The following is a 115,343-nucleotide window of genomic DNA, read 5'->3' on the forward strand; positions in this document are numbered from 1 at the left end:
TTTGTTCCCGACAAATTGGTCAAGCGCCGCTCCAGCGCGCTGGGGTCGCTGAACGGCTCGTCCTCTGGACGTTGCCGATGGCGCTCGCCCTGATGGGCATTGCGGGCCGACACTCCCATCTCATTCCTTACCCGTAGGTCGGTTTAGGCCGAAGGCTGTAACCTGACACTTCCCCTTATTTTCGCTTTCCCTCCGGGCTTGCTATAGTCTGAAGGTCTCTCTGTTTGTTTTTATGGCGATGATGAAGGAGCTGATGAAAGCGTTGAATTTGGAACAGACAGCCCTATTTCTCGACTTTGACGGGACTTTGGTGGATTTTGCCGAGACCCCCGAATCGGTCGAGGTGTCCGGCGAATTGCGAGCTTTGTTAAGAGCCCTAAACAAGCACCTCTCTGGTGCGTTGGCGGTGGTGAGCGGGCGCTCCCTGGAATCGCTGGACGCGTTGTTGGGTTTGCCTGAGATCGCGGCGGCCGGAGGTCATGGGGCCGAGTGGCGTCTTGGGGGCGGCGAAACGCGTCATGCCGAAGGCGTCGATCTGGAGGCCTTGGCTGATGTGCGGGCGAAATTGGCGCCAATGGCGGCTGAACATGCACTGCTGCTGGAAGATAAGGGGCATTCAATGGCGCTGCATTTTCGCTCGCGCCCGAATATGGAAGCGCCGTTGGACGAGTTTATCGCCTCGCAGATTAGCCCCCTGCCCGGGATACGGGTCATTGCCGGCAACTGCGTGCGCGAAGTGCAGGCTCGTGGGGTGGACAAGGGATTGGCCGTGGCGAGGTTCATGCAGCTCAACCCTTTCTATGGGCGTTCGCCCTGCTACATCGGTGATGATACAACCGATGAAGATGCTTTCGCCTGCGTTAACGATCGAGCCGGGGTCTCGATTAAGGTCGGTACAGGGTCGTCCGTGGCAAGTTTGCGGTTGGCGGACGTTATGGATGTCCATCAGTTTTTGCAACGTAGTCTATCGAGGGGGAATTAATGACCGCACAAGAGAGAAGTCTGGAGTTGGCTCTTATTGGCAATTGCACGATTGGGGCTCTGGTTGACCAGCAAGCGGAAATAGTTTGGTGCTGTCTGCCTCGATTTGATGGCGAGCCGGTATTCAGCTCGCTATTAAAAACCGGCGATCCGGAGCAGATGCAGGGAACCTTTGCCGTCGATATTGAAGATTTTAGCCACAGTGAGCAAAGCTACGAAAAAAATACCGCCATTCTGAAAACCACGCTATATGACGTCCGGGGCAATGGTGTGCAGTTGATCGATTTTGTTCCCCGGTTTACTCAGTATGGACGCCTTTATCGTCCAATGAGCATTGTGCGCAAGCTCGTGCCGATCGGATCGCCTCGTATCAAGGTGCGCTTGCGTCCGGCCACGGAGGATGGCTCGGTTCCCTACCGAACCGTCCAGGGCAGCAACCATATTCGGTACGTTTCAGACAACAAGCTGTCCTTACGAGTATCCACGACGCTTTCGGTAACGGCGATCATGGATGAGCGCCCTTATGTGCTCGATGGCGAGCATTACTTATTGCTCGGTGCCGACGACTCCATTGAAGAGTCACTCTATCACCTGGGTGAGCGTTTTCTGCACGAAACGGAAAGTTACTGGCTGGAATGGTCTCGATACTTGGCGATTCCATTTGAATGGCAAGAAGCGGTAATTCGCGCCGCCATCACCCTGAAGCTCAGTGCCTACGAAGACACTGGGGCTATTGTGGCCGCCATGACCACCTCTATCCCCGAAGCGAAGGATACCCAGCGGAACTGGGACTATCGGTTCTGCTGGCTACGGGATAGCTATTTTACGGTGCATGCATTGAATCGCTTGGGCGCGACCCGAACCATGGAGCAGTACCTGCAGTATCTGGTGAATATTGTGGCCTCTATGGGCGATGAGCCGTTGCAGCCGGTCTTTTGCATCAACGGTTCCGGCGAAATGTCAGAGCGTCAGTCCACCACTTTGCCCGGGTACCGGGGAATGGGGCCGGTCCGTTTTGGGAATCAGGCGGGCGAGCAGATTCAGCATGACGTGTATGGCGCGGTTGTACTGTCTGCCACCCAGATGTTTTTTGATGAACGTATTCGCCGCAAAGGCGATGTACGCCTGTTCCAACTGCTGGAAACTATTGGGGAGAAAGCAAGCCGGCTTTACAACCAGCCGGATGCTGGCTTGTGGGAACTTCGCGGCCGCCAGCATATCCATACCTTCTCAAGCATGATGTGCTGGGCAGCGACGGATCGCTTGGCACGTATTGCCCGTAAGCTGGAGCTTCATGATCGTGCTGAATACTGGGCCCAAGTGACGGATACCATAAGGCTGGCAATTGAAAAACACGGGTTCAATACCCAGTTAAACAGCTACACGGCGACCTGGGATGGAGAAACAATGGATGCGAGCCTGTTGCTCGCCTGCGAGCTAGGTTATGTGGACGGCAAGGACCCGCGGTTCATCGGTACGCTCGAGTGTGTCGAGAAAGTGCTGAAGCCCGAGACCAGCCGTTATCTTTTCCGTTACGTGATTGAAGATGATTTTGGTGCTCCGGAGAACGCGTTTACGATTTGTTCATTTTGGTATATCGACGCCCTGGCGGCGGCCGGGCGTAAAGATGAGGCGCGGGCACTGTTCGAGGATCTGCTAAGCCGGCGCAATCAACTAGGCCTGCTCTCGGAAGATATTGACCCGGTCACAGGTGAGCTGTGGGGCAACTTCCCGCAAACCTACAGCATGGTGGGCATTATCAATAGTGCGAGGGTTCTGAGTAAACCTTGGGAGTCTGCGTTATGAGTCGTTTGGTTGTCGTTTCCAATCGGGTGGCTAAGCTCGATAGCACAAAAAGTGGTTCGCAGGGAGGGTTGGCGGTCGGGGTGGCCGCCGCCATGAGCAAAGCCGGAGGGCTGTGGTTTGGGTGGAGCGGCAAGATCGAAAGTGCCCAACGTTCAGAGGCCAGGGTTGAAACGGCCGGAAATATTGATTACGCCACGGTCAGTTTGAACCAAGTCGAGTACAACCAGTATTACAAAGGCTTTGCCAACAGCGTGCTCTGGCCCCTGTTCCATCAGCGTCCGGATCTGATGAGTTACCGAGAGGTCGACTTTGAAGGGTACCTCAGCGTAAATGAAAAAATGGCCCGCCTACTCCTTCCTTTACTGCGCCCTGACGACACTGTTTGGATTCATGACTACCACCTGATTCCGTTGGGAGGCCTATTGCGCAGGGCCGGTATCACCTGCCCGATTGGTTTCTTTCTGCATATTCCCTTCCCCCCTCTGGACTTGCTGCGCACCGTGCCCCGCTATCGGGAACTGATTACCGCCCTGATGGAATATGATCTGGTGGGATTCCAAACCGATGTGGACTACCGTGGTTTTCAGTTCAGCGTGGTGTACGGGCTGGGCGGGGAGGCACTGCCCGACAATTGTTTTCGCTACCGTGATTACGAATGCAAGGCGGGCGTCTATCCCATTAGCATCGAGACCGATACGCTCCGAGAGGTGGGTAAAACCGGGGAGGCATCCGAGGAGTTTAAGCGGCTGGAACAATCCCTTACAGACCGTCAGTTGATTGTAGGCGTGGACCGGTTGGACTACTCCAAAGGGTTGCCACAGCGATTGCGAGCCTATGAAAACCTACTCAGAACGCAACCCGAATTTATCCGCAAGGTGGTTTACCTGCAGGTAGCCCCGGTTTCGAGAGGGGATGTAAAAGCCTACGCGGATTTGGCACACCAGATTGATGAACAAGTGGGGCATATCGTGGGTACCTATGCCGACTTTGACTGGGTGCCCCTGCGCTACCTCAATCGCGGCTTTCGTCGCAATACCATTCTGGCGATGTACAACCTGGCGAGCGTGGGTTATGTCACCCCGCTACGTGATGGGATGAACCTAGTGGCGAAAGAGTTCGTAGCGGCCCAGGACCCCGACAACCCGGGCGTGCTAGTACTGTCCGATATGGCGGGCGCCGCCGATGAGCTCGATGCCGCACTATTGGTCAACCCCTATGACTCTGAGCAGGTCACTCAGGGGCTGGCAGAGGCGCTGTCCATGCCGTTGGCCGAGCGCAAGGAGCGCTGGCAAAGTATGATGGCGGTATTGCGGGACAATGACATCCACCACTGGCAAGAGCGTTTCCTCGAGGATCTGGGCCAATTCCGTTAGCGTTTCCCATGGGATGGTTTTCTAGATAAAAACTATTTTATATGTTATAAATCCAGGTTCTGGCACCTTGCCGATACACCCTTGCATGGAGGTCGGGTGGGCGGTGCTTAATGGTGGCACCGGTGTCTATCAAGCCCAGAATCCCAAATAAGAGAGCAGCTAAGATGCAACAGCCAGCAAACCTTCTGACCTTGAAAACCCTCCTGTCAGTGACCTGTGGGAGCCTGATGGCACTCTCCTGCAGCGCTGATACGCCGAATGAAACCTCTGGGGACGCACTGGAGCCTTGGCAGCAAGCACAAAAAACCGAAGTATGGGAGCCGGTTCCGAAGAAGGTCGAGGCGCCCGCGGGCGGTGCGCCCTCGGATGCCATAGTCTTGTTTGACGGGTCAGACTTGAGCGAGTGGGAGGGCGAGAATGGCGGTGAGCCCACTTGGATCTTGAAGGATGAGGCTATGACGGTGGCCAGAAAGAAAGGGGGTATTCGCACCAAACGGAGCTTCTGTGACGTTCAACTGCATTTGGAGTGGCGCACTCCGAAGGATATCGAAGGCATGGATGGCCAGAACCGTGGTAATAGCGGCGTCTTCCTTCAAGAACGATATGAAGTTCAAGTGCTCGATTCTTACAACAACAAAACCTACCCCAACGGCCAGGCCGCCTCGATTTATAAACAGCATATTCCTTTGGTGAACGCCAGCCGGCCGCCGGGCGTCTGGCAAAGCTACGATATTATTTACCAAGCCCCGGAATTCGCTGAGGCCGGTGAGCTCGAAACCCCCGCCTACGTGACGGTGTTGCACAACGGCGTGGTGGTTCAAAACCATGTCGAAATTCAAGGAACGACAGAATGGATTGGCGAGCCAAGTTATGATGAAGCCCATGGCTGTGCCCCCCTTTATTTGCAGGACCACGATGCCTCAGTGAGCTATCGCAACATCTGGGTTCGTGAGTTGTAACTTTCCGGTTCCCCACTTACCGACGACATGCGAATTGCCCCGGCTGTATCATACACTCCGGGGTTTTTTGTCGGTCCGTCGGGTTTAGGGAGTGTGAAAAAGGCGAAAGCCGTTTGAATGAGGTAAAACATGCACAAAACAATAATAGCTACGCTTGGCCGGTTCGCCGTCACGGTGCTGACAGTAGCCGGTCTGTCGACGGTGTGCCGCGCTCAAGAGCCCGGGGCGTACTTTTCTGAGGCGGCCGGATGGCAAGCGACCGGTAAGGTGGAGGTGAAGGGCGCTTCGCTAAAACAAGCGCGTTCTGATAACCCCGGCACTCTGCTGCTGGGTTCGGCGGAGCCCCGGCCTGAACCATTGCTGACCGAGGAGTCGTTCGGAGACTCGGTGTTAAGCTTCGAGGTTCTATTGGCCGAAGGCGCTCAAGCGGGGCTGTACCTGCAGGGGCGCTATGAAATTGTCCTGGCGCCCGCAAGATCGAGCGACCAAGCACTGACCGTTGAGACTATGGGCGCACTGGCACCGCGTTGGGATGAGGACCGCGATCCCAAAGCCTATGCCGGGGTTATTCCCATGGCCAGCGCGGCCAAAGCTGCCGGCGAGTGGCAAAAAGTGAGCGTTCGCTTCCGTGCCCCGCGTTACAACGAGGCCGGGCAGAAAGTGGAGTCCGCCCTATTTTTGGACGTGCGGGTTAACGGCCGGCCGGTTCAACGAAATACGATCGCGACAGGCTTCACCCGCGGCGCCATTAACCCGTGGGAGACCACCTCCGGTCCGCTCATGGTGCGACTGCATGAGGGCAGTGTAGCGCTTCGTAACGTCCAACTGGCGCACGCCGACTTCGAGAATCTTGCCGTGCCCACCGAATCCGGTGGGGATACCAATGAGGCGTCTTTTCGGGACTTTGTTGCCCTGGGAGAGAAGCAGTTTAAATCTCTGGGGTGCGCCTCGTGTCATGCTGTTCAGCAGGGCGAAGCCTCGGTCCGAGCCGGCCCCAACCTTTACGGTCTGTTCCAGAGAAAGCCTCGCGATCGTGTGGTGAAGCAGGGCGAATCCGATACGCGTTTCACCCTGAAGGCGGATCGAAGCTACTTGCACAGCAGCGTTCGCACGCCCGATAGCGAGCTGGCCATCGCAGAGCGGGGAACGAAGGAGGGGCAGGTGTTTCAGCCCATTATGCCGGGGTACTCCAAGGACACCCTCAGTGACAGTGAGCTGGACGCTATCGGGGCCTACCTGAAAACGCTCAACCCTTTGGAGAATCAAGGCCCGGTGGTGCACCTCGTAAAAGAGGGTGGGCCAGTCGCTTATGATCCCCTGACCGACGGTCTACAAAGGTTGGTGCTGGATGAGGTGGAGGTTCAGCGTGGTCCCATGCCGGGGACCTCCGGTCGGGCCATTCACGTGGGCCTGCCCAACGGTGTGAACTACAGTTTTGATCCTCGGGTTCTTGGTGTAGTAAAACTATGGCAGGGCGGTTTCCTGGATATGTCGGGAGAGTTGCGCAACCGCGGTGGGGCGGGCCTGAATATGGGCTACAACAGCCGAGAAATCGACTTTGGCGACGCGCCGGTGCTATTCGCCCCTGTGTTGCCAGGGGGGGAGGTCGTCGACTTTTCCTTTAAAGAAGCGAAATTCCAAGATTTTGAAACCATCCAGGCCTCTCTCAACGCCGAGCGGGATCATCTGGAAAAACTTGACTCAATCGATGCACGTTTTAAGGGTTATGCGATCAACTCCAAAGAAAGCCGACGCACGCCTGCCTTTCATTTTCGGGTGGGGTCCAACCAGCTTGAGGTGACGACCGACATTGCTGCGGACGGAACAGTCACCATAACCGTGGACGGCGAGCTCGATGCCACTCAGTCCTTCCAGCTGGCCGGCGGGGCGCTCAACGCTGTTCAAGTGTCGGCGGGCAAGGTTAAGGATGGCGTCTGGGCGCTGCCCCAAAAAGCGGCCCTTCCGGCCAGCTTGAACGCGAAGTTGGAACTCTCCGAAGACCCATGGCGGCCACCGGCAACGGACTTCGTCTACGAGACCCAGCCGTTGAAGGTCGTGCCTTCGGACGCGGCGTTACTGGCCGGTTATAGTATTGAAGATTACTTGCCCCCCAAGGATAACTACGGCCGGGACCTTTTATTCGAGGCGCTGGGCATCGCCGTGGCGGAGGACGGAACCATTGTAGTGGCCACCCGCAATGCGGGCATCTGGCGGATCGTCGAGGGTGAATGGCGTCTGTTCGCCGAGGGGATGTTCGACAGTCTTGGCGTTGTCATTGAAGATAAAAAAGGGCTGGATTTGGTCATCGGCCAAAAGGCGGAGTTGACTCGAGTGCGGGACACCAATGGAGATGGCCGAGCAGACCGTTTTGAAACCCTGTTTGATGGGTTCAGCTACCATGGCAACTACCACACCTACCTCCATGGGCCGGTAAAGGGAAAAGACGGCGCCTATTATTTCGGCCTCAACTTGGCGCACACCGATGAAGCCGTCTACAAGGCCGACGGGCTGTATATGGGTAGCCAGGGCGGCTTCAGTGGCTGGGCTTTTAGGGTCACCGCGGATGGCGAGGTAACGCCGTGGGCGAGTGGCCTTCGAAGCGCTGCCGGGTGGACGCGTGGGCCGGGAGGACAAATCTGGATAACCGAAAACCAGGGCGAGTTTGTCGGCACCTCCAAACTGTTTGTACTAAAGAAAGACGCATTCTATGGTCACCCCTCAAGCTTGGTGGATAGGCCGGGCATGACCCCCGACTCTCCCGAAATTGACTGGGAGAACGTGTGGGATGAGCGCGTGCGGGAGCGTATGCTCATGCCCCAAAACCTTTTGGCCAACTCCCCGGGGCACCCGGTGTGGGACTTGACGGAAGGGGAGTTCGGCCCTTTCGCCGGGCAAATGGTGATTGGAGATCAGACCCAGTCGAACCTGTTCCGGGTGGCTCTTGAAACGTTGCCCGACGGCACTGTCCAGGGGGCCGCTATGCCCTTCGCCCGAGACTTGGCCTCGGGGGCGATGCGTCCGGTGTTTTTGCCTGACGGCAGCCTTCTTCTTGGTCAAACCGGCCGAGGCTGGCAAGCCAAGGGCGGCCACGTTGCCAGCTTACAGCGCATTGTTTGGGAGGGAGAAACGGTGCCCTTGGCGATTGAAAGCATGGTGGCGACCGCCTCTGGCTTTCAGGTGCGCTTCACCCGGCCTCTGCCCTCAGCGGTGTCTGAGTCCCAACTACAAGAGGCTTTGTCCCTGTCATCCTGGACCTACCGGGACGCGCCGGATTATGGCTCAGAACGCTTGGCGTTAAGAGAAGAGGCGGTGTCTGACATTTCACTGGATAAGGGGAGGCAAGTACTGAATGTGGTGCTCTCGACCACGGAGCTGCCCGAAGTGCATCCTCAGCAGACCGCTCGGGTTTACCATCTGACCTTGGAGTCTGAACCGCTTCAGCGGGATCACGATACCGTGCCCATGAGTGTCTTTTATACGCTTCACCGTTTCCCTTCCGCGAAGGCTCAGTAGCCGGCGGTTGAAAACCTGGCGGTCACGCTTAGGTTTTTCAACGCCCTGCTAACCTTGAACGAGTGCCAGGGAGGGTGCCGTCTGGATTTTCCCGTCCAGGTTTGCTTAGATGCGCTTCTCACCGACCATATTGAGTGAAGAGCCTATGAGCACCGCAACCGGCCTGCTGACCATTGACTTGGAGGCCGTTCGCGCCAATTGGCGCACCGTCTGCCAACAACTCCCACAACGACCGGCTGCCGTCATCAAGGCGGATGCCTATGGTCTGGGCGCCGAACCCGTCGGCAACTGCCTGTATCGGTCCGGTTGTCGGGAGTTTTTCTTTGCGACACTCGAAGAAGCGCTGGCGGGACGAAGTTACCTGCCGGATGATGCTCAACTGTACATTTTGGGTGGCGCGCGGCCGGGGGAGGAAAATGAATGTCTCAATGCCCGGCTGATTCCGGTGCTCTATAGTCTGGAAGGCGTGGATCGCTGGGCTCAGGCTTGCCGCCGAGCCGATGTGCAAGCATCCTCGGTGATCAAGATCGATACCGGTATGACTCGTTTGGGGTTGAGCCTTCAGGACTGGGAGCGGTTGCGAAACGACCCCGAGCGTTTACGAGCCTGTCACCCGAGGGTGGTGATGAGTCACCTAGCCTGTGCCGATGAGTGGGCCCACCCGATGAACCGTGAGCAACAGCAGTGCTTTTCCCGGGTGGCGTCCCAGGCGCGGGTGTTGCTGCCGGGGGTGCGTTGCAGTTTGGCCAACTCCTCCGGCATTTTCCTTGGAAGCGATTGGCATTTTGAGTTGGCCCGACCGGGCGCCTCCCTTTACGGGTTTGACCCGCACTTCGGGAGAGCCCCAAAAATGCAGCCCGTCGTCCGGCTGTCTCTGCCCGTACTCCAGTGGCGAGAGCTGCAAGGCGATGCAGCCATTGGCTACGGGGCAACCGCCCGGCTGTCGACCGAACGGCGGTTGGCGGTTGTCGCGGGTGGGTATGCCGACGGCCTCAACCGGACCATTGGGCGAGAGCGTGGTTTGGGGTATTTGGGGGAGACCCAAGTCTCGGTGGTTGGACGAATTTCCATGGATACCACCATTTTTGATGTCACCCATACCCGGCCGGCGTCACCCCCCGAGTCCAACTGGATCCAGGTCCTGAATGACCGCCTGACAGTGGCGGAAGTCTCCCACCGTATTGGCGCTCTCGGTTACGAAGTGCTCACTAGCTTGGCCGGTCGCTATCGCCGGGTCTATCGCCCTGAGAGGTCTCAATGATTCGGGATGAACGTACGTTAAGCCGGTTACTGGCTCGGCTGTCCGATGGCGAATATCACTCCGGCGATGAGTTGGGCGAGTGCCTCGGGGTGAGTCGGGCAGCCGTTTGGAAACAATTGCGCAAACTTGACGAGCTAGGGCTTGAGCTGGAAACGGTGAGAGGGCGGGGTTATCGTCTCAGGGGCGGCCTGGAGATGCTCGATTCGCACAAGCTTGAGAAGGCGTTGAGTGCCGAGACGCGCTCGGCCATCAGCGCGCTCGAGGTGTTGACGACCACGGACTCCACCAACAGCCGCGCCCTGGAGCGGGCCGCTCTCGGTCAGACCGGCTACGTCTGCCTGGCGGAGCATCAGTCCGCCGGCCGAGGCCGACGGGGGCGCCCCTGGGTTAGTCCTTTTGGGCGCAATCTCTATGTCTCTCTTAACTGGTCGTTCGACGGCGGCGCTTCTCAATTGGAGGGGCTGAGCCTGGCCGTGGGCGCGGTGCTTTGCCAGGTGCTGGAGCGTCAGGGGCTGGCGGGGTTGGAACTCAAATGGCCCAATGACGTGCTCTGGCGTGGGAGTAAACTGGCGGGTGTGTTGTTGGAAATGGCCGGGGACCCGGCCGGTCGGTGCCAAGTGGTCGTGGGGGTGGGATTAAATCTGGCTATGCCTCCGGCGGCGGCCAAGCAAATCGAGCAGCCCTGGGTGGACCTGGGGACCGTGTGTGACCAGGAGGCGTGTAGCCCTCCCGAGCGAAACGCCCTGGCGGCCTCACTGGTCGAGGCGTTGGTGGCGCTGCTCGCCCATTATCATCAGGCGGGGTTTGCGCTGTGGCGGGACCAATGGCAGAGGCGCGACGCTTTTCACGGTCGCCCCGTTAAGCTCAGCTCCGGCACAAGGGCCCTGGAAGGCATCGCCCAAGGGGTGGATGAAACCGGCGCCCTGCGCCTGGATATTGATGGGGAGCGGGTTATTTGCCATGGAGGCGAGCTGTCAATGAGAGCTGTGTCATGATTCTAGAAATTGACTGGGGGAACACCCGGTTTAAATGGCGCCTTAGAAACGAATCCGGTACTCTGGCCGCCGGGGCGGTAGACGCCTCCGATCGCGCCGCCGTGCAGTCGGAGTTGGTCCGCTGTGCCCAGCCGGCGGCCCTGTTCGTCGCCAGTGTTCGGCCGGTGGAAGATGAAAAGTGGCTAACGGAATGGGCGGATGAGGCCTGGCAGCTCACCCCCTGTTTCGCTGTGCCCAGGCTTCAGCAAGCCGGGCTGCGCTGCGGCTATACCGACCCGGCCAGCCTTGGGCCGGACCGCTGGGTAGCGCTGCTGGCCGCCTGGCGCAAGGAGCACCGAGCGCTGGTTGTGGTCCAGGCGGGCACCGCATTGACGGTGGACTTGATCGATGGCGCTGGCCAACACTTGGGTGGCTACATTGGCCCGGGTTGGCGGCTCATGCATCATTCCCTCTTTCGGGAGACCGCTCGGGTCCGCTTCGATACCGGGCTTGGGGCAAAAGCCAGCGTTGTACCGGGCCGAAATACGGCCTCTGCGGTTGAATCGGCCTTGGTGGCCATGATCCTGGGGCTGATCCGCACCGCTCGGGAGCAACTGAGCGACCCATCGCCGGCGATTGTGCTGGCGGGAGGAGATGCCGAACGGCTCCATTCTCACCTCCCTCGAGCCTCTCTCTGGCCGAATATCGTGTTGGACGGACTCTCTGTTGCCTGCGGGGAGGTCGAAGGGGGTGAGGGAGCCCCCCGCTGACTGAGTTGATGACACCTATTTAGAATTATTGGGGTAATAAGGGATATGCGCGCCATATTTGTCGTTTTGGTGATAGCCAACCTGCTATTGCTGTCTTTGCAATGGGTTTCCCCTTCGGAAACGGCGGAAACCGAGCAAGGCCGTGCGTCCTCCTCGCCCGAAGCGCCCTCGCTGCGCCTGCTAAGTGAGGCCGAGGAGGGTGCGCTTACCGGCGCCGCCCAGGCGCAGCAAAAGCGGGACTCCTCAAGGAGCCGCCCCGCCGAGGAGGCGCGCCCTCTATGTGAGTGGGTGGGCCCCTTCGCCAACGCCGCACAGGCGGATTCGCTTCAGCAACGGCTCCAGGCGCTCGATGTTTCAGCCGATCAGCGGTCGCTGGAGATCTCTGACGGTCGGGGCTATTGGGTGCATTTGCCGCCTGAGTTGTCCCAGCGCGCTGCGCTGCAAAAGCTGCACGAGCTTCAGGCAAAGGAGATCGACAGCTACGTCATACCGAGAGGCGAGCTCGAAAACGGCATCTCTTTTGGAATGTTCAGTCGCCAGTCATTGGCGGCGGCCCGCCGAGATGAGTTAGTGGATATGGGGTATGACGCTCAAATTCATGAGATAGAGCGAACCCACCGAGAGATTTGGCTGGCCATGCCGGTCCGGGAGGCGGGCGCTCTGTCCGACACGCTCTGGGAGGAGCTGCTCGCCACGACTCCCGAGCTGGAGCGCCGACAAAATTTCTGTTCAGGTGTTGCTTCTGAGTAAAAGTTTCTCTAGAATCCCGCCTCCACGTTGAGACGTGGTCAGGTGAAGTGCTGGCGTAGCTCAGTTGGTAGAGCAGCTGACTTGTAATCAGCCGGTCGGGGGTTCGACTCCTCTCGCCAGCTCCACTTAACCTGAGTTTCTGTCTGTAACTGTGTGAAAATATTGAATTTTCAGTTGACAGTCAGGAGCTTGAGCCGGACAATGCCGGCTGCTTTTTGGCAGGGGTTCCCGAGTGGCCAAAGGGATCAGACTGTAAATCTGACGCGCAAGCTTCGGAGGTTCGAATCCTCCCCCCTGCACCATATTTTAGCCTGCTTTCCCCACGGGGGTGGCTAAAAGCCTGGCAGAAGCAGGCATGTCAGGCATATAGAGTTAGGTAAGCCCAGAGTGCGGGCCCTCAGAGTGCGGGCATAGTTCAATGGTAGAACCTCAGCCTTCCAAGCTGATGATGCGGGTTCGATCCCCGCTGCCCGCTCCACCTCGTCGGTGGTTTCTAGGTTGTCTGAAGCGACGGTTTGCCTGAGTCCAAAGGTTTTAAGGCTGATGTAGCTCAGTTGGTAGAGCACACCCTTGGTAAGGGTGAGGTCGGCAGTTCAAATCTGCTCATCAGCTCCATTTTCACTGCGGAGGCGATGTCTCTGCAGTTGAGTTTTGTCTGAGTATCCGTTGTCCTTGTGGCGCTTTGTCGCGTTTGGCAGAGCCCTGAGTGCGCGGAATGGTTAATCCATCTGTATAGCTTGACTGTGAGGAGGCGCTCGCAATGGCGAAGGAAAAATTTGAACGCAATAAGCCCCACATCAACGTGGGCACCATCGGTCACGTTGACCACGGTAAAACCACGCTGACCGCGGCGCTGACCCGCGTTTGCTTCGAGGCTTGGGGCAGTGGTTCCGCCATGGCCTTTGACGGCATCGACAATGCGCCGGAAGAGCGTGAGCGCGGTATCACTATCGCGACCTCGCACGTTGAGTACGACTCACCGACCCGTCACTACGCTCACGTAGACTGCCCGGGCCACGCTGACTATGTGAAGAACATGATCACCGGTGCGGCTCAGATGGACGGCGCGATTTTGGTGTGTGGCGCGACTGACGGCCCGATGCCGCAGACTCGCGAGCACATCCTGCTGTCCCGCCAGGTGGGTGTACCGTTCATCGTTGTATTCCTGAACAAGGCTGACCTGCTGGCGGAAGATTGCGGCGGTGTAGGCACTGAAGAGTACAACGAGATGCTGGAGCTGGTCGAGATGGAGCTGCGTGAGCTGCTGTCCGACTACGACTTCCCGGGCGACGACACGCCGATCATTGCCGGTTCCGCGCTGATGGCGCTAAACGGTGATGACGACAACGAGCTGGGCACCACCGCTGTTAAGAAGCTGGTTGAGAGCCTGGACGAGTACATTCCGGAGCCCGAGCGCGCCATTGATCAGCCGTTCCTGATGCCGGTGGAAGACGTGTTCTCCATCTCCGGTCGCGGTACCGTTGTGACCGGTCGTGTTGAGCGTGGTGTTGTGAAGGTGGGCGAAGAACTCGAAATCGTCGGCCTGAAAGACACCACCAAGACCGTATGTACCGGTGTTGAGATGTTCCGCAAAATGCTGGACGAAGGTCGCGCGGGCGAGAACGTGGGTGTTCTGCTGCGTGGTACCAAGCGTGACGAAGTTGAGCGTGGCCAGGTTCTGGCAAAGCCGGGTTCAGTAACCCCGCACGCGAAGTTCGAAGGCGAAGTCTACGTTCTGTCCAAAGACGAAGGTGGCCGTCACACGCCGTTCTTCAAGGGCTATCGTCCGCAGTTCTACTTCCGTACCACCGACGTGACTGGCGCTTGTGAGCTGCCGGAAGGCGTTGAGATGGTAATGCCGGGTGACAACGTGAAGATGAACGTCACCTTGATCCATCCGGTAGCGATGGAAGAAGGTCTGCGCTTCGCGGTTCGCGAAGGCGGTCGTACCGTGGGTGCTGGCGTGGTCTCTAAGATCATCGAATAACCCCGGTAGATAAGTGTAGTTACGGCAGGGGCTCGGCTGAGTCCCTGTTCCTGTCAAAAGTTACAGGCCAGTAGTTCAATTGGTAGAGCACCGGTCTCCAAAACCGGCTGTTGGGGGTTCGAGTCCCTCCTGGCCTGCCATCTTTAGAATGCGATAAGGTTTCAACAGCCTATGAATACAAAAACCGAAGCCAAAGAGTACCGGCTTGATCCACTGAAGTGGCTGCTGGTGATCGGTCTGATTGCGGTTGGGGTTGTTGGAAACTCGCATTTCTCAGCCGAGCCTTTATTGTATCGAGTGCTCGGTCTGCTGGTGGTTGCTGCGGTAGCCATTTTGATCGCTCTGCAAACCGAGAAAGGTGCCGGTCTGTGGCGGCTGTTGCGCGAGTCAATGGTTGAGGTGCGCAAAGTGGTATGGCCCACACGCCAGGAGACTAACCAGACCACGCTGATCGTAATCGCCGTAGTGGTTGTGATGTCGATCATCCTCTGGGCGCTGGATACCTTTTTTGGCTGGGTGGCATCCCTAATTATTGGATAGGTGATAAATGGCTAAACGTTGGTATGTAGTGCACGCCTATTCCGGTTTTGAAAAGAAGGTTGCCTCTTCCCTAAAGGAGCGAGTTGAGCTCAACAAAATGGAAGAGTTCTTCGGTGAGATTTTGGTTCCCACTGAAGAAGTCGTGGAAATGCGCGGTGGCCAAAAGCGCAAAAGCGAACGCAAGTTTTTCCCGGGGTACGTGTTGGTGCAGATGGAGCTGAATGATGATACCTGGCACCTGGTAAAAGATACCCCGCGAGTAATGGGCTTTATTGGTGGCAAGGCGGATCAGCCGGCCCCGATTACGGAAAAAGAAGCGCAGGCGATTCTTCAGCGGGTTGATGACTCGATTGAGAAACCCAAGCCGAAAACAGTGTTTGAGCCTGGCGAAATGGTACGCGTTATTGACGGTCCGTTTAACGACTTCAACGGTGTTGTTGAGGAAGTGAATTACGAGAAAAGCCGCTTGCGCGTCGCTGTACTTATTTTTGGACGCTCAACCCCGGTTGAGCTTGAGTTTGGGCAGGTCGAAAAGACTTGATCCAAGCCCGAAGGAGGTTGAACGCCAGGAAGGCGGCATTGTTTTTACCTTTCTTCGCCCATGGGCGGAGGAAGGTTTTCGTGTCTCCAGACGATAAGTATCGTTCGGAGCGGGGAGCCAGCGACAGAGTGCCCTGCCAAGGCACTCTCGAGGCGCTAACACCCATCTGAGGAGTGAATGTATGGCTAAGAAAGTAACGGCCTATATCAAGCTGCAAGTTGCGGCTGGTAAGGCAAACCCGAGTCCGCCGGTAGGTCCCGCTTTGGGTCAACACGGCGTTAACATCATGGAATTCTGTAAGGCGTTTAACGCCCAGACCCAGGATATTGAAGCAGGTGCTCCGGTACCGGTTGTGATCAGCGTATACAGCGATCGCAGCTTCACCTTCACCATGAAGACACCGCCGGCCTCCTTCTTGTTGAAGAAGGCAGCTGGTATCAAGTCCGGTAGTGGCAAGCCCAATACCGACAAAGTGGGCAAGGTGACTCGGGAGCAGCTCGAGGAAATCGCGACCACCAAAATGCCGGATTTGACGGCGGCCGACATGGACGCCGCGGTACGCACCATCGCGGGTTCCGCCCGTGCCATGGGTCTTGAAGTGGAGGGCGTGTAACATGGCTAAACTGAGTAAACGTCAGCGCGCCATTAATGAAAAAGTGGACGCAAACAAGCAGTACAATTTCGAAGAAGCGGTTGCCCTGCTCAAAGAACTGTCTGCCGTTAAGTTTCCGGAAACGTTCGATGTTTCCATCAACCTCGGTGTAGACCCCCGCAAATCCGACCAAGTGGTTCGCGGTGCTACTACGTTACCGCACGGCACTGGCAAAGACGTTCGCGTTGCGGTGTTCACCCAGGGTGCGAATGCTGAGGCCGCGAAAGAAGCCGGCGCAGACATCGTTGGCATGGAAGACCTGGCCGAACAGGTAAAAGCCGGTCAGATGGACTTTGATGTGGTTGTTGCCAGCCCCGACGCCATGCGGGTTGTGGGCCAGTTGGGTCAAATCCTGGGCCCCCGCGGTCTAATGCCGAACCCGAAGACCGGAACGGTTACCCCGGACGTGGCTACAGCGGTTAAGAATGCTAAGGCCGGCCAGGTGCGCTATCGCGCCGAGAAGGGCGGTATCGTCCACGGTGGCATCGGCAAGGTATCCTTTGATGCACAAGCAATTAAAGAGAACCTGGAAGCCCTGGTCAATGACTTGAAGAAAGCCAAGCCCTCCACAGCTAAAGGTGTTTACCTCAAGAAAATTTCCTTGAGCACCACCATGGGCCCGGGGCTGCAGATCGATCAGTCGTCTTTGGCTATTTAAGCCGGAGACACAACGCTCTTTGGGGTCTGCGCTCAGGCGCAGGCTGTCAAAGACCGTAGGCGAGCTTGCTCTTAATACACCAGCCTACGCAGACGGTGGGACCCGCCCCGGCACCGCCGGGGGAAAGAAAATCACCGAAGTCAGGGCGTCAGATGCGGTTGGTCTGACGCTAGTTGTTGTTAACGACGGAGGGCTTGCCCCAACCGTCAAACCCAGGAGAAATCCCGTGGCATTAGGACTTGATGGCAAAAAAGCGATTGTCGCTGAAGTCCAGGAAGCTGCGAAGAGTGCTCTGTCTGCGGTAGTGGCCGATTCTCGCGGCGTTACCGTAAGCGACATGACTACTCTGCGCAAAGAGGCCCGTGAATATGGCGTGTGGATGAAAGTCGTACGCAATACACTGGCCCGTCGCGCGCTCGAGGGTACTGATTACGAATGCCTCAATGAGAGCTTCGTAGGCCCGACCCTGATTGCTTTTTCTAACGAACACCCCGGTGCGGGCGCCCGCATCCTCAAGGAGTTCGCGAAGAGCAACGAGCACATGCAGATTAAATTGGCCGCCTTTGAAGGCGAGCAGGTCGAGTTCTCTATGTTGGCAACATTGCCGACTTACGACGAAGCCCTGTCCCAACTGCTAAGCGTGATGAAAGAAGCAGCTGCCGGCAAGTTGGTCCGCACTATCGCGGCCATCAGCGACAAGAAAGAAGAGGAAGCGGCGTAAGCTACCGCCGCCTTCAACAGAACCCACGAGCTCTGAGCTCATATTTGTAGGAATAGCATCATGGCTGTAAGTAAAGAAGATATCATTGAAGCGATTGCGGAAATGTCCGTAAAAGACGTGGTTGAGCTGGTCTCTGCAATGGAAGAGAAGTTCGACGTAAGTGCTGCAGCAGCAGTAGTCGCCGGCCCGGCTGGTGGCGACGCTGGCGGCGCCGCTGAAGAGAAGACCGAATTTGACGTTGTTCTGACCGGCTTCGGTGAGAAGAAAGTTAACGTCATTAAGGCGGTTCGGGAAATCACTGGTCTGGGCCTGAAAGAAGCCAAAGACATGGTGGAGAACACCCCGAAGGCTATCAAAGAAGGCGCTTCCAAAGAAGAAGCAGAAGAGGCCCAGAAAAAGCTGGAAGACGCTGGCGCTTCTGTCGAACTCAAGTAATTGGGTTCGTGCTTCGTCTGTCCAAAGTCGCATTTGGACCGGGGCTGGTGGGCTTTTGCCCGCCAGCCTTTTTCCGTTTCCGGTCGTCGGTAACGACCGAAGTAGTGACCAGGCTCTGAAATAGCGCCTTGTCATAGTTTGGCTGCCGCGGACAAGAGTTCCGGTAGCACAGGGTAGAGCAACGACTCCAGAGATTAGCGCTTTCTCCTGGAATCAGCCCGATCCGTGAACAAGCTGGGGATTACAGATGGCTTACTCATACACTGAGAAAAAACGTATCCGTAAGGACTTCGGCAAATTGCCGCATGTTATGGATGTTCCTTACCTCTTGGCAATTCAGCTGGATTCGTACAGACGATTTGCCCAGGCAGATGTCACCCCCGAAGAGCGGGCCGATATGGGTCTGCACGCGGCGTTTCGCTCCGTTTTCCCCATCGTCAGTTATTCTGGTAACGCGGCCCTTGAATACGTGAGCTACAGTCTCGGCAAGGCGGCGTTCGATGTCAACGAATGTATCCTGCGTGGTGTCACCTACGCGGTTCCGCTGCGGGTGAAAGTTCGGTTGATTATTTATGATCGTGACTCTTCAAATAAAGCGATCAAAGATATTAAAGAACAAGAAGTCTACATGGGCGAGATTCCCGTGATGACAGAAAACGGTACCTTTGTCATCAATGGTACCGAGCGCGTGATCGTATCCCAGCTGCATCGCTCACCCGGTGTGTTCTTCGATCACGATAAAGGCAAAACCCACTCTTCGGGCAAGCTCCTTTATTCCGCCCGCGTGATTCCCTACCGCGGCTCCTGGTTGGACTTTGAGTTCGACCCGAAGGATTTGGTCTACGTGCGCATCGACCGCCGGCGCAAGTTGCCCGCCACCATTTTGCTGCGCGCCCTGGGTTACAGTTCCCAGGAAATGCTGGACATGTTCTACGAAACCAGCAGCTTCGAGCTGGGTGATGACGGTCAGTTCCTGTTCAAAGTGGTTCCCTCGCGTCTGCGCGGTGACGTTGCTACCTTTGATATCAAGGATAAGAAAGGCAAGGTCCTGGTGGAAGAGGGCCGTCGTATTACCGCTCGCCACATCCGCCAGTTGGAGAAGGCCGGCGTGGATGAAATGGTTGTTCCGCCGGAATACTTGCTGGGCCGTGCGTTGGCCAAAGACGTCATCGATAACGAAACCGGCGAGTTGTTGGTTGAGTGTAACGCTGAAATCACCGAAGAGATTTTGGAGATTCTGGCCAAGCAGGGTATCAACACCATTGAAACCCTCTATACCAACGAACTCGATTGCGGTCCCTTTATCTCCGATACCCTGCGCCTTGATCCGACTCGTACCGAGCTCGAAGCGCTGGTGGAAATCTACCGCATGATGCGCCCGGGCGAGCCGCCCACGAAGGAGTCGGCCGAAGCGCTGTTCCAGAACCTGTTCTTTACCCAGGAGCGCTACGACCTGTCCTATGTCGGTCGAATGAAGTTCAACCGCCGCCTGGGCCGCGAAGACGAGACCGGTGAAGGCACATTGTCGAACGATGACATCGTGGATGTGCTGAAAACACTGATCTCCATCCGCAATGGTCAGGGCAACGTGGACGATATCGACCACCTGGGTAACCGTCGTGTTCGCTCCGTGGGCGAAATGGCAGAAAACCAGTTCCGCGTGGGCCTGGTGCGGGTTGAGCGCGCGGTGAAAGAGCGCCTGTCCATGGCCGAAAGCGAAGGCCTCATGCCGCAGGATTTGATTAACGCCAAGCCGGTGGCCGCAGCGGTGAAGGAGTTCTTTGGCTCCTCACAGCTGTCCCAGTTCATGGACCAGAACAATCCGCTGTCGGAAGTGACTCACAAACGCCGTGTCTCTGCATTGGGCCCCGGTGGTCTGACGCGTGAGCGTGCCGGCTTTGAGGTGCGTGACGTACACCCGACTCATTACGGCCGGGTATGTCCCATTGAAACGCCGGAAGGCCCGAACATCGGCCTTATTAACTCGTTGGCGACATACTCTCGCACCAATAATTACGGCTTCCTTGAAACGCCGTACCGCAAGGTTGTTGATGGCAAGGTGACGGACGACATTCAGTTCCTGTCGGCCATCAACGAATCCGAGTATGTCATCGCGCAGGCATCAGCCAAGCTCGATAAGAACGGCAAGCTGTGTGAAGATCTGGTGTCCGTTCGCCACCAGAACGAATTCAATCTGAAGAGCCCGGAAGAGGTCCAGTTGATGGACGTGTCCGCTCGTCAGGTTGTGTCTGTCGCGGCGGCGCTGATTCCGTTCCTGGAACACGATGACGCCAACCGCGCTTTGATGGGTTCTAACATGCAGCGCCAGGCCGTCCCGACTCTGCGGGCTGACAAGCCTCTGGTGGGGACCGGTATGGAGCGCAACGTGGCCTCCGACTCCGGTGTGTGCGTGGTGGCCCGTCATGGCGGTGTCGTAGACAGCGTGGACGCGGGCAAGATCGTGATCAAGGTCAATGACGATGAGGTTGAAGAAGGTGATGCCGGCGTCGATATCTATAACCTGATCAAGTACACCCGCTCAAACCAGAACACCTGTATCAATCAGCGCTCGATTGTCAATGTGGGCGAATCGGTAGCCCGTGGTGATATCCTGGCCGACGGCCCGTCCGTCGATATGGGCGAGCTGGCCCTGGGGCAGAATATGCGCATCGCGTTTATGCCCTGGAACGGTTACAACTTTGAGGATTCGATCCTTATCTCCGAGCGCGTGGTGCAGGAAGATCGCTTTACCAGCATCCACATCCAGGAGCTGACCTGTATCGCCCGAGACACCAAACTCGGTAGCGAGGAGATCTCTTCGGACATCCCGAACGTCGGCGAAAGCGCACTGAGTAAGCTGGATGACTCCGGTATTGTGTACATCGGTGCGGAAGTCGGTGGTGGCGATATTCTGGTGGGCAAGGTGACACCTAAAGGCGAAACCCAGCTCACTCCGGAAGAGAAGCTCCTGCGTGCCATCTTCGGTGAGAAGGCGTCAGACGTGAAGGATACCTCTTTGCGCGTTCCGGCGGGCACCAAGGGCACCGTGATCGACGTTCAGGTCTTTACCCGCGATGGCCTTGAGAAAGACCAGCGTAGTTTGGAAATTGAACGGGACCAGCTCGACGAAGTTCGCAAGGACTTGAACGAAGAGTTTCGTATCGTCGAGCGCGCCATTTACGGCCGCCTGCGCTCCGCGCTGATCGGCCAAAAAGTGGCTTCGGGCAAGGGCGTCAAAAAAGGTGAAGTGCTGACTGAAGAGACGCTCGATAGCATCGAGAAGGACCAGTGGTTCAAGCTCCGCATGGCGGAAGAAAGCCTGAACGAGCAACTGGATTCCGCCGAAGCTCAGTTGATTGAGCGGCGTAAGATTCTCGACGATCGCTTTGAGGACAAAAAGCGCAAGCTCTCCACGGGAGACGACCTGGCGCCGGGCGTGTTGAAGATTGTTAAGGTCTACCTCGCCATTAAGCGTCGGATTCAGCCCGGTGACAAGATGGCCGGTCGCCACGGTAACAAGGGTGTGATCTCGGTCATTATGCCGGTGGAAGACATGCCTTACGACGACCAGGGCGTCCCGGTCGATATCGTGCTCAACCCATTGGGTGTGCCTTCGCGTATGAACGTGGGGCAGATTCTCGAGACCCACCTGGGCATGGCCGCGAAAGGACTGGGCGACAAGATCAACGGAATGCTAAAACAGCAGAAAGCCGTTAAGGAGATTCGTGCTTTCCTGGAAGAGGTCTATAACAAGACCGGCGACTCGCTGACCAAAGAAGATCTGGATTCCTTCAGTGACGAAGAGATCATGGAGTTGGCTCGGAACCTGGTTGGTGGTGTGCCAATGGCAACGCCAGTGTTTGATGGCGCGCAGGAGCCCGAGATCAAGGCGCTGCTGAAGCTGGCGGATTTCCCCGAGTCTGGACAATGTATCCTTTACGATGGCCGCACTGGTGATACATTCCAGCGCCCGGTCACCGTGGGTTACATGTACATGCTCAAGCTGAACCACTTGGTGGACGATAAGATGCACGCTCGCTCCACCGGTTCTTATAGCTTGGTTACTCAGCAGCCGCTGGGTGGTAAAGCCCAGTTTGGTGGTCAGCGTTTCGGGGAAATGGAAGTCTGGGCGTTGGAGGCCTATGGCGCCGCTTACACCTTGCAGGAAATGCTGACGGTCAAGTCGGACGATGTGGCCGGTCGTACCAAGATGTACAAAAACATCGTGGATGGCGACCACCGAATGGAGCCGGGAATGCCCGAATCGTTCAACGTGCTTGTGAAAGAGATTCGCTCGCTCGGGATCAGTATGGAGCTGGAGCAAGACGACTAGCCCACTGCACCCACTACGGTGCGGGGCCGGCCAGCCGGCCCCGCTGTGCGGAAACCGCGCACTGATGCCCACTAGAGCTTACTGGAGAAAACGCCTTGAAAGACTTACTCAATTTGCTCAAGTCCCAGGGACAAGTCGAAGAATTTGATTCCATCCGAATCAGTCTGGCCTCGCCGGAAATGATTCGGTCCTGGTCGTTCGGGGAAGTAAAAAAGCCCGAAACCATTAACTACCGTACCTTTAAGCCAGAGCGCGAGGGTCTGTTCTGTGCCAAGATCTTTGGCCCGGTAAAAGACTACGAGTGCCTGTGCGGCAAGTACAAGCGCATGAAGCACCGCGGCATTATTTGTGAAAAGTGCGGTGTGGAAGTAACTCTGGCCAAAGTTCGCCGCGAGCGCATGGGTCACATCGAGCTGGCCAGTCCTGTGGCGCACATCTGGTTCTTGAAGTCGCTGCCGAGCCGTATCGGCCTGCTGTTGGATATGACCCTGCGGGATATCGAGCGGGTGTTGTACTTCGAATCTTACGTGGTGACCGATCCCGGCATGACCACGTTGGAGCGTGGTCAGCTGCTGACCGATGAGCAGTACTTTGAGGCCATGGAAGAGTTCGGAGACGAGTTCGACGCTAAGATGGGTGCTGAAGCCATCCAGGTTCTGATGAAAGACATCGATCTGGAAGCGGAAGTGAACCGTCTGCGCGAAGAGATTCCGAACACTAACAGCGAAACCAAGATCAAGAAGTTCTCCAAGCGTTTGAAATTGCTGGAAGCGTTTGTGCACTCCGGCAACAAGCCCGAGTGGATGGTCATGGAAGTGCTGCCGGTCCTGCCGCCGGACTTGCGTCCGCTGGTACCGCTAGACGGCGGCCGGTTTGCCACTTCGGACCTGAACGATCTGTACCGCCGTGTGATCAACCGCAACAACCGCCTGAAGCGCTTGCTGGACCTGAACGCGCCGGACATCATCGTGCGCAACGAAAAGCGCATGCTGCAGGAGTCCGTAGACGCGTTGCTGGATAACGGCCGTCGCGGTCGTGCCATTACCGGTTCCAACAAGCGTCCGCTCAAATCCTTGGCCGATATGATCAAGGGTAAGCAGGGCCGCTTCCGCCAGAACCTGCTCGGTAAGCGTGTGGACTACTCTGGCCGTTCCGTGATTGTGGTCGGTCCTACCCTGAAATTGCACCAGTGCGGTCTTCCCAAGAAAATGGCCTTGGAGCTGTTCAAGCCGTTCATCTTCAGCAAGCTGGAGCTGCGTGGCCTGGCTACCACCATCAAAGCGGCCAAGAAAATGGTCGAGCGTGAAGAGGCGGTGGTCTGGGACATCCTGGATGAAGTGATCCGCGAGCACCCGGTCCTGTTGAACCGTGCTCCTACGCTTCACCGTCTGGGTATTCAGGCGTTTGAGCCCGTGTTGATTGAAGGTAAAGCCATTCAGTTGCACCCGTTGGTCTGTGCGGCCTATAACGCGGACTTTGACGGTGACCAGATGGCGGTTCACGTACCGCTGACCCTGGAAGCGCAGTTGGAATCCCGTGCGCTGATGATGTCTACCAACAACATCCTGTCCCCGGCCTCCGGTGACCCGATCATCGTACCGTCTCAGGACGTGGTTCTGGGCCTGTACTGGATGACCCGCGAGCGCATCAACGCCAAGGGCGAAGGGATGGTGTTCTCTGATGTGGCGGAAGTTTCCCGCGCTTATTATTCAAAGCAGGTGGATCTGCAGGCTCGCATCAAGGTGCGCTTGAAAGAGACGCTGGTCGGCTCCGAGGGCGAGAAGGAAGAGAAGGTTCATATTGTTGATTCCACGGTCGGCCGTATGCTGTTGTGGGAAATCGCTCCGGAAGGTATCCCGCTGGAGTTCATCAACAAGGCGATGGTGAAAAAGGCGATCTCCGCCGTTATCAACTACTGCTACCGCGTGGTTGGTTTGAAGGCGACGGTTATTTTCGCCGACCGGCTGATGTACATGGGCTACGATTTCTCCACCAAGTCGGGTGCGTCCATCGGTGTTAACGACTTTACGATCCCGGAAGAAAAAGCCGGCATCATTGGTCGCGCCGAGAAAGAAGTGAAGGAAATTGAGACCCAGTTTGCGTCCGGTTTGGTGACCGCTGGCGAGAAATACAACAAGGTGATCGATATCTGGTCACGGGCAAACGACCTGGTAGCCAAGTCCATGATGGAAGGTATCAGTAAAGAGTTCGTGACCAATAAAGACGGTGAAGAAGAAGAGCAAGACTCTTTCAACTCGGTCTTTATGTATGCCGACTCAGGCGCGCGGGGCTCCCCCGCCCAGATTCGTCAGCTGGCAGGTATGCGTGGTTTGATGGCCCGCCCGGACGGCTCGATTATCGAAACACCGATTGTCGCCAACTTCCGTGAAGGCCTGAACGTACTGCAGTACTTTATTTCCACCCACGGTGCTCGTAAGGGTCTGGCGGATACCGCCCTGAAAACCGCGAACTCCGGTTACCTGACCCGCCGTCTGGTGGACGTGTCTCAGGACCTGGTGGTGACCTCAGTGGACTGTGGTACCGACGAAGGTTTGAAGATGGCGCCGGTTATTGAAGGTGGTGACGTCATCGAATCGCTGGGTGATCGTATTCTGGGTCGTATTGTCGCTCGCGATGTGGTTCGTCCCAACAGCGACGAAATCCTCGTGCCCGCCGGCACCATGATTGATGAGGCCTGGGTGGAGCGCGTTGAATCCATGGGTATCGACGAGGTGATTGTTCGCTCGCCGGTTACCTGTGCCTCGCGCAACGGCGTCTGCTCCATGTGTTACGGGCGTGACCTCGCGCGCGGGCATCGCGTTAACCAGGGTGAGGCTGTCGGTGTTATCGCCGCGCAGTCCATTGGTGAGCCGGGTACCCAGTTGACCATGCGGACGTTCCACATTGGTGGTGCCGCCTCTCGTGCCTCCGCCGCGGACAATGTTCAGGTGAAGCAGGAAGGTAAGGTCCGGTTGATCAACGTGAAGGTTGTGACCAACAAAGATGGCCACCTGGTGGCGGTTTCCCGTTCCGGTGAGCTGGCCGTGGCCGATGCCGCGGGTAGTGAGCGCGAGCGTTACAAGATCCCTTACGGCGCCCTGATCACCGTTAAAGATGGTGATCAAGTCGACGGCGGACAGATTATTGCCAAGTGGGATCCGCACACACACCCGATTGTCAGTGAGGTGGCCGGTAAGGTTCGCTTCTCCGGCATGGAGGATGGCTTGTCTGTTCGTCGTCAGACCGACGAGCTGACCGGCTTGAGCTCTATCGAGGTGCTGGACCCGGCCGAGCGGCCTTCGGCAGGTAAAGATCTGCGCCCGGCGGTTACATTGGTAGACGAGGCGGGGAATGAGCTGATTCAAGCCAACTCCAACGCCCCGGCACACTATCTGTTACCCGCCAAGGCCATCCTGAGTATCGCCGACAACAACGATATTCAGGTGGGCGATGTGATCGCTCGTATTCCGCAGGAAGGTTCGAAAACGCGGGATATTACCGGCGGTCTGCCCCGAGTGGCCGACCTGTTCGAGGCGCGGAAACCGAAAGAGCCGGCTATCTTGGCTGAAATTTCCGGTACCGTCAGCTTTGGTAAGGAAACCAAGGGCAAGCGTCGCCTGGTAATCACGCCCACCGATGGGCAGCCGTTGCCCGATGGGTCGACCCATTACGAAGTGCTGATTCCCAAGCACCGGCAGCTGAACGTGTTCGAAGGTGAGAAGGTCGAGAAAGGGGAGATGATCTCCGACGGCCCGAGCAACCCGCACGATATTTTGCGGCTGCAGGGTATTGAAGCGCTGGCGCACTACATCACTAACGAAATTCAGGACGTTTACCGTCTGCAGGGTGTGAAAATCAACGACAAGCACGTTGAAACCATCGTTCGCCAGATGCTGCGCAAAGTGGAGATCACCCAAATGGGTGATTCCAGCTTCGTCAAGGGCGAGCAGGTTGAGTTGAGCGTGCTCTTGGAGCAGAACGAGCGTCTGCGGGCCGAAGATCGCCAGCCTGCCCAGTTCGAGCGGCAGCTGCTGGGTATTACTAAGGCTTCGCTGGCGACCGAGTCGTTTATCTCGGCCGCCTCGTTCCAGGAGACTACGCGGGTGCTGACCGAAGCCGCGGTCACCGGCAAGAAAGACATGCTTGCCGGCCTGAAGGAAAACGTAGTCGTTGGCCGCTTGATCCCAGCGGGTACCGGTCTTGCCTACCACGCTGAGCGCAAGCGTCGCCGTGAGTCGGTTCTGGATGCGCCGGATTCAGGTGTTAGCGCGGAAGACGTGGAAGCGGCTCTGACTGAGGCCTTGAAGTCCAGCAGCTAACGGAAAAAGGCGGTACCCCAATGGGTTCCGAACGGGGAGGCCGGCTTCTGCTTGACGGCAGGGGTCGGCCTCATTACAATGCGCCACCCGCTTTTTCCAAAGTGGGGAGCGGAAAGCCGCTCTCTTTCATCAAGCCTTCTTTGAGAGGGCGTTTTTATACTTGTGGAGTTTATTTTCATGGCAACGATCAACCAGTTGGTTCGTAAGCCGAGAAAACGCAGGGTTCAAAAGAGCGACGTTCCCGCTCTGCAAGCCAACCCTCAGAAGCGCGGTGTTTGCACCCGCGTTTACACCACCACGCCGAAGAAGCCCAACTCGGCCTTGCGTAAGGTTTGCCGTGTGCGCCTGACCAACGGCTTTGAAGTGTCTTCTTACATCGGTGGTGAAGGGCACAACTTGCAGGAGCACAGCGTTGTTCTGATCCGTGGTGGTCGTGTGAAGGACTTGCCGGGTGTGCGTTATCACACCGTGCGCGGTTCTCTGGACACCTCCGGGGTCAACAACCGTCGCCAGGGCCGTTCCAAATACGGTACCAAGCGACCCAAGTAAGCCGTCTCGCCCCTCGGGGCGACGGTTTCGATGCGTTTTCGGCGGTGCCTGCGGGCGCGAACCGAGTAAGGCTAAGCGCGGCACTTACTTTCTAAGAAGTGACCGGAGTCTTAGGCAAATCCTGAAGAGAGGCTATTTAAGATGCCAAGAAGAAGAGTTGTCGCTAAGCGCGAAATTCTGCCGGATCCCAAATACGGCAATGTTACGCTGGCGAAGTTTATGAACCATGTGATGGTCAGTGGTAAGAAATCCGTGGCAGAGCGTATCGTATACGGCGCTCTGGAAACGGTAGAGTCGAAGCTCAACCGCAGCCCCGTGGAAGTGTTTGATGAAGCGCTTGAAAACATCGCTCCGCTGGTGGAAGTGAAATCCCGCCGCGTGGGTGGCGCTACCTACCAGGTGCCGGTTGAAGTGCGCCCGAGCCGCCGTACCGCCCTGGCGATGCGCTGGCTGGTGGACTTCTCCCGCGGTCGCAGCGAAAAATCCATGCCCCAGCGTCTGGCCGGTGAGCTGATTGACGCCTCCCAGGGCAAGGGCGCTGCGGTTCGCAAGCGTGAAGATGTACACCGTATGGCGGAAGCCAACAAGGCCTTCTCGCACTATCGTTTCTAAGGCGAATGCCTGAAAACGTCGGTAGATTGAGAGGGTGAGGGCAGCCAAGGGGCTGCCTTTTCCCGTTTTAATGAATTATGAATTGGGGATACAGTCGTGGCACGTAAAACTCCTATCGCACGCTACCGGAATATCGGTATCGTTGCCCACGTCGACGCGGGTAAGACAACCACAACTGAGCGCGTCTTGTTCTACACCGGCTTGTCGCACAAGGTAGGTGAGGTCCATGAGGGCGCGGCCACTATGGACTGGATGGAGCAGGAGCAGGAGCGGGGCATCACGATTACCTCTGCGGCGACCACCTGCTTCTGGAAGGGCATGGGCCAGCAGTTTGATCAGCACCGCATCAACATTATTGATACGCCCGGGCACGTCGACTTTACTATTGAGGTTGAGCGTTCTCTGCGGGTGCTTGATGGCGCGGTCGTTGTGTTGTGCGGCTCATCTGGTGTGCAGCCCCAGACAGAGACCGTATGGCGTCAGGCCAACAAGTACGAAGTTCCGCGCATGGTGTTCGTCAACAAGATGGACCGTACCGGCGCCAACTTTATGCGTGTAGTTGAGCAGCTGAAGACCCGTCTTGGTGCCAACGCCGTTCCGCTGCAGATGACCATCGGTACCGAAGAAGATTTTAAAGGGGTTGTTGACCTGGTGGAAATGAAGGCCATTCTGTGGAATGAGTCTGACCTGGGTATGACCTTTGACTACGCCGACATTCCAGAAGAAATGAAGGAAACATGCGACAGCATGCGGGAAGTTTTGATGGAAGCGGCGGCTGAAGCCAACGACGAGTTGATGGAAAAGTACCTTGAAGAGGGGGAGCTGACCAACGACGAGATCAAGGCTGGCATCCGCTCTCGCACCCTGGAAAATGAAATTGTTCCGGTTCTGGGCGGCTCCGCCTTTAAGAACAAAGGTGTGCAGGCTGTGCTGGATGCGGTAATTGAATACCTGCCGGCTCCGAACCAAGTTCGCCCGATTGAAGGTATTCTCGATGACGGGAAAGACACCGTTGCGACTCGCGGTGCCGACGACGAGGCGCCGTTCGCCGCTCTGGCGTTCAAGATTGCCACAGACCCCTTTGTGGGCACCTTGACGTTCTTCCGGGTTTATTCCGGTAAGCTCAATTCCGGTGATTCGGTATTTAACCCGGTCAAGAGCAAAAAGGAGCGTGTTGGTCGGATGGTGCAAATGCACTCCAACAACCGCGAAGAGATCAAAGAAGTGCTGTCCGGCGATATCGCCGCGGCGGTTGGTCTGAAAGATGTAACGACCGGGGACACCCTGTGCGACCCCAATAACGTGATTACCCTGGAGCGTATGGAGTTCCCTGATCCGGTAATCCACGTGGCGGTTGAACCTAAGACCAAGGCTGACCAGGAAAAAATGGGTGTGGCACTAGGTAAATTGGCTCAGGAAGACCCCTCTTTCAGCGTCAAGACCGACGAAGAAAGCGGCCAGACCATTATCGGTGGTATGGGCGAGCTGCACCTGGACATCATTGTTGACCGCCTGCGTCGCGAATTTAAGGTTGAAGCCAATATCGGTAAGCCACAAGTGGCGTACCGTGAAGCCATTCGCAACACCTGTGAGATCGAAGGCAAGTTTGTTCGTCAGTCCGGTGGTCGCGGTCAGTACGGTCACGTATGGATTCGGTATGAGCCGGGCGAAGATAGCGAAGCTGAAGGTTTGGAGTTTGTGAACGAAATCGTTGGCGGCGTGGTTCCGAAGGAATACATTCCCGCGGTTCAGAAGGGTATCTCTGAGCAAATGCAGAACGGTGTTTTGGCCGGTTATCCGCTGCTGGGTCTGAAAGCGACGCTGTACGACGGTTCCTATCACGATGTTGACTCCAACGAGATGGCCTTTAAAATTGCGGCTTCTATGGCCACCAAAAAATTGGCACAGCAGGGCGGAGCCGTACTGCTTGAGCCGATGATGAAGGTCGAGGTGGTAACCCCTGAGGAAAACATGGGTGATGTTGTGGGTGACCTCAACCGTCGCCGTGGTCTGATTCAGGGCATGGAAGAAAGTGTTTCCGGTAAGGTTGTAAATGCCGAAGTACCGCTTGCGGAGATGTTTGGTTACGCGACCGACTTGCGCTCGGCAACACAGGGTCGTGCGACCTACGCCATGGAGTTCCTGGGCTACGCCGAAGCGCCGCGCAATGTGGCCGACGAAGTTATCGCTAAGAGCAAGGTTTCTAGCGACAATTGATTTCTGACTTTTAGATATTAGAGGAAGAAGACAGTGGCAAAAGAAAAGTTTGAACGTAATAAGCCCCACATTAATGTGGGCACCATCGGTCACGTTGACCACGGTAAAACCACGCTGACTGCGGCGCTGACCCGCGTTTGCTTCGAAGCTTGGGGCAGTGGTTCCGCCATGGCCTTTGATGGCATCGACAATGCGCCGGAAGAGCGTGAGCGCGGTATCACCATCGCGACCTCGCACGTTGAGTACGACTCACCGACCCGTCACTACGCTCACGTAGACTGCCCGGGCCACGCTGACTATGTGAAGAACATGATCACCGGTGCGGCTCAGATGGACGGCGCGATTTTGGTGTGTGGCGCGACTGACGGCCCGATGCCGCAGACTCGCGAGCACATCCTGCTGTCCCGCCAGGTGGGTGTACCGTTCATCGTTGTATTCCTGAACAAGGCTGACCTGCTGGCGGAAGATTGCGGCGGTGTAGGCACTGAAGAGTACAACGAGATGCTGGAGCTGGTCGAGATGGAGCTGCGTGAGCTGCTGTCCGACTACGACTTCCCGGGCGACGACACGCCGATCATTGCCGGTTCCGCGCTGATGGCGCTAAACGGTGATGACGACAACGAGCTGGGCACCACCGCTGTTAAGAAGCTGGTTGAGAGCCTGGACGAGTACATTCCGGAGCCCGAGCGCGCCATTGATCAGCCGTTCCTGATGCCGGTGGAAGACGTGTTCTCCATCTCCGGTCGCGGTACCGTTGTGACCGGTCGTGTTGAGCGTGGTGTTGTGAAGGTGGGCGAAGAACTCGAAATCGTCGGCCTGAAAGACACCACCAAGACCGTATGTACCGGTGTTGAGATGTTCCGCAAAATGCTGGACGAAGGTCGCGCGGGCGAGAACGTGGGTGTTCTGCTGCGTGGTACCAAGCGTGACGAAGTTGAGCGTGGCCAGGTTCTGGCAAAGCCGGGTTCAGTAACCCCGCACGCGAAGTTCGAAGGCGAAGTCTACGTTCTGTCCAAAGACGAAGGTGGCCGTCACACGCCGTTCTTCAAGGGCTATCGTCCGCAGTTCTACTTCCGTACCACCGACGTGACTGGCGCTTGTGAGCTGCCGGAAGGCGTTGAGATGGTAATGCCGGGTGACAACGTGAAGATGAACGTCACCTTGATCCATCCGGTAGCGATGGAAGAAGGTCTGCGCTTCGCGGTTCGCGAAGGCGGTCGTACCGTGGGTGCTGGCGTGGTCTCTAAGATCATCGAGTAAGCGCTTGTACGGCGTAAGAGGCCCCCTCGGGGGCCTTTTTTTGTCTTTGCTCGTCTGGCCGTTGTGGCCAGGTGGTGGAGCTGTTAGCCGTAACTTATTGATTTTCCAATAAAATGGCGGAATATCGGATTTTCAAAGATAATTCCCGGACATCCCTTGACAGGGGGTTCCCTCGCCATTAGAATTGCGCCTCCATTTTGCAGGGCATCAACGAGCCGAGCTCGCGCCATCGCCAATTTGGATAGTTCTTTAAAGTTTATTACTGGAGTTTGGTTCACATGCAGAATCAACGCATTCGGATTCGCCTGAAGGCCTTTGATCATAAGCTCATCGATGCCTCTACCCAGGAAATTGTTGAGACCGCAAAGCGCACAGGCGCACAAGTCCGTGGCCCGATTCCGCTGCCGACTCGCAAAGAGCGCTTCACTGTATTGATCTCTCCGCACGTTAATAAGGACGCGCGTGATCAGTACGAGATTCGTACACACAAGCGTTTGCTGGACATTGTTGAGCCTACTGAAAAAACCGTTGACGCCCTGATGAAGCTGGACCTAGCTGCAGGCGTAGAGGTACAGATTAGTCTCGGCTAATACAAAGTAAATGAAATCCCGGCTTCGGTCGGGCCTTGTGTAACGCTCTGAAATGGGCGGCCATAGCGGGTAAAAGCCCCGTACACTGAGAGGTTAGCAACATGACGATTGGTATTGTCGGCCGTAAGAGCGGCATGACTCGTATATTTACCGATGATGGTGTTTCCATTCCTGTTTCCGTGATTGAGGTCTCTCCCAATCGCGTCACCCAGGTGAAGAATGTAGAAACCGACGGTTACTCTGCAGTGCAGGTAACGGTAGGGTCTCGTCGCGCCTCCCGTGTTACCAAACCCGCAGCGGGTCACTATGCGAAGGCGAATGCCGAAGCTGGCCGTGGCTTGTGGGAGTTGCGTAACGACACTCAAGAAGCTTTTGAAGTTGGTGCAGAGATTACGGTCGGAGCCTTCGAGGCCGGCCAGATGATCGATGTCACCGGCTCCTCCAAAGGTAAAGGTTTTGCCGGTACCGTTAAGCGTTGGAATTTTGCAATGCAAGACGCTACCCACGGTAACTCTCTTTCTCACCGTGCACCCGGTTCCATCGGACAATGTCAGACCCCGGGTCGCGTCTTTAAGGGCAAGAAGATGGCTGGACAGATGGGTTCCGAGCAGGTGACTGTTCAGAATCTGGAAGTCGTCCGCGTCGATGCTGAGCGCAATCTGCTGCTGGTCAAGGGCGCCATTCCCGGAGCTCCGGGCGGTGACGTCATTGTTCGTCCCGCAGTGAAAGCGCGCAGTAACGGTTAATGTCCGAGGGGAAACGACCATGGAATTGAATATTGTAAAGCCCGATGGTGCCAAAGATACGCTTAACGTATCTGAGGTGGCGTTTGGTAAAGAATTTAATCAAGACTTGGTGCACCAGGCAGTCGTCGCCTTTATGGCAGGCGCGCGCCAAGGTACCAAGGCGCAGAAAACTCGCTCAGAAGTCTCCGGCGGTGGTAAAAAGCCCTGGCGTCAAAAGGGCACCGGCCGCGCTCGTGCGGGCACCATTCGCAGCCCGATCTGGCGTGCGGGTGGCAAGGCTTTTGCGGCCAAGCCCCGTAATTTTGAGCAAAAGCTGAATAAGAAGATGTACCGCGCCGCGCTGCGCTGCATTTTCTCCGAGCTGAATCGCCAGGATCGCCTGGTCATTGTGGAAGACTTCTCTGTTGAAGCGCCCAAGACCAAGAGCCTGGTTCAAAAGCTGGCCCAGTATGATCTGTCGGAAGCGCTGATTGTGACTGAGGACGTGAACGAGAACCTTTACCTGGCATCACGTAACTTGCATAAAGTTGATGTGCGTGACGTTCAGGGTGTGGATCCGGTTGCCTTGATTGGGTTTGAAAAGGTTGTGGTCACCGTTCCGGCTCTGAAAAAGTTCGAGGAGATCCTGGGATGAACCAAGAACGCATCTATAAAGTTTTGTTGGGGCCGGTAGTGTCCGAAAAATCCGCCATGGCGGGTGAGAACGGCAACCAGGTTGTCTTTAAGGTCTCTACCGATGCCAGCAAACTAGAAATTAAAGCGGCCGTGCAGGCGCTGTTTGACGTCAAAGTGGAAAGTGTTCGCGTAATGAACGTGAAGGGTAAGACCCGTCGCACTCGCTTTGGCGTAGGCAAGCGCAGTGACTGGAAGAAGGCCTACGTTCGTCTTGAGCAAGGTCAGGATATCGACTTTGCGGTAGCTGAGTAAGAGGATTGTTGCAATGCCTATTGTAAAACGTAAACCAACCTCGCCCGGTCGCCGCTTTGTAGTAAGTGTCGTTAATCCGGATTTGCACAAGGGTGCTCCCTATGCGCCGCTGTTGGCCAAGAAGTCCAAGAGCGGTGGCCGTAACAATGCCGGCCGTATCACTACGCGTCACGTTGGCGGTGGTCATAAGCAGCACTATCGTGTGATCGATTTTCGTCGCAACAAAGACGGCATTCCGGCAAAAGTGGAGCGTTTGGAGTACGATCCGAACCGCACCGCTTATATCGCGCTGGTTTGTTATGCCGACGGTGAGCGCCGCTATGTGATCGCCCCCAAAGGTTTGAAAGCGGGCGACAAGATCGAATCCGGTGATGCGGCGGCAATTAAAGTGGGTAATGCTTTGCCGTTGCGTAACATTCCAGTCGGTAGCACTGTACACTGCGTGGAGTTGAAGCCCGAAAAAGGTGCTCAGCTGGCTCGTTCGGCAGGTGCATCCGTGCAGCTGGTCGCACGGGACGGAACTCACGCCACACTGCGTCTTCGCAGTGGTGAGACTCGCCGGGTATTGGTTAATTGCCGGGCGACATTGGGCGAAGTGTCCAACAGCGAATACAGCTTGCGCTCGTTGGGTAAAGCTGGTGCTAAGCGCTGGCGTGGTGTTCGTCCGACCGTTCGCGGTGTTGCGATGAACCCGGTTGACCACCCGCACGGTGGTGGTGAAGGCCGTACTTCTGGTGGCCGTCACCCGGTAACGCCTTGGGGTGTTCCTACCAAGGGTTACAAGACGCGCAAAAACAAGCGCACTACTAAGATGATTGTCCGCGGCCGCTCCAAGCGGTAACGGTAAATCAACAGCTGAAAGAGGAAGCAACAGTGCCACGTTCACTGAAAAAAGGTCCTTTTATCGATCTTCACCTGATTAAGAAGGTCGAAACAGCGATCGAAAAAAATGATCGTCGTCCAATCAAAACCTGGTCACGGCGCTCGATGGTCATGCCTGAAATGGTTGGCTTGACCCTGGCAGTCCATAATGGTCGTCAGCACGTGCCCGTCTTGATCAACGAAGAGATGGTTGGACACAAACTTGGCGAGTTTGCGGCCACCCGCACCTATCGCGGTCACGCTGCAGACAAAAAAGCGAAAAAGCGCTAAGCGCTATTTAGTGCCTACGAGGTAACACGATGGAAGTAGCAGCAAAACTCAGCGGTGCTCGTCTGTCGGCGCAAAAAGCGCGCTTGGTAGCCGATCAGATTCGCGGTAAAGGTGTAGAGGAGGCGTTGGACCTTCTGGCATTCAGTCCTAAAAAGGGCGCTGCGATTATCAAAAAGGTGCTGGAGTCCGCAATTGCGAACGCCGAGCATAATGAAGGCGCCGACGTCGATGAACTGAAAGTGTCCACGATTTTTGTGGACGAGGGGTTGCGGATGAAACGCATCAAGCCTCGCGCTAAAGGTCGTGCTGATCGCATTCTGAAGCGCACTTGTCATATCACCGTTAAAGTAGCCGACCAGTAAGAGAGCAGGCGTTATGGGTCAGAAAGTAAATCCGACAGGTATTCGTCTGGGTATCGTCAAAAAGCATACTTCAGTTTGGTATGCCGGCAACGAGCAGTACGCAGACAAACTCAACAATGATTTGGCAGTGCGTTCTTACATCCAGGACAAGTTGTCCAGCGCGTCTGTAAGCCGCGTGGACATTGAGCGTCCCGCCAATACCGCACGCATCACCATTCACACCGCCCGTCCGGGCATTGTGATTGGTAAAAAGGGCGAAGACGTGGATCGCCTGCGTGCAGAAGTGAGCGAGCGCATGGGTGTGCCAGTGCACATCAACATTGAAGAGATCCGTAAGCCTGACTTGGATGCTTCATTGGTTGCCCAGAACGTCGCTCAGCAGCTGGAACGCCGTGTAATGTTTCGTCGCGCCATGAAGCGTGCCGTTCAGAACGCGATGCGCCAGGGTGCAGAAGGTATCAAAATCCAGGTGGGTGGTCGCCTGGGGGGTGCCGAGATTGCCCGTAGCGAGTGGTATCGTGAAGGTCGCGTACCGTTGCACACTTTGCGTGCCAACATTGATTACGCCGCCGCCGAAGCGTCAACTACCTACGGGATCATCGGTGTAAAAGTTTGGATTTTCAAGGGTGAAGTCATCGGCGATATCGATGAAGCTGAAGCTGCACCTAAGAAAAAAGGCTCTAAGTCCAAGTAAGGGGTACGCAAGATGCTGCAACCAAAGCGTACGAAGTTTCGCAAGCAAATGAAGGGCCGCAACCGCGGCTTAGCCCATCGTGGCGCCAAAGTAAGCTTTGGTGATTTTGGCTTGAAAGCTACTGGTCGCGGTCGCATTACGGCTCGTCAAATCGAAGCGGCCCGTCGTGCGATGACCCGTCACATTAAGCGTGGCGGTAAAATCTGGATTCGTGTGTTTCCAGATAAGCCCATTACCGAAAAGCCTCTGGAAGTACGTCAGGGTAAAGGTAAGGGTAACGTAGAATACTGGGTGGCGCAGATCCGTCCTGGCAAGGTCCTCTATGAAATGGACGGCGTCAGCGAAGAACTGGCTCGAGAGGCCTTTGCTCTGGCCGCTGCCAAGTTGCCTATATCTACAACTTTCGTTAAACGTTCGGTGATGTGATGAAAGCTTCAGAACTCCGGGAAAAATCCGTTGAAGAGCTGAACGGCGAACTGCTGACTCGATTGAAGGAGCAGTTTAAGCTGCGTATGCAGGCTACTACTGGCCAGTTGGGTCAGACTCACCTGCTCAAGCAAACTCGTCGCGATATTGCTCGAATCAAAACGGTGCTTAAACAGAAGGCAGGTAATTAACGATGACTCAGGCAGATAAACTGGCTCGGACACTGACCGGCAAGGTTGTTAGCAACAAGATGGATAGAACCATCACGGTGCTGATCGAGCGTCGCGTAAAGCATCCGCTTTACGGCAAGTATGTGAGCAAGTCATCAAAGCTGAAAGCGCATGATGAAAACAATGACTGCAAGATGGGCGATACCGTAACAATCGCCGAGTCTCGTCCGCTGTCAAAGACCAAATCATGGGCTTTAGTGAACATTGAAGAGCGCGCTACTGAAATCTAAGCGATTCAGGCGACTAGATAGTTTCGGAGACGGACGATGATTCAAACAGAAACCTACTTAGATGTAGCTGATAACAGTGGCGCTCGTCGGGTTCAGTGCATCAAGGTTCTTGGCGGCTCCCATCGGCGGTATGCCGCAGTGGGCGACATCATCAAAGTTACCGTAAAGGAAGCAATTCCGCGCGGTAAGGTGAAGAAGGGCCAGGTGATGAGAGCGGTGGTAGTGCGCACTAAGAAAGGTGTTCGCCGCCAGGATGGTTCGTTGATCAAGTTCGACGACAACGCTGCTGTGCTGCTGAACAACCAGGATGCTCCGGTGGGTACTCGTATCTTTGGGCCGGTGACTCGCGAGTTGCGTGGCGAGAAGTTCATGAAAATCATTTCTCTCGCACCGGAAGTGCTTTAAGCACCTGGTACTGGCAGAGAGCTGAGGGCAGACAAATGCGAAAGATTAAACGTGATGACGAAGTGATTGTTATCGCCGGTCGCGACAAGGGCAAGCGGGGCAAGGTTACCCGTGTGCAGGCTGATGGCCGCGTGATCGTGTCTGGTATTAACATGATCAAGAAGCACCAAAAACCGAATCCGCAAATGGGTGTTCCCGGCGGTATCGTAGAGAAAGAAGCCGCGATTCAAGCTTCCAATGTTGCCATCTACAACCCGGCAACCCAGAAAGCGGATCGTGTGGGCTTCAAGATCCTTGAAAATGGCGACAAGGTTCGCGTTTTCAAATCCAATGGCGAAGCCGTAGAGGCGTAAGTAGACATGGCTAGGCTAAAAGAACTGTACAGCAAAGAGCTCGCGCCCAAGCTAAAAGAAGAGCTGGGTCTCGCGAACGTGATGGAAGTTCCGCGCATCACCAAGATCACCATTAATATGGGTGTTGGTGAGGCCGTGGGCGACAAGAAAGTGCTTGACAATGCGATCGGTGACTTGGAAAAGATTGCGGGCCAGAAGGTCGTAATTACCAAGGCACGTAAGTCAATTGCGGGCTTTAAAATCCGTGATGGCTGGCCGATTGGCTGCAAAGTAACTCTGCGTAAAGATCGTATGTATGAGTTTCTTGATCGCCTGGTCTCTATCGCTATTCCGCGCATCCGTGACTTCCGAGGCGTCAGCCCGAAGCAGTTTGACGGTCGCGGGAACTTTTCCATGGGCGTGGGCGAGCAAATCATCTTCCCCGAGATTGATTACGACAAAGTCGATAAGCTGCGGGGCCTGGATATTTGTATTACGACGACAGCACAGAACGACGCGGAAGGTCGCGCGTTGCTGAAAGCGTTCAACTTCCCGTTCAAAGGTTAAAGGTAGCGTCATGGCTAAGAAATCAATGGTTGCACGCGAAGCTAAGCGTGCCCGCACTGCCGCCAAATATGCCGCCAAGCGCGCGGAGCTGAAAGAGATTGTCACCAGCCCTGCTTCTTCTGAAGAGCAAGTATGGGAAGCGCAAGTAAAGCTGCAGAAATTGCCGCGTGATTCCAGTCCGGTTCGCATTCGCCGGCGCTGCCGCATTACCGGTCGTCCGCATGGTGTGTATCGTAAATTCGGCTTGTGCCGTCACAAGCTACGCGAAGCTGCGATGCGTGGTGACGTTCCCGGCTTGGTTAAGTCCAGCTGGTAAGCCCAGGGCTTTATATTAGGAGCAGAATCAGATGAGCATGCAAGATCCGTTGGCCGATATGCTGACTCGCATTCGTAACGCCCAGCAGGTTGGGAAGCCGAATGTATCCATGCCCTCTTCCAAACTCAAAGCCAGTGTGGCGAAAGTGTTGGTTGAGGAAGGTTATGTAGACAGTTACTCAGTTAGTGAAGGTGCCAAGCCCGAGTTGACTGTTGAATTGAAGTATTTCGAAGGTAAGCCGGTTATCGCCGAGCTCGATCGGGTCAGTCGCCCCGGTTTGCGTAGCTACGCTGGCAAGACCGCACTGCCGAGTGTGCGTGGCGGTCTGGGCGTTGCGATAGTATCTACCAGTAAAGGTGTAATGACTGATCGCGCCGCCCGTGCCGAAGGCGTTGGCGGTGAAGTTCTTTGCACTGTATTTTAACGGGAAGTCGTCATGTCACGAGTTGCAAATAGTCCGGTTGAAGTACCATCCGCTGTAAGCATTACCCTTAAGGGGCAGAATCTTACAATCAAAGGTGGAAAGGGTACATTGGCTCTGGAAGTTCACGATAACGTTGAGGTGAAACAGGAAGAAAACCTGTTGAAGTTCTCCGCTCGTGATGGGGCCAAGCAGTCCCGCGCTCTGGCCGGCACCATGCGTGCCCTGGCTGGAAGTATGGTTCACGGCGTTGACCAAGGTTTTGAAGAAAAACTGCAGTTGGTCGGTGTCGGTTATCGTGCTAAGGCGTCGGATAAGACTGTAAACCTGTCTGTGGGATACTCTCAGCCGATTGATTACACCTTGCCGGAAGGTGTAACGGCCGAAACCCCTAGCCAGACAGAGATTGTACTGAAGAGCGCTGATAAGCAGTTGCTCGGTCAGGTGGCGTCAGAAATCCGCGCATTGCGTGAGCCCGAACCCTACAAGGGTAAAGGTATCCGATACGCGTCTGAGCAAGTACGCCGTAAAGAAGCCAAGAAGAAGTAGGGCCAGGATATGAGCGATAAGAAGCAATCTCGTCTTCGCCGTGCGCGTCGTGCCCGTGCCAAGATTCGTGAACTGAACGTTAGTCGTTTGTCTGTACACCGTACACCCCAGCATATCTATGCGCAGGTGATTGCGGAAGATGGTAGTCGCGTATTGGCCAGTGCCTCCACGCTGGATAAAGACCTGCGTCAAGGCAAAACGGGCAACAGCGAGGCGGCGCAAGCTGTCGGCGCTCTGATCGCAGAGCGCGCAAAAGCTGCCGGTATCTCCCGGGTGGCGTTCGACCGTAGCGGTTTCAAATACCACGGTCGTATCAAGGCCCTGGCCGATGCCGCGCGTGAAGCTGGACTGGAATTCTAAGGGTTAAGATATGGCATACGCGAAGAAAGATGACGGCAACAACGAAGGCTTCCAGGAAAAGCTGGTACAGGTCAACCGAGTTGCCAAAACTGTAAAGGGTGGTCGTATCTTTGCCTTTACCGCGCTGACAGTCGTCGGCGACGGAAATGGTAAGGTCGGCTTTGGTCGTGGTAAAGCGCGGGAAGTGCCCGTTGCTATTCAAAAAGCAATGGAGGCGGCTCGTCGCAACATGATCGACGTTGAACTGAATGGTGATACACTGCAGTACCCCACAAAGGGTCGTCATGGCGCTTCCAAAGTGTTCATGCAGCCGGCCTCTCAAGGTACTGGTGTAATTGCCGGTGGTGCCATGCGCTCCGTGCTCGAAATTGCCGGCGTGCAGAACGTACTGGCAAAGTGCTACGGTTCCACCAACCCGGTGAACGTTGTTCGCGCCACTTTCAATGCGCTGAAGTCCATGGCCTCACCCGAGTCCGTTGCGGCTAAGCGTGGAAAAAGTGTCGAAGATATCCTGAATTAATTGGCGTAAGCCAGTTTTTGATTGCGGAATACGACCATGGCTAAGAAAATGATTAAAGTGACTCAAGTCCGGAGCGCCGCCGGTCGCCTGAAAAAGCACCAGGCTAGCGTAGCGGGTTTGGGCCTGCGCCGTATCGGCCACACCGTTGAGGTGGAAGACACTCCCTCCGTGCGTGGGATGATTAATTCTGTTAACTATCTGGTCAAGGTAGAGGGAGAGTAAGATGCGTCTTAACACGCTGAGCCCCGCCCCCGGTAGCGTCCACAGCAAAAAGCGTGTGGGTCGTGGTATCGGTAGTGGCCTGGGTAAGACCGCCGGGCGCGGTCACAAAGGCTTGAAATCCCGCTCCGGCGGCACCGTTGCTCCGGGTTTCGAAGGCGGCCAGATGCCGCTGCAGAAACGTCTGCCGAAGTATGGCTTCAGCTCCCGCATTGGTCGGGTAACGGCTGAAGTTCGCCTTTCCGAGCTTAACAAGGTCGAAGGTGACACGGTGGATATTGAGACTCTGAAGCAGGCGGATGTGATTGGTGCCAGTATGAAGCGCGCCAAGATCTTTGTCTCTGGTGAGCTCAAAAAGGCGGTAACAGTTAGAGGTGTGGCTGTCACCAAAGGTGCCAAGGCTGCCATCGAAGCGGCCGGCGGGAAAGTCGAAGAGTAAGGGGCGCCAAATGGCAACTCCCGGCAATCCATCGCTGGCGAATCAGAAAGGGTTGGGCGAGCTTTGGGCTCGCCTACGCTTTTTGTTCCTGGCGATCGTAGTCTACCGGATCGGTACCCATATTCCGGTTCCGGGTTTGGATCCAGAGCGGATTGCGAACCTGTTTAATCAGAATCAGGGTACTATTCTGGGAATGTTCAATATGTTCTCCGGGGGTGCCCTGGAGCGCATGAGTATTCTGGCGTTGGGCATTATGCCCTACATTTCTGCATCGATTATCATGCAGTTGATGACCGCCGTGACCCCTTCTTTGGAACAGTTGAAGAAGGAAGGTGACGCCGGCCGGCGCAAGATCAACCAGTACACCCGCTACGGCACCGTACTGCTGGCCACCGTTCAGGCGATGGCAATGTCGGTCAGCTTTTCCGGTTTTGCCTATGGTGGCGAGGCGGACTTTGCGTTCCACTTCGTCGCCGTGACTTCATTGGTCACCGGGGCGGTGTTCATGATGTGGTTGGGTGAGCAGGTTACCGAGAAGGGTATTGGCAACGGTATTTCCATGCTGATCTTCGCCGGTATCGTGGCCGGCTTGCCCGGTGCAATCGGCCAGGCCTTTGAAAGCTCGCGCCAAGGTGACTTGCACTTGCTCGTTCTGCTGGTGATCGCGGTAATCGGCCTAGCGGTAATTTGGGGCGTAGTCCGGGTTGAGCGTGGGCAGCGTCGGATCACGGTGAACTATGCCAAGCGTCAACAGGGCCGTAGCGCCTACGCCGCCCAGACCAGTCACTTGCCGCTGAAAATCAATATGGCGGGTGTGATTCCGGCGATTTTTGCCAGCAGTATTTTGCTGTTCCCGGCCTCTATCGCGCAGTGGTTCGGTGAGGGGGGCGACGGCTTTGCCAGCGACTTCCTGCAGGATCTGGCGTTGGCAATTGGCCCGGGACAGCCACTGAATATTTTGCTGTTCGCGGCCCTGATCTCGTTCTTCTGCTTCTTCTATACGGCGTTGATGTTCAACCCGAAGGAAGTCGCGGATAACCTGAAGAAGTCCGGTGCTTACATTCCGGGTATACGCCCGGGGGAGCAGTCGGCCCGTTATATTGACAGTGTTCTGACCCGTTTGACCGTGGTGGGCGCTGTCTATATGTCGGCTGTGTGTCTGATGCCGCAGTTCCTGGTAGTGGCCGCTGACGTGCCTTTCTACTTGGGCGGGACCTCACTGCTGATTGTTGTGGTGGTGGTTATGGACTTTATGTCCCAGGTTCAGGCGCACCTGATGTCTCATCAGTACGACTCACTGATGAAGAAATCTAACTTGAAGGGATATGGCAGCGGCAACGCTCGCTAATCCCCAGACGTAGGGTAGGATCATGAAAGTTCGTGCTTCTGTTAAAAAGATCTGCCGTAACTGCAAAATGGTTAAGCGCAACGGTGTTCTGCGGGTAATCTGCCACGCCGAGCCTCGCCATAAGCAGCGGCAGGGTTAAGAATTGACCAGTTCCGCCCCCCTCGGAGGGGCGGGCTGTTCAGTAGGGGGCGTTGACTGTCGTCCGGCGAGAAATCTCCGGGCTATTGCTTTTTGGTGATTTTATCGCTATCCTTGCGCGCCTTTTAGGGGTGTGGGTGGCGTAGATTGCCGTCAACGCTGCAATTTTAGTGTTACTGGAGTATTTTGAATGGCCCGTATTGCTGGTGTAAACATACCAGATCACAAGCACGCGGTTGTTTCCCTGACTTATGTCTATGGGATTGGCCGTACCACCGCTCGGCAGATCTGTGCTGCTACAGGCGTCGCTGAAGACGTCAAAATGGGCAGTCTTTCCGATGAACAGCTCGACGTTATCCGCGCCGAGGTGGGCAAGCATACCGTAGAGGGTGACTTGCGCCGCGTTGTGTCAATGAACATTAAGCGTTTGATGGACCTGGGTTGTTACCGGGGTTTGCGTCACCGTCGTAGTTTGCCGGTGAATGGTCAGCGCACCAAAACCAACGCTCGCACTCGTAAGGGCCCGCGTAAGCCGATTAAACGCTAATCGCGCTGCGCCAGTCATTCAAAGTACGGTAACCACAGGTTAGGAAGAGATTGCTATGGCGAAGCCAGGTAATAAAACCGCAACGAAAAAGAAAATCAAAAAGACGGTGGTCGATGGGGTAGCCCATATCCACGCGTCTTTTAATAACACCATTGTCACCATCACCGATCGCCAGGGGAATACCCTGAGCTGGGCAACCTCCGGTGGCTCCGGCTTCCGCGGTTCTCGTAAGAGCACCCCGTTTGCTGCTCAGGTAGCGGCGGAACGTGCCGGTGAGGCAGCGAAAGAATACGGTCTTAAGAACCTCGACGTAGAAGTGAAGGGCCCCGGCCCCGGCCGCGAATCCGCTGTTCGCGCACTTAATAATGTTGGTTTTAAAGTGACCAATATTGTCGACGTTACGCCGATTCCGCACAACGGCTGCCGTCCTCCCAAGAAACGTCGAGTGTAAGGGGATATAGATAATGGCTCGTTATATAGGACCTACATGTAAACTGTCCCGCCGCGAGGGCACTGACCTCTTTCTCAAGAGTGGTGCGCGCGCGTTGGACTCCAAGTGTAAACTGGAAAGCGTTCCCGGCCAGCACGGCCAGCGTCGCGGTCGTCTGTCGGATTACGGTGTTCAGCTTCGTGAGAAGCAGAAAGTACGCCGCACTTACGGCATGATGGAGAAGCAGTTCCGCAGCTACTACAAAGAAGCCGCTCGTCGTAAAGGCGCTACCGGTGAGAACTTGCTCAAGCTGCTGGAAGGCCGTCTGGATAATGTTGTTTATCGCATGGGCTTCGGTTCCACTCGCGCGGAGGCGCGCCAGTTGGTAACCCACAAGGCGATCAGCGTTAATGGTAAGACTCTGAACATCCCTTCCTACCAAGTGAAGGAAGGCGAGGTGATTGCCGTGCGTGAGAAGGCAAAGAATCAGTTGCGTATTCAGAACGCTCTGACACTTGCCGGCCAGCGCAGCAATGTCGAGTGGATCGATGTGAACACGGATAAGAAAGAAGGTGTTTTCACCCGAGTTCCCGATCGCAGTGAATTGCCCGCTGAAATCAACGAGAACCTTATTGTCGAGCTTTACTCCAAGTAAGGGACTAACCGCTAACAGGTGTGGCTATGCAGACTGCAGTAAACGAATTTTTGACACCGCGTCATATCGATGTGACTGAAAACAGCCCAACCCACGCCCGCGTGGTGTTGGAGCCGCTTGAACGCGGTTTCGGTCATACTCTGGGGAATGCCCTACGGCGTATTCTGCTCTCCTCCATGGCGGGCTGTGCCGTTACTGAAGCCGAGATTGACGGTGTACTGCACGAGTACAGCGCCATTGAAGGTGTGCGGGAAGATGTTATCGAAATCCTGCTTAACCTGAAGAATGTGGCCGTCGTCATGCACGGTAAGGATCGCGCCGTACTGTCCTTGAAGAAGAAGGGCCCCGGCGTTGTTACCGCTGGTGATATCCAGGTGGATCACGATATCGAGGTGAAGAACCCCGAACACGTGATCGCGCATATCACGGGTAACACCGAACTGAACATGCGCCTGACCGTCGCTCGTGGTCGCGGTTACGAGCCGGCTGATGCTCGTCGTCACGACGAGGACGAAAGCCGTGCCATTGGTCGCTTGCAGTTGGACGCGACCTACAGCCCGGTTCGTCGCTTGGCTTATACCGTGGAAAGCGCCCGGGTTGAGCAGCGTACCGACTTGGATAAGCTGATTCTGGACCTTGAGACCAACGGTACCATTGATCCGGAAGAGGCTATCCGTCGCGCCGCGACTATCCTTCAGCAGCAGCTGGCGGTATTTGTCGACTTGGAAGCAGAAAAGCAATCTACTCCGGAAGAGAAGGAAGAAGCCATTGATCCGGTTCTTCTGCGTCCGGTGGACGATCTGGAACTGACTGTTCGTTCAGCCAACTGTCTGAAGGCAGAGAACATCTACTATATTGGCGATCTGATTCAGCGCACTGAAGTTGAGTTGCTGAAAACGCCGAATCTTGGTAAGAAGTCTCTGACCGAAATCAAGGATGTATTGGCATCGCGCGGTCTGTCGCTCGGTATGCGTTTGGAGAACTGGCCGCCAGCCAGCTTGAAGAACGAAGACTGATTCAATATTGTTTCGTCGCCGGCGCACGCCGGCGGTTAACGAGATCGCTGTGAAGCGATCGTTAGTGAAGGGTTTAGCGTCATGCGTCATCGTCATAGTGGCCGTCAACTGAATCGTAATAGCTCTCATCGCAAAGCCATGTTTCGCAATATGACTGCGTCACTGGTGGAGCACGAGCTGATTAAAACTACACTGCCCAAGGCCAAAGAGCTGCGTCGCGTCGCCGAGCCGCTCATTACCTTGGCGAAGAAAGACAGCGTTTCAAATCGCCGTCTGGCATTCAGCCGCCTGCGTGATAAAGAAGCGGTTGGCAAGCTGTTTGCTGAGCTGGGTCCCCGGTACGAAACTCGTCCCGGTGGTTACATTCGCATCTTGAAGTGCGGCTTCCGCTCCGGTGACAAGGCCCCAATGGCCTATGTCGAGCTGGTGGATCGTCCGCAAGTGGAAGCGGCGGATGAACCAGTAGAAGCGACAGAAACGGCCGAACAGTAAGTTCGGTTAGCTTCTGCGCCCCAACCGGATCTTGGTGGGGGCTCTGGGAGGCGTCTCGAAAAAGCCAGGCATTGCCTGGCTTTTTTGTATTTGCGTTTTAATCGCTAAGTGCTCCCTTGGGTCGTCCCTCAGATCGATTTAGCGCTGTCAGCTTTGGCGCGCCCCTTTTTGCGCTTTTGAGAGAGCTCCAGCATGGGCTTTAGGAAGCGGCCGGTGTGGGAATGGCGTAGCTGGGAGACCTCTTCAGGGGTGCCGCTGGCAATAATGTCTCCGCCGCCGGAGCCACCCTCGGGCCCCAGGTCAATAAGCCAATCGGCGGTTTTAATCACATCCAGGTTGTGCTCGATAACCACCACTGTGTTGCCGTGATCGCGTAGACGATGCAGCACGGTCAACAACTGCTCAATGTCGTAAAAGTGCAGGCCGGTGGTGGGTTCATCAAGGATATAGAGCGTCTGCCCGGTATCCCGCTTGGAAAGCTCGCGAGAGAGTTTGACTCGCTGCGCCTCGCCTCCCGAAAGGGTGGTGGCGGCCTGGCCCAGCCGAATATAGGAAAGGCCGACGTCCATCAACGTTTGGAGCTTTTTGGCAATTGCCGGGATGGGATCGAAAAATTCTCGAGCCTCCTCCACGGTAAGCTCCAATACTTCGTGAATGTTTTTCCCTTTATACTTCACTTCGAGCGTCTCCCGGTTGTAACGCTTGCCTTTACAGACGTCGCAAGGCACATATACATCGGGTAGGAAGTGCATTTCCACCTTCGTGACACCGTCGCCCTGGCAGGCTTCGCAGCGCCCTCCGCGAACGTTAAAACTGAACCGTCCGGGCTTGTAGCCCCGCGAGCGCGCTTCCTGGGTGCCGGCAAAGAGTTCGCGAATGGGGGTAAAGATGCCGGTGTACGTGGCCGGGTTGGAGCGCGGCGTACGTCCGATGGGGCTTTGGTCAATGTCGACACACTTGTCGAAAAGCTCCAGTCCTTCCACCGCCTCGTAAGGCGCCGGCGTCAAGGTCGTGGCGCCGTTCAGGGCGGTGGCTGCGATGGGATGGAGTGTGGCATTGATGAGGGTCGACTTGCCTGAACCGGACACACCGGTTACACAGGTCATCAAGCCGACGGGCAACTCCAGAGTGACCCCTTTGAGGTTATTGCCACTGGCGCCGCTGATCTTCAAGAGCCGCGAGGTGTCCACGGGGAGCCGTTTAGAAGGTACGGCAATTTCCCGCTTGCCACTGAGGTATTCGCCGGTGATGGAGCCCTCGGCCTTCATGATGGCGTTGACGTCACCCTGAGCGATGATCTTGCCTCCATGCACCCCGGCACCGGGGCCAATGTCGATGACGTGGTCCGCCTGGCGGATGGCATCCTCGTCGTGCTCTACCACGATGACGCTGTTGCCAATGTCTCGCAGGTAAGTAAGTGTTCGCAACAGCCGCTCATTGTCACGCTGGTGCAGGCCGATTGAGGGCTCATCCAGGATGTACATTACCCCCACCAGGCCTGCCCCTATCTGGCTGGCCAAGCGGATTCGCTGCGCTTCGCCGCCTGAGAGGCTGTCGGCGCTTCGGCTCAGGCTCAGGTAGTTAAGCCCGACATCCACCAGGAAGCGAAACCGGTCCCGCAGCTCCTTCAGGATTTTTTCCGCAATGCTCGCCTTGCGGCCCTTGAAGCTCAGCAGGTTGAAGTAGTCATAGGCCGCGCCCACGGGCAGCTCGGTCATTTCCGGTAAGGTGCGCTCGTCGACAAAGACGTTGCGTGCCTCCTCCCGCAAGCGCGCCCCGTGGCACTCCGGGCAGGCTTGGGTGGACAGATACTTCGCCAGCTCCTCGCGCACGGAGGAAGATTCGGTATCCCGATAGCGTCGCTCCATATTGGGGAGGACACCCTCAAAGCGATGGCGCCGCTGGTACACGTCCCCCCGCTCGTTGATGTAGCTGAAGTCAATTTCCTCGTCCCCGGAGCCATACAGCACCACGCGACGGTCCTTGGCTTTGAGCTTTTTCCAGGGGGTGTCGATATCGAAGCGGTAATGCTCAGCCAGCGAGTCGAGCATATGGAAGTAGTAGATGTTGCGCTGATCCCAGCCCCGTATGGCCCCTTCAGGGAGGGACGCGTCCGGGTTTTGCACCACCCGTGACTCGTCGAAAAATTGTTTGACGCCCAGGCCGTCGCAGGTGGGGCAGGCGCCCGCCGGATTGTTGAAGGAAAACAGCCGGGGTTCGAGCTCGCTCAGGCTATAGTCGCACACCGGGCAGGCGTGCTTGGCGGAAAACAAGCGGTCGTCTTCCTCGCCGTCCATAAAGCTGATGGCCACCAGCCCTTCGGTGAGGTTCAGCGCGGTTTCAAACGATTCGGCCAGGCGGGTTTGCAGGTCGGGCCGAACCTTGAAACGATCGACGACGACTTCAATGGTGTGTTTCTTTTTCTTGTCGAGCTTGGGCAGATCGTCCAGGTCCACCAGGATGTTGTCGATGCGCGCCCGAATGAAGCCCTCTCGTTTCAGTTGCTCGAAGATATGTAAGTGCTCACCTTTGCGGTCGCGGATCACCGGCGCAAGGAGCATCAGCTTAGTGCCTTCGGGCAGTCCCAAGACGGTGTCGACCATTTCGCTGATGGTTTGAGCGGAGAGCGGCTCGCCGTGCACCGGGCAGCGGGGCTCGCCCACGCGCGCGAAGAGCAGGCGCAGGTAGTCGTAGATTTCGGTGATAGTGCCGACGGTGGAGCGGGGGTTGTGGGAGGTGGATTTTTGTTCGATGGAGATGGCTGGGCTGAGGCCTTCGACGTGGTCGACGTCGGGTTTTTCCATCATGGAGAGGAATTGCCGGGCGTAGGTGGAGAGGGATTCCACGTAGCGCCGTTGGCCTTCGGCGTAGAGGGTGTCGAAGGCGAGTGAGGACTTACCCGAGCCGGACAGGCCGGTTATGACAACGAGCTTGTCCCGGGGGATGTCGAGGTCGATGTTCTTGAGATTGTGAGTACGCGCGCCTCGAACCAGAATGGTATCCATCGTTACTCCCGAAATCACCAAAACTCACCATTATACGCAAACCTCTTGGTGTCTGGTCACCCATGTTGTAAAGGAGTGTAGGGGGTGGTTTTGGCGTCGAGTCCGGGTCGAGGTGGGGTATACCCGTCGGAGACTCTCTGAGGCATGGATGCCGATGAGAAGCCCCCATGGATGGGTTCACGGCGGGTCTACCAATGGTGCTCCCCTCGGCTGACCGAGCGCCATGGAGAAAGCAACGGGGATAAGTGCGGGCCAACCAGTGTGTTAGAATCCGCCTCCCAATTCTTCACGTGAACCAGGAGCGATCCTTGCCTATCGTCCAGGCCCCGTCTTTTGAGCGCCGCACCGTGGTTTCCCTCGCCCTGCTATACGCCTTCCGTATGCTCGGGCTATTCATGGTGCTGCCCGTACTCACCCTCTACGGCGACGAGTACCTCCATTCCAGCCCCATGCTGCTCGGGCTGGCACTGGGCGCCTACGGCTTCAGCCAAGCGCTGCTGCAAATACCCTTCGGCATCCTCTCCGACCGCATCGGTCGCAAGCCCGTCATCGCCGCCGGTTTGTTAGTGTTCACTCTCGGCAGCGCCCTTGCCGCCCAGGCCGATACCGTCTACGAGCTTGTCTTCGGTCGGCTGTTGCAGGGCGGTGGGGCGATTGCCGGAGCCGTGATGGCGCTAATGGCCGATTTGACCTCCGAAGAGAATCGTACCAAGGCCATGGCCACTATCGGCGGAGCCATCGGGGTGTCCTTTTCCCTGGCGCTCGTGATCGGGCCGCTATTGGCCGCCTGGGGCGGCATGGCCGCGATCTTCTGGTTAACCGCCGCGCTGGGGTTGGTGGGGTTGTTTGTGCTCTGGAAGCTTGTGCCTACGGTCCAGCGACCACCGCGTCGGCGTCGCGAAGTGGGGGCTGTGCCCGAGTTGATACGCGAAGTGCTGGCTAACCGCGAACTGCTGCGCCTGAATTTGGGCATCTTTGTGCTGCACTTTGTGTTGATGGCACTTTTTCTGGTGATGCCTGTGCGGTTGGAAGCCGAGCTGGACTTCGCCCGGGGGAGCCATTGGCTGGTGTATCTGCCGCTGCTGGCGGGGGCGTTTGTCGCCATGCTCCCATTCATTATTATCGGGGAAAAGCGCCGGCAGATGAAACCTGTGTTTCTTGGGGCGATTGTGCTCCTGGGGTTGTCCTTGGCTTGCATGCCCCTGGTGTCGGTTCGCTGGGCGGTGCTGGGGCTGCTGTTTGCCTTCTTCATGGCCTTCAACCTCCTTGAGGCCAGCCTCCCCTCATTGGTGAGCAAAACCGCACCGGCCGGGGGCAAGGGGACGGCCACCAGTATCTACGCCAGCTGCCAGTTCCTGGGGGCCTTCCTGGGGGGGGCTCTGGGTGGACTGGTGTTCCAGCAGGGCGGCATTGCGGGGGTGTCGATTCTGTCAGTCCTGTTGGTACTGCTTTGGGCCGTCACAGCCTGGGGGATGCGTCCGCCGCGTTACCTGGCGAGCCTGTTGATGCCGCTCCATGGGCGCGTGAGTGACGACTTTACGGACCAGCTCCACGGCGTTGCCGGGGTGGAAGAGGTCGTTGTGGTGGAAAGTGAAGGTACGGCCTACCTCAAAGTCGATCCGCGACAAGTGGATCGGAAGCAGCTTGCCAGGATTGCGGAGCAGTGTGTACGGCCACAGTGAGCCAATCGCCGCTGACAGCCGGGGTGCCGCTGGTGTATCCTGACGGATATTTAACGATTTTATTAGGTAGGAGAGGAACATGGCTCGGGGAATCAACAAAGTCATCCTGATCGGCAATCTGGGGGCTGACCCGGAAACCCGCTACATGCCTTCAGGCGGCGCGGTCACCAACATCAATGTGGCCACTTCGGAAACCTGGAAGGATAAGCAGACCGGCCAGCCACAAGAGCGTACCGAATGGCACCGCTGCGTATTCTTTAACCGTCTGGCCGAGATTGCCGGCGAGTACCTGAAAAAAGGCAGCAAAGTCTACATTGAAGGCTCTCTGCGCACGCGCAAGTGGCAGGGCCAGGACGGTCAGGACCGGTATACCACCGAAATTGTCTGCAACGAAATGCAGATGCTCGATAGCCGCGGTGGCGGTGAGGGCGGTTTTGGTGGCGGCTATGGCAACCAGCAGTCAGGCCCGTCCGATAACAACTACTCCGCCCCTCAAGGTGGCGGCTACGGCGGCGGCCAGGGCGGCCCAGCCCAGGGTGGCGGAGGCTCTTCAGCCCCCCGGGGCGGCCAACAGCAGCCCGCCGGTGGCTTTGACAGCTTTGATGACGATATTCCGTTTTGAAAATTATTTAGGGTCCCTTACAGGGTTCCTTACAAAGACAGTGGACACCAACAAAAAGAGCCGCCCAAAAGGGCGGCTCTTTTTGTTGGTTGGCTTGCTGCGTGGCTGACTTAGAAGCTGGCACGAATACCCAATGCGTACCGAGCGCTGTTGGTTTGAGCGTACAAGAACTGGTCTTTGAAGCGGCTGTATTTGTGGGTTTCTTCGGAGGTGACGTTGATCCCCTCAATGAAGACCGTCAAAGAGTCAGTCAGATCGTAGCTCGCCGACAGGTCGATCTGGCCATACGAGTCAACCTGAGTCGGTTCACCAGTTGTGGTTTCGTAGGTGTGGCCAAAGCTTTCTACAAAAGAGTCACGCCAATTGTAGGCGATCCGAGCCTGGATGCCGTTTTTGTCGTAGAAGCCAATCAAGTTGGCAGAGTCACTGAAGCCGATGAAGGCCGATGAGTCGAACTGATCGGTCTCGAAGGGCGTGTCAGTATCGACAACAGTGGCATTCGCAATCATGCCGAAACCGCTGTCCGAAAACGCGTACTGAAGGGCAAACTCAGCACCGCGGACCTTTTTGGTGTCCTGGTTTTGAGGGCGCGTAAAGTTGTAGACCACATCTTCACCCGTTGCCGGATTAGTGACGCCTTCGATGGTTTCAGTTTCGCCATATTCCACAATGAAATTATCGACCACTTTATGGAACAGACCGACAGAAGCGTAGCTAGTGTCGTCAAAATACCACTCCGCAGACAGGTCCACGTTATCGGACATATAGGGCTTCAGTTCCGGATTACCCGCGGAGCCCAAGCCCGGCTCGCCGTCGTCGCGAATATCTCCGAAGCTGCGGGAGGAGCGCATGTTGCCCAACTCTGGGCGAGTGATGGTGCGAGAGGCTGCAAAACGCAGGACCACCTCATCTGTCGCTTCAAAGTTGATCGACATGTTCGGCAGGAACACATCGTAGTCACCACCGTCGGTATAGGGGGTGTTTTCCGAGAAGGTTCGGCTCATGTTCTCTGCGACGTTTGAGTCACTGGGAACAATTTCGAGGCCAGTCAATGTCGATTCCAGAGAGGTCGACTCAACAGATGTATTTTCAATACGCGAGCCTGCCACCAAGGTCAACGGTCGACCAGCCAGCTCGGTGTAGGATGTCAATTCTACGTAAGCGGCTACCGTCTCTTCGTTGATTTCATACCAGTCGATCTGTTCGACGAGGTCCAGACCGATATAACCGGGCATTTGAGACAGCGTTTCTTCCCAGGTATGTGCTGCATAAGGATCAAACGTAATAAAGGAGGTGGAGCCGACAAAGTCATGATTGATTGTGTCGATTCCGTAGCCAGCCGCCTCGGCCTCAGCGACGGTCTCAAACAGGCCGTTATAGGTTTCGGTTTCGTACTCGGTGCCCTCGCCATCCCAATCCTGCTCGAAAGTGCCCACGAGAGGGAAGTACCCTCGGAATGAGTAGGCACGACCAGATTCAGACCCATCAGTACCCTTGTTATTGTTGTAGCTCTTTACGAGCTTGGTCTGATCGGTATACATCATGCCCGCCTTCAGAGTGGCGGTGTCACCTTCAAATGCGTAGTCAAACCGCAGCTGATCCAACTCATCCAGGTTGTTGTTGGAGTAAACGTCCTGCTGATGAAGCTTTGCGTCACTCAAGCTCAGCTGAGAGCCGTCGAAATAGTGTGTTGCAACACCATTACGAGTATCGAACATAAGGTCAATTGGAACGGCCTGAACATCGGAGGCGTTCACGTTCCGCTCCTGGTCCGGGTTTCTTTCAGCGCTGGAAGTGGCAAAATCGAAAGATAATATTTGCTCGTCCGTTACCCGCCACTCTACATTCAAGCCTAGCTGTTCAATGATAAAGCGGCTTTCCGGAGCCCGCATGAACATGTCCAGCCCTACGTCATTGGCTCCCATGCTGGTTAATGTTTCCGACCCATTGACAGAGGCCGGGGTGTCATACTGGTGTCCAAACCAGTAGGCGCTTTCTACATCCCTGCCGGTGATTTTTAGGTCAGAGTAGTTGGCGTCCAGCGTCGCGGTCAGCGAATCGGTGGGTGCAAACTGCCCGGTGATGCTGGCATTCAGTCGCTCACGCTTTTGGGTTTGGCGGCCCAACGCCGACTGGGTCGGGTAGTAATTCGCCGGCGCATCGCCGTTGTCATACTCCAGGCGTGGGCTACCCCAGCCGCGCTCTCTAACAATTTCCTCACGGTTGTTCCAGCGGCGTACTTCTACCCAATCATTCTCGGCTTCACGCTCTTGGTAACTGACCGCAGCCAGCACACCAAAGGTGTCAGTTGCTTTGCTAAACAGGCCCGACACGGCGGGGGTGGTACTGCCTGCGTCGACGTCAGACAGCATCTTTACGGAGCCAGTAAGCTTGTCGCCGATGTCCAGCGGGCGAGCGGTTTTGACGTCGATAGTCGCGCCGATGCCCCCGGAGGGAACGGTTGAGGAAGCGGTTTTATAAACACTGACGCCGCTCACCATTTCAGCGGCAATGGTGTCAAACCGGAAGCCGCGGCCTGTGGCGGGGGCGGGCATGGAGCGACCGTTCAAGGTGACCGCGTTGAATTGCGGGCCAAGGCCGCGGACGGTCACGCTGTTACCTTCGCCGCCGCTGCGGCTAATGGAGACGCCGGTAATGCGCTGTAAGGATTCCGCCAAGTTGGTGTCTGGGAATTTACCGATATCTTCCGCGGAAATGGCGTCGACTACGCCCGTGGAGTTGCGCTTGATGTCCATGGCTTGCTCAAGGCTGGCTCGGATGCCGGTCACGACTACTTCTTCTATCAGGTCCGCTTCTTGAGCGTGTGCTCCGGCAGAGGCCAGGGCAACTGCCGCAGCAATGGGTTTGAGGGTACTTTTTTTGAGTGACATAACAATTTCCTTTCGTGAGGGTTAATCTTACTGTTATTGTTTACAGTGATTCTAGTTGCTTCGCTGGGCTCACTCCCCCGGCGTCGCCTGTTCGGAGGTAAGGGCCTGGCGGGAGTAGGGGTGGCTTTTGCCGCCGAGTGATTGGGCCAAGTGTTTTTACGGGCCTTTTTTAAAATTGGCGTAAAGAGACCCCGGAAGTGCAGCTCCTTGGAGGTGGGCCCTCATCGGATACTAGAGTAGTGACTTTCTTTTTGTCAATGGGACTATTATAGTTTGTCGAACGGACCATAACTGGCTTGCCTCTAAGCTTGTTACGTTGTTCACTGAACCTTTATTTTCAAAGAAAAGTGGTTTGCATATGAATAAAAGGCGAGTTGTCATCGCCGGGGGCGGTACGGCCGGTTGGATGGCGGCGGCTGCCGTCAGTCAGCTAATGGGGGATACGGTTGATGTGACTCTGGTTGAGTCCGATGCCATTCCTGCGGTCGGAGTCGGGGAGGCAACAATTCCAACGCTTCATGTGCTCCATCGCCTGCTGGGCATCAATGAGAGGGAGTTCATGGCTGAGACCGACGCAACTCTCAAGTTGGGCATCGCTTTTGAAAACTGGTTTAAGCCCGGTCATGAATATCTTCATTCCTTTGGTTTGATCGGACATGAAACTTGGGCCTGCGGCTTTCATCATTTCTGGTTAAAAGCGCGGTCCCAGGGGTGGGGAGCCGATCTCGCGAATTACATCCCCGAGTATCTGGCGGCCCTTGAAGGTCGGTATGCTTTGCCGCAGCCGGGTGAGCATTATGCCTATCACCTGGATGCCGGGCTGTATGCAAAATTTTTGAGAAAAATTGCCGAGGAAAATCATACCGTTCGTATCGAAGGGGTCATTGACAAGGTCAATATTGACCCCGACACCGGCTACATTTCGTCACTCCGCCTGGAGTCCGGGCAACAGATTGGGGGGGAGCTTTTTATTGATTGCTCCGGCTTTCGCGGGCTCCTGATTGAAGGGGCTTTGCACTCGGGGTTTGAAGATTGGGGGCACCACCTGCTATGTGACCGGGCTGTGGCCGTGCAAACCGAATCGCTTGAGCCGCCGCTCCCGTACACTCGCTCAATCGCTCGCGACTGCGGTTGGCAATGGCGAATTCCTTTACAGAGCCGCACCGGCAACGGGTTTGTTTTCTGTAGCCAGTATATGTCGGACGATGAAGCGATTGATGTGCTGCTCAAAAACATCAGGGGCAAGCCAATAAATGCCCCTCGCGTTATCCGCTACAGAACCGGCGTTCGGCGCGCCCAGTGGAACAAAAACTGTATTGCCGTCGGCCTTTCCGGTGGGTTTGTGGAGCCTCTGGAGTCAACGGGTATTCACTTGTTTCAACGTGCGATTATTCGCTTGCTGCAGTTTTTCCCTAATGGGAAAACTATCCCTCAAAGCGATATCGATGAATTCAACCAGGCTTCCTACCATGAAATGGAGCGCATTCGCGACTTTATCGTTCTTCATTATCATCAAACCGAGCGGGACGATACACCCTTTTGGCGCCATTGTAGGGCTATGAGCGTACCCGATACGCTCCGTCACCGTATCAACACTTTCTCTCAGTCCGGCCGGGTAAAAACTTGGCAAGACGAAGTGTTTGCCGAGTCCTCATGGGTAATGGTGATGCTGGGGCAGGGCATTGTGCCGCAGAGGTACCACCCAATAGTGGATCGTTTGACCAACAATGACTTGAAAGCTTTTGTCGATCATGTTGAAACTCAAACCCGGAAAAAGGTGGAGAGCTGGCCTAACCACTTCGAATTCATCCGACGCTACTGTAAATCTGCCCTATAGCGTGCCTACCCGTTGGTACCAGGCCTCGGATTGTTTACGCAACTTCCCGTCACTTCGGTAGTGCCCAGTTTTGAACTTTGCTTTCGAGCCAACAGCATTATTACCGTTCCTAATGTGAAATTCGCTTCATATAGCGCTCTGGTGGCTTAAAAACTGGATTAATGCGACCCCGGTCTCAGACTGGCTATTTCATGCGCCCACTTCCCCCGGGGAGGCTTGAACCGTTGACGAATCGTGGCATAGTCACCGGTTACCATTCCTGGCCTTATGGTCCGCCGATTGTTCTTGGCGCTGAATCTGCTGCCTTGAGCGCGGATTCTGTGGTTTCAAATAACAACATCGTGAGGACATGCTATGAAGCATTCAATCGTAAACCGCGCCGTGCTTGGCCTGCTGGGCGTGGTCGCAACCGCTCAAGGAGCCTACGCCGCCACCTGTGGTTACTCGGTGACCAATGAGTGGAGCACGGGCTTTACCGCCGCCGTTCAGGTAACCAACGATGGTTCAACCGTTATAGAGGGCTGGGAGCTTGCCTGGGAATACACCGATGGCAGTCGCATCACCAACAGCTGGAACGCGACTTTATCGGGCGATAACCCCTATACCGCCACGCCGCTGGCTTGGAATGGCGCTATCTCCCCAGGGCAATCCGTGGATATTGGGCTCCAGGGTACCAAGGGGCAGCGGGGGAGCGACGCCCCCGTGCCCGAGGTTGTGGGCCAGGTTTGTGATGCTGGCGAGAGCTCCTCCAGCGCATCGAGCGTCGCCAGTTCCTCGAGCCTCTCCAGTGCGGCGAGCAGCGCCAGCTTATCTTCAGCCAGTTCCTCATCGGAGGGTGGCGAACTTCCCTCGGTCACGCTGGAGCGGATATTCCCGAACCTTGAGTTGGAGCGGCCCGTGGCCATGGTGCCTTCCCCCGATGGGAGCCGCTGGTACATTCTGGAGAAGCGCGGTGTGATCTCCTGGGTGGACAGCACCGACAACGGCGCCGAAAGCGCGACGGCTTATATCGATTTATCCGATATCGTGAATGACAATGTGGAAGGCGGCATGCTGGACATGGCCTTCCACCCTGATTACCCAGCCAACGGGGGGATTTTCCTCTCCTTCACCGAAAGCGCGCCGGCAGACAGCGACGCCTCCCAGCTGTCGGTGATCGCCCGCTTTGCAGAGTCGGAGGATGGCAGTACGCTGCTCGAGGCCTCCCGCGAAGATATCCTGACCCTTGAGCAACCGTTTAATAATCACAATGGCGGGCAAATTCGTTTCGGGCCCGATGGCTACCTGTACATTGCCTTTGGGGACGGTGGGTCAGCCAATGATCCGTTCAACAATGGCCAGGACCCCAATACACTGTATGGCACTCTAGTGAGGATAGACGTCAATGGTGAGGCGCCCTACAGCATTCCCGCCGACAACCCCTTTGTGACCGGTGGAGGCGCCCCGGAGGTCTACGCCTACGGCCTTCGCAATCCCTGGCGGTTCAGCTTCGACCCCCAAACCGACCGGTTGTGGGCCGGCGACGTCGGGCAGGCGGCCTTTGAGGAGGTCAACCTGATCGAGCGCGGCGGCAACTACGGCTGGCGCTGCCGGGAAGGCTTTGAGGCCACGGAGAACGACTGCACCAGCGATGGCCCCTTTATCGACCCCGTTATCGCTTACGCCCGGGACGAGGGCCAGGCCATCACCGGGGGTTATGTCTATCGCGGCGTAAGCATGCCGGCCCTGAATGGCGCCTACGTGTTCGGAGATTATGGCTCGGGCGCCGTTTGGGCTCTGACTGAATCCGACCCCGGCGTTTACGAGCGTAGTCTGCTAATGGAAACCGATTTGCTGCTGACCGCCTTTGCGGAAGATATTAACGGGGAGCTCTATGCGGTGGATATTTCCGGGGGCGCGCTCTATCAGTTGGTAGAGGAGCAATCCAGTTCAAGTGCATCGAGTGCTCTGTCCAGCGCCAGTGCTTCAAGCGTATCCAGCGGTGTCTCCTCCAGCCGCTCCTCGTTCAGCAGTGCCCGGTCTTCCTCAAGCAGTGCCTCGTCGGTGAGCGCCGTGAGCTGCACGCTTTCACGCGTAGACTCTTGGGGCGGTGGGTATCAGTTGGAAGTCGGTGTGACCAATACCAGTGCCAGCGCGATCTCGAGCTGGGCGGTGGAGATGATCTTCGACGAAGCCCCCCAAATCACGAGCCACTGGAATGTGGAGCTCAGCACCTCGGGTAATACCGTAACCGCCACCGATGTGGGCTGGAATGGCGTGTTGCAACCCGACCAGAGTGCCTCTTTTGGCCTCCAAGGCAGCCACAGTGGTGATTTCTCCCCGCCGCAGTGCCTGGGTGCCCAATAAAAAGGGGGAGGGCGGCTTCGCAAACCACGCAGAGCATCTGTGCCGTGGCGCATGAGAGCATGGTAGAATTCCGGCTGAATTCTCAATTCAGCCGGGGTTCTGTTTGAAACTGCTGTTAACTGACGCATCCAACGCTTTGGGTAGAGCCCTTGAGCACGAGCTCGAACGCGAGACCTTTGGGTTGATCGCCCCCGTCTCTACCCGGCCGGATTGGACCGATGTGGGGGAGGTGCGTGCCTACCTCGATCACGAGCCCCCGAAGCTGGTGATCAACACCCTCGGTTGGGCTGATCGGCCCGACACCGCGCAGTGCGCTTTGATTCCCGCCGCGGCGGAAACGCTGGCGACGGTTTGCTCTGAGCGGAACATCCCCATGATTCAGGTCTCCAGCTACCAGGTGTTCGGTGGCGACAACAAAAGCAGCCATTCCGAGCGCGACGAGCCTTCACCCCAGAGTGAGGCGGGCCAAGCGTGGCTCGCCGCCGAGCAAGCGGTCAGCCAAGCCCTCGAGCATCGGCTGGTGCTGCGGCTGAGTTGGCTGATCGACAGCCATGGCAATAATCGTCTGACTCGATTGCTGCGAACGATTTTCGGCGATGGCGAATGGGTGGCCAATAGTCGCTTGCGAGGGGCGCCCACGGCGCTGTCTGACGTCGCCCGCGTGCTGGTCGGAGTGGTCAAGCAAATTAGCTGTGGGGCGGACAACTGGGGGGTGATGCACTACGCTAGCCGCGATGTCTGTACGGAGGTGGAATTTGTCGACCGAGTGGTGGAGGTATTGAGGCAGCTGGATACTTTGCCCGAGACGTTCGCTCAGCGCCTGACGACGACTGACAGCTTGCCTTCGGACGAACCGGTGAGTGCAGTGCTTGGCGTTCATCGCTTGCGGGATGGCTTTGGCGTTCAGTCACGGGCCTGGGAGCCCTACTTGGTGCCCATGGTTAAGCAGTGGTTGCATAACCAAAAAAAGTAGAAGAGTTCTCCATGAAAAAGCGCGGCTGGAACCGCGCTTTTTTATGGGGCAGGGCTAAGCGTGAGTCCTCGTGGCAGTCAGTCGCTCATGCGCTGAAACACCAAGCAAGCATTGGTGCCGCCGAACCCGAAGCTATTGGACATAACGCGGTTGAGCTTGGCGTTGTCCCGCCGCTCGGTGACGATCGGCAGGCCTTTGGCCTCCTCATCCAGCTCTTCAATGTTGGCTGAGGCGCAAATGAAGTCATGCTCCATCATCAGCAGGCTGTAAATGGCTTCCTGTACGCCGGTGGCGCCCAGGGAGTGGCCGGTCAGGGATTTGGTGGAACTGATCGCTGGGATATTCTGGTCGAACGTCGCCCGTACCGCTTTCAGTTCGGCCAAGTCACCCACCGGGGTGCTGGTGCCGTGGGAGTTAATGTAATCCACGGGGCCATCAGTGGTTGCCAACGCCTGTTTCATGCAGCGAATGGCGCCTTCACCCGAGGGGGCCACCATATCGTAACCATCGGAGTTGGCACCGTACCCTACCAGCTCGGCGTAAATCTTGGCGCCGCGGGCTTTGGCGTGCTCATACTCTTCCAGCACCAAGCAACCGCCGCCGCCGGCGATCACAAAACCGTCGCGGTTGGCGTCGTACGCCCGAGAGGCCTTTTCCGGCGTGTCGTTGTATTTGGTGGAAAGGGCGCCCATGGCGTCAAACAGGCTGGTCAGCGTCCAGTGCTCCTCTTCGCCGCCGCCGGCAAAGACGATGTCCTGCTTGCCCAGCTGGATTTGCTCCATGGCGCTGCCGATACAGTGGGCGCTGGTGGCACAAGCGGAGGAGATAGAGTAGTTCAGCCCCTTGATTTTGAACGGGGTGGCCAGGCAGGCGGAGGTGGTGCTGCCCATGGTCTGAGTAACGCGGTAGGGGCCAACGCGTTTGATGCCCTTATCACGCAGCACATCGGCCGCCTCCACCAAGTTTTTGGAGGAGGCGCCGCCGGAGCCCATAATGATGCCGGTGCGTTCGTTGGATACCAGAGACTCATCCAGACCGGCGTCGGTGATGGCCTGATCCATGGAGACGTAGGCATAGGCCGCCGCATCTCCCATAAATCTCAGCACCTTGCGGTCGATGCACTCTTTCAAATCGATGTCGACGGAGCCCGCAATTTGGCTGCGGAATCCCTTTTCAGCATAGCTGTCCTGAAACTTGATACCAGAACGTCCCGCGCGCAGTGCCTCGAGTACGGTGGCAATTTCATTACCTAAGCAGGACACTATGCCCATGCCGGTAACTACAACGCGTTTCATAGGCTACCTCTTTATCTCTTGATTGTAGCGGAAGCAGTGGGCGCCATTATGCCATACAAACCGCCTTTCCGTAGGCGAGCTTGGGCTCGCGCACAAAAGGAAAGTTTAGTGCCAGGGCCTAGCTTCGTCGCTTAGCTTGCAAGCCTGGCCCCTTGGCTTAGAAGGAATCGGTATTCTGGAACAGGCCGACACGCAGGTCTTTGGCGAAGTAAATGTCCTTGCCATCGACGGAGACGCGGCCATCGGCGATTCCCATAATCAGCTTGCGCTCAATCACTCGCTTCAGGTTGATATGATAGGTAATTTGCTTGGCGGTGGGTAGAATTTGGCCGGCGAACTTCACTTCCCCACAGCCCAGGGCGCGGCCCTTGCCGGGGTTGCCTTTCCAGCCCAGGAAAAAACCCACCAACTGCCACATGGCATCCAGCCCCAGGCAGCCCGGCATGACCGGGTCACCGGGGAAGTGGCAGTCGAAAAACCACAAATCCGGTGATATGTCCAGTTCGGCGACAATCTCGCCTTTATTGTATTCGCCGCCAGTCTCGCTGATGTGCGCGATGCGGTCCAGCATGAGCATGTTGGGCACGGGCAGTTGAGCATTGCCGGGGCCGAACAGGCGGCCGTGGCCACACTCGAGCAGTTCTTCACGGCTGTAGGCGTTTTTCTGGGCAAAGGCGTTCATAATTAGGGCTCTGTTACAGTCGATATTAGCCGCTTGGCGGCTACCTGACACAAGCCGCCGCAAGGCGGGCAAAGGTCGCCATTCTACCGACTGTGGGGAGCTTGTCTAGTGAGTCCGAGCCAGGGCAAACTCGGCCACCTCGGCCATAGCCTGAGTGTAGGAATTGTCCGGCAGGGCCGCAAGCTGTGCCAGGGCTCTGGATACCTGGGCTCGGGCCCGCTCCAGGGTGTACTCCATGGCGCCGGTTTCCGTAACGATGGTGAGGATCTCGGGCAGCTTGGTGGTGTCTCCGGTGCGGATGGCGTCGGCCACCAGTTGGCTCTGGGGCTCTGTGCCGGTCTGCATGGCGTGAATCAGAGGCAGCGTAGGCTTGCCTTCGGCCAAGTCGTCGCCCACGTTCTTGCCCAGGGTTTCCGCACTGCCCTGGTAGTCCAGGGCGTCATCCACCAGTTGAAAGGCCATGCCCACATGGTGCCCGTAAGCGCGTAAGGCTTGGCGCTGGCTGTCGTCCGCGCCACTGAGCAGGGCCGCCACTTCGCAGGCGGAGGCGAACAGAATCGCGGTCTTTTTATCGATGACGGAGAAATAATTACTTTCAGTAACGGCGGGGTCCTTGGCATTGACCAGTTGCTGGACTTCGCCTTCGGCAATGCGGTTGGTGGTTTCCGACAGAACGGCCATTACGTCCATACGGCCAATGGCCACCATCATTTGAAACGCCCGGGAATAGAGAAAATCCCCCACCAGCACCGCTGGCGCATTGCCCCACTGGGCGTTGGCGGTAATGCGCCCGCGTCGACGCTCGGAGGTGTCCACCACGTCATCGTGCAGCAGGGTGGCGGTGTGTATGAACTCGATAATGGCGGCCAGGTCGAGGTTCTCCCGGCCTTTATAGTCCAGTGCCCGGCAGGTTAGTAGCACCATCAGGGGACGAAGCCGCTTGCCGCCGGCTTCGATCAAATAGTGCCCGATGTTTTCCACCAGCTCGACATCCGAGTGGAGTTGTTCGATGATGCGCCGGTTAACGGCTTCAAAGTCGTCGGCGACAACCTGATGGAAGGGCAGCATGGGCAGTCTGGCTCTGTTATTCATAACGGATTGGCATCCTAGGCAGCCGATCGAGCGCTGTCAAGAATGCCGATGCGGGCCGGGCTGAACGGCTAAAGGTTGGCTAAAGGTTACTGTCGCTTGATCTTGTCGTCCAAGCCAAGCCCTTCCACGATTTCGATATTGATGCCGTCTGAAATGCCCGTCTCAACCGGCTGCTTCTCAAACTGCTGCTCCCCGACCTCAACCTCCACGAAGGTGCCACCCTCCTCAAAGAGAAGGTTGCCCTCGTTGATGGCCAGTACATCCTGCTTCTCATCCAGAATGATATCGGCGTTCGCGCTGTACCCGGCCCGCAGGAAATCGCCTTCCTCCAAAGCGATCGCCGCCCGGATTTCGAAATTGATCGTCCCGTTCTCCTCAAGCCCTTTCGGAGAAATGTATTCCAAGGTGGCGGGAAAGGTTTCGCCCTCCAGGGCGCCGATGTTCAGCACCAGCTCCATGCCCTCGCGCAACTTGCCCACCTCGGATTCATCCACCTTGCCCTCGAAAATCAGGTCCGTCATGTCCGCGATGATCGCGATGGTGGTGCCTTCATTGAAGGTGTTCGACTCAATCACAAATACCCCCTCCTTCACCGGCACATCCAGCACCATGCCGTCTGAGGTCGCCCGCACCCGGTTGGATGTCTGGTCGGCGGAGGTGGTGGCGCCCTCGGTGATCAGCGACACATTGTTCTCGGCCGAGGCCACGGCCTCCTGGCGGAGCTCGTACTCCAAGAGAAACTGATGGTAACTGGATTCCGAGATCAAATTGCGCTCGAACAGGCTTTGCTGGCGCTCCAGCTCCCGCTGGGCGTTGCGCAAGTTGATGCGGGCGCTTTCCAGCTGGGAGCGGGCCTGATTGAGGTGCTCCATGTCGGGAATCAGCTTGATCAGCGCGATCAGCTCGCCCTCCTCAATGCGCTCGCCACCGTCGAGATACAGCTCATCGACCACTCCGGAGACCTGGGATTTAATATTGATTTCCCGCCGGGGCACGATGGTGCCTATCGCCACGGTTTTATTGACGATATCCGTGCGGAACGGGGCGTCCGTTTCGTAAACCACCGGGGCCTCCTGGGACTTTTGGTATAAAAACCAAGTGGTGCCGATAAACAGCCCCAGCAGCAGGATCAGCGTGCCGATTGAGAGCAGTTTTTTCATGGGTTCTCCTTGCGAGGGTATTCGTTTTTAGTCAGTAATGTCAGTGAATGCATCTACTCGTCCTGAAGTGCGGTAATGGGGTCGACCCCGGCGGCTTTGGCCGCCGGCAAGAGTGCGGCGAGAAGGCCGGACAAAATCAGAACGACAATGGCAATTATCGCTGTGGAAAAATCGATCTCCGGGCGACTGAAGGTTCCGGCCCCCGGTAAATAGGCGCTGGCTGCCTCCAGGGTCAGCACCCCCGCCACCAGGCCCAGGTAACCGGAGAAGGCGGTAATCACCAGCGCCTCCAGCACAATCATGCTCACGATGGAAAGCGGTGTCGCGCCCAGTGCCTTGCGCAGCCCGATTTCCCGAGTGCGCTCCTTGACCACAATCAACATGATATTGCCCACCCCGATGGCGCCGGCCAGAATGGTGCCGATGGCAACCAGCCAGCTGAAGGCTCTTATCCCGGTAAACAGGCTCTGGATACGATCGTAAAAGGCCTGCATATTCCAGCTGCCGAACACGGCGCGGTCATCCGGGTGTACCCGGTGGTAATCGCGCAGCAGGGCCTTTACCCGCTCTTCCACATCGGAAGCGTGGTGGCCGGATTTCGGCACGATGGTCAGGTTGCCGATCCAGCCCACCTGGTTAAAGGCGTAGCGAAGCGTGCGGTTGGGAATAAAAATGGCCTCTTCTTCGTTGGCGGCGTTGTCGCCGGTGGAGAGGGAGGTGAAAGTGCCCACAACCAGGAAGTTGATTCCATGGATGCTGATGTTCTTTCCGATGGGGTCTTCCCGGGGGGCGAACAATACCTCTTGCACGCCTCGGCCGATGATGGCGATTTTGCGCTTCTCCCGGTGATCCCGCTCATTGATAAAACGTCCCTCCACATCCAGCGAATGCAGGTGGGCCATGCCGGGGTGAGAGCCGCGCACGGTGAAGGTCCCGCTGTTGTCGTTCCGGGCGATGTACTGCTCGTTGCCCCAGCCGCCGAGCCGGTTGAATCCGGCCACGATGTCCACTTCGTCCGCCATGCGCGCGCGGATCAGTTCGGCGTCGGCGGGCTTTAGGGTGATGCGCCGGCCCTTGGGCAGGCCAGCATAGGGAATTTGGGTGGGGCGTGCGGACCAGAGGAACACCGAGTTGGTAACTTGGCCAAAGTTGCCGGTCATGCCGTTCTCCAGGCCGCGGCCGGCACCGAGTAGTACCACCAGCATGAAAATGCCCCAAAAGACCCCGAACGCCGTGAGGCCGGTGCGTAGCTTGTGCTGTTTGAGGGTGGCAATGATCTCCTGCCACTTTTCCAGATCGAACATTCAGGTCCCGCTTCCTTTAGTCTAATCGGCGCGCATGGCTTCGACCGGCGATATGGCCGCCGCTTTTAGTGCGGGTGCCAACCCCGCCAGCGCGCCCACGCCCACCAGTAGGCCGAGCGCCGTCAACGCCAACTGAAAGTCGACTTCCGGCTGAGCGAAAAAATCCAGTTGCACATTGAGCGCATTGAGCCCGTAGCTCACCAGCTCCAATAACCCCACTCCGAGCACCAGCCCCGTGTAACCGGCGATGCTGGTAATTAGCACGGACTCCATCAGCAGGCCGCCGACAATGCCCGAGGGCCGGGCCCCCAAAGCCTTGCGCACGCCAATTTCGCGGGTGCGCTCCTTGACGGTGATGATCATGATATTGCTTACGCCGACGATCCCTGCCGTCAGCGTCCCCAGGCCGACAAACCATAGGAAGGCGTTCAGCCCGGCAAATACCTGATTAAAGTGCTCGGCTTGCCTTGCCATATTGTGCAGACGAATGGCCTGGCGGTCCTCCGGGGCCACCTGATGGCGCCGCTGTAGCAGCTCCTTCACCCGCTCCTCAAGCGCATAGCTATCCACCGAGGGATCCGGGCGCAAGGCAATAACCGACACTCGTTCGCCACCACCAAAGGTTTGGCCAAACGCACTGCGTGGCAGGTAAATGCGCTCGGACATCCGGCCTTCCCGACCGCTGTCATAAAAAACGCCGACTACGGTGAAGGTCACGCGGTTAATTCGAATGTCCTGTCCTAGAGGCGATAGGCCGGGAGGAAATAGGGATTCTTGGACGGTGGTGCCGATCACAGCGACTTTGCGCTGCTCTTCGGCATCGAGTAAATGCAGCTTGCGGCCCCCGGGAAAGTCGATGTTGGCTTTGATATCAAAATACTCATCGGCCACCCCAATCACATCAAAGGCCCCGGAACGGTCTCCCACAACAATGTTGGCGCTGGCCTGGCGAAAGGCGCCCAGGGGCGTTTCACTGGAAAGAAAGCGCACGCCGGGTACTTGCCGTTCAATCGCGCGCATGTCTTCTTGGGTCAAGGTAATCTGGCGCTCGGTTCCCAGGCCTTGGTAGGGGATGGAGGTTTTGCCGGCGTGCACCCATATCGTGTCACTCATGTCGTTCATAAACCGCCGCTCCATGCCGTTCTGCATGCCCCGGCCGGCCCCGAGCAGCAGCACCAGCATAAAAATGCCCCAGAAAACACCAAACGCCGTAAGGGCCGTGCGCAGCTTGTTGCGGCGCATGGTGTAGAGGATCTCCTGCAGCCCGTCGATCATCTCAGGCGGGCTCCCCGCGGGAGGCCGTGACAATTCGCCCGTCTCTCAGGGTAATTTGGCGCTGGGTCTGGGCGGCAATCTCCGGCTCGTGGGTTACGATGACCAAGGTATTGCCCTGGCCATGAATGCCGTGCAACAGCTCCATGACCTCCCCGGTGGTGACACTGTCCAGCGCCCCGGTGGGCTCGTCGGCAAGAATTACCTTCGGGCGGGTCACCAGGGCCCGGGCAATGGCCACTCGCTGCTTCTGGCCCCCGGAGAGTTCATTGGGCATATGGGTCATCCGGTCGACCAACCCCACCTGCTCCAGGTAGTGCTTGGCCTGCTCGTTGCGGGCCCTGCGGTTCATGCCCTGGTAATACAGGGGCAACGAGACATTCTCCAGGGCGTTCTTGAAAGGCAATAGATTAAAGGACTGGAAGACAAAGCCGATCATCCGGTTCCGGTATTGGGCCGCCTGCTTTTCGCTCAGATGCTCCATTGGCTGACCGGCCAGGGCGTAGCGGCCCTCGTCGTAGCGGTCCAGCAGCCCGAGGATATTGAGCAGGGTGGATTTGCCCGAGCCCGAGGAGCCCATGATGGAGACCAGCTCGCCCTCTCGAATGTGAAGGTCGATGCCATTGAGTACGTGCAGCCGCTGCGCGCCGGAGCCGTAGTACTTATGCAGGTTGTCGAGTTTTATCATGTGGTTGCGGCGTCTTTATGTCGTTATTGTATCTTCGGCCATTCTGCCTGCCTTGTCCCCAAAAGACCATGGATTGACCGCCCCTTTACCTTCTTTATCGGTGGGTTAACGCCCGCTAACCACTGTGGCCTTTGGGTCAATAGGGTCGGATCTCCTCTGTGTTTCGTCATAAAAGCTTCATAGGACTGTCGCCCAAGATTCATAAATCTTGTTGAACATAGGCGCCACACAGAGAGGGGAAAAGGGCGCCTTGGCGCCCCCCGCTCGGGACCGAATGCGGAGTGCCGACCCAGGTTGGTACTCACCGTTTTCCAAAAAAGCGATCCACTAGGAGTGCTCAACCTATGAAACTTGTGAACCTTGTCAGCGTTACCGCCTTGACCGCCGTTCTGGCGGCCTGTGGCGGCGGTGATATCGAAGTCGATGCCCGCAACCAGTCCAATACCGACAATTCGGTGGGGGACAACAGCAACAATAACACCAGTGGCGGTGGGGGTCGGACCGGCGATAACCCCTGTGCTTCCTATGAGCAGGATGGCGAGACCTTCCAGGGTTCCTATGATGCGCCCAACTGCGTTTACGGCACCGACTTTGTCGGCCTGGCCAAGCCTTATACTGCTGACCAGGAGCTGGTTTTCGGTGACTTGTCGAATGACGGTGCTCATATCTTTAATGACAGTCTGATGATTGGTCAGGGCTACGGCAACGATGCCGATATGGAGGCCGCAGGCATTACCCAGGGTGGTGACGGCTCTGTACTGCGTCTTGAGGCCGGCACCATTCTGGCCTTCCGTTCCCCCGATGACTACTTCGTGATCAACCGCGGCTCTCAGATTTTCGCCGAGGGCACCGCGGACGAGCCGGTTGTTGTGACCTCTACCACCGACATCGAAGGTACCGTTGGGCCTGAAGAGGTTCAGCAGTGGGGCGGCATGATCATCAATGGCTTCGGTGTGACCAACAAGTGTTCTTATACCGGTAGCTTCGCCGATGACAACCTGGAAACCAGCGACTGTCACATTGAGGCGGAAGGTAAAGCCGGTGCGGGCCAGACGTTCTTTGGTGGTGACAATAACGAAGACAACTCTGGTGTTCTGAATTATTTCATGGTCAAGCATACCGGGGCTCAGGTATCTCCCGGGAACGAGCTCAACGGCATTTCCTTTAACGCCGTCGGTTCGGGCACCGAAGTGAGCTATCTTCAGGTTTACTCCACCTATGACGACGGCATCGAGTTCTTTGGTGGCGCGGTCGATGTGGATCACTATGTCGGTGTGTACGTCCGTGATGACTCCATCGATATTGATGAAGGTTACCGTGGCACCATTAACTACGCGCTGGTTATCCAGAGCGAAGCTGATGGCGACCATTGCATTGAGTCAGACGGTATCGGTCGCTATTCAGATTACGAAGCGGATGAAATTACTCCTATTGTCGATGCTCAGTTGAACTCTCGTGCCACCATTAACAATCTGACCTGTATCGTTTCTCCGAGCGCTGAAGGCACCCATGCCGAAGGCCATGGCTGGCGTATCCGGGAAGCGCACTTCCCCACCATCCGCAACTCTATCCTGACCACTGCCTACATGCCTGAACAGGGTGAGAACAACTACTGCGTCCGTCTGGAGTCGGCTGAAGGCCTTCAAGCCGCGGAAGATGGAGACCTGGTGATCGAAGAATCCATCATCGCCTGCCCGACTTTGACCAACGGTGGCTCTCTGCCCGGCGGCAGCACTGTGCAGGCATTCCTGGAAGCGAACAACGCGGTGATGGAGACCGACGCGGCGGGTGAAGACCCGACGGCTGACGAAACTGACGTTAACCTGGCCATTCTGGATGGTTTCTACTCCTTGCCCCTGGGCGACATGGTGGTCAACGGTAACGCCGCGCAGGTTACTCCGGTTGATTCAGACTTCGTTGGCGGTGTAACTGCAAACGACGACTGGACGGCTGGTTGGACTTACGGCCTGCACCCAGACAATCGTGCTCAACCGCTATGGTTCGAAGCGGCCGAGTAAGCCCTGAACTAATACGCGCAAAGACTCGATTGCCGTAACGAAAGGGCGCCTTACGGCGCCCTTTTTGCTAGACGGCTCGTTAAAGCTTCACTAGATAGGGCGGTTCTGATGAACAGCAAATTTTTCTCAAATCAAATGGTGCGCGCCGGCTTCAAGGTAAGCCTGCTCAGCGTGATGATCAGTGCGCCGGCATACGCGCAAGACGATCAAGGCGATAGCTCCATGCCAAGCGATCCGCCGGTAACGGCACCACCGGTGATGGAAGAGCTATTGGTTACAGGTGGGCGTTTGCAAAGCGGTGCCGAGAGTCTGGCAGCAGAGCGGCAAGATGCGCCCGTCGCCACCGACTTGCTGGGTTCAGACCAGATCAGTCGTATTGGCGACTCCACCGTGGCCTTGGCGCTCACTCGTGTCCCGGGTGTGACGCTGGTGGATGATAAATTCGTTTTTGTTCGCGGCTTGGGTGAGCGGTACTCCAGCACCACCCTGAACGGTGCCATGGTTCCTTCGCCGGATTTGTCGCGCAACGTGCTGCCGATGGATATTATTCCGACCTCCATCGTGGAATCCCTCGCGGTACAGAAGGTTCCCTCGGCGGACAAACCTGCAGCGTTCGGGGGCGGTAGTGTCGATATCCGTACGACCGGCGTTCCAGATGGCCCCCTGTTTTCCTTTGAGCTCGGAACGGGAATCAATACCGCCAATGAGGAGTTGTTGACCTATAACGGTGGGTCCGACGACAAGTTCGGTACCGATGACGGCTCTCGGGCGCTATCCTCGCGACTGGATCGGGCGCTGGATCAGTACCGGGGCGAGTTCAGTGCAAATAGTATCCGTACCCTGGGAGGGGTGGACTCCCTCGCGGAAGCCAAAGCCGTCAACCGGGAGTTGGCGACCGAACTGAACCGGGACATCACGGTGTACGAGACCGATGAAGATCCGGACCTCAAAGCCGAAATGAATTTGGGCAACACCTTCTATCTGCCCAATGATATGGAGTTCGGGTTCTTGGCCGGCGCGGCTTATGATAAAGAGTGGCGTAATCGTAACGTCACCCAACGTCGTGTGGGTGATCCTGAAAACCAAGTCGTTTTTGAAGACGAAACGGTCCAGTCCGTGGATATTAGCGGAAACCTCGGGTTCGGGCTTCGCTTGAACTCGGAAAACCGTATCGATACCACCAGCCTCTGGTTGCGCAATACGGACGATGAGGTCTCGGTCAAGGACTACTTTAATGCGAACAAACTGCTCAGCGAAGGGCAGGGATTTCGCAACACAGAGCTGCGTTTCGAGCAGCGCGAGCTGAAGGTCAACCAGATACGGGGCGAACACGAGCTGGGTTGGGACACCCTGGAGACGCTCGGCCTGGACCAAAGTCTGGAGTTCCTGCGTGGGTTGAGTGTCGAGTGGTACGTCTCTGAAAGCGAAGCGAGCACTGACCTGCCGAACGAAGTTAACGCGCTCAGCAATACGCGATCCAACCCTGAAACGGGTGAAGTGATCAGCTCTTCTCTCAGTGCCGCCGGCTCCGCTGTCACTTACCGTTTTTCCGATCTGCGGGACTATGTCGACAGCAATGGGGTCAAGGTGACCATGCCCTTTGAGTGGGACGACTGGGAAGTCAAACTCTCCGGTGGAACCGACTACTGGCAGAAGTCTCGCACCTATCGCCAGTTGGAGTTCTATCTTGGGTCAACGTCCATCGGTGCCACCGATCCGTTGCTGGAAGGTCCGCTGGGAGGCGTGCTTCGGGATGACAATCTCCTGAATGCGGGTAATGACTTTCAAATCAGCACCAACCAGGGCAACGCCAACAGCTACGTCGCGGCGAACAAAGTAAACGCGGCCTTTGGGCAGTTGGATGTCACCTGGGATTACACTTGGCGCCTGGTGATCGGAAGCCGCTGGGAAGACTATCAGCAGCTCAATATGCCCTGGGAGCCGATGACTTACGAAGGTAGCCAGTTTCCGGGCCTGGATGGCAATGACGCCGAGAAGATTGCAGATTACTTCCAGACCGTGACCTATGCCGAAGACGATGTCTACAATTCGGTGGCACTGACCTGGATGCTGCAGGATTTCTGGGCAGAGGACTTCCAGCTGCGCGCCAGTTTTGCGGAGACCACCGTTCGCCCCGACTTGCGGGAGATTTCTGAATCCAGTTATTTCGACCCGATCACTGACATCGCAGTGAACGGTAATCCGGACGTGGTGCCCTCGCAAATCGATAACGTCGACCTGCGCGCGGAGTGGTTCTTCTCCGGCGGTGATAACTTCACCCTGTCTTTGTTCTATAAAGACATCGTGGATCCCATCGAGCAGTTCGAGGGGGGCGCGGCGGATGACAATATCAGGGCGGAAATCCACAATGCTGAGAGTGCCGAGCTTTACGGTCTGGAAGTCGAGTTCCTGAAGAGCCTGGGTGATGTGTCCTCAGTCCTGGACCCCTTTTTCCTACAGGGTAACTTCACCTTTATGGATCAGGAACTGGTCGCCGGAAACAATGCCGACGCCCCGACCAATCAGGTCCGTCCGCTGCAGGGGGCCTCTGACGTGGTCAGTAACCTGATCCTCGGTTACGACTCGCCGGATGGCATGCACTCGGCCACCATCGCCTACAACTCGTTTAGCGAACGTCTGTTTTTCGCGGGCCGTAACGGTGTTTCGGACAGTTACGAGCAGCCGTTCCACTCCCTGAACCTGACGTACTCCTTCTACCCCACCGACAACTTCACTGTGAAGTTCAAGGCCAGCAACTTATTGGACGAGGATTTGGAGATTACTCGGGAGCGTTCCTCGGCGGATGATGTTGTGATCTACAGTCAGGAACGAGGCCAGGACATCAGTTTGAGTGTTCAGTACCGCTTCTAAAGTGCTTTAGAAGCCTTTCTGCTGCTTGTGCCGCCCTCCGGGCGGCTTTTTTTTGGAAAATGACCAAAAATTTCAGAATTGTCACAATAACTTAACAAAACTCTGGTAGGGGCAGTGCTACTCTTTGGGGCATAGGATCTCGGATTCGCGCCGTCCGTTGGGCCTTCGAGCATTGTAGGCCTTAATAATACCCGCAAAGTGCCTAATGAAAGAGGATAAGAGCATGAAAAAAGTCGTAGTCAGCGCCCTGATCGCGCTGGGCCTGGGTTCAGTGGGCAGTGTCGCAGCCGAACAATACCAACCCGCCGGCTTCGGAGCCGACACTCTGAGCTATTTGGAAGCCGCTGTGGCGCCCCCCGTCCTGACCGACGCCGCCCCCGTGGCCGCCGTCTACTGCCAGACCGATGTGGGAACCGATGGCTTGACCCGCAATGTCTCGTGCTACGAGCGCGAGGGTTTCAGGGACCTTCGCGACCAAGTGGAGCAGGCCATGGCCGGCCGACAGTTTACGGCTGCTCAGATCGATGGCGAGCCCGTGCCCGTGCGGATGGTTTTTCGGGTTATTTACGCGGATCTGGACGGCCAGCCTCCCATTATGTTGTTGCCCAACCTGGGCCATATGCAGGGGGATTTCGGCCACCAGTACCATGCCCCCCAGGAACGGCTGGACAGCCGCAACTGGTATGCCTTGTATCGCAGAAACGACTGGAGCGAGGGCCAACCCTTTTTCAGCGACGAGGGTGAACTGACCCGCGTACTGGCCTGGGTGAATGACAGTGGTCGAGTGACCTCTGCTCGTAGCCTGGAGGGCCATAGCGAGTACCGCCGGGACGCCAACGCCGTGGAAAAGGCGCTCGAAGCCTCCCGCTTTATTCCCGGCTTGACCAACGGCAAGCCTGAGAAGATGCGCTATGTCGCGGTGTTGCACTATCCCCGATAGCCCACCGCCGCCTGCCAATAAACGATAAACGCGCCGATCCACCGGCTGCTCGAAAGGGCGGCCGGTTTTCTTTTTGGAGTTTTATATATATGGAAAATCATATATGATGAAAAGCATATGTTCCAGGAGGCTGCCATGACCCCGCTGACCTTTTTCAAGGCCCTGGCCGATGACACCCGTTTGAAATCCCTGCTGTTGATTGAGCGGGAAGGTGAGCTTTGCGTGTGCGAACTAATGGCCGCCCTGGGTCTGAGTCAGCCCATGATTTCCCGCCATTTGGCTCGGTTACGTCGGGAGGGGCTGGTGCTGGGCCGGCGCCAGGGCCAATGGGTCTTCTACCGGCTTCATCCGGACCTGCCTGCCTGGGCAAGGAAAGTAGTCACCGAGGCCGGCCATGCCAACTCCGGCTACCTGGAGGTCACAGAGCGGGCTCTTCGTGATATGGGGGACCGCCCCGACCGTCGCAATGAGTGTTGTGCCTGAGCGGCACGGAAGTAGGAGCGTCAATGGGCTTATTTGAGCGGTATTTATCAATTTGGGTTGCCTTGGCCATCGGCGCCGGGGTGTTATTTGGCACCTTAAATCCGGCGCTGTTTAATCAGCTGTCCCAATGGCAGTATGCCCAGGTGAACCTGGTGGTGGCGGTGTTCATCTGGTTGATGATCTACCCCATGATGGTACAGGTGGACCTTTCCTCCATCAAAGAAGTGGGCCGGCGACCGAAGGGGCTGGTGCTGACCCTGGTGGTCAACTGGTTAATCAAACCCTTTACCATGGCGGCCCTGGGCTGGCTGTTTTTCCGAATCTTTTTTGCCGGCTGGGTCGATCCCCAGTCCGCCAATGAATATATTGCGGGCATGATTCTTCTGGGGGTGGCGCCCTGCACGGCCATGGTATTTATCTGGAGCCAGCTGACCAAGGGTGACCCAAACTACACGTTGGTCCAGGTGTCCATCAACGATGTGATTCTGGTGTTTGCCTTTGCGCCCCTGGCCGCGTTTCTGTTGGGCATGACCAACATAACCGTGCCTTGGGAAACCCTGGTGCTATCCGTGGTCCTGTACGTGGTACTACCCCTTATTGCCGGTGCGTTCACCCGGCACTGGTTGCTCACGCGTGGAGGCGAACCCGCACTCGGCGATTTTCTGCACAGAATAAAGCCCGCGGCTATTCTCGGTCTGCTTGCCACCGTGGTGCTGCTGTTTGGGCTCCAGGCACCGGAAATTCTGAATAATCCCTTGGCGATTGTATTGATCGCCATTCCGTTATTGATTCAGTCCTATGGCATTTTTATGTTGGCCTACTGGATGGCGCGCCGGTTGCGGTTGCCGCACGAGGTCGCCGCTCCGGCGTGCCTGATTGGGACCTCTAATTTTTTTGAGCTGGCGGTGGCCGTGGCGATTTCTCTATTCGGTATGCAGTCCGGCGCGGCCTTGGCGACGGTCGTGGGGGTGTTGGTGGAAGTGCCGGTGATGTTATCTCTGGTGACCTTTGCCAACCGGACCCGCCACTGGTTTTCTTGAAGTATTGATGTGAGGAGCGAGGCATGATGATAAAAATCGGCATTAACGGCTTTGGCCGAATGGGGCGTTTGGCGTTACGCGCCGGGTGGGACTGGTCGAAGATTGAGTTTGTCCAGATCAACGACCCGGCCGGCGACCCCGAAACCCTGGCCCATCTGCTCAACTTTGACTCCGTGCACGGCCGTTGGCGGCATCAAGCCGAAGCTGCGGGGGATACCATTCACATTGGTAAACGCACGGTGGCGGTGACCGGCAATCGCGCCATTGGCGAGACCGATTGGTCCGGTTGCGATGTGGTGATTGAAGCGTCCGGTAAAATGCGGGACCGGGAGCTGTTGCAGGCTTACCTGGACCAAGGCGTCAAGCGGGTAGTGGTCACGGCGCCGGTTAAAGCCGAGGATGTGCTCAATGTGGTGCTCGGGGTGAACGAAGACCAATATGACCCCGACCGGCATCGAATCGTGACCGCCGCCTCCTGTACCACCAATTGTCTGGCGCCGGTGGTGAAAGTGATTCATCGGGAGCTGGGAATTAAGCACGGCTCCATGACCACCCTCCATGACATCACCAACACCCAAAGCATCCTGGACCAACCGCACAAAGACTTGCGCCGGGCTCGGGCCAGCAGTATGAGCCTGATCCCCACCACGACCGGGTCGGCCAAAGCCATTACGGAAATCTTCCCCGAACTGAAAGGGCGTTTGAACGGCCATGCCGTGCGTGTCCCCCTGGCCAACGCTTCTTTGACCGACTGCGTGTTTGAGGTGGAAAAGCCCACCGATCGGGATCAGGTGAATGAGCTCTTTAAACAGGCTACCTCTGATATGCCAGGCATTCTCGGATACGAGGAGCGCCCACTGGTGTCGGTGGATTACAAGACCGACCCGCGCTCAAGCATTATCGATGCCCTGTCGACACTGGTGATTGACGGCACACAGGTGAAAATCTATGCCTGGTACGACAACGAGTGGGGTTACGCCAACAGAACCGCCGAACTCGCCCGCTTGGTGGGCTTCAAGGATCAAAAGGCCTAAGCATGCTGGCGCAGCTGTCCCCGGCCATTCGCCAGTACCTGCTGATCACTGGCAACTATTGGGCGTTTACCCTGACCGACGGCGCCCTGCGGATGCTGGTGGTGCTGCACTTTCACCAGCTGGGCTACAGCCCCCTGGCGATTGCCATGCTGTTTCTTTTCTACGAAATTTTCGGGGTCATTACCAACCTGGTGGGCGGCTGGCTCGGCGCTCGGCTGGGGCTTAATCGCACCATGAACATCGGGCTGATCCTGCAGGTGGTGGCACTGTCCATGCTGCTGGTTCCGGCGGCCATGCTCGCCGTCCCCTGGGTCATGGCCGCCCAGGCACTGTCCGGCATAGCCAAAGACCTGAACAAGATGAGCGCCAAGAGCTCGATCAAGTTGTTGGTGCCCGATGGCCAGAGCGGTGGACTCTATCGGTGGGTCGCCCTGCTAACCGGTTCAAAAAATGCCCTCAAAGGGGCGGGCTTCTTCCTCGGTGGCGCTCTGCTAATGAGTTTGGGTTTTACCGGTGCCGTGGGCGCGATGGCGCTGGCCCTGCTGTTTGTTTGGGTCGCCAGCCTGATATTTCTGAAAAAAGACCTGGGCCGGGCCAAAAGCAAGCCCAAGTTTTCCGAGATTTTTTCCAAAAGCGCCGCCGTCAACGTGCTTTCCGCCGCGCGCCTGTTCTTATTTGGCGCGCGGGATGTGTGGTTTGTGGTCGCGCTTCCGGTGTTTCTCGCCAGTCAGTTTGATTGGAACCACTGGCAGGTCGGGGGTTTTCTGGCGCTGTGGGTGATCGGCTACGGCGCGGTCCAGTCGGTAGCGCCCCGCATCACGGGACGAAGTAACGGCGCTCTGCCCGATGGGCGAACCGCTTTTGGTTGGGCGCTGGGGCTGACTCTTATCCCCGCGGCGATTGCGTTGGCCTTGATGGGTAGCATCGCCCCTCAGTGGAGTTTGTTGGGCGGGTTGATGTTGTTCGGTGTGTTGTTTGCGGTGAATTCTTCTCTGCACAGTTATCTGATTGTGAGTTATGCCAAGGAGGATGGTGTTTCTTTGGACGTGGGCTTTTATTACATGGCCAACGCCATGGGGCGTTTGGTGGGGACGGTGCTTTCCGGCTGGGTGTACCAAGTGGCGGGTTTGGTGGCGTGCCTTTGGATTTCGACGGTGTTCTTGGGGCTGGCGGCAGTGATTGCTTTGGCGTTGCCTAGGCGAGAACAGTAGAGGGTTTCGGGGGGATGGTTCAAGTCCGGGCCGGGAAGGGGACACCCTTTCAAGACACGCCGTAAATACATCCCTGTAGGCTCGCCTCGCGGAATCCCGCCGCTTACGGTCTTGAAAGGGTGTCCCCTTCCCGTCCCTCAGTGCCACGTTAAGACTTGAGGGTTCGTTCACTCGTGGGCGTTGAGGCACTTAGGTTCGGGGTGGGGTAGACCTTTCCAAGACCGTGGAGCGGGGGACCCGCGATTCGAGCCCCCATGGATGGGTTTACGGCGTGTCTTGGAAAGGTCTACCCCACCTCGAACCGGACGCGACGCCCCAACCACACATCAGTGGAGCTTCAGGCGAGGCCGCAACCACCGATTGATTCTACCTGCAAACATCAACAACCCAGTCTTGATCAAACCATGCACCGCCACCTGATGAATGCGATACAGCGAGATATACACCAAACGGGCCATCCGCCCCTCAATAAACAAACTGCCCCGTGTCAGGTTACCCATCAAACTGCCCACAGTGGAATAATTGGCCAACGAAATTAACGAACCGTGATCGTGGTAATGGTATGTTTTCAATGGCTTACCATTGAGCGACGCCACAAGATTGTCATAACAGGTGTCCGCCATCTGGTGGGCGGACTGAGCTCTTGGTGGCACCCGCTTGCCATCCTCCTGAACAAACTCGGCGCAATCGCCCATCGCAAAAATGTGCTCATCCCGCGTGGTCTGCAGCTTCTCATTCACCTTGAGCTGATTGATGCGGTTGGTCTCCAGGCCGCCGATATCCGCCATAAAGTCCGGTACTTTAATGCCCGCCGCCCAGACCATTAAATCCGCCTCAACAACGTCTCCGTCCTTGGTGTGTAGGCCATTGGGGTCGGCCGAGGTTACCATCGTCTGGGTGCGCACCTTCACTCCAATATTGGTCAGCTCCCGGGTTGCCGCCGCGGAGATGCGTTCCGGCAGGGCCGGTAGAATACGATCGCCGGCCTCCAGAAGCGTTACATGCAAATGCTCATTGGTAATCGCATCAAAACCATAGTGATGAAACTCCTTTACCGCATGATGCAGCTCCGCGGACAATTCCACCCCCGTGGCCCCGCCGCCTACGATGGCAGTGCGCACTTCATCCGGTTCCTCGGGCACGCGCTGAATGCGCAGGAAGCGGTTGAGCAGTTTGTTGCGAAAGCGGTGGGCTTGCCGGGCACTGTCCAGAAAAATGCAATGCTCTGCCACGCCCTCGGTCCCAAAGTCGTTGGACGTGGAGCCAAGGGCGACTACCAGGTAGTCGTAGTCAATACGGGTGGAAGGGATAAACTCCACTCCCTCTTCGTCGAGTACCGGCGCGAGCACCACCTGGCGCTTGTCCCGGTCGATGTCGATCATACTGCCGATGCGGAAATGGTAGCCGTTGCCGTAGGCGTGGGCGCGATAGCTGACCGCATCGTTGCCCTCATCCATGGTGCCCACCGCAATCTCGTGGAGCAGCGGTTTCCACAAGTGAGTGGTATTGCGGTCAATCAGTGTAATGTGCGCTTTTTTCTTGCGCCCCAGTTTGCGTCCCAACTTGGTGGCGAGTTCCAGCCCGCCGGCGCCACCTCCGACCACAACGATTTTCTGCACGGTTTACCTCTCTGTAAAAGGGCGGTTATCGTAAAAGCGCGATTAATCCAAATGTACCCAGCGGCTCTCATCCGAACTGGTGAACAGGGCGTCGAGAATGCGCATATTGGCCTCGGCATCCCACAGGGGTGTGGGGACGGCGGTCTGCTCCTGAATGCTTTTGGCAAAGGCATCCACCATAAGTTGATATTGGTTCTCCTTGGGGAAGGTGAATACTTGCTTCTCTCCCTTCACGGTCAGGGTGACCCGATTCTCATCGCCCGGCTCGGGGTTAAAGGGCTTCTCCAGCCGGACCATGCCTTTCTCCCCGTGGATTTCGGCCCACTGAGTGGGCTCGGTTTTGGTGGTCACCGTAAAGGTCGCGGTGCCATCGGGGAACTCCATAATCGCCGAGCTCAGGCAGTCCACCTCATACCCCGCCAGCGGCTGGACGCTACCCACCACTCGCACCGGTTCGCTGTTGTAAACATACCGAGCGGAGGAAATTCCGTAGCAGCCGATGTCCATCAGCCCCCCGCCCCCGATACTGGGCAGGTTGCGAATGTTCTCCTCCTCGCGGTTGTTGTAGGCGAAAAAGGCGTTATAGGTGCGCACCTGGCCCAGGTCCCCCCGATCCAGCCACTCCTTGATCTGGTACCACTGGGGGTGGGAGCGGTACATAAAGGCTTCCATAAGCTTTTGCTCAGGGTAGGCCTTGGCGGCCTTTTTCAGGGCCTGGAGGTCGTCGACATTAAGACTGATGGGCTTTTCGCACAGCACGTGTTTCCCGGCCTCCATTGCCTGAACCGTCAGGGGGACATGCAAGTGGTTGGGCAGGGGGTTGTAGATGGCGTCAATGTTCGGGTCATTGAGCAGGGCTTCGTAGCTACCGTGGGCCGTGGGAATCCCCAACTCATCGGCGAAGGCCCGGGCGTTGGTTTCCGAGCGGGAGGCGACGGCGACGACTTCACCGTGCTCGGAGGCCTGAATGGCGGGAATGACTTTTGTGCGACCAATGTTGGCGGTGCTGAGCACCCCCCAGCGAATCTTGCGCATGATGAGCTCCGTTGAGCGTTCTTTTTGGAGAACGGGAGGTTGTAGGGGCTAGTGGCGTTAGTGTACACCAGAGCATCCTGGCGGGGAAAAGCGGCTTGGTGAACGTCGGCTTAGGGAGTAGAATTAGGGCCACTCCTCGGGGAGGTGATAAACCTGAGACACTCTGGGCGACTAGAGTGGACCCGTTGAACCTGATCCGGTTAATGCCGGCGTAGGGATAGGAATAGGAACCGCACCGCCCGCCCGGGCTCGCCCATGGTCGCCATTGGCCAAGAACAGCAATCGGGGCAAAAACAATAAGGGTTCCAACACACTCCCGCTCGCATACCGGGTCTCCACTGATTGAAAGATTGGAGACTCAACGATGAACCCGCTTCAAACGAACCGTTTTTCTCGAACACTGCTCAGCGCCGCTGTTGTGGCCGCCGGCGCTCTGGCACACACTCCGGCATGGGCGCAAGCGCCCGCGCAGACGGCTTTGCCGGAAGTGACCGAAGAGATCCTGGTCACCGCCGACTTCCGCCAGGCCGAGCTGTTTGACTTTGCCACCAGTGCTACCGTGATTGACGCGCGCACCATCGAACAGCGCAGCGCCCAGCACCTGGAGCAGGTGCTGAACACCGCACCGAACGTCAATTTCTCCACCGGCGCCTCGCGCGGCCGATTCTTTCAAATCCGTGGCATCGGCGAGCGCAGCCAGTTTGTCGAGCCTATCAACCCCTCAGTCGGGTTGATTGTCGACGGCATCGATATGACCGGTATCGGTGGCGCGGCCACCACGCTCGATATTCAGCAGATCGAAATCCTGCGAGGGCCCCAGGGCACGCTCTACGGCGCCAACGCCATGGCCGGATTGATCAATATGGTCTCCGGCGAACCCACCGAACAGTTCTATGGTGAGGCGTCCCTGGGGCTGGCCGAATACAACACTCAAACCGCCAGTGGGGTCTGGAGTGGCCCGGTGTCCGAGACGCTGGGCTATCGTTTTGCTGTCGGCTCCACCACCAGTGACGGCTATCAGGAAAACGCCTACCTCGGCATCGACGACAATGCCAACATCGACGAGCAGACCGTTCGCGCCAAACTGCAATGGCAGCCTAATGAGAACACGACCTGGGATTTCACCGGGCTCTATGTGGACGTTGACAATGGCTATGACGGCTTTTCCCTGGACAACACCCGCACCACCTTATCCGACCAGCCCGGCCACGACCGCCAGGAAACCCTGGCCGGTTCCGTGCGGCTGCAGTGGGAGGCGAATGCCGCCTACGACCTGATCGGCTTGCTCAGCCACGCCAGTTCCGACCTGGAATATGGTTACGACGAGGATTGGGCCTACGAAGGCCTGTGCGTGGATTTCGAGTGCGTTTACGATGGCTACAGCTCGTTTGACAACTACCTGCGGGACAACCAAAACACCAGCCTCGACCTTCGTTTGGTCTCCAGCAACGCGGCCGATGAACTCGGCTGGGTGACCGGTGTTTACTACCGCGACCAAAGCGAAGACCTGCGCCGGGAGTACACCTATCTGGAAAGCGATTTTCTGAGCGACTTCGACACCGAAAGCCAAGCGCTATACGGCCAGTTGAATATTCCTCTCGCGGATCGCTGGAACCTCACCACCGGTCTGCGCTACGAAACCCGCGACGCCACCTATTCGGATAGTGATAATGCGTCTTTCTCCCCGTCCGAAAATATGTGGGGAGGCAAGCTGGCCCTGGAGTACCGGGACAGTGCCGATAACCTCTGGTATGGCCTGGCGTCGCGTGGCTTCAAGGCTGGCGGCTTTAACAGCAGCCAGACACTGCCCGCCGAGGACCGGGAGTTTTCAACGGAAACGTTATGGAACTACGAGCTGGGTTGGAAAGGCGAGGGCTTCGACGGTGCTTTGCAAACTCGCATCGCCTTGTTCTACCAGGACCGGAACGATGTGCAGACCAAACAATCCCGCGTGGTGCCGGAGGAAGGCGACACCTGTCCGTGCAGCTTCATCGATTTCACCACCAACGCCGCCGCAGGTAGCGCCGCCGGTCTTGAGTTGGAAGCCAACGCACAGCTTAATGCGATGACGGAAGTGTTTGCCAGCGTCGGTCTGCTCGATAGCGAGTTCGATGATTTTCAGAGTTTCGCCCACGTGGACGCCAATGAGGACGAAGGGGAGCCGGTGGACCTGAGCGGCCATGATTTGCCGCACGCCCCCAGTTACCAATTCGCCATCGGCGCCATGTTTAACCTGACCGAACATTGGTATGCGCGTGTTGAGGTGGAGGGGAAAGATGCATTTTACTTCTCCAGCCGTCACGAGGCACAGTCGGATTCTTACGAGCTGTTGAATGCCCGGTTGGGTTATCGTGCGAACTCGTGGGAGGTGGCACTCTGGGGCCGCAATTTGACGGATGAGCTGTACGAGACACGCGGCTTCGGCGCTTTCGGCAACGATCCGCGCAATGGTTATATGGCGGAGCCCTATTATCAGTTCGGTGAACCCCGGGTTGTGGGGGTGGATTTGACGTTGCGGTTCTAGCGTGGTTTTGGCGGCGCTTAGTGGGCGTAGTGGTCAGGTAGCTGGGGGCAAGACACGCCGTACATACGTCCCTGTAGGCTCGAATCGCGTGTCCCGCGCTCCACGGTCTTGCCCCCAGCTACCTGACCACTACTTCGCACCACGTTTGGGCATACCGTAGGGCGCGGTAAGCGAAGCGCACCCGCCGGTTGGGCTGCAGGATATTTGAACGCCGTTTGCTGCAACTCACCCCTTGGTATTGGCAGGTGCGCTTCGCTTACCATGCCCTACATGTTCTGATAGTGAAGAGAGAGCAACCACAAAACATTCGGCGAAGAGTCGATCCGGTACACTCCCCCAAGACCGTGGAGCGCGAGACACGCGATTCGAACATTTATACTGCCGGCGAAGGCACGGTCAGGTACATTCAACCGAGACCGTCAAGCGCGGGACTCGTCTTGTCGAGCTACAGGGACGTATTTACAGCGTGTCTCGGTTGAATGTACCTGATCGGGCCGCCCCCAAACTTTATTCTTGTCGAGAGGCAACCACCATGAAACTCTCCGTAGAAATCAGCATGTATCCTTTCAATGGCGATTATATCCCGCCCATCAAAGGCTTCATCGACTGGCTCAACCAACAGGAGGGCCTCAAAATCCAGACCGTGCCCACCTGCACCATCATCACTGGCGACTACGACCGGGTGATGGACGTACTGCGAGACGGACTGAAATACAGTTACGAAAATTTTGGCAAAGCCGTCTTCGTCACCAAATTCCTGCCCAACTACGAAGCTCTCAACTGACATGAACGACGTCACCCAGCAAATCGCCAACACCTGGTCCCAGTGGCTCGGGTGGGAACTGGTCGCGGTGGTTCTGGCCGTCGCCTACATTCTGCTTGCCGTGCGGCAAAACCCCCTTTGCTGGTACTGCGGTTTCGCCAGCACCGCCATCTACACCGTGCTGTACTGGAACGTCAGCCTGCTCATGGAATCCGGCCTCAACGTCTACTACATGGCCATGGCCGTCTACGGCTGGTGGCAGTGGCGCCATGGCGGGGAAGGCGATACCGAACTGCCCGTGCAAACCTGGCCCTGGCAAAAGCACCTGCTGGTGATTGCCGGCGTGCTGCTGGCGAGTGCCGCCAGCGGTACCTGGTTGACGTACTTCAGCGAAGCCGCCTGGCCCTATGTTGACTCATTCACTACCTGGGCCGCGGTAGTCACCACCTTCATGGTCGCGCGCAAAGTGCTCGAGAACTGGCCTTACTGGATGGTCATCAACAGCACCGCCATTGTGGTACTGATCGACAGGGAAATGTACCTCACCGCACTGCTTCTGATGAGCTACCTCGTGATTTCGGTATTCGGTTGGATTAACTGGTACCGGGACTATCGCGGTTTGAGCGTCGGGCAGACGGAGGCAACCCGTGGCTGAGTCGGCCGGTGCGCTGGAGCAGGCGCTCGATACCTGGCCGGACTGGTGCATGGGGCTGAACGGCCGCCCCAGCGTCATTGCCCCGGTGCCGGGCGGGCGAACCAATCTCAGTTATCAACTCCATGCCCCCGGGTTGCCCTACGAGCTGCTGTTGCGGCTGAACAACCCCCAAGGGGAGTCCCTGGGTATCCGGCGTGAACATGAACAACGAATCCTGGATACTGTCGCGGCGGCGGACATCACGCCCGGCGCTGACTATTGGTCGCCGGACTACCGTTTTACCGTTTTTCGGCATATTGGCGCTCGCACCTGGAGCGCGAGGGACCTGGAAAATCCCCATCAACGTCGCCGGTTACAGCAAATGCTGGCCCGGGTGCACCAACTCGAACCGGAGACCCCCGTCCGATGCTATCAGGATTACCTCAATCACTATTGGCAGCAGTTGGACGTGGCCGGAATGGTTGGCCCGGTTTTGGCTCGGGCTTGGGAAGAATTCTGGCCGCGTTTGGTAGCGTTTGACCACTCCGGGTGGCGGCCGGTACTCACCCATCACGACTTGATTCCGGAAAACATTCTGGAAACCGACGAACGGCTGTACCTGATTGACTGGGAGTATGCCGCCGTGGGCCACCCCGACATTGATCGTTGGTGTCTCGATCCCAGCCTGGTGTTGGACCCATTCGTGCACGAGCTTGCGCAGTGGACGAATGAGCTATGGGAAAGGGTAGTTGCGTTGAACTCACGCCGTGCCGAGCAGTGAACTGGGTAGTACGCCAGTCCAGCGTTTGAAGGCGCGGCGCAAGTTGCGCCCATCGTGAAAATGCAGTCGGCGGGCTACTTCCTCCACTGACAGGCCCTGTCGGGTCAGCCAGTCGATGGCCAGCTGCTGGCGTACTTGGTCGTAGCGAGCCTGAAAATGGGTGTCATGTTTCTTGAAGCGGCGTTTCAGTGTCGCTGTGCTCACGCCCAGATGCATCGCCAACTTTTCCATGCTGGGGGCCTGGTCGATGGTCTCCATTAGGTGGTGGTCAACGTAGGCCACGAAGCCCTTGAGCTCCCCGCTTGAGTTTTGGGTGGCTTGCGCAATGGCGGAAGCCGCGGCGCTGGCGGAGCTTCTGGGCCAGGGGGCGAGCAGGCTGTCGCGCTCAATCCACATAAAGCACGAACGGCTGTTTTCCTGCAGGTTCGGCCCCCAGTGCACGGCGTATTGCTCGGGATGCTTCACCCGGCCCGGCACCGCGTAGTGCCAGGGAAAGGGGCGCTCACCGAGCCACTGGCAGAAAGAGGAAACGGCGGTCATCATCAGCGCATTCAGGAATTCGGCATTCGCCGCACCGCCGCAGGCATTAGACCAGTAGAGACGGGCCCCGCCCCCCTCCATTGTCAGGCGGGGCCACCACAGCGGGCTGAGGGTGCTGGCAAAGCGCTCGAGAATACGCAGTGCGTCTAAAAGATTCGCGGCGTTGGTCCAGGCAGCGCCCGCGGGCCCATAGTTACCGGGGAACAACCGGTGCCCGGTCAGAAAGGGCAGCTCTGCGGGGCCTAAACGCGAGGCGTTGTCAATCAACCGGAAACAGTGAGCCGGCTGTAGTAGTCGATCCCCGCGCTGGACATCGTCCATAAACAATCCTGTACCGCGAAGCAGTTTCTCCGGATCAAGGTCACGGTCAAGACACGCTTCAACCAGAGCGGCCGGCAGCCGGTGGATCGGTATGAACGGGGTGTCTATATCGTACAGGCTCATAACAGTCAGGCGGCCTGTCGCGGCGCCTGCGCCTCCTTGGCCTGTAGTAGTGACTGAGTGGCCACCGTCAGCAATTGCTCGCGCCGGGTCGGCGGGTTCAGGGCCAGCCCGACACTGGCCGTATGAAACAGTGACTCCCCCTGCGCGGTTTTGTAGGCAAAGTGTTGTACCGCATTGGCAAGCTGTTGGGCCTGTTCGCGCGCAAGCAGTTGTCCCGTGCCGGGCATCAAAACGGCAAAGCGGTCCCCGGCGTAGCGGCACAGCAGATCGCATCGGCGCAGGTTCAGCAAGAGCAGCTCACTGAGTTCTCGTAGCAATCGATCACACTCCTGGCTTCCGTACTGGCGGTTGGTCACCGAGAAGTGATCAATATCCAACAGCAGTAAAGCAAAGGGTTGGCCCTCCCGCTCGGCCCTTTCGGTCATCAACTGCAACTGTTGTTGCAGGTACCGGGCATCGCCCAGTCCGGTGAGTTGATCCTGCAGCCGGTATTCCCGGTAAAATTGCTCGCGTTTGCGCTCGCGCTGGTTGAAAACACGCTGTTCCCGGTGCCAGTGAAAGAGGCCTACTGTGAGCAGAATCAGCCCGCAGGGTGTCAGCGTCGACTCCAGCCCGCCGCGGAAAAAGTGGCCCTCCGGCAGGGTGATTACCTCATCCACCACATCCTGAAAAGTCCCCAGGAATAACAGTGCCAACCCCATCGCCAGCCAGTTGGTCACCGCGCCGGCCGGGCGACTGTTGAGCGTAAACAACCACCAGGCAAGCGCCATCAAGGTCACGCTGCCTTCCCCGAGAATATCCAGCCAGTCGATATCGCCCCAGTCTTTGACCGTACCGATCATCAGGGTGGCGATCAGTATTAGATTCAGAGCTAGAAGGGTGGCCAGCAGTTTCCAGAGGTGTAGCGCGAGCATGGGTCGGGTTCCAGTGGGAAAAGAATGTAAGCCACTCATTACCAGAGAAATGCAACGTTTTTATGACAGCCGGATTTTGGGCCTGAAACGTCGGACATTTTGTGAGAGGGGCAAAATGGATCACGCTATTTTTGGTGCGCGACGGTGCAGGCGAACGCACGGTGAGAACGATGCTGTGGTGGACTCCGCCGCCCGCTCTGCAAGCCAGAATAGTGAGGGGGCATATCAGCTCAAAAATGCCCTGGTTCACCACCGGTTTGGCCCGTTCGAGTCGGGCTGTCATCGCGCTGTCACCTGTCCCGCCTAGCGTGCTCCTCGAATTGCTATCGACGTGGCTTGAGGCCATGACATCTATGGGGGATAAGATTGTGAAAGCGTTGACGAATCGTATAGGTACACGCCGTCTGCTTGCGACGGCCATCGCGACCGCCGCCAGCGGTATGGCGTGGGCGGACGGTCAGGTGACCGGCCAACTGGTTTCCGACAACACCGGTGCGCCGCTTGAAGGGGCTCAGGTCCGCATTGAGCAGCTGAACCTGAATGCCGTGACCGGTCGGGACGGCCGCTTCTACTTGCGCGATGTGGAAGCGGGGGCCTATGTGCTGGAGATCAATTACTTGGGCTCGAATGTTCAGCGCGAACAGATTCGGGTCGAAGATGATCAGACGCTGGTTCGCAACTTGCGCCTTTCCGACGGTGCGATCGAAACGCTGGTCATACGCGGTCAGGCGGGCAGTCTGAACAAGTCCTTGAACCTGCAACGCACCGCAGACAATATCGTTAGCGCGGTTTCATCCAACGCCATTGGCCAGTTCCCGGATACCAACGTGTCCGAAGCACTGCAACGGCTTCCCGGTCTGTCCATCGAGCGTGACCAGGGCGAAGGGCGTTACGTGCGCATTCGCGGCATGGGCCCGGACTACAACAGTGTGACGGTCAACGGCGTCAGCCTTCCCTCCCCGGACAGCGGTCGTCGTGCCGTGGCTCTGGATGTCATTCCTTCCGATTTGCTGGAAACTCTGGTTGTGTCCAAGACCGTCACCCCGGACATGGATGCCAACGCTCTGGGTGGCAGCATCGACATTCGAAGTTTGTCGGCGTTTGACCGCGAGGAAGCCTTCTATCGGGTTACCGCCGAAGGCAGTTACAACGATCTGACCGAAGAGACCAGCCCCAAATTCGCCGTCACGGGGAGCAACCAATTCAGCATCGGTGAGGGCAAAGATAATTTTGGTGTGGCCCTGGGGGGAAGCTGGCACGAGCGCAGCTTCGGTTCGCACAATGTGGAAACCGGGGGCGCCTGGGACTTTGATGATGGCGCGGCGCTGGAGGAAGCGGAGCAGCGGCTCTATCGCATTACGCGCGAGCGCTCTGGCATGACGTTAAATCTCGACTATAAACCGAGCGATAATACCGACCTATACTGGCGGACTCTGTACAGCGAGTTTACCGATTCGGAGATTCGCCTAGCCAACGTTCTTGAGTTTGAAGAGGCCACGGCCGAAGGCGCTGCAGGTGCTGTGGAAGTCGAACGCGAACTCAAAGACCGTGAAGAGACGCAGGAAATATTGTCCACATCGCTCGGTGGCTCCACGCGCTTTGACCAGTGGACGCTGGATTACCAGGTGGCTCTGTCGGAGTCCAGTGAAAATGAGCCTGTTCACATCGCCGGTGCCGTTTTCGCCTCTTCGGACGCCTTTGAAAACGTCGGGTTTGCCAGTGCTCGTACGCCTTTGTTCGATGCCCCCGAAAGCTTTTATGCGCCTTCGGCCTATGAGCTGGATGAAGTGGAAGTCGCCCGCTCTGGGACGGAAGATGAATCCGAGTCGTTTCGGCTGGACCTGACTCGCGATGGTCGGCTCGGTGAAAACCCCGTGCAATTCAAATTTGGTGTGAAGCATATGGACCGCACCAAAACGGATGATGTGACCATCTGGGTTTACGAAGACTTCGAAGATGCCGGAGTGGCCGGGGATGCACTGCTTCTGAGCGGTTACTCAGAAGGCGAGTTGGAGTACAACCTGGGGCGGCTCGGCCCCCATATTGAAACCGCACCGGTCTGGTCCACCATCGCGCCTCTGACCGCTGAGGATTACTTCGAGGAAGAAGACTCCCGTATCGAAGACTTCGAAATTCAGGAAGCGGTGAGCGCGGCCTATTTGATGGGGCGTATTGATATGGGCAACCTTCGTCTCCTGGGTGGGGTTCGCTACGAAGACACCGATTTTGAAGCCAGTGGCTCTCGCCTGACCGACGGCGAATTCTCTGATACCAATGCGCAGAACGAGTACGACCATGTTCTGCCGTCGCTGCAAATGCGCTACCTGCTCAGCGACAAAACTCAGGTGCGCGCGGCCTGGACCAATACATTGGTCCGTCCCATCTTCGAGCAGCTGGCTCCCAATTACATCATCGACGAAGACGAGGCCGAGTTCGGCAACCCGGTGTTGGAGCCGCTCGAGTCCTCCAATATTGATGTCGGTATTGAGCACTACATGGGTTATGCCAGCATGGTGTCGGCCTATGTGTTCTACAAAGACGTTGATCACTTCATCTACCAGACCGATCTGGCCGGGCAGGGCGAATATGCGGATTTCGATGAGGCGGTCACCTTTGCCAACGGCGACACGGCCGAGCTGCGCGGCTTAGAGCTGGCCTTTACCAAACGCTTCAACGAACTGCCGGTGCCTTTCAACGGCTTTCTGGTCGCGGCCAACGGTACCTACACCGATTCGGACGCGACTTTGAGCTACCTTGACGACGGTGAGCGCGCGCAGCGGGACACGGTGCTGCCGAGTCAGTCCGAGTGGACCGGCAATTTCAGCCTCGGCTATGAGGCGGATCAGTTCAGTGTGCGTATGGCCGCGAACTACAAGTCCGAGTATCTGCTGGAAGTCACGGACCCCTCGGACGAGCGGTACGATGTCTTCGTCGATGAACAGGTACAGCTGGACCTTTCCGCCCGTTACTTTATTACCGAAGGTATTCAACTGGTATTTGAAGCGGTGAACCTGACGGACGAGCCCTATTACGCCTACGTCAATCAGCCGGCCTATAACGCCCAGTACGAAGAGTACGGCATGACCTGGAAACTGGGCCTGAACATCACCAACTTCTAAGAGCGAGTCACATGCGAACTTTGATAGCGTCACTTTTGGGGGCCGGCCTGATGGTCGGCCTGTCGAGCGCCGCGGCGGCCCAATCCCTGCAACCTTTGCCGGAGTCCTTGGCGGGCTCCGAGTTGGCGCCGGTGATCGATGGCGATCAGCGGCTGCAAGGGTGGTGGCAGCGGGACGATCATTTGCGGTTGCTTGGTCCCGACTTCACCGAGCAGTTTGTGTCGAAAATGTCGGCCCAGGGGCTGGCCGTCCTGCGAGAGCCCGACGGCCAATGGCTGGTGGCCAGCGTTCTGGGAGCGGAACAGACCCCGACATTGATGCGCTGGAACGGGCAAGACAGCGTGCTGGAAAGGGTCAGCCAGACTGCGTCACCGGACTTTGCGGTTGAGGCCCTGTGTCTGCAGCGAGACCCACAGGGGAATGTCTACCTGTTTCTGATTGATGAGCGCGGCAGTGCCAGTCAGTGGTGGTTGCGCGATAGCCGTGGAAATCCGGCGCAGCATAAGGTCCGTGAAGTGGCCGTCGCTCCCAACGGGACGGCTTGCATTGCCGATGGCCAGGGACAATTGTTTTTGGCCGAAGAAGGGTTGGGCCTGTGGCAGTACCCGACTGATCCGGAAGCGGCTCCGGGGCGGTCGTTGGTGGATATCACCCCACCGTTCGGTTCGCTTTCAGAGGGAGCTGGAGCGCTGGCGCGGATCGGGCAGACCCTGGTGGCGATTGATATCGAGCACCGCCGCCCCCGCCTCTACACTCCGGGGGATGAGGGGTGGACGGTATGGCCGCTGGATGATGCCGGCGCGCTGGCGGAACTGGGGGAGCCGGAGCAGCTTCACGCCTGGCACGATGGCGAATCCCTGCAACTGGTGCTCAGAGATGACGACACCGGGCGCCATTTCCGCCTGGCGCTTGCCCTTCCGGAGGGGTTCCCGCGCCGCTATCTCTCAGAGCCTGCGGTTACCAAAGAGCTGCCCGAGGTCAAGCCCCGAGTCGAGACCGAGTCCGTGGCCCGTTTTGGGGATGCGGCCGACGACCCGGCGATCTGGGTTCACCCCTCCGACCCCTCGGCAAGCCGGGTACTGGGCACGGACAAGAAGCTGGGGCTCGATGTGTTTGACCTGAGGGGCAAACGCGTTCAGCACCTGCAGGTTGGACGGGTCAACAATGTTGACCTGCGGTACGGGTTTGACTGGGGCAGCGGGAAGGACGACATCGCCGTCGCAACCCAGCGCGATCACAACAGCCTCTCCGTCTACCGGATCGACTCCACCACCGGCGAGGTGAGCCATCAGGCGGAGCTGCCCACAGCGCTGGAGGAGATCTATGGCCTCTGTCTTTACCAAAGTCAGGCGGGGGGGACCTATGCCATCGCCAATGGCAAAAGCGGTCGCTTTGAGCAGCATCGGCTGTTTGTGGAAGGCGGGGAACTTCGCTCGGAGGTGGCCAGACGGTTTGCGGTGCAGACCCAGCCGGAAGGGTGTGTGGCGGACGACGCTCGCGGGCAGCTGTACGTCGGAGAAGAGGATCAGGGACTGTGGACTCTGCCGGCCGAGCCGGAAGCCGGTTCGGAGTTGACCGCCATTATTGAAGTGGGGGATATTGTGGTGGCCGACCTGGAAGGCGTCGCGCTTTACCCGCAGAGCAATGCCCGCTACCTGGTTCTGTCCAGCCAGGGTGACCACAGTTATGTCATACTCGACGCTGAGGCACCCTACCGGGTGCGGGGCAAGTTCCGGGTAGCCGCCGATGCACAAACCGGTATTGACGGCGTATCCGAAACCGACGGGCTTGAGGCCAGTGCCCGTCCCATGGGACCGGAGTTTGCCCAGGGCATGTTGGTAGTGCAGGACGGCCACAACGTCATGCCCGAGGCGCCCCAGAACTTCAAATATATTTCCTGGACCGATATCGCAGAGGCTTTGGATCTCGATGACTGATGTAATCAACTCCGATGGCGTGTTCGATGTGGATGATGTGCCGGTCAACACCAGCGGCAACCCGGACCTGAATCAGGTCGGTCGCTCGCGCCGGCAAGTGTTGAAAGGCGGGTTGGGGCTGCTGGCGGGGCACCTGGCCGCGCCATCTCTGTTGACCGCCTGCGCCTCGGAGCCGGCAGCCCCCCGTGTGCCGTTTACAAACAGCCCGCGCCCGGAGATCGGTTTTGCCCCTGTGCCCGTGGCGCTCGAACCCGGCTACGATCGGGTAGACGTGCCCCGTGGGTACCGCGCTCGAGCGTTTTTCAGCTGGGGCGACCCGGTAGAGGCAGGCGCGCCCGAGTGGCATCCGGGGGCGGAAAACACCTGGGAGGAGCAGGCGCTTCAAGCCGGCCAGAACCACGACGGCATGCACTACTTCCCGTTCCCGGAAGCGCCCAATGACCACGGTTTGCTGGTGATCAATCACGAGTACATCAATTCGACTTTGCATCCCAACGGACCGTCGGTCACGCAAGGGGTAGACGGCCAAAAGCGTCGCCCACTGGAGGAGGTCCGAAAGGAGCAGGCCGGGCACGGTCTGAGCATTATTGAAATCCGAAAGGATGCCCAGGGTGAGTGGCAGCGCGTTTACCCTTCAAATTACAACCGCCGTCTCACCGCTTACACGCCCATGGCTATTAGCGGCCCCTGCGCCGGCGGCGAGGCTATGAAGACCAAAGACGACCCCAGCGGGCAGGAAGTGTTGGGAACCCTGAACAACTGCTCTATGGGGGTGACCCCCTGGGGAACCTACCTGATCGCCGAAGAGAACTGGAAAAACTACTTCGCCAACCGCGATCCCGGTGATCATGGCCGTCGTCGGGAGCATCATCGCTACGGCATTGCCTCGGGCGCCAACAGTCACTACAACTACTGGGAGTCGGCCGATCCGCGCTTTGATGCCACCCTACGGGCCGATGAGCCGCACGGCGGCTACGTGAATGAACCCAACCGCTTCGGCTGGGTGGTGGAAGTGGACCCCTTTGATCCGACGTCCAAGCCGGTCAAGCGAACGGCGCTCGGTCGGCTGGTTCGCGAAGGCTGCACTTGTGCGCAACACGCCGATGGCAGCCTGGCGTTTTACTCCGGAGATGACACTCGGGGCGAATATGTCTACAAGTTTGTCCCAGAGGGTCGCTTCAATGTCGACAACCCACAAGCCAACCGACAGCTGCTGGATAAAGGCACGGTGTATGTCGCGGTGTACTCGGAAGAAGGGCGGGGCGAGTGGCGCCCGCTGATCTGGGGACGCCCCGGCCTGGCCGAGACGGATGGCTTTCAGAGCCAGGCCGATGTTTTGATCAACCTGCGCAGCGCCGCCGACGCCGTCGGTGCCACACCCATGGACCGGCCGGAATGGGTAGCGGTCAATCCCCACACCGGTGATGGCTACGTGTCCTTGACCAACAACGTGGAGCGAGCGGTCGACCCGGAACAGCCCCTCAACCCCGCCAACCCTCGGCCGGTTAACGTCCACGGTCAGATCCTGCGCTGGCGCGAACGAGATGGCCACCCAGGCGCCACCGAATTCAACTGGGAGCTGTTTCTGCTCGCGGGCGAGCAGTCCCCGCCGGGTGAGTCCTGGAAGACGGACCATGAATACGGCACGATTAACGGCGATATTTTTTCCTGCCCCGACGGCCTCTGGTTTGATAAGGACGGTCGCCTCTGGATAGAAACCGACTTTGGCGACGATGAGGCCCCCTACGATGCCATGGGTACCAACCAACTGCTCTGCGCCGACCCGGTCACGCGCGAAGTCAAACGCTTCCTCACCGGCCCCACCGGTTGTGAAATCACCGGTATTACCGCCCCCCCGGATGGCAAAAGCCTCTGGATCAATGTGCAACATCCGGGGCTGAGCTACCCGGCCAGCGATGGTAAGGCTCGTCCGCGTTCCACCACCGTGTTGATTACCAAAGACGATGGCGGCATTATCGGCAGCTGAGCGGCTCTTGGGGGCGCACAGCAGTTCCCGCCCTTGAGGCCATTTCAAGGGCGGGTTTGGTGAAGAGGCTGGAGACATCGAATGGGGTTTGCGGTTACTCCCGAGTTAATCGTGGTTGTGGTCACGACCGCAGTGGTGTTTTTGGTGGTGATTTTCCACTATGAAGCGATTCAGTTGCTGAACCGTTGGCACGGCCACCGACATCGTCGCTTTGGACGCGATCAACGGACCCGTCCCATTGTGTTGATGACTATGTTTGTCTTGCTGATGGCGCACGTGGTGGAAATTTGGTTGTTCGGTCTGGCCTTCTGGGTGCTATTGGCTCAGGGAGGCTATGGCGTGATTCATGGCTATGACAGCCTGACCCTGCTCGATTGCGTCTATTTTTCAGTGGCGAATTACACCACGGCCGGCTGGGGAGATTTGACCGCCGTCGGTGATATCCGCTTTCTGGCGGGCACCGAAGCGCTGGTGGGCTTTATGATGATCACCTGGTCCGCCTCGTTCAGTTACCTCATCATGAATCGAGCCTGGGGGAGTGATAGAGACTGACGTTGGTCGAGCTGCCGGTCAGTACTGCACAACGTAAAACTGTCCTGCCGGTTTACCGGCGGCGAAGGTGTTGCGGATTCGGAGAGGGCTTTCGGGATTTTTTAAGGCCGTTAACCTGTGCCATACTGATTATTCATTTCTCGACCATGGAGGTCTTCATGTCCAATCATCACACCTACAAGAAGCTCGAAATCGTAGGCTCTTCCCCCACGAGCATTGAAGACGCCATCAATAACGGTCTGGCCGAGTGCAGCAAGAGCGTTAAAAATATTGAGTGGTTTGAAGTGGTGGAAACCCGCGGGCACGTCGAAAACGGTCAGGTTGGGCACTATCAGGTAGTGATAAAGGTCGGCTTCCGGATTGAGGGAAGTTAACGACACCCCAGCGGCCACGGAAGTCGGGTGAATAGGCCGGGCCTGGTGGTCGCAAACGTTTCCGGATAAAACGCTCGTCCCTGAGCGAGTGAGGAGAAACGGACGGTTTGGCCTCGGCGGCTTATTGGTTGGAGGCCATAGGCGTCACGTTACCGGCTTGCCCCTCGGGCTCTTCCAATAACGCTTCGGGTTTACCCTTGCAGGCTTTGCCCAACTGATCTCGGCGCTCGGCCAGCAGCAAGCCGATGGCTTCGCTGTGTTCCTCGCTAATGCCATCCACCTGCGCTTCAATCAGCTGAGTAATATTAGCGGCCAGCTCCAGCATTTTATCGTGGGCTTCCGCGGCTTTTTTGTCATCAAACATCTTTCCATCCCGATCGCATTTCCAAACGGCGACTACAGCCATGGTGTACCTCCTGGGTCATTACTGTTTTTATGTACAGTATTGGGTTGAGGGCCGTTTGTCAACCGCTAAAGCTGATGGCGACCAGTGTCAGGCAGGTGAGTACCAGTGCGAGCTGGGGCCAGCGCAGGAGCTGGCCGCGCCAGAGTGTCCGCCAGCGGGAGGTGGCGGCCTTGGGCGCCAGGCGCAGGGCGTATATCCAGACGCCGGAGGCACTCAGGAGGGTGAGCATCAGTCCCCACAGGAACCAGAGGAACCGGGTCGGTTGGCCACCGAAGGTGCCGAAGTGCAGCGGGTCGGCCGCCTCGGCAATGCGTTGGTGGGCGGTGAGTTGCTCCCCCCGGAATTGGCCGAGCACTTCGCCGGCGGCGGGGTCGAGCAAGAGGATGTTGGTGCGGGGGCGAACCAGCAGGGCGCTGTCCTGGCCCTGGAGCACCACCGGTTGATTGTCGCCCCGGAAGAACAGGCTTTCCAGACGGTAGCCGGGCCATTGAGCGAGCGCGGCTTCCAATGCACGGTTCAGGGGGGCGGCCTCCCTGGGTAGGGGGCCCGCCTCCGGCGGAGGGGGTAGCGCGCTGGCCGCTGAGGGAGCCGCAGCGCCCCATTGTTCGATCAGGTACCAGAAGCTGGTGAGCCCGATGATCAGGATGAACGGCAGACTCCACAACCCCAGCCAGCGGTGCAGATTGCCCCACCAGCGACGGGGTGGGTCGGTGCTTTGCGGTAATTTGAAAAAGCCGCGCCACCAGCGCTTGAAGATGGGAAAGGCCGAGATCATCGACAGCAGCAGAGGGATGCTGAGCAGCGCGACGATCGTCAGGCCCCACTTTAGCGGCAGCATCAGATGGCGGTGGGCCTGACGCAGAAACCGGTGGGCGTTGAACCAGTCGGCCACGCCCTGTACCTCCGCCGTATAGGGGTTGATGTACACTCGCCGCAGCTCGCCTTCTTCGTCCTTGGCGATCAACTCCGAGGCCATATAGCCCGGTAGGTTGACGTGGAAGAAGCTGGGCGTCCAATTCGGGTGCTGTTGCAGCGCCGCCGCCAATTGAGTGCCGGCGGGCAGTCGCTCGGCGTCGGGGGAGGGCGCCTGCACCCGCATGGCGGGGGTGAACAGCCAGTCCACTTCGTAGGCGTAAACGGCGATGGTGCCGGTCAGGGAAACGAAGAAGAACAGCAGGCTCAGCTTCATTCCCGCCCAGGAATGAAGGCTGAACCAGAGCCGACGCCGGCTTTTTGAAGCGCTCGCCATTGGGGTTTAGAACTCGTGACTCAGCGTCGCGATGATCCGCCGCGGTTCTCCCGGAAAGTGGCCCGTGCGCGTGATGAAACCACTTTCGGCGTAGGTCTCGTCAAAGAGGTTCTTCACGTTGATTTGGAGTTTCCAATCCTCGAACTGGGTCTGCCAACTGGCATCGAAGACGGTATAGGCATCGACCGGGTCCCCTTGGATGCCGATTTGATCGCCTTTGTGGTCAACGCCAAAGGCGATGGCCGACTGGAGGCTTAGGAAGTCATAACGGGTCCAGAGTCCGATGGTCTGGTCCGGGGTATTGGCGAAATCGTCTCCGGTGGCATTGGTGATGCCGCTGGTGGCCTCCAGCACCTCCACGTTGTTGTAGGCGTAGTTGAGGGTCATGGTCCACTGGGGCAGCAGGTCGGCGCTCAGGTCCATTTCCGCGCCCCGGCTGCGAACGCGACCGACGGCGACGAGATCATCCACACCGTCGTTGCCCACATCGCCCAGCGGGCTTGCCTGCAGGACATTGCGTCGCTCAATTTCATACGCGGCCAAGTTAAGCCGGGCGCGGCCGTCCAGCAGTTCCAATTTGGCCCCCAGCTCGAATTGTTCGCTCTCCTCCGGCTCGAAGGGGCCGCCGGCCTCCGGGTTTTGGCTGCGGGGAGACTGGGGAACGAAGCCTTCGCTGATGCTGGCGTACAGGTTTACGCCGTCGTTGAGGTGGTAGACACCGCCCAGGCGATAGGTCAACGCGCTGTCACCGTCTTTTTCGGTATTGTCGCCGTCGGCTTCGAAACTCGTGTGGCGCAGGCTGGCGAGTAGGTCCCACTGGTCGGACAGGCGCACCAGATCCTGCACATAGAGGCCGACTTGCTGCTGCTCACTCTCGGCCGGGGTCTCCCACGGATTGTCATCCAGGCCATATTGGGCGCGGGAGGTTTGGCCGTACATTGGGTTGTAGAGGCTCAGGGGCGGAACGACACCGCCCTGTTCGATGGGGGCGCCGCGCTTGGCCTTGAAGTCATCCTGTTGATCAAAGATTTCAGCGCCCACCAGAAATTGATGTTCGATACTCCCCATATCGAAATCCAGCATCAGGTTGCCATAGGCGGATAGGCCCTCGTTGTTGCGCACCTGGTCGCGGAACTGCCGGGCCATCATGTCGTCCACGCCATCGTCATTGGAGTCGTACAAGCCGCGGGGTTCGTGGTAGTTCTGCTTTTCCTGGTTTTCGTAATAGCGGGTAGCCAAGTCGAGACGGAGGTTCGGGGTGAATTCGTGTTGTACCCGGGCGTAGAGGATATCCGCTTCGAGAGAGAGGAAGTCCGTCGGTTCGTTGTGATTCCAGCTCGTATCCACCAGGAAGTTGCCATTTTCATCAATGGGCACCCCGCGAAGTCGGTTGCCGCCGAGTGTCTGGTCCACAAACGAATATTTGAGCAAGGCGCGGGTGCTGTGGGAGGGCGCCCAGACCAGCCCCAGGTCACCCTGATCGTTATCGTTGGTGGTGTTGTTGCGAAACGGTTCTTCGGTTTCTTTCAGCATGGCCACCCGGTAACCCAGGTCGCTGTTACCAAAAGCCCCGGTGGCTTCGAAGTTGACCCCCGTTAAATCATAGTTGCCGGCGAGGACCTGGGCGCGAGCATACCGGTCCAGTGAGGCCTGACTGGTGTTGTAGTTGATCAAGCCGCCGGGCTGGCCAGCGCCGTAAACCGCACCGCTCGGGCCTTTGAGCACTTCCACCTGGTCGATACCGAACAGCCGGGGCACCGTGAAACCGGCGTAGGGATCGCCGCGCAACCCGTCGTAGAGCACCTCGTCCTGACGAAAACCGCGGAAGGTGACTCCGGAGTAGCTGAAAAAGTTGACGCCGCTGATGCTTCGGTAGAGATCCCGGGCATCCCTCGCGCCCTGGTCTTGAATCAACTCCTTGTTGAGCACCTGCACCGCGGCCGGCACTCGAGTCAGGTCAGCGCTCAGGCGGGTGGAGACGGAGGATTCGGACACTTGGTAGAGCGTCTGGGCGCGACCGGTCACGATGAACTCTTCGGTCACGGGCCGGGTTTCCTGGGCCCAGCTCTGGCTGGCGGCGAGTAAAGCGAGGGGGAGTAAAGAGTGTTTGAACACGGGTTTTTCCTCTGTGTCGTTGCTGGTGTTGCGAATAATAATAGTTATCATTATATTTTTCAATAATAGACGACATTTCAGCAGCAGGAGAGGCGGGGGGAGGGTGATCGCTAGGGTGTGAACGTTGGTCGAGGGACCGTTGGGAACCCTCTCATCGGAATGGCCCGCTACGAGAGGGACTCGTAGCGGGCTTGCTAGCAGACGCGCGTTTAGGTCGGGCGAGCAGCGCCAAAGCGCAGATACATCGCCGGGACTACCAGCATGTTCAGCGCGGTGGAGCTAAGCAGCCCCCAGAGAATTACGATGGCCATGGGTGCCTGGATTTCACTGCCGGGCTCGCCGCTGGCCAGTGCCAGAGGCACCAGGGCGAGGGCGGTGGCCAAGGCGGTCATGAGGATGGGGACCAGTCGCTCCTCCGCCCCCTGTCTGACGGCTTGAGCGGGGGCGAGCCCTTGGTTCTGAATCAGGCGGCGGATGTGGTCCACCAGGATGACGCCGTTGCGGGTGGCGATGCCGAACAGCGTGATGAACCCAATTAGTACCGCTACCGTGACAATGCCTCCGGCAAACCAGACGCCGGCTACCCCGCCAATCAGTGCCAGGGGCAAATTGAGCATGACCAGCACGGCATCCCGGGCTCGCCCGAAGGCGGTGACCAGGAGAAAGAAAATACCCACAATCACCAAAGCGCCGAGGAGAAGCAACCGGGTACTGGCCGCTTCGGCGCTCTGAAATTGCCCACCGTATTCCACCCGATAGCCGGGAGGCAGCTCCACATTGGCGGAGACGGTTGCCTCGATATCTTCCACCACACCGATGAGGTCGCGCTCGGCCACGTTGGCCATGACCACCAGGTGGCGTTGAACGTTTTCCCGGCTAATGGTGTTGGGGCCGCGCTCACGCTGGATGTCGGCCAGCGCCGCGAAGGGCACCTGAGCCCCGGAGGCCAGGGTCAATTGGGTGTGCCTGAGGGTCCTCAGGTTCTCTTTGGCGTTTTGAGGCAGGCGCACCACCAAGTCAAAGCTGGCTTCCCCGTCCAGGATGCGCCCGACGGTGGTGCCATTGAAGGCCGTTTCCAACGCTTCGGCGGCTTCGGCCACGCTCAGTCCGTAGTTGGCGAGCGCGGGTCGGTCAAAGCGCACCGTGACAAACGGAATCTGACTCTGCTGATCCATGGCCACATCCACGGCTCCGGGAATATCGCGTACAAGGGCTTCGATTTGACGGCCCAGACCTCGTAGCTCGAACAGGTCGTCACCGAAGATCTTGATGGCGATATTGGCACGGGTGCCAGAGAGCATATGGTCAATGCGGTGGGAAATCGGTTGCCCTATGATCACGTTGGTGCCGGGTAGCAGTGCGAATTTCTGCCGCAGAGCGGACAGCAGTTCAGTCTTGCTCCGGTCGGCCATGTTCAAGGAAACGTCAATTTCGGAAGCGAACACCTGCTGGGCGTGGGGGTCCCGTTCGGCCCGGCCGGTGCGCCGGGCGGTGGCCACCACCTCCGGTTGGGCCAGCAGAATTTTCTCCACCCGCTGGCCCAGGGCGTCGGAGCTTTCCAGGGAGGTGCCCGGCAGGGTGACCACGCTCAGGGTCAGGCTGCCTTCATTGAATTCGGGCAAAAAGCCGCGCCCGGCCAGGGCGAGCCCTACCAGAGCGGCCAGTAGCAGCGCCAGGGCGCCGCCGATGACCACCGGCCAGCGCCGCAGCGACCATTCCAGAAGGGGCCGATAGCTCGATTTGAGCTTCTGAATCAGGCGGGTGTCGTGGGCTTGGGTCACAGTGCGGCTGTTCGGCAAACCCAGGAGGCAGAGTACCGGCGTGACGGTAACGGCCACCAGCAGTGAGGCCGCCAGAGAGACCACATAGGCGAGCCCCAGCGGTTCCAACAGCCGCCCCTCCACCCCGCTGAGGAAAAACAGCGGCAGAAACACCAGAATGATGATCAGGGTGGCGAAGACGATGGACCCTTCAATCTCCCGGGTGGCTGCGGAGACGACCTTTAACGCCGAACGCTGTTGAGGCTCGGGCAACTCGGCGTTTTCCCGGAGCCGGCGGACAATGTTCTCCACCACAATGATGGCGTCGTCCACCAGCGCTCCGAGCGCAATGGTCATGCCCCCGAGTGTCATGGTATTGAGGGTGCCTCCCAGCCAGCGGATGGATAGCACCGCCACCAGTAACGACAGGGGAATGGCCACCAGGGCAATGGCGGTGGCCCGCACGCTGTACAAAAACAGAAACATGATGGCCACCACCAGGATGGCCCCGTCCCGCAGCGCCGCACTCAGGTTGTCGATGGAGACGGTAATAAAATCCGCTTGCCGGAAGGCATCGGTTTCGATCTGCATGCCCTCGGGCAGAGACCCCTGCAGCTCGGTCAGGACGCCATCCAGGCGTTCGGTCAGTTTCAGCGTATTGACGCCCGGTTGTTTCTGAATGCCCAGCACCACCGCCGCTTCGCCCTTGTAACTGCCGGTGCCGCGTCGGGGGGCGGGGCCGGTCTCAACCAAGGCGAGGTCGCGCACGAGCACCGGCGTCTGATCCCGGGTGGTGACCACCGCCTGTTCCAGGTCGTCGATGGTGCGGGCGCGGCCAATGCCCTGAATCAAAAATTCCTGGCTGTTCTCGGTCAGAAAACCGGCGGAAGCGTTCCGGCTGGCGCCGGCCACGGCCTCCCGCAGTTGGTCGAGCGTCACGTCGTAGGCTGATAGCCGCTCCGGCGAGGCAATTACCTGAAATTGCCGGGTTTCGCCGCCGGTGGGAATAACCTCCGCCACCCCCGGCACGGCCAACAGCCGCCGCCGGACCTGCCAGTCGGCCGCGGTTTTCAGGGCCATCTCGTCGTGTTGGTCTGAGGTCAAGGCGATAAACAGGATCTCGCCCATGATGGAGGTGACCGGGGCGAGGACCGGGGGCGGCAGGTCCTCCGGCAGCGCCGCCGAGACATTTTGCAGGCGCTCGGCGACCCGTTGGCGTGCTCGGTAGATATCGGTTCCCCACTCGAATTCCACCACCACCACGCTGATACCGACACCGGTGTTGGAACGTACCCGCCGAACGCCCCCGGCGCCGTTCATGGCGGTTTCAATCGGGAAGGTCACCAGCCGTTCCACATCTTCGGGTGGCATCCCGTGCGCTTCCGAGACGATGGTCACGGAGGGGGCGGTCAGGTCGGGGAAGACATCCACCGGGGCTTTCAGGGAAGACCAGCCGCCCCAAGCCATCAGAAGACCGGCGGCGGCCAATACCAACAGCCGGTTGCCGAGTGACCAGCGTATGATTCGATCAATCATTCAAAGCTCCGGGGGTTAGTGAGCGTGGCCGTGGCCGATTTCGCCGCCGCCGGCGGAGGCCAGCTTCACCAGGTAGGCGCCTTCGCTGACGACCCTGTCACCAGCGTTCAGGCCCTGCTGAACCTCAACCCAAGCGCCGTCGCGCACGCCCAGCTCAACCGGGCGACGCTCAAAGCTTTCTCCGCTGATCTGCACGTAGACCACGGGACGGCCATCATCGTCGATAACCGAGCTGCGAGGGATGGCAAGCCGGAGGGAGGCGGGTTCGGTAAATACATGGACCGCCATTCGGGCCCCGAGCAGCGTGGGGCCGAGCTCGGTGGGGTACTCCACGGTAACACCCGCCGTGCGAGTGTCTGGATCTACCGCGCTGTCGAAACGAACCACTCGGGCGCTGTGGTGCGCATCCAGCACCAACGGGCCTTCGGGTTGATCGAGCCAAGCGCCGCTGCTGCGGGAGAGCTGCCCGGCAAAACGCTCCGGTATCCGGATGGCGAGCCAGCGACGTTCCGGCGCGGCGATCCGAAAGAGTGGCTCGCCCGCCTTGATAAAGGCGCCGGGGCTGACATTGGTAGTGACCACTTCCCCGGCCACCGGCGCCCGCAGGGCGAGCCCCGCCTCGGCGTTGCCGGACTCATACTGTTCCGCCCGGGCGCGGGCGGCGCGAAATTCGGCTTGAGCGACATCGAGCGCCTCCCTGGCTTCCAGTAGCCGGCGCTCAGGTATGGCCCCTTGGGCCAGCAAACCGTCCAGCCGTTCAACATCGCTTTCTGCCAGGGCCAGGCGAGAGCGAGCCTGTTCCAGAGCGACCATCAGGCTGCCGACATCAGATTGGTCGCCCAGACGGGGAATTAGCACGCCCAACGTGGTGCCTTGCGTTACTTCCCGGCCCGGCTGAATCAGGGGGGCGTTTGCGATATAGCCATCGGCCGGTGCCCGCACGGTGGCGGCGCCGTCGGCGGGGGCGGTTACCGTGCCAAAGCCCGGCACAGACCGTCGCAAGGGGCGGGATTTAGCGGGTACGGTGGCAAAGAGGTTGTCCCATTGCTGTTCCTTCAGATACTGAATATCCCCTTCGGGGTGACCGGCTAGCCCTCGAATCGCCTCCTTGCTCGGAAAAACCCGGACCTTGCCCAGAGCGTGCCGGGCGGTTACTTCCCCCAGACTGACTTCGATTGTCAGGTCGAACTCACCGCTATCGCGGGGGGCGACGCCGGGCCGGAAAATGCCGGGGCGGGTGGGCTCGTTCACCCGAAAGCGGGCGATGGTGCGCCCCTCGCGCTGCAGCAGTACGTCCAGACGACCGTCGGTCAGCGGCTTAAAGTCGCTCAACCGGGTCACGTGGGCCGCGAAGGGGGAGGTTTGCCCGGCCACCAATGGAGAGAACTCCACAAACAATTCGGTGTGCTCACTGAAATCGGTATGTACCACGGCCGGCGCATCGTGGTCCTCATGGGCGGCGTGGCCCCCTTCGGGACCGTGGTCATGACCGTGCCCGCCCGAAGGCGTATCGGAGCAGGCGCTGATCAGCAGAGCCAGACCGAACGCCCAGGGGCGCGAATCAATGCGCATGGTCGTGCCCTTCGCCGTGGTCATGGTCGTCATGGTGCGGCTCGGAGTCGGTATCGTCGGCTGCCGGTTGTTCCGCTTCCTCGCCGTAGTACGCTTCCGTGTTGGAATGGTCGTGATCACCATGGTCGTGTTCATGGCCGTCCTCGTGCGAGTGGCCATCGTCACGCTGGTGGGCCGGGTCATCGCCGTGGTCGGTATCGGTGGTACGGCTGTCCTCGGCATCACTGCAGGCGGTGAGGGTTAAAACCAGCGCGCCAAGGGTGAGTAGGGGCTTCAATGACTTCATGGTTAATCTCCGGTCAGTAGTTTCAGTTGGATAAAAGTGCCGCGCGCCTCCAGTTCACGTTGGATAAGCGCCCGACGTGCATTGAGTTCGGAGCGATGGGCGTCAATTAACTCCGCCACGTTGAGTTCTCCGGCCGCGTAGCCGCTCTCCGCAACCTCAGACAGTGATTCCGGTGGCGCCTTGAGGCTGTCGAGCAGCGCCAGGGCCGAGGCTCGCTCGGCGACCAAATTGCGCTGCAGCGCGCGCAAGCGGGTGGTGAACTCCGCGCGGGCGAGCGCGAGGTCCGCCCGTTGTTGTTGAGCTCGGCCCCGTTGAGTTCGGGCCTGGCCAGAATGGCGGTCAAAAAGGGGAATCTCAATCCCGATTGAGAGGACGTTGCCGTCGGCCTGAAAACCCGGCTCAACCACCTCTTTGCGACCAACGCCCAAAGTCACTTCCGGCCACCGCTGGCGTTCCGCCGCGCGGGCGCGAACCTCGGCACTTTCGGTTTCCGCTGACAGCGCCTGCAGTAACGGGCTCTGGGTGGCGGCGCTGGAAATGCCAGGCGCATTGTAGGGCGGTGGCAGCAGGCGGCCAGTGAGCGGGCGCTGCTCGTCGCCGGTGCGCTGGGCCAAACGGTCCCGGGCGGACGCCGCCTTGGCGCGTGTGTTCAGGCGTTCGCCTTCCAGCAGAGCCAGCTCTTGCTTCAGGCGGGTGAGATCGTAGTGGGAGGCGTCGCCCGCCGCCACTCGCTGCTCAATGGCATTTGTCAGCTCGGTCAGGCGGCGATGCCAGTCGGCGATGAGGCCAGCCTCCCGTCGCGCCGCGAGGGCTTCATAGAAGCGCTGGCGGATATCGGCCGCCCACTCCCGACGGGCATGGTCATTACGAAGGTCCGTGGCCCGGTGCTGGTGACGAGCCGCTTTCCGAGTCAGCCGGGGCACACCGGCCAGATTGATGCGCTGGCGGATTGACCAGGTATTCTCTTCGGTCTCGCCCGCTGGCAGTTCCAGCGCTTCGCGAGTGTATTCAACTTCCGGGTTGGCCCAGCGGCCCGCGGATTCGACCCGACCTTTGGCAATGTCAGTATTGGCCTCCCAAAGGGCCGTGGCCTTTGGGTGCTGGAGACCGAGCCGCACCGCTTCCCGTTCGGTCAACGAGGGGGCGGCACTGGCCATGCCGAAGGCGAGCAGCAGGAGGACGAAGATTGGGAGGCGGGATCCATACACGGGTTAGACTCCTACCAGAAAGCCGAGAAGGGTTTCGAGGGAATGGTGGGCGACGACTATGGCCGTGACGCCGGCGAGAAAAGTAGCGCTGGTCAGTATGCTCGTGACGGGTGTGGCCCCGGCTGGCGTGCCGGGCCGGGCATGGAGCAGCCGATGGATGCGCGTCAGCAAATGTCCGCCGTTGGCGGACAGGCTTCCCGCGGGTGCGGGCCCGCTCAGGCGCGCCACCTTGATTAGCGTGGCCGCCACGGCGTCCGGGCCAAACCGGAGGGCCGCCCGATCATCGGCTTGTTCCTCCACGCGTTGCCGCCACAGGGCGCCAAGGGCGCGTGCCGAGCACGGCCAGTGCGCCAGTAACAATACGTTGAACAGTAGGTGGCGCAGTGGGTCACGTTGACGCAGATGGGCCACTTCGTGGGCCAGGACGATTCGACGCTCCCTATAATCGAGTCGGTCTGTCAGCCCTCGGCTCATAAACAGGGTGGGGTACCGGTAGCCCGCGGTGCAGGCAAAAGCCTCAGGGGTATCGAGACGACGCAGCCGACCCCGTCCCCGGCTCAAGGCTCTCAAAGCCGCTATGTCTCGGGCCGCTCTGTGCTCGCTCTGCAGAAAGCCCGCCAGTACTTTGGCTGACAGGCTTGCCAGCGCCGCAGCGCCGAACAGATGGATCCACTGCCAGTCGAGGGCAGGCCAGTGCTCGAAACACAAATGGGGGTGATGCGTGCCGTGGTGAATGCAGTGGTCGGTGATCCAGCCGAGTGGTTTACCCGCAGCGGTAATGCACATCGCGGTGACCGGGGTCGCCATGGCCAGCCAGGGCGTCAGGGAAAGTAACCATAAATGTCGGCTCCGGAAGTCACGAGAGAGCCAGCGCCCGGCCAGCCAGAGCAGGCCACTGGCCGGTAGCCAGGCCAGCAGAGCGCCGAGGGCGAGTAAGTATAAAAAGTCGAGCCACACGGTCATGACGATGGTCCCTCCCCGCGCCGCGCCTTTAGCACCTGCTCCAGCTCGTCCAGCGCCCGTTCGTCCATTTGATCGGCGGCATCCACAAAGGCCGCGAGAGAGGAGCGGGCGTCATCGGCGAAGCGGCCAAGCAGGTCATTGATCAGCCCGGCAATCAGCTGTTGTCGGGGCACCTGTGGGCGATAACGAAAGGCATGGGCCACTTTAGTGCGGCTAAGCAGTTGCTTGCGGTACAAGCGGTCGAGGGTGGATTGAATGGTGTTCAGGGAAATGCCCCGCGCGTTGCCCAGGGTGGCGTGCAGATCCTTGGCGGATTGCTCGGGGGCCTGCCAAAGCACCTTCATAACGGCAATTTCCAGATCGCCGAGAGGGGGCGTGTTGACGGAGGAGGGTTCTTTGTCGGACACGGGACCTCCGGTTGCGTTGCGATCGCAAAGGGATGAGCCTAGTGGCCAGAAAACCGATAGTCAATCGGTTTTTTGCGGCAGGCCGTTGCTGTATCTCTGCTGTCAGAGTGTGGATAATGCGCCTGTTGTCTCTGAACTCAGGAAGGACTGTGACCGAATTGCACCCCCCCAGCACTGCCACCGCGCCTAAAGCGCCCAGTCTGCTGCGCTCCAGCTCTCTGGTGAGCGCCTTTACCATGCTCTCTCGGATACTGGGGCTGATTCGGGACATGGTCTTTGCCCGGGTGATCGGCGCCGGGGCCGGGGCGGACGCCTTCTTTGTGGCCTTCAAAATCCCCAATTTCATGCGCCGGCTGTTTGCCGAAGGGGCGTTTGCCCAGGCCTTTGTGCCGGTGCTATCGGAGTACCGGCAAAGGGGGTCTCACGAGGCGGTGAAGGCGCTGGTGGATCGGGTGGCCGGGTGTCTCGGTTCGGTACTGATTTCGATCACCTTGTTGGCGGTGGTCGGTGCCCCGGTGGTAACGGCGATATTTGCGCCGGGCTTCTGGTTGAACACGCCGGACAAATATGCCCTCACCGTGGATATGGTGAGGGTGACCTTTCCTTACCTCCTGCTGATCTCCCTGACCGGTTTTGCCGGGGCCATTCTCAATAGCTACGACCGTTTCGCGATTCCCGCTTTTACGCCGGTGTTGCTGAACCTCACCTTGATTGTTTCGGCACTGATTGCGGCCCCGCTGGTGGAAACGCCGGCCTACGCCTTGGCCTGGGGCGTCATGGTGGCGGGGGTGGTCCAGTTGCTGTTTCAACTGCCGTTTTTGCAGCGGGTGCATCTGTTGCCGGCCCCGAAAGTCGACTGGAAGGACCCGGGGGTACGCCAAATTCTGTGGCTGATGGCCCCCGCGCTATTCGGGGTGTCGGTCAGCCAGATCAACCTTCTGTTGGACACGGTACTGGCCTCGTTTTTGCCCACTGGCAGCGTCTCCTGGCTGTACTATTCGGACCGGCTGGTGGAGCTGCCTCTGGGAGTGTTCGGCGTGGCACTGGCGACGGTTATTACGCCGAGCCTGTCCCGCCAGCATGCCGCAGAGGACCCGGTGACGTTTAGCCACACGCTCGACTGGGCGCTGCGTAGCGTGCTGGTACTGGCGCTGCCGGCGACGCTGGCGTTAATTTTACTGGCCGAGCCCATTTTGCTGACGTTGTTCCAGTACGGTGAAACCAGTGTGCGGGATATGGCCATGGCCGCATTGAGCTTACGCGCCTACGCCCTTGGCTTGTTGGCATTTATGTTAATCAAGGTGCTCGCCCCCGGTTACTTTGCCCGCCAGGATATGAAAACCCCGGTGCGTATTGGTATCTACGCCATGGCAGCGAACATGGTGCTGAACCTGGTATTCGTCCTGCCATTGTACTTTTGGTTCAATATTGGCCATGTGGGGCTGGCGCTGGCGACGGCCGTGTCCGCCTACCTAAATGCCTTTCTGTTGTTTCGAGGGCTCCGCCAACGGGGAATCTACCGGTTGCCTCGCGGCTGGGGCTTGCGGTTGGGGCGCTTTGCGGGCGCTAATGTGTTAATGGTGATGACGCTGTGGGTGTTGCTGGCCTATTGGTCGAACTGGGCTGAGTGGGGGTGGTGGCAGCGAGGCTGGCGCCTGACGGTTCTTTGTACCCTGGGTTTGGTGGTTTACGGTGCTAGCTTGCGGCTATTTGGCGTTAAGTTCTCTGAATTTCGCTCCCACCGGTAAATAAAACGGCAAGTGTGGCCGTTTGTGCTACGCTTGTCGATATGAGCGACAGCGATCACTCCAAGCCGGCTGGTGCCCCCAAACAACCCGGCTCACCAGCCTCCCGCGAGGCCTCGGCGACTCCCGCCGGACCGGCCCCTGGCGCCCCTCATTCTTCCCGATTAACCCCTTGCGCCATCCAGCTCTCTTTTGACGAAGCCGAAGGGTTGGTGCTCGCCAGCCTCGAGCCTTCACCCCAAGCCACGTCAGTCACTGTGGAGGGCGTACGTGCCTTGTTGTCCGAGGCGGGTTACGGTGCCTTTTACGCCCCCGACGCCACGCTTGAAGCCCTGGTACAACAGGCCAATAACGGCAAAGCGGGAGAACTGGTAGTAGCGCAGAGGCGGGATGCCCGAATGGAATGGCATATCGCCGATGACCATATGAGGGCTGAACTTACCCTGCGCCCAGCCTGGGGAGGCCGCGCCGTCACTGATAAGGATTTGGCGAAAGCACTGGAAACTCAGGGTATTCCGCAAGCCTGCTGGTTGCGTAAGACGCTGGGGCGTGTTCTTCAGCAAGGGATGGCCGACGCCGTGGTGGTCGCTCGGGCTGTTCTTCCCTTACAGGGGGAGAACGCCCGCTTTGAGCCTTTGGTGGCCAGCGGTGAGGAGTTTCATCTGGAGGAAGATGCCCGGGGGCGGGTTGACCTTCACCACCTGCATGACTTTGTCGTCGTGGAGCCTGGCACACCGTTATTGCGCCGCGTGCCCGCCACCGAAGGTGAACCCGGCCTAACGGTGCTGGGCGAAGCGCTCACGCCCAAGGCGGGCCGAGACCGGCCCTTTGACTCCCCCACCGAGGGGGCGAGCTCGGCGGGAGATGACCCCAACCTAATGGTGGCCGACATCCGGGGCCATCCCGTGTTTAGTGGCGCCGGGGTGCGAGTGGATCCGACTCTGCGGCTGCAAACAGTGGGGCTTGAATCCGGCGATGTCGATTTCGACGGCTCAGTCGAAGTGGCCGGCGATGTTAGCAGTGGATTTGTGCTCAAGGCCACGGGCGACATTCTCGTCAGAGGCATGGTGGAAAAAGCCGACGTCAGTGCCGGTGGCAGTCTCTCGATTATGGGCGGGGTTATGGGAGAAGAGGTGGGGCGACGCCACGACGGCGACCTGCAATTGAGAACCCACCTGAGTGCCGGCCACACCCTGAGCGCCAAGTTCATCAGTCTGGCGGAGGTGCGGGCCAAGGGGGATATCCACGTGCGTGAATACGCAATGCAAAGCCGCCTTAACGCTGGGCAAGATATCGTTCTGGGCCAGCCAACCGGAAAGGGCAGCCTTATTGGCGGCTCGGCGCAGGCGGGGCGAGCGGTCATCGTGAACCGCCTGGGCAGTGAGGCTGGCGTGGCGACCGAAGTCAGCGCTGGGCGGGCGCCGGGAAAAAGCCGCCGACTGCAATCGCTCAAGCAGGCCCTGGAGCTGTGCGAGCACAACTGGCACAAGGTGACGGAGACCCTCCAATGCCTTGAGCGGGATGAACGCCCTCCCACCGAAAAAGACCGGCGGCTATACGCCACTCGAGACGCCCTACGCGCTCGCCGGCAGCGCCTTCTGGGCCTCATAGAACGGCTCGTGGCCCGGCGGCAGCCCACGGAAGCCTGCCGAATAGAGGTCAAACGGCAGCAACACGCGAACATCGGCCTCACCGTCGACGGCGTTCGACGCTACGAGAACGCCGAGCACGGCCCCTCCCGCTGGGTTCGCGTGGGGGTCGAACTACTCAATCGCCCTTGAGAGCACTGCCCGTGGGGGGGGGCTTCTACCTCTTACCCCGGCCCGCCGGCTACTGTATACTCACGCGTTTCTCAACGGTTGACTGAACGAGGCACGCGGGTATTACTGTGAATCCGGCCCCCAGAGAGTTCATTCGCGGGCTGCACAATCTGCGCCCCCGCCACCGGGGCTGCGTAGCGACCATCGGCACCTTCGATGGCGTGCACCTGGGCCACAGAGCCATACTGCGCCAGTTAACCGACGCCGCGAAGCGGCACCAGCTGCCCGCCGTGGCCATCATATTTGAGCCCCAGCCGCACGAATACTTCGCCCGGGAACGCGCCCCGGCGCGACTGATGCGGCTGCGGGAAAAAATCGAAGCGCTGTTCGCCGCCGGCGTCGACCGCATACTCTGCCTGCGCTTCAACGCCGAGCTGCAAAGCCTGACCGCGCGCGAGTTCGTCGACCGCATTCTCCTGCGGGGGCTGGGCATCCACCACCTGGTGGTGGGCGACGACTTCCGGTTCGGCTGCGACCGGGCCGGCGACTTCGAACTGCTCACCGCCGTCGGACGGGAACAGGGCTTCACCGTCACCGACACCTGCACACTGGAAGTGGCGGGCAGCCGGGTAAGCAGCACCCGAATTCGAGAGGCGCTGCAAGCGGGGGAATTCCCCCTGGCCGAACAGCTACTGGGCCACCCCTACCGGATCACCGGCCGGGTCGGCTATGGCAAACAACTGGGCCGCCAACTGGGCGTACCCACCGCCAACGTGCAACTGCGGCGCTACCGCTCGCCCCTGCACGGCGTGTTCGCCATCACCGCCCACCGGACAGACGGCCGGTCCCACAATGGCGTCGCCAACGTCGGTGTCAGGCCCACCGTCAACGGCTTGCCCCGGCCTATACTGGAAGTCCACCTATTGGACTTCTCGGAAAACCTCTATGGTGAATACTTGTCGGTAGAGTTTCACCGCAAGTTGCGGGAAGAACAGAAATTCGAGTCGGTGGATATACTGCGAGAACAGCTGCAAATCGACATCGACAACGCGAAACAGTTTTTTAGAGAGCGCGGCTAAATTGTGCGTGACACCAGAATGTGGCACGGAGGCTCAGGGCGGGGTACACCGTTCCCGGACCGTGGAGCGGGGGACCCGCGATTCGAGCCCCCAGGGACGGGTTTACGGCGTGTCCGGGAACGGTGTACCCCGCCCTGAGCCGGACCACACTGACGAAGCGCTACCACGAACAACGTCCAGACTTGGCATTTGAAGCAGACGACTATGAGCGACTACAAAGCGACACTGAACCTGCCCCACACCGCCTTCGCCATGAAGGCCAACCTGGCACAGCGCGAGCCCGAAATGCTCAAGCGCTGGCAGAAAGACAACCTCTACCAACAAATTCGCCAGGCCCGGGCCGGTCGCGAACCGTTCATCCTGCACGACGGCCCCCCCTACGCCAATGGTGACATCCACATCGGCCACGCCGTCAACAAAATATTGAAAGACATCATCGTCAAAAGCAAAACCCTCAGCGGCTTTGACGCCCCCTACGTGCCCGGCTGGGACTGCCACGGCCTGCCCATTGAGCACAACGTCGAAAAGAAACACGGCAAAGCCGGCACCAAACTCGATGTCAAAACCTTCCGGCAACGATGCCGGGACTACGCCGCGCGTCAAGTCAAAGGCCAGAAAGAAGACTTCATCCGCCTGGGCGTACTCGGTGAGTGGGACAACCCCTACCTCACCATGGACTACAAATTCGAAGCCGACATCATCCGGGCGCTCGGCAAAATCGCCGATCAAGGCCACCTGCACAAAGGCTTCAAACCCGTCTACTGGAGCGTCGTGGGCGGCTCCGCCCTGGCCGAAGCCGAAGTCGAATACCAGGACAAAACCTCCTACTCCATCGACGTGAAGTTCGCCTTCACCGACCAGCACGCGCTGGAACACGCCGTAACCGGCCTGACCGGAAAAGGCGACGTCTCCCTGGTTATTTGGACCACCACACCCTGGACCATCCCCGCCAACCAAGCGGTGAGCGTGCATCCCGAGCTGGACTACGCCGTTGTCCAAGTGGGGCAGGAGCGTCTGCTGATGGCCGAAGCGCTCGTGGAGTCCGTGATGCAGCGCGCCGGGGTGGAGGATTATGAGATCGTGGGCCGTACGCCCGGCAAAGAACTGGAAAACCTACAGGTTCAACATCCGTTCTATTCCCGTCAGGTGCCGGTCATTCTCGGTGATCACGTGACCACCGACGCCGGTACCGGCTGCGTTCACACCGCGCCCGACCACGGCATGGACGACTTTGTGGTGGGGCGGAAGTACGGCATTGAAACGCTGAACTATATCGACGACAACGGCGTTTATCGCGATAGCGTCGAACTCTTTGCCGGCGAGCATGTGTACAAAGTGGACGAAAAAATTGTCGCCTTGCTGGAAGAAAAGGGCGCACTGCTGGCTCAAGGCAAAATCACCCACAGTTTCCCCCACTGCTGGCGCACCAAAACGCCACTGATTTTCCGGGCCACGCCCCAGTGGTTTGTCAGCATGACCAAAAACCAGCTGCGCGAGCAGGTTAGCGATGCGGTGGACGACGTGCAGTGGGTCCCCGACTGGGGCCGCGCGCGGATCGACTCCATGCTGGCCTCCTCCCCCGACTGGTGCATCTCCCGTCAGCGCACCTGGGGCGTGCCCATTGCCTTGTTCGTGCACAAAGAGACCGGCGACCTGCATCCCGACACCCCTCGACTGATCGAGGCTGTCGCCCAACAGGTGGAAAAGGAGGGGATGGACGCTTGGTTTGAACTGGACGCGGCTGAAATCCTGGGTGCCGATGCGGAAAATTATCAGAAGGTAACCGATACCCTGGATGTTTGGTTCGATTCCGGCGTGACCCACTTTGCGGTTTTGGAGCAGCGGGACAACCTGCGCTACCCGGCGGACCTATACCTGGAAGGTTCCGACCAGCATCGCGGTTGGTTCCAGTCGTCCCTGAAAACCGCCATGGCCATGAACGGCAAGCCGCCCTACAAAACCGTGTTGACCCACGGTTTTACCGTGGACGCCCAGGGCCGGAAAATGTCCAAATCCGTGGGCAATGTGATTCCGCCCCAGAAAGTCATGAAAGAACTGGGCGCGGATGTGCTGCGGCTCTGGGTGGCGGCCACGGACTTCAGTGGCGAGATGAGCGTCTCTGATGAGATCCTCAAGCGAACCGCCGACTCCTACCGCCGGATTCGCAACACCACCCGCTTTATGCTCGCCAACCTCAACGGCTTCGAGCCGAACGAGCACGCCGTGGCGCCGGAGGAAATGGTTGCTCTGGACCGGTGGATCGTGCGTCGGGCCGGCGAGCTTCAAGAGGAAGTCATCAGCGCCTATGACAACTACCAATTCCACCTGATTTACCAGAAGCTGCACAACTTTTGTGTGGTGGATCTGGGCGGTTTTTATCTGGACATTATCAAGGACCGCCAGTACACCACGCCGTCCGACAGCCGGGCCCGGCGCTCGGCCCAGACGGCGCTCTACCACGTGGTGGAAGCCATGGTGCGCTGGATTGCTCCGATCCTGAGCTTCACCGCCGATGAAATCTGGCCGTTGCTGCCGGGCGAGCACAAAGGGCCGGTGTTTGCGGCTGAGTGGTACGCGCTCCCGCAGGCGGAAGAGTCGGACTTCAGTGTTGAAGACTGGCACCGTATTGCGGAAGTGAAGGATGCGGTCAACAAGGTCCTCGAAACTCAGCGCGCCGCTGGCGCCATCGGCGGCTCGCTAGGGGCGGAAGTGACGCTGTTCGCCAACGAGGAGCTGCGGCGCGTGTTGCAAAAACTGGGCAATGAACTGCGCTTTGTGCTGATTACCTCCACCGCCCAGGTTCGCCCGCAGGAGGAGGCCACCGAAGCGGAATTGACCGATATTGAAGGCCTCAAAGTGGCGGTCGAAAAGGCGACCTACGACAAGTGCGACCGCTGCTGGCATCACCGCGCGGATGTGGGCAGTGACCCGAAACACCCGGACATTTGTGCCCGCTGCGTTGACAATGTTGAAGGCCAGGGCGAAGAGCGCCACTACGCATGATCAGGCACAAACGCCTCCCCGGATCGCCCGTAGGGCGGGTAAGCAAAGCGCACCCGCCGCTGATCGAGCTCGCCCTCGGCGTCCGCAATACCAATGTTGGAACAGACACACTATGCCTGTAACTATCCCCCGTCGCGCCTGGCGCTGGTACGCCATTGCCCTGATTGTGATCGTGCTGGACCAAATCAGTAAATACTGGGTTTCCGCCACGCTCACTTATGGTGACCCAGTGGTGTTCACTCCCTTTTTCAACTTTACGTTGCTCCATAACCCCGGGGCGGCTTTCAGCTTTCTGAGCGAAGCGGGGGGTTGGCAGCGGTGGTTCTTTACCGCTGTGGCGGCGGTAGTCAGTGTCATACTGGTGGTCTGGCTGGCGCGCGTGGCCGAAAAACGTTATGAAGCGCTCGCGTTGGCGCTGATTTTGGGCGGTGCCATCGGCAACCTATACGATCGCCTCATGCTTGGCCACGTCGTGGATTTTATTGTGGTGCACTACAAAGACCATTACTGGCCCGCATTCAATATTGCCGACTCCGCCATTACCGTCGGGGCCGCGCTGCTGATTCTCGATATGCTTCTGGGTAAGGACAAACGCCATGACTGAACAACTGCCCATTGGGCCTGGCACCACTGTCACATTGCACTTCGCCCTGCGCCTGGAAGACGGCGAGGAGATCGACTCCACCTACGGTAAAGACCCCGCCGTTTTTACCGTGGGCGATGGCAACCTGTTGCCGGGCTTTGAGCAAGCGCTTTTCGGGCTCAAGCCCGGCGACGAACAGGTGCTGACCATCGCCCCGGAAGACGGGTTCGGCCAACACAATCCCAGCAACATTCAGGAAATTCCCCGGGACCAATTTGGCGATGACATCGAGCTGGAGGAGGGCCTGATGCTCTCCTTTGCCGATGCCAAGAAGGCTGAGCTCCCCGGCGTGGTGAGCGAGTTTGATGACGAAAAGGTGGTCATCGACTTCAATCACCCCCTCGCCGGGCGCGATATCTTATTCGATGTGGCTATTTTGAACGTGGAGCCAGCTCAGGTACACTGAATTTGCGTTTCCAAGCGGGCGCTGCCCGCGGACCCCACAGGTGTTTCAATCTATGCAAATCAAGCTCGCCAACCCCCGCGGCTTCTGCGCCGGCGTTGATCGCGCGATTGATATCGTCAATCGTGCCCTGGACGTCTTTGGCGCACCGATTTACGTTCGTCACGAGGTCGTCCACAACAAGTTTGTGGTCGACAGCTTGCGCGAGCGCGGCGCGGTGTTCGTGGAGGAGCTCGAACAGGTGCCCGACGATGTCATCGTGATTTTCAGCGCCCACGGCGTGTCCCGAGCGGTGCAACAGGAAGCGAAAGACCGAGGGCTTCAGGTGTTCGATGCGACTTGCCCGCTAGTGACCAAGGTGCATATAGAAGTGGCCCGTTACAGCCGCGAGGGGCGTGAGTGCGTCCTAATTGGCCACGCCGGCCACCCCGAAGTCGAGGGCACCATGGGGCAATATGACACCAGCAATGGCGGCGCCATCTACCTGGTGGAGGACGAGAAGGACGCCGGGTCCCTGAATGTGCGAGACCCGGATCACCTGGCTTACGTCACCCAGACTACCCTCTCCATGGACGACACCGCCAGAGTAATCGATGCGCTTCGAGAGCGGTTCCCCAACATCCAGGGCCCGCGTAAAGATGATATTTGCTACGCCACCACCAACCGCCAGGATGCCGTGCGCCAGCTCGCCCTGGAATGCGACTTGGTGCTGGTGGTGGGGTCGCTCAACAGCTCCAACTCCAACCGGCTCCGCGAGCTGGCTGAACGCTGCGGTACCGAAGCCTACCTCATAGACGGCCCCCAATGCATACAGACACAATGGCTTGAAGGCAAGCGAAGCGTTGGCATTACCGCTGGGGCCTCCGCTCCCGAAGTGCTGGTTGAACAGGTGGTCGAGCGCTTGCGCGGAGTGGGCGCCCACACCGCCGAGGAAACCGCCGGTATCCCGGAGAACATCAGCTTCAGCCTACCCCGAGAGCTGCGCTAGCGAGCGCAGCCCCTCAGGCGCCCTCGCACTCATCCGCCTCAATGGCCTCCCGCCGAACCCGGCCCATTCGGGCCAGGACCAGCTTATAATGGGCGCCGGACGAGTCGCTACATAGCGTGATGGTCCCCGCCAGAAAGCCTCCCCTTGGTGTTCCCGTCGCGTGGCGGCTCTCCCCCGTCCCCACATAGGAAATGTAGTGATCCACCCGGTCATTCCCCTTGATCGACACGCCGTCGCTGTCAACTTGATGGGAAAACACCAGTGTTTCGCCAGGGTCGCGCTGGGCATTATGGTTAGCGTCGTCAAATAGCTCCCAGCCGCTTTCCCAAGAGCCGAGCGGCCGCAACGTGGCACGCCCATTGCGGCTGATCGCGCGTTGGCGGGTCGCCTGCATGGCGGTCTGAAGGTTTTGGGTGAGAGTCAGGGTGCGGGTGCGCTCGATCTGGGCCTGCAGGCTGGGAAGGCCCACGCTCAGCAGAACAGAGAGCACAACTAGAGTGAGAAGTAGTTCCAGAAGCGTCAATCCACGCTGTGGCATAATTTTCCTCCTTGAGTTTTCCAGGCCCCACAGGGCCTGCCGTTCATTCATCCTTGGTGACCACATGTCGCGGATAGCTCACAGCTCAAAACCGCGCTGTGGTAGCGTTCATACTATAAGGTCTGTGCCTTCGTTCGTCCAGAGTGGATCCAGGAGTGGTGGTTTCCCAGGCGTTCGAGGTCTTAAAAAAACAGGATACGGTTATATGCGCCACTTAAACCGAGCCGGCACCGCCGGCTTTACGCTGATAGAGCTTATGGTGACCCTTGCCGTTCTGGCAATTATCCTCGCCGTCGCCGTACCTAGCTTTACAAGCCAAATTCGAAACAATCGCTCTATGGCGCTGGGGGAGGAGTTTGTTACCGCCCTCAGTGTTGCCCGTAGTGAAGCTGTGAAGCGTTCGGGTATTGTTTCGGTGTGTGCGAGTAATGCGGCGCAAACGGATTGTGCCAACGACTGGGCCAACGGCTGGCTGGTTTTTATTGACCGAGACCCCGACGGCGAAACTGGCGATACTCCGACAATTGACGACCAGGCCGATATACTGCGCATCCGAGAGCCGCTTGAGGGGGAGATGAGTCTAGAGGTGAACCGTGGTGCCGCAGTGGAACACGTTCGGTTCAACTCAATGGGAGCTCTTGCCCGCACGGATAATGTGCCAGTCACGGCCGTGGCCCGCCATGAGGAGTGC

Annotated in this window: 102 protein-coding genes, 5 tRNA genes and 1 riboswitch (1 of these 108 running past the window's edge); of the genes, 84 read left to right on the forward strand and 23 right to left on the reverse strand. The window is 58.2% G+C overall.

The window, feature by feature from the left end; all coding sequences use genetic code 11:
• Positions 1 to 253 precede the first annotated feature (253 nt).
• From otsB to rplQ, 55 genes are all read left to right on the forward strand, one after another.
• Entirely contained in the window at positions 254 to 982 is a 729-nt protein-coding gene (gene otsB / locus AAE514_RS08230) for a trehalose-phosphatase (RefSeq protein WP_347331059.1), read from the forward strand.
• Complete coding sequence (locus AAE514_RS08235; RefSeq protein WP_347331060.1) at positions 982 to 2,787, forward strand: glycoside hydrolase family 15 protein; 1,806 nt, start codon at positions 982 to 984, stop codon at positions 2,785 to 2,787. Before otsB ends, AAE514_RS08235 begins: the two co-directional genes overlap by 1 nt.
• Positions 2,784 to 4,160, forward strand: coding sequence for an alpha,alpha-trehalose-phosphate synthase (UDP-forming) (locus tag AAE514_RS08240; protein WP_347331061.1), 1,377 nt, complete (start codon positions 2,784 to 2,786; stop codon positions 4,158 to 4,160). Before AAE514_RS08235 ends, AAE514_RS08240 begins: the two co-directional genes overlap by 4 nt.
• Before the next feature lie 164 nt (positions 4,161 to 4,324).
• Positions 4,325 to 5,119: a 3-keto-disaccharide hydrolase gene (locus AAE514_RS08245; protein ID WP_347331062.1), complete on the forward strand. Its 795-nt coding sequence runs from the start codon at positions 4,325 to 4,327 to the stop codon at positions 5,117 to 5,119.
• Between the two features lie 129 nt (positions 5,120 to 5,248).
• Entirely contained in the window at positions 5,249 to 8,632 is a 3,384-nt protein-coding gene (locus AAE514_RS08250) for a 3-keto-alpha-glucoside-1,2-lyase-like domain-containing protein (RefSeq protein ID WP_347331063.1), read from the forward strand.
• A gap of 145 nt (positions 8,633 to 8,777) precedes the next feature.
• Positions 8,778 to 9,893: an alanine racemase gene (gene alr / locus AAE514_RS08255; protein WP_347331064.1), complete on the forward strand. Its 1,116-nt coding sequence runs from the start codon at positions 8,778 to 8,780 to the stop codon at positions 9,891 to 9,893.
• Positions 9,890 to 10,888: a bifunctional biotin--[acetyl-CoA-carboxylase] ligase/biotin operon repressor BirA gene (birA, locus tag AAE514_RS08260; protein ID WP_347331065.1), complete on the forward strand. Its 999-nt coding sequence runs from the start codon at positions 9,890 to 9,892 to the stop codon at positions 10,886 to 10,888. The genes alr and birA overlap by 4 nt, the downstream gene beginning before the upstream one ends.
• Positions 10,885 to 11,637, forward strand: coding sequence for a type III pantothenate kinase (locus AAE514_RS08265; RefSeq protein ID WP_347331066.1), 753 nt, complete (start codon positions 10,885 to 10,887; stop codon positions 11,635 to 11,637). Before birA ends, AAE514_RS08265 begins: the two co-directional genes overlap by 4 nt.
• Positions 11,638 to 11,682: 45 nt before the next feature.
• Positions 11,683 to 12,387, forward strand: coding sequence for an SPOR domain-containing protein (locus AAE514_RS08270; RefSeq protein ID WP_347331067.1), 705 nt, complete (start codon positions 11,683 to 11,685; stop codon positions 12,385 to 12,387).
• 49 nt (positions 12,388 to 12,436) lie between these two features.
• Positions 12,437 to 12,512 (forward strand) — tRNA-Thr (locus tag AAE514_RS08275).
• Between the two features lie 93 nt (positions 12,513 to 12,605).
• A tRNA-Tyr gene (locus AAE514_RS08280) sits at positions 12,606 to 12,689 on the forward strand.
• Positions 12,690 to 12,791: 102 nt separating this feature from the next.
• A tRNA-Gly gene (locus AAE514_RS08285) sits at positions 12,792 to 12,865 on the forward strand.
• A 61-nt stretch (positions 12,866 to 12,926) separates the two neighbouring features.
• Positions 12,927 to 13,002: transfer RNA gene (locus AAE514_RS08290), tRNA-Thr, on the forward strand.
• Positions 13,003 to 13,147: 145 nt separating this feature from the next.
• On the forward strand, positions 13,148 to 14,374 hold the full coding sequence (gene tuf / locus AAE514_RS08295) for an elongation factor Tu (RefSeq protein WP_347331068.1): 1,227 nt from the start codon (positions 13,148 to 13,150) through the stop codon (positions 14,372 to 14,374).
• A 64-nt stretch (positions 14,375 to 14,438) separates the two neighbouring features.
• Positions 14,439 to 14,514 (forward strand) — tRNA-Trp (locus tag AAE514_RS08300).
• A 31-nt stretch (positions 14,515 to 14,545) separates the two neighbouring features.
• Positions 14,546 to 14,914: a preprotein translocase subunit SecE gene (secE, locus tag AAE514_RS08305; protein ID WP_347331069.1), complete on the forward strand. Its 369-nt coding sequence runs from the start codon at positions 14,546 to 14,548 to the stop codon at positions 14,912 to 14,914.
• 7 nt (positions 14,915 to 14,921) lie between these two features.
• A complete protein-coding gene (gene nusG, locus AAE514_RS08310) occupies positions 14,922 to 15,455 on the forward strand; it encodes a transcription termination/antitermination protein NusG (RefSeq protein ID WP_347331070.1) in 534 nt (177 codons plus the stop codon).
• Positions 15,456 to 15,636: 181 nt separating this feature from the next.
• Entirely contained in the window at positions 15,637 to 16,068 is a 432-nt protein-coding gene (rplK, locus tag AAE514_RS08315) for a 50S ribosomal protein L11 (protein ID WP_347331071.1), read from the forward strand.
• A gap of 1 nt (position 16,069) precedes the next feature.
• Entirely contained in the window at positions 16,070 to 16,765 is a 696-nt protein-coding gene (gene rplA / locus AAE514_RS08320; protein WP_347331072.1) for a 50S ribosomal protein L1, read from the forward strand.
• A 226-nt stretch (positions 16,766 to 16,991) separates the two neighbouring features.
• The gene (rplJ, locus tag AAE514_RS08325) at positions 16,992 to 17,486 is read left to right on the forward strand and encodes a 50S ribosomal protein L10 (protein ID WP_347331073.1); all 495 of its coding nucleotides are present in this window, start codon (positions 16,992 to 16,994) and stop codon (positions 17,484 to 17,486) included.
• Between the two features lie 60 nt (positions 17,487 to 17,546).
• A complete protein-coding gene (rplL, locus tag AAE514_RS08330) occupies positions 17,547 to 17,921 on the forward strand; it encodes a 50S ribosomal protein L7/L12 (protein ID WP_347331074.1) in 375 nt (124 codons plus the stop codon).
• A 247-nt stretch (positions 17,922 to 18,168) separates the two neighbouring features.
• Entirely contained in the window at positions 18,169 to 22,254 is a 4,086-nt protein-coding gene (gene rpoB / locus AAE514_RS08335) for a DNA-directed RNA polymerase subunit beta (RefSeq protein WP_347331075.1), read from the forward strand.
• Positions 22,255 to 22,349: 95 nt separating this feature from the next.
• The gene (gene rpoC, locus AAE514_RS08340) at positions 22,350 to 26,573 is read left to right on the forward strand and encodes a DNA-directed RNA polymerase subunit beta' (RefSeq protein ID WP_347331076.1); all 4,224 of its coding nucleotides are present in this window, start codon (positions 22,350 to 22,352) and stop codon (positions 26,571 to 26,573) included.
• A gap of 177 nt (positions 26,574 to 26,750) precedes the next feature.
• Entirely contained in the window at positions 26,751 to 27,122 is a 372-nt protein-coding gene (gene rpsL, locus AAE514_RS08345) for a 30S ribosomal protein S12 (protein ID WP_341938891.1), read from the forward strand.
• A gap of 141 nt (positions 27,123 to 27,263) precedes the next feature.
• Positions 27,264 to 27,734 carry a 30S ribosomal protein S7 gene (rpsG, locus tag AAE514_RS08350; RefSeq protein ID WP_347331077.1) on the forward strand — a complete coding sequence of 157 codons (471 nt, stop codon included), beginning with the start codon at positions 27,264 to 27,266 and terminating at the stop codon, positions 27,732 to 27,734.
• Between the two features lie 96 nt (positions 27,735 to 27,830).
• On the forward strand, positions 27,831 to 29,951 hold the full coding sequence (fusA, locus tag AAE514_RS08355) for an elongation factor G (RefSeq protein ID WP_347331078.1): 2,121 nt from the start codon (positions 27,831 to 27,833) through the stop codon (positions 29,949 to 29,951).
• A gap of 33 nt (positions 29,952 to 29,984) precedes the next feature.
• The gene (tuf, locus tag AAE514_RS08360) at positions 29,985 to 31,211 is read left to right on the forward strand and encodes an elongation factor Tu (protein ID WP_347331068.1); all 1,227 of its coding nucleotides are present in this window, start codon (positions 29,985 to 29,987) and stop codon (positions 31,209 to 31,211) included.
• A gap of 278 nt (positions 31,212 to 31,489) precedes the next feature.
• Complete coding sequence (gene rpsJ, locus AAE514_RS08365; RefSeq protein WP_007644456.1) at positions 31,490 to 31,801, forward strand: 30S ribosomal protein S10; 312 nt, start codon at positions 31,490 to 31,492, stop codon at positions 31,799 to 31,801.
• 101 nt (positions 31,802 to 31,902) lie between these two features.
• The gene (gene rplC, locus AAE514_RS08370; protein ID WP_347331079.1) at positions 31,903 to 32,547 is read left to right on the forward strand and encodes a 50S ribosomal protein L3; all 645 of its coding nucleotides are present in this window, start codon (positions 31,903 to 31,905) and stop codon (positions 32,545 to 32,547) included.
• A gap of 19 nt (positions 32,548 to 32,566) precedes the next feature.
• Entirely contained in the window at positions 32,567 to 33,181 is a 615-nt protein-coding gene (gene rplD / locus AAE514_RS08375) for a 50S ribosomal protein L4 (RefSeq protein WP_347331080.1), read from the forward strand.
• Positions 33,178 to 33,474, forward strand: a complete 297-nt coding sequence (gene rplW, locus AAE514_RS08380; RefSeq protein ID WP_347331081.1) for a 50S ribosomal protein L23 — start codon at positions 33,178 to 33,180, stop codon at positions 33,472 to 33,474. The genes rplD and rplW overlap by 4 nt, the downstream gene beginning before the upstream one ends.
• Positions 33,475 to 33,487: 13 nt before the next feature.
• Positions 33,488 to 34,315, forward strand: a complete 828-nt coding sequence (rplB, locus tag AAE514_RS08385) for a 50S ribosomal protein L2 (protein WP_347331082.1) — start codon at positions 33,488 to 33,490, stop codon at positions 34,313 to 34,315.
• Positions 34,316 to 34,347: 32 nt separating this feature from the next.
• Positions 34,348 to 34,626, forward strand: a complete 279-nt coding sequence (gene rpsS, locus AAE514_RS08390) for a 30S ribosomal protein S19 (protein ID WP_027330625.1) — start codon at positions 34,348 to 34,350, stop codon at positions 34,624 to 34,626.
• A 29-nt stretch (positions 34,627 to 34,655) separates the two neighbouring features.
• Positions 34,656 to 34,988, forward strand: coding sequence for a 50S ribosomal protein L22 (gene rplV, locus AAE514_RS08395; RefSeq protein WP_347331083.1), 333 nt, complete (start codon positions 34,656 to 34,658; stop codon positions 34,986 to 34,988).
• 13 nt (positions 34,989 to 35,001) lie between these two features.
• Positions 35,002 to 35,682, forward strand: a complete 681-nt coding sequence (gene rpsC / locus AAE514_RS08400; RefSeq protein ID WP_347331084.1) for a 30S ribosomal protein S3 — start codon at positions 35,002 to 35,004, stop codon at positions 35,680 to 35,682.
• 12 nt (positions 35,683 to 35,694) lie between these two features.
• Positions 35,695 to 36,108 carry a 50S ribosomal protein L16 gene (gene rplP / locus AAE514_RS08405; RefSeq protein ID WP_347331085.1) on the forward strand — a complete coding sequence of 138 codons (414 nt, stop codon included), beginning with the start codon at positions 35,695 to 35,697 and terminating at the stop codon, positions 36,106 to 36,108.
• Positions 36,108 to 36,299 carry a 50S ribosomal protein L29 gene (gene rpmC, locus AAE514_RS08410; protein ID WP_027330621.1) on the forward strand — a complete coding sequence of 64 codons (192 nt, stop codon included), beginning with the start codon at positions 36,108 to 36,110 and terminating at the stop codon, positions 36,297 to 36,299. The genes rplP and rpmC overlap by 1 nt, the downstream gene beginning before the upstream one ends.
• A gap of 2 nt (positions 36,300 to 36,301) precedes the next feature.
• Positions 36,302 to 36,568, forward strand: coding sequence for a 30S ribosomal protein S17 (rpsQ, locus tag AAE514_RS08415; RefSeq protein WP_347331086.1), 267 nt, complete (start codon positions 36,302 to 36,304; stop codon positions 36,566 to 36,568).
• 36 nt (positions 36,569 to 36,604) lie between these two features.
• Positions 36,605 to 36,973 (forward strand): 50S ribosomal protein L14, encoded by a 369-nt coding sequence (gene rplN, locus AAE514_RS08420; protein ID WP_347331087.1) that lies wholly within the window; start codon positions 36,605 to 36,607, stop codon positions 36,971 to 36,973.
• Positions 36,974 to 37,008: 35 nt separating this feature from the next.
• Positions 37,009 to 37,326 (forward strand): 50S ribosomal protein L24, encoded by a 318-nt coding sequence (rplX, locus tag AAE514_RS08425; protein ID WP_347331088.1) that lies wholly within the window; start codon positions 37,009 to 37,011, stop codon positions 37,324 to 37,326.
• A 6-nt stretch (positions 37,327 to 37,332) separates the two neighbouring features.
• Positions 37,333 to 37,872 carry a 50S ribosomal protein L5 gene (rplE, locus tag AAE514_RS08430; protein WP_347331089.1) on the forward strand — a complete coding sequence of 180 codons (540 nt, stop codon included), beginning with the start codon at positions 37,333 to 37,335 and terminating at the stop codon, positions 37,870 to 37,872.
• 10 nt (positions 37,873 to 37,882) lie between these two features.
• On the forward strand, positions 37,883 to 38,188 hold the full coding sequence (rpsN, locus tag AAE514_RS08435) for a 30S ribosomal protein S14 (RefSeq protein WP_347331090.1): 306 nt from the start codon (positions 37,883 to 37,885) through the stop codon (positions 38,186 to 38,188).
• A 31-nt stretch (positions 38,189 to 38,219) separates the two neighbouring features.
• On the forward strand, positions 38,220 to 38,612 hold the full coding sequence (rpsH, locus tag AAE514_RS08440; RefSeq protein WP_347331091.1) for a 30S ribosomal protein S8: 393 nt from the start codon (positions 38,220 to 38,222) through the stop codon (positions 38,610 to 38,612).
• A gap of 12 nt (positions 38,613 to 38,624) precedes the next feature.
• On the forward strand, positions 38,625 to 39,158 hold the full coding sequence (rplF, locus tag AAE514_RS08445) for a 50S ribosomal protein L6 (RefSeq protein ID WP_347331092.1): 534 nt from the start codon (positions 38,625 to 38,627) through the stop codon (positions 39,156 to 39,158).
• Positions 39,159 to 39,167: 9 nt separating this feature from the next.
• Complete coding sequence (gene rplR / locus AAE514_RS08450) at positions 39,168 to 39,518, forward strand: 50S ribosomal protein L18 (protein WP_347331093.1); 351 nt, start codon at positions 39,168 to 39,170, stop codon at positions 39,516 to 39,518.
• A gap of 10 nt (positions 39,519 to 39,528) precedes the next feature.
• Positions 39,529 to 40,038, forward strand: coding sequence for a 30S ribosomal protein S5 (rpsE, locus tag AAE514_RS08455; protein ID WP_027330613.1), 510 nt, complete (start codon positions 39,529 to 39,531; stop codon positions 40,036 to 40,038).
• Positions 40,039 to 40,074: 36 nt separating this feature from the next.
• Positions 40,075 to 40,260 carry a 50S ribosomal protein L30 gene (rpmD, locus tag AAE514_RS08460; protein ID WP_027330612.1) on the forward strand — a complete coding sequence of 62 codons (186 nt, stop codon included), beginning with the start codon at positions 40,075 to 40,077 and terminating at the stop codon, positions 40,258 to 40,260.
• A 1-nt stretch (position 40,261) separates the two neighbouring features.
• A complete protein-coding gene (gene rplO / locus AAE514_RS08465) occupies positions 40,262 to 40,696 on the forward strand; it encodes a 50S ribosomal protein L15 (protein WP_347331094.1) in 435 nt (144 codons plus the stop codon).
• A gap of 10 nt (positions 40,697 to 40,706) precedes the next feature.
• Positions 40,707 to 42,044, forward strand: coding sequence for a preprotein translocase subunit SecY (gene secY, locus AAE514_RS08470; protein WP_347331095.1), 1,338 nt, complete (start codon positions 40,707 to 40,709; stop codon positions 42,042 to 42,044).
• 22 nt (positions 42,045 to 42,066) lie between these two features.
• Positions 42,067 to 42,183, forward strand: a complete 117-nt coding sequence (rpmJ, locus tag AAE514_RS08475) for a 50S ribosomal protein L36 (protein ID WP_081666256.1) — start codon at positions 42,067 to 42,069, stop codon at positions 42,181 to 42,183.
• 189 nt (positions 42,184 to 42,372) lie between these two features.
• Positions 42,373 to 42,729: a 30S ribosomal protein S13 gene (gene rpsM / locus AAE514_RS08480; protein ID WP_347331096.1), complete on the forward strand. Its 357-nt coding sequence runs from the start codon at positions 42,373 to 42,375 to the stop codon at positions 42,727 to 42,729.
• Between the two features lie 55 nt (positions 42,730 to 42,784).
• On the forward strand, positions 42,785 to 43,180 hold the full coding sequence (gene rpsK, locus AAE514_RS08485) for a 30S ribosomal protein S11 (RefSeq protein WP_347331097.1): 396 nt from the start codon (positions 42,785 to 42,787) through the stop codon (positions 43,178 to 43,180).
• A gap of 13 nt (positions 43,181 to 43,193) precedes the next feature.
• Positions 43,194 to 43,814: a 30S ribosomal protein S4 gene (gene rpsD / locus AAE514_RS08490; protein ID WP_347331098.1), complete on the forward strand. Its 621-nt coding sequence runs from the start codon at positions 43,194 to 43,196 to the stop codon at positions 43,812 to 43,814.
• A gap of 26 nt (positions 43,815 to 43,840) precedes the next feature.
• A complete protein-coding gene (locus AAE514_RS08495) occupies positions 43,841 to 44,830 on the forward strand; it encodes a DNA-directed RNA polymerase subunit alpha (RefSeq protein WP_347331099.1) in 990 nt (329 codons plus the stop codon).
• 81 nt (positions 44,831 to 44,911) lie between these two features.
• The gene (gene rplQ / locus AAE514_RS08500; protein WP_347331100.1) at positions 44,912 to 45,322 is read left to right on the forward strand and encodes a 50S ribosomal protein L17; all 411 of its coding nucleotides are present in this window, start codon (positions 44,912 to 44,914) and stop codon (positions 45,320 to 45,322) included.
• A 128-nt stretch (positions 45,323 to 45,450) separates the two neighbouring features.
• Here rplQ and uvrA read toward each other — a convergent pair whose 3' ends face one another.
• Positions 45,451 to 48,327, reverse strand: a complete 2,877-nt coding sequence (gene uvrA / locus AAE514_RS08505) for an excinuclease ABC subunit UvrA (protein WP_347331101.1) — start codon at positions 48,325 to 48,327, stop codon at positions 45,451 to 45,453.
• Positions 48,328 to 48,635: 308 nt separating this feature from the next.
• Between uvrA and AAE514_RS08510 the strand changes: the two genes are divergently transcribed.
• Both AAE514_RS08510 and ssb read left to right on the forward strand, forming a co-directional pair.
• Positions 48,636 to 50,009 (forward strand): MFS transporter, encoded by a 1,374-nt coding sequence (locus AAE514_RS08510; protein WP_347331102.1) that lies wholly within the window; start codon positions 48,636 to 48,638, stop codon positions 50,007 to 50,009.
• A 79-nt stretch (positions 50,010 to 50,088) separates the two neighbouring features.
• Positions 50,089 to 50,631, forward strand: a complete 543-nt coding sequence (ssb, locus tag AAE514_RS08515) for a single-stranded DNA-binding protein (protein WP_347331103.1) — start codon at positions 50,089 to 50,091, stop codon at positions 50,629 to 50,631.
• Positions 50,632 to 50,741: 110 nt separating this feature from the next.
• Here the strand turns inward: ssb and AAE514_RS08520 are convergent, their stop codons facing one another.
• Entirely contained in the window at positions 50,742 to 53,522 is a 2,781-nt protein-coding gene (locus AAE514_RS08520) for a TonB-dependent receptor (RefSeq protein ID WP_347331104.1), read from the reverse strand.
• A gap of 316 nt (positions 53,523 to 53,838) precedes the next feature.
• Between AAE514_RS08520 and AAE514_RS08525 the strand changes: the two genes are divergently transcribed.
• The 3 genes from AAE514_RS08525 to AAE514_RS08535 all read left to right on the forward strand — a co-directional run bounded on the left by AAE514_RS08525 (position 53,839) and on the right by AAE514_RS08535 (position 58,678).
• Positions 53,839 to 55,359, forward strand: a complete 1,521-nt coding sequence (locus AAE514_RS08525) for a tryptophan halogenase family protein (protein ID WP_347331105.1) — start codon at positions 53,839 to 53,841, stop codon at positions 55,357 to 55,359.
• 354 nt (positions 55,360 to 55,713) lie between these two features.
• Complete coding sequence (locus tag AAE514_RS08530; RefSeq protein WP_347331106.1) at positions 55,714 to 57,705, forward strand: cellulose binding domain-containing protein; 1,992 nt, start codon at positions 55,714 to 55,716, stop codon at positions 57,703 to 57,705.
• Positions 57,706 to 57,808: 103 nt separating this feature from the next.
• The gene (locus AAE514_RS08535; RefSeq protein WP_347331107.1) at positions 57,809 to 58,678 is read left to right on the forward strand and encodes a sugar nucleotide-binding protein; all 870 of its coding nucleotides are present in this window, start codon (positions 57,809 to 57,811) and stop codon (positions 58,676 to 58,678) included.
• Between the two features lie 77 nt (positions 58,679 to 58,755).
• Here AAE514_RS08535 and fabB read toward each other — a convergent pair whose 3' ends face one another.
• From fabB to AAE514_RS08570, 7 genes are all read right to left on the reverse strand, one after another.
• A complete protein-coding gene (gene fabB, locus AAE514_RS08540) occupies positions 58,756 to 59,973 on the reverse strand; it encodes a beta-ketoacyl-ACP synthase I (RefSeq protein WP_347331108.1) in 1,218 nt (405 codons plus the stop codon).
• A gap of 157 nt (positions 59,974 to 60,130) precedes the next feature.
• Entirely contained in the window at positions 60,131 to 60,655 is a 525-nt protein-coding gene (fabA, locus tag AAE514_RS08545; RefSeq protein ID WP_347331109.1) for a 3-hydroxyacyl-[acyl-carrier-protein] dehydratase FabA, read from the reverse strand.
• 105 nt (positions 60,656 to 60,760) lie between these two features.
• Complete coding sequence (locus tag AAE514_RS08550; protein WP_347331171.1) at positions 60,761 to 61,723, reverse strand: polyprenyl synthetase family protein; 963 nt, start codon at positions 61,721 to 61,723, stop codon at positions 60,761 to 60,763.
• A 110-nt stretch (positions 61,724 to 61,833) separates the two neighbouring features.
• A complete protein-coding gene (locus AAE514_RS08555; protein WP_347331110.1) occupies positions 61,834 to 62,907 on the reverse strand; it encodes an efflux RND transporter periplasmic adaptor subunit in 1,074 nt (357 codons plus the stop codon).
• Positions 62,908 to 62,960: 53 nt separating this feature from the next.
• Positions 62,961 to 64,211 carry an ABC transporter permease gene (locus AAE514_RS08560; RefSeq protein WP_347331111.1) on the reverse strand — a complete coding sequence of 417 codons (1,251 nt, stop codon included), beginning with the start codon at positions 64,209 to 64,211 and terminating at the stop codon, positions 62,961 to 62,963.
• Between the two features lie 21 nt (positions 64,212 to 64,232).
• Entirely contained in the window at positions 64,233 to 65,486 is a 1,254-nt protein-coding gene (locus tag AAE514_RS08565) for an ABC transporter permease (protein ID WP_347331112.1), read from the reverse strand.
• A gap of 1 nt (position 65,487) precedes the next feature.
• Complete coding sequence (locus AAE514_RS08570) at positions 65,488 to 66,171, reverse strand: ABC transporter ATP-binding protein (RefSeq protein WP_347331113.1); 684 nt, start codon at positions 66,169 to 66,171, stop codon at positions 65,488 to 65,490.
• 344 nt (positions 66,172 to 66,515) lie between these two features.
• Here AAE514_RS08570 and AAE514_RS08575 point away from each other — a divergent pair, with 344 nt between their 5' ends.
• The 7 genes from AAE514_RS08575 to arsJ all read left to right on the forward strand — a co-directional run bounded on the left by AAE514_RS08575 (position 66,516) and on the right by arsJ (position 75,768).
• Positions 66,516 to 68,189: a serine/threonine protein kinase gene (locus tag AAE514_RS08575; RefSeq protein WP_347331114.1), complete on the forward strand. Its 1,674-nt coding sequence runs from the start codon at positions 66,516 to 66,518 to the stop codon at positions 68,187 to 68,189.
• Between the two features lie 108 nt (positions 68,190 to 68,297).
• Positions 68,298 to 71,060 carry a TonB-dependent receptor domain-containing protein gene (locus AAE514_RS08580; protein ID WP_347331115.1) on the forward strand — a complete coding sequence of 921 codons (2,763 nt, stop codon included), beginning with the start codon at positions 68,298 to 68,300 and terminating at the stop codon, positions 71,058 to 71,060.
• Positions 71,061 to 71,283: 223 nt separating this feature from the next.
• Positions 71,284 to 72,000 (forward strand): energy transducer TonB, encoded by a 717-nt coding sequence (locus AAE514_RS08585; RefSeq protein ID WP_347331116.1) that lies wholly within the window; start codon positions 71,284 to 71,286, stop codon positions 71,998 to 72,000.
• Positions 72,001 to 72,135: 135 nt separating this feature from the next.
• Positions 72,136 to 72,483 (forward strand): metalloregulator ArsR/SmtB family transcription factor, encoded by a 348-nt coding sequence (locus tag AAE514_RS08590; protein WP_347331117.1) that lies wholly within the window; start codon positions 72,136 to 72,138, stop codon positions 72,481 to 72,483.
• 23 nt (positions 72,484 to 72,506) lie between these two features.
• Entirely contained in the window at positions 72,507 to 73,523 is a 1,017-nt protein-coding gene (gene arsB, locus AAE514_RS08595) for an ACR3 family arsenite efflux transporter (protein WP_347331118.1), read from the forward strand.
• A gap of 23 nt (positions 73,524 to 73,546) precedes the next feature.
• Positions 73,547 to 74,557 (forward strand): ArsJ-associated glyceraldehyde-3-phosphate dehydrogenase, encoded by a 1,011-nt coding sequence (locus AAE514_RS08600; RefSeq protein ID WP_347331119.1) that lies wholly within the window; start codon positions 73,547 to 73,549, stop codon positions 74,555 to 74,557.
• A gap of 2 nt (positions 74,558 to 74,559) precedes the next feature.
• A complete protein-coding gene (gene arsJ / locus AAE514_RS08605) occupies positions 74,560 to 75,768 on the forward strand; it encodes an organoarsenical effux MFS transporter ArsJ (RefSeq protein ID WP_347331120.1) in 1,209 nt (402 codons plus the stop codon).
• A 326-nt stretch (positions 75,769 to 76,094) separates the two neighbouring features.
• On the opposite strand, the gene AAE514_RS08610 is transcribed toward arsJ, so the two are convergent.
• Both AAE514_RS08610 and AAE514_RS08615 read right to left on the reverse strand, forming a co-directional pair.
• Positions 76,095 to 77,387 (reverse strand): NAD(P)/FAD-dependent oxidoreductase, encoded by a 1,293-nt coding sequence (locus AAE514_RS08610; protein WP_347331121.1) that lies wholly within the window; start codon positions 77,385 to 77,387, stop codon positions 76,095 to 76,097.
• A gap of 42 nt (positions 77,388 to 77,429) precedes the next feature.
• Positions 77,430 to 78,422: a Gfo/Idh/MocA family protein gene (locus AAE514_RS08615; protein ID WP_347331122.1), complete on the reverse strand. Its 993-nt coding sequence runs from the start codon at positions 78,420 to 78,422 to the stop codon at positions 77,430 to 77,432.
• A gap of 127 nt (positions 78,423 to 78,549) precedes the next feature.
• A riboswitch (TPP riboswitch) is annotated at positions 78,550 to 78,658 on the forward strand.
• A 128-nt stretch (positions 78,659 to 78,786) separates the two neighbouring features.
• On the opposite strand from AAE514_RS08615, the gene AAE514_RS08620 reads away from it, so the two are divergent.
• The 4 genes from AAE514_RS08620 (at position 78,787) to AAE514_RS08635 (ending at position 83,124) form a co-directional block, all read left to right on the forward strand.
• On the forward strand, positions 78,787 to 80,946 hold the full coding sequence (locus tag AAE514_RS08620; RefSeq protein ID WP_347331123.1) for a TonB-dependent receptor: 2,160 nt from the start codon (positions 78,787 to 78,789) through the stop codon (positions 80,944 to 80,946).
• Positions 80,947 to 81,478: 532 nt separating this feature from the next.
• Positions 81,479 to 81,730, forward strand: coding sequence for a YkoF family thiamine/hydroxymethylpyrimidine-binding protein (locus tag AAE514_RS08625; RefSeq protein WP_347331124.1), 252 nt, complete (start codon positions 81,479 to 81,481; stop codon positions 81,728 to 81,730).
• Between the two features lies 1 nt (position 81,731).
• Positions 81,732 to 82,364, forward strand: coding sequence for a nicotinamide riboside transporter PnuC (gene pnuC / locus AAE514_RS08630; RefSeq protein WP_347331125.1), 633 nt, complete (start codon positions 81,732 to 81,734; stop codon positions 82,362 to 82,364).
• A complete protein-coding gene (locus tag AAE514_RS08635; protein WP_347331126.1) occupies positions 82,357 to 83,124 on the forward strand; it encodes a phosphotransferase in 768 nt (255 codons plus the stop codon). Before pnuC ends, AAE514_RS08635 begins: the two co-directional genes overlap by 8 nt.
• On the opposite strand, the gene AAE514_RS08640 is transcribed toward AAE514_RS08635, so the two are convergent.
• Both AAE514_RS08640 and AAE514_RS08645 read right to left on the reverse strand, forming a co-directional pair.
• Positions 83,104 to 84,108: an AraC family transcriptional regulator gene (locus tag AAE514_RS08640; protein WP_347331127.1), complete on the reverse strand. Its 1,005-nt coding sequence runs from the start codon at positions 84,106 to 84,108 to the stop codon at positions 83,104 to 83,106. The genes AAE514_RS08635 and AAE514_RS08640 overlap by 21 nt on opposite strands.
• A gap of 5 nt (positions 84,109 to 84,113) precedes the next feature.
• On the reverse strand, positions 84,114 to 85,022 hold the full coding sequence (locus tag AAE514_RS08645) for a GGDEF domain-containing protein (RefSeq protein WP_347331128.1): 909 nt from the start codon (positions 85,020 to 85,022) through the stop codon (positions 84,114 to 84,116).
• Between the two features lie 368 nt (positions 85,023 to 85,390).
• Between AAE514_RS08645 and AAE514_RS08650 the strand changes: the two genes are divergently transcribed.
• The 5 genes from AAE514_RS08650 (at position 85,391) to AAE514_RS08670 (ending at position 92,991) form a co-directional block, all read left to right on the forward strand.
• Positions 85,391 to 88,141, forward strand: a complete 2,751-nt coding sequence (locus AAE514_RS08650; RefSeq protein ID WP_347331129.1) for a TonB-dependent receptor — start codon at positions 85,391 to 85,393, stop codon at positions 88,139 to 88,141.
• Between the two features lie 11 nt (positions 88,142 to 88,152).
• Complete coding sequence (locus tag AAE514_RS08655) at positions 88,153 to 90,078, forward strand: phytase (protein ID WP_347331130.1); 1,926 nt, start codon at positions 88,153 to 88,155, stop codon at positions 90,076 to 90,078.
• Positions 90,071 to 92,065: a PhoX family protein gene (locus AAE514_RS08660; protein WP_347331131.1), complete on the forward strand. Its 1,995-nt coding sequence runs from the start codon at positions 90,071 to 90,073 to the stop codon at positions 92,063 to 92,065. Before AAE514_RS08655 ends, AAE514_RS08660 begins: the two co-directional genes overlap by 8 nt.
• 81 nt (positions 92,066 to 92,146) lie before the next feature.
• On the forward strand, positions 92,147 to 92,617 hold the full coding sequence (locus tag AAE514_RS08665) for an ion channel (protein ID WP_347331132.1): 471 nt from the start codon (positions 92,147 to 92,149) through the stop codon (positions 92,615 to 92,617).
• Between the two features lie 158 nt (positions 92,618 to 92,775).
• Entirely contained in the window at positions 92,776 to 92,991 is a 216-nt protein-coding gene (locus AAE514_RS08670; RefSeq protein WP_347331133.1) for a dodecin, read from the forward strand.
• Between the two features lie 121 nt (positions 92,992 to 93,112).
• Here AAE514_RS08670 and AAE514_RS08675 read toward each other — a convergent pair whose 3' ends face one another.
• The 9 genes from AAE514_RS08675 to AAE514_RS08715 form a co-directional block, all read right to left on the reverse strand.
• Positions 93,113 to 93,397 (reverse strand): YebG family protein, encoded by a 285-nt coding sequence (locus AAE514_RS08675; protein WP_347331134.1) that lies wholly within the window; start codon positions 93,395 to 93,397, stop codon positions 93,113 to 93,115.
• Positions 93,398 to 93,455: 58 nt separating this feature from the next.
• The gene (locus AAE514_RS08680) at positions 93,456 to 94,646 is read right to left on the reverse strand and encodes a PepSY-associated TM helix domain-containing protein (RefSeq protein ID WP_347331135.1); all 1,191 of its coding nucleotides are present in this window, start codon (positions 94,644 to 94,646) and stop codon (positions 93,456 to 93,458) included.
• Between the two features lie 6 nt (positions 94,647 to 94,652).
• Positions 94,653 to 96,812 carry a TonB-dependent siderophore receptor gene (locus AAE514_RS08685; protein WP_347331136.1) on the reverse strand — a complete coding sequence of 720 codons (2,160 nt, stop codon included), beginning with the start codon at positions 96,810 to 96,812 and terminating at the stop codon, positions 94,653 to 94,655.
• Between the two features lie 158 nt (positions 96,813 to 96,970).
• Positions 96,971 to 100,057, reverse strand: coding sequence for an efflux RND transporter permease subunit (locus AAE514_RS08690; RefSeq protein WP_347331137.1), 3,087 nt, complete (start codon positions 100,055 to 100,057; stop codon positions 96,971 to 96,973).
• Between the two features lie 15 nt (positions 100,058 to 100,072).
• Positions 100,073 to 101,662, reverse strand: a complete 1,590-nt coding sequence (locus tag AAE514_RS08695) for an efflux RND transporter periplasmic adaptor subunit (RefSeq protein WP_347331138.1) — start codon at positions 101,660 to 101,662, stop codon at positions 100,073 to 100,075.
• Positions 101,619 to 101,915 (reverse strand): hypothetical protein, encoded by a 297-nt coding sequence (locus tag AAE514_RS08700; protein WP_347331139.1) that lies wholly within the window; start codon positions 101,913 to 101,915, stop codon positions 101,619 to 101,621. Before AAE514_RS08700 ends, AAE514_RS08695 begins: the two co-directional genes overlap by 44 nt.
• 2 nt (positions 101,916 to 101,917) lie before the next feature.
• On the reverse strand, positions 101,918 to 103,123 hold the full coding sequence (locus tag AAE514_RS08705; protein ID WP_347331140.1) for a TolC family protein: 1,206 nt from the start codon (positions 103,121 to 103,123) through the stop codon (positions 101,918 to 101,920).
• 3 nt (positions 103,124 to 103,126) lie between these two features.
• On the reverse strand, positions 103,127 to 104,086 hold the full coding sequence (locus AAE514_RS08710; protein WP_347331141.1) for a M56 family metallopeptidase: 960 nt from the start codon (positions 104,084 to 104,086) through the stop codon (positions 103,127 to 103,129).
• Positions 104,083 to 104,493 carry a BlaI/MecI/CopY family transcriptional regulator gene (locus AAE514_RS08715; RefSeq protein WP_347331142.1) on the reverse strand — a complete coding sequence of 137 codons (411 nt, stop codon included), beginning with the start codon at positions 104,491 to 104,493 and terminating at the stop codon, positions 104,083 to 104,085. Before AAE514_RS08715 ends, AAE514_RS08710 begins: the two co-directional genes overlap by 4 nt.
• A 116-nt stretch (positions 104,494 to 104,609) precedes the next feature.
• Here AAE514_RS08715 and murJ point away from each other — a divergent pair, with 116 nt between their 5' ends.
• From murJ to ispH, 7 genes are all read left to right on the forward strand, one after another.
• Entirely contained in the window at positions 104,610 to 106,241 is a 1,632-nt protein-coding gene (murJ, locus tag AAE514_RS08720; RefSeq protein WP_430623891.1) for a murein biosynthesis integral membrane protein MurJ, read from the forward strand.
• A gap of 41 nt (positions 106,242 to 106,282) precedes the next feature.
• Entirely contained in the window at positions 106,283 to 108,019 is a 1,737-nt protein-coding gene (locus AAE514_RS08725) for a flagellar assembly protein A (protein ID WP_347331143.1), read from the forward strand.
• Between the two features lie 107 nt (positions 108,020 to 108,126).
• Entirely contained in the window at positions 108,127 to 109,077 is a 951-nt protein-coding gene (gene ribF, locus AAE514_RS08730) for a bifunctional riboflavin kinase/FAD synthetase (RefSeq protein WP_347331144.1), read from the forward strand.
• Positions 109,078 to 109,281: 204 nt separating this feature from the next.
• Entirely contained in the window at positions 109,282 to 112,080 is a 2,799-nt protein-coding gene (gene ileS, locus AAE514_RS08735) for an isoleucine--tRNA ligase (RefSeq protein WP_347331145.1), read from the forward strand.
• A 112-nt stretch (positions 112,081 to 112,192) separates the two neighbouring features.
• Positions 112,193 to 112,684: a signal peptidase II gene (gene lspA, locus AAE514_RS08740; RefSeq protein ID WP_347331146.1), complete on the forward strand. Its 492-nt coding sequence runs from the start codon at positions 112,193 to 112,195 to the stop codon at positions 112,682 to 112,684.
• Complete coding sequence (locus tag AAE514_RS08745; RefSeq protein ID WP_347331147.1) at positions 112,677 to 113,129, forward strand: FKBP-type peptidyl-prolyl cis-trans isomerase; 453 nt, start codon at positions 112,677 to 112,679, stop codon at positions 113,127 to 113,129. Before lspA ends, AAE514_RS08745 begins: the two co-directional genes overlap by 8 nt.
• Before the next feature lie 52 nt (positions 113,130 to 113,181).
• On the forward strand, positions 113,182 to 114,114 hold the full coding sequence (gene ispH, locus AAE514_RS08750; protein ID WP_347331148.1) for a 4-hydroxy-3-methylbut-2-enyl diphosphate reductase: 933 nt from the start codon (positions 113,182 to 113,184) through the stop codon (positions 114,112 to 114,114).
• 13 nt (positions 114,115 to 114,127) lie between these two features.
• Here the strand turns inward: ispH and AAE514_RS08755 are convergent, their stop codons facing one another.
• On the reverse strand, positions 114,128 to 114,652 hold the full coding sequence (locus AAE514_RS08755) for a GspH/FimT family protein (protein WP_347331149.1): 525 nt from the start codon (positions 114,650 to 114,652) through the stop codon (positions 114,128 to 114,130).
• Positions 114,653 to 114,857: 205 nt separating this feature from the next.
• On the opposite strand from AAE514_RS08755, the gene AAE514_RS08760 reads away from it, so the two are divergent.
• Positions 114,858 to 115,343: the 5' portion of a GspH/FimT family pseudopilin gene (locus AAE514_RS08760; RefSeq protein ID WP_347331150.1), read on the forward strand. 72 nt of this gene lie beyond the right edge of the window; 486 of the gene's 558 nt are visible here — the first part of the coding sequence; it begins with the start codon at positions 114,858 to 114,860; the stop codon falls past the right edge of the window.

The sequence above is a fragment of the Marinimicrobium locisalis genome (assembly GCF_039822625.1).
In the GTDB taxonomy this organism is placed as follows: domain Bacteria; phylum Pseudomonadota; class Gammaproteobacteria; order Pseudomonadales; family Cellvibrionaceae; genus Marinimicrobium; species Marinimicrobium locisalis.

Excerpts from the sequence above, each read along its gene's own strand:
- otsB (WP_347331059.1), top strand. The coding sequence starts at position 254 with ATGAAAGCGTTGAATTTGGAACAGACAGCCCTATTTCTCGACTTTGAC.
- AAE514_RS08235 (WP_347331060.1), top strand. The coding sequence starts at position 982 with ATGACCGCACAAGAGAGAAGTCTGGAGTTGGCTCTTATTGGCAATTGC.
- AAE514_RS08240 (WP_347331061.1), top strand. The coding sequence starts at position 2,784 with ATGAGTCGTTTGGTTGTCGTTTCCAATCGGGTGGCTAAGCTCGATAGC.
- AAE514_RS08245 (WP_347331062.1), top strand. The coding sequence starts at position 4,325 with ATGCAACAGCCAGCAAACCTTCTGACCTTGAAAACCCTCCTGTCAGTG.
- AAE514_RS08250 (WP_347331063.1), top strand. The coding sequence starts at position 5,249 with ATGCACAAAACAATAATAGCTACGCTTGGCCGGTTCGCCGTCACGGTG.
- alr (WP_347331064.1), top strand. The coding sequence starts at position 8,778 with ATGAGCACCGCAACCGGCCTGCTGACCATTGACTTGGAGGCCGTTCGC.
- birA (WP_347331065.1), top strand. The coding sequence starts at position 9,890 with ATGATTCGGGATGAACGTACGTTAAGCCGGTTACTGGCTCGGCTGTCC.
- AAE514_RS08265 (WP_347331066.1), top strand. The coding sequence starts at position 10,885 with ATGATTCTAGAAATTGACTGGGGGAACACCCGGTTTAAATGGCGCCTT.
- AAE514_RS08270 (WP_347331067.1), top strand. The coding sequence starts at position 11,683 with ATGCGCGCCATATTTGTCGTTTTGGTGATAGCCAACCTGCTATTGCTG.
- tuf (WP_347331068.1), top strand. The coding sequence starts at position 13,148 with ATGGCGAAGGAAAAATTTGAACGCAATAAGCCCCACATCAACGTGGGC.
- secE (WP_347331069.1), top strand. The coding sequence starts at position 14,546 with ATGAATACAAAAACCGAAGCCAAAGAGTACCGGCTTGATCCACTGAAG.
- nusG (WP_347331070.1), top strand. The coding sequence starts at position 14,922 with ATGGCTAAACGTTGGTATGTAGTGCACGCCTATTCCGGTTTTGAAAAG.
- rplK (WP_347331071.1), top strand. The coding sequence starts at position 15,637 with ATGGCTAAGAAAGTAACGGCCTATATCAAGCTGCAAGTTGCGGCTGGT.
- rplA (WP_347331072.1), top strand. The coding sequence starts at position 16,070 with ATGGCTAAACTGAGTAAACGTCAGCGCGCCATTAATGAAAAAGTGGAC.
- rplL (WP_347331074.1), top strand. The coding sequence starts at position 17,547 with ATGGCTGTAAGTAAAGAAGATATCATTGAAGCGATTGCGGAAATGTCC.
- rpoB (WP_347331075.1), top strand. The coding sequence starts at position 18,169 with ATGGCTTACTCATACACTGAGAAAAAACGTATCCGTAAGGACTTCGGC.
- rpsL (WP_341938891.1), top strand. The coding sequence starts at position 26,751 with ATGGCAACGATCAACCAGTTGGTTCGTAAGCCGAGAAAACGCAGGGTT.
- rpsG (WP_347331077.1), top strand. The coding sequence starts at position 27,264 with ATGCCAAGAAGAAGAGTTGTCGCTAAGCGCGAAATTCTGCCGGATCCC.
- rpsJ (WP_007644456.1), top strand. The coding sequence starts at position 31,490 with ATGCAGAATCAACGCATTCGGATTCGCCTGAAGGCCTTTGATCATAAG.
- rplC (WP_347331079.1), top strand. The coding sequence starts at position 31,903 with ATGACGATTGGTATTGTCGGCCGTAAGAGCGGCATGACTCGTATATTT.
- rplD (WP_347331080.1), top strand. The coding sequence starts at position 32,567 with ATGGAATTGAATATTGTAAAGCCCGATGGTGCCAAAGATACGCTTAAC.
- rplW (WP_347331081.1), top strand. The coding sequence starts at position 33,178 with ATGAACCAAGAACGCATCTATAAAGTTTTGTTGGGGCCGGTAGTGTCC.
- rplB (WP_347331082.1), top strand. The coding sequence starts at position 33,488 with ATGCCTATTGTAAAACGTAAACCAACCTCGCCCGGTCGCCGCTTTGTA.
- rplV (WP_347331083.1), top strand. The coding sequence starts at position 34,656 with ATGGAAGTAGCAGCAAAACTCAGCGGTGCTCGTCTGTCGGCGCAAAAA.
- rpsC (WP_347331084.1), top strand. The coding sequence starts at position 35,002 with ATGGGTCAGAAAGTAAATCCGACAGGTATTCGTCTGGGTATCGTCAAA.
- rplP (WP_347331085.1), top strand. The coding sequence starts at position 35,695 with ATGCTGCAACCAAAGCGTACGAAGTTTCGCAAGCAAATGAAGGGCCGC.
- rpmC (WP_027330621.1), top strand. The coding sequence starts at position 36,108 with ATGAAAGCTTCAGAACTCCGGGAAAAATCCGTTGAAGAGCTGAACGGC.
- rpsQ (WP_347331086.1), top strand. The coding sequence starts at position 36,302 with ATGACTCAGGCAGATAAACTGGCTCGGACACTGACCGGCAAGGTTGTT.
- rplN (WP_347331087.1), top strand. The coding sequence starts at position 36,605 with ATGATTCAAACAGAAACCTACTTAGATGTAGCTGATAACAGTGGCGCT.
- rplX (WP_347331088.1), top strand. The coding sequence starts at position 37,009 with ATGCGAAAGATTAAACGTGATGACGAAGTGATTGTTATCGCCGGTCGC.
- rplE (WP_347331089.1), top strand. The coding sequence starts at position 37,333 with ATGGCTAGGCTAAAAGAACTGTACAGCAAAGAGCTCGCGCCCAAGCTA.
- rpsN (WP_347331090.1), top strand. The coding sequence starts at position 37,883 with ATGGCTAAGAAATCAATGGTTGCACGCGAAGCTAAGCGTGCCCGCACT.
- rpsH (WP_347331091.1), top strand. The coding sequence starts at position 38,220 with ATGAGCATGCAAGATCCGTTGGCCGATATGCTGACTCGCATTCGTAAC.
- rplF (WP_347331092.1), top strand. The coding sequence starts at position 38,625 with ATGTCACGAGTTGCAAATAGTCCGGTTGAAGTACCATCCGCTGTAAGC.
- rplR (WP_347331093.1), top strand. The coding sequence starts at position 39,168 with ATGAGCGATAAGAAGCAATCTCGTCTTCGCCGTGCGCGTCGTGCCCGT.
- rpsE (WP_027330613.1), top strand. The coding sequence starts at position 39,529 with ATGGCATACGCGAAGAAAGATGACGGCAACAACGAAGGCTTCCAGGAA.
- rpmD (WP_027330612.1), top strand. The coding sequence starts at position 40,075 with ATGGCTAAGAAAATGATTAAAGTGACTCAAGTCCGGAGCGCCGCCGGT.
- rplO (WP_347331094.1), top strand. The coding sequence starts at position 40,262 with ATGCGTCTTAACACGCTGAGCCCCGCCCCCGGTAGCGTCCACAGCAAA.
- secY (WP_347331095.1), top strand. The coding sequence starts at position 40,707 with ATGGCAACTCCCGGCAATCCATCGCTGGCGAATCAGAAAGGGTTGGGC.
- rpmJ (WP_081666256.1), top strand. The coding sequence starts at position 42,067 with ATGAAAGTTCGTGCTTCTGTTAAAAAGATCTGCCGTAACTGCAAAATG.
- rpsM (WP_347331096.1), top strand. The coding sequence starts at position 42,373 with ATGGCCCGTATTGCTGGTGTAAACATACCAGATCACAAGCACGCGGTT.
- rpsK (WP_347331097.1), top strand. The coding sequence starts at position 42,785 with ATGGCGAAGCCAGGTAATAAAACCGCAACGAAAAAGAAAATCAAAAAG.
- rpsD (WP_347331098.1), top strand. The coding sequence starts at position 43,194 with ATGGCTCGTTATATAGGACCTACATGTAAACTGTCCCGCCGCGAGGGC.
- AAE514_RS08495 (WP_347331099.1), top strand. The coding sequence starts at position 43,841 with ATGCAGACTGCAGTAAACGAATTTTTGACACCGCGTCATATCGATGTG.
- rplQ (WP_347331100.1), top strand. The coding sequence starts at position 44,912 with ATGCGTCATCGTCATAGTGGCCGTCAACTGAATCGTAATAGCTCTCAT.
- uvrA (WP_347331101.1), bottom strand. The coding sequence starts at position 48,327 with ATGGATACCATTCTGGTTCGAGGCGCGCGTACTCACAATCTCAAGAAC.
- ssb (WP_347331103.1), top strand. The coding sequence starts at position 50,089 with ATGGCTCGGGGAATCAACAAAGTCATCCTGATCGGCAATCTGGGGGCT.
- AAE514_RS08520 (WP_347331104.1), bottom strand. The coding sequence starts at position 53,522 with ATGTCACTCAAAAAAAGTACCCTCAAACCCATTGCTGCGGCAGTTGCC.
- AAE514_RS08530 (WP_347331106.1), top strand. The coding sequence starts at position 55,714 with ATGAAGCATTCAATCGTAAACCGCGCCGTGCTTGGCCTGCTGGGCGTG.
- fabB (WP_347331108.1), bottom strand. The coding sequence starts at position 59,973 with ATGAAACGCGTTGTAGTTACCGGCATGGGCATAGTGTCCTGCTTAGGT.
- fabA (WP_347331109.1), bottom strand. The coding sequence starts at position 60,655 with ATGAACGCCTTTGCCCAGAAAAACGCCTACAGCCGTGAAGAACTGCTC.
- AAE514_RS08550 (WP_347331171.1), bottom strand. The coding sequence starts at position 61,723 with ATGCTGCCCTTCCATCAGGTTGTCGCCGACGACTTTGAAGCCGTTAAC.
- AAE514_RS08555 (WP_347331110.1), bottom strand. The coding sequence starts at position 62,907 with ATGAAAAAACTGCTCTCAATCGGCACGCTGATCCTGCTGCTGGGGCTG.
- AAE514_RS08560 (WP_347331111.1), bottom strand. The coding sequence starts at position 64,211 with ATGTTCGATCTGGAAAAGTGGCAGGAGATCATTGCCACCCTCAAACAG.
- AAE514_RS08565 (WP_347331112.1), bottom strand. The coding sequence starts at position 65,486 with ATGATCGACGGGCTGCAGGAGATCCTCTACACCATGCGCCGCAACAAG.
- AAE514_RS08570 (WP_347331113.1), bottom strand. The coding sequence starts at position 66,171 with ATGATAAAACTCGACAACCTGCATAAGTACTACGGCTCCGGCGCGCAG.
- AAE514_RS08575 (WP_347331114.1), top strand. The coding sequence starts at position 66,516 with ATGAAACTTGTGAACCTTGTCAGCGTTACCGCCTTGACCGCCGTTCTG.
- AAE514_RS08580 (WP_347331115.1), top strand. The coding sequence starts at position 68,298 with ATGAACAGCAAATTTTTCTCAAATCAAATGGTGCGCGCCGGCTTCAAG.
- AAE514_RS08585 (WP_347331116.1), top strand. The coding sequence starts at position 71,284 with ATGAAAAAAGTCGTAGTCAGCGCCCTGATCGCGCTGGGCCTGGGTTCA.
- AAE514_RS08590 (WP_347331117.1), top strand. The coding sequence starts at position 72,136 with ATGACCCCGCTGACCTTTTTCAAGGCCCTGGCCGATGACACCCGTTTG.
- arsB (WP_347331118.1), top strand. The coding sequence starts at position 72,507 with ATGGGCTTATTTGAGCGGTATTTATCAATTTGGGTTGCCTTGGCCATC.
- AAE514_RS08600 (WP_347331119.1), top strand. The coding sequence starts at position 73,547 with ATGATGATAAAAATCGGCATTAACGGCTTTGGCCGAATGGGGCGTTTG.
- arsJ (WP_347331120.1), top strand. The coding sequence starts at position 74,560 with ATGCTGGCGCAGCTGTCCCCGGCCATTCGCCAGTACCTGCTGATCACT.
- AAE514_RS08615 (WP_347331122.1), bottom strand. The coding sequence starts at position 78,422 with ATGCGCAAGATTCGCTGGGGGGTGCTCAGCACCGCCAACATTGGTCGC.
- AAE514_RS08620 (WP_347331123.1), top strand. The coding sequence starts at position 78,787 with ATGAACCCGCTTCAAACGAACCGTTTTTCTCGAACACTGCTCAGCGCC.
- AAE514_RS08625 (WP_347331124.1), top strand. The coding sequence starts at position 81,479 with ATGAAACTCTCCGTAGAAATCAGCATGTATCCTTTCAATGGCGATTAT.
- pnuC (WP_347331125.1), top strand. The coding sequence starts at position 81,732 with ATGAACGACGTCACCCAGCAAATCGCCAACACCTGGTCCCAGTGGCTC.
- AAE514_RS08640 (WP_347331127.1), bottom strand. The coding sequence starts at position 84,108 with ATGAGCCTGTACGATATAGACACCCCGTTCATACCGATCCACCGGCTG.
- AAE514_RS08645 (WP_347331128.1), bottom strand. The coding sequence starts at position 85,022 with ATGCTCGCGCTACACCTCTGGAAACTGCTGGCCACCCTTCTAGCTCTG.
- AAE514_RS08655 (WP_347331130.1), top strand. The coding sequence starts at position 88,153 with ATGCGAACTTTGATAGCGTCACTTTTGGGGGCCGGCCTGATGGTCGGC.
- AAE514_RS08660 (WP_347331131.1), top strand. The coding sequence starts at position 90,071 with ATGACTGATGTAATCAACTCCGATGGCGTGTTCGATGTGGATGATGTG.
- AAE514_RS08665 (WP_347331132.1), top strand. The coding sequence starts at position 92,147 with ATGGGGTTTGCGGTTACTCCCGAGTTAATCGTGGTTGTGGTCACGACC.
- AAE514_RS08670 (WP_347331133.1), top strand. The coding sequence starts at position 92,776 with ATGTCCAATCATCACACCTACAAGAAGCTCGAAATCGTAGGCTCTTCC.
- AAE514_RS08675 (WP_347331134.1), bottom strand. The coding sequence starts at position 93,397 with ATGGCTGTAGTCGCCGTTTGGAAATGCGATCGGGATGGAAAGATGTTT.
- AAE514_RS08680 (WP_347331135.1), bottom strand. The coding sequence starts at position 94,646 with ATGGCGAGCGCTTCAAAAAGCCGGCGTCGGCTCTGGTTCAGCCTTCAT.
- AAE514_RS08685 (WP_347331136.1), bottom strand. The coding sequence starts at position 96,812 with ATGATAACTATTATTATTCGCAACACCAGCAACGACACAGAGGAAAAA.
- AAE514_RS08690 (WP_347331137.1), bottom strand. The coding sequence starts at position 100,057 with ATGATTGATCGAATCATACGCTGGTCACTCGGCAACCGGCTGTTGGTA.
- AAE514_RS08695 (WP_347331138.1), bottom strand. The coding sequence starts at position 101,662 with ATGACGACCATGACCACGGCGAAGGGCACGACCATGCGCATTGATTCG.
- AAE514_RS08700 (WP_347331139.1), bottom strand. The coding sequence starts at position 101,915 with ATGAAGTCATTGAAGCCCCTACTCACCCTTGGCGCGCTGGTTTTAACC.
- AAE514_RS08710 (WP_347331141.1), bottom strand. The coding sequence starts at position 104,086 with ATGACCGTGTGGCTCGACTTTTTATACTTACTCGCCCTCGGCGCTCTG.
- murJ (WP_430623891.1), top strand. The coding sequence starts at position 104,610 with ATGCGCCTGTTGTCTCTGAACTCAGGAAGGACTGTGACCGAATTGCAC.
- AAE514_RS08725 (WP_347331143.1), top strand. The coding sequence starts at position 106,283 with ATGAGCGACAGCGATCACTCCAAGCCGGCTGGTGCCCCCAAACAACCC.
- ileS (WP_347331145.1), top strand. The coding sequence starts at position 109,282 with ATGAGCGACTACAAAGCGACACTGAACCTGCCCCACACCGCCTTCGCC.
- lspA (WP_347331146.1), top strand. The coding sequence starts at position 112,193 with ATGCCTGTAACTATCCCCCGTCGCGCCTGGCGCTGGTACGCCATTGCC.
- AAE514_RS08745 (WP_347331147.1), top strand. The coding sequence starts at position 112,677 with ATGACTGAACAACTGCCCATTGGGCCTGGCACCACTGTCACATTGCAC.
- ispH (WP_347331148.1), top strand. The coding sequence starts at position 113,182 with ATGCAAATCAAGCTCGCCAACCCCCGCGGCTTCTGCGCCGGCGTTGAT.
- AAE514_RS08755 (WP_347331149.1), bottom strand. The coding sequence starts at position 114,652 with ATGCCACAGCGTGGATTGACGCTTCTGGAACTACTTCTCACTCTAGTT.